The following is a 100,378-nucleotide window of genomic DNA, read 5'->3' as shown; positions in this document are numbered from 1 at the left end:
GTCTGGCTGATTGCGCTGGGCCGGTGGCGTGGCTGAGTCTGGCTGATTGCGCTGGGCCGGTGGCGTGGCTGAGTCTGGCTGATTGCGCTGGGCCGGTGGCGTGGCTGAGTCTGGCTGATTGCGCTGGACGGGCGGCGTGGCTGAGTCCGGCTGATTGCGCTGGGCCGGCGACGCGGCCCAGACCGGCTGACCCCGACGCGGCCGAGACCGGCTGACCCCGACGCGGCCGAGACCGGCTGACCCCGACGCGGCCGAACCCGGAGGTACCGGTCGCCCATCCGTCTCCGATCACCGAGCAACCCGCAACAGAGCCGAACACCCCCAGCAACGCCGAGCGGCCCCAGTTGCCGGGTGACCCAGGGAAGGAACCCGCGGTGATTCCGGAGAGCGCACAACTCGGTTCCGGCCCGACTCTGTCGCCGCCGTTGCCGTCTGGCTCGGGCATATCGAGCGCCGCAGTGTTAACGGTGGCGGCGAAGAGTCCACCGCGGCGGCGAAAAGCCCACGGCGACGGCTGACAGCGGAAACCCGGTGCGGGCGTGACGTTGCCACCGTTGTTGCCTTCTCGAAGCGGGCATACCGGGTGTCGCAGTGTTCATGCCGACGGCGAACATCCCACCGCGGCGGCGCAGAGTCCACGATGCAGGCAAGGTGTGCGGCGGCGCCGGTTCTCGGCAGGGAACACGGTGGCAGGGAGCACGGCGGTGGCAGGGTCTCCGGCGTCGCGGAGGATCAGTCCGCCTCGCTGCGGAAGGCCGCCGCCCGGGAGCGGGCGGCGGCCATCGCCTCGTGATAGCGCGTCTCCCAGTCCAGAGCATCCGCCGGAATCTCGGCGACGATCTGACGGCCCAGTTCCCGGCCGCCGACGACCTGCCGTACGAGCACGATCGTCACGCCGTCCCGTAGTTCCGTCGCGGACTCCCAACGCGGTGGCTCCTTCCGGCCGGGCCGGCTGGAGGCGGCGATGAGGAGGGCGAGAAGAACCGCGAGAACGAGTACGAGCGGGAGCACGAGGACGCGCATCGGGCCCTCCTACCGGGACGGTAGTGAAACGTGGTCGTTGCCCGGCGCGTACACCGTGATGCCCTTGGGCAGTGCCTTCAGCTTCTCGATGTCGGCGCACGTCGGGCACTTGTTGTAGCCCTCCTGCCGGGCGCGGTTGGCCTCCGCCTCAGCGCGGGCCTGTGCGACCTGCGCCTGCGACTCCGTGACCTTCGCGAACGCCGCCTGCGCGCTGTCCACTGCCTGCTGTACCTGTGCCGGCAGTGTGATGCGGGCCAGGTTGAAGTGCAGGTTCGTCAGGAAGGGGAGTCCGAGGGTCTGCTGCAGGTCCTGTTCGAGGCTCGTGTTGATGGCGTTCTGAACCTTGGCGATGTTGGCGTTGTTGCTCTGGACCTTCAACGCCGTCTGCTGCTGCTTGCCGCCGGAATTGTTCTGCACCAGGGCACAGGAGGAGACCAGCTCCGCGCAGCGGAAGCTGTTGATCTGGGTGCGCAGATCGTTCTCGATGACGGGGCGGACGATCTGGTCCAGGAACCCGGACCACCCCTCGTCGCCGTCGTAGGCGTACCGCGTCTTGCCGTCCGCGCCGGTGAACTTTCGAGTGCCGAACCTGTCGTCGAACTTCCGCAACGTCGCGTGGTCGAGGTTCAGGTTGAAGTAGAGCGTGCCCTCGATGCCCATGTTGACGCCGTCGCTGCTGGGCACCGTCACGACGTCGACGCCCGTACGATCCCCGCGTCCGGAGTCGGCGGTGATCGTGTAGAACCGCTGCTGCGCGGGGTACTTGTGGACGTGCGACCACCACCCGATCCAGGTCATCCCGGACCCGGGGTCGATGATCTGTCGGATCTTGTTGTTGTCGAGCATCCCGCCGTTGCGGATGACCGCCACATCACCTCCGGAGGTGCGCTCGAACGACCCGAAGAAGCCGTTCAGCGTCGGCACCGCGACGACCAGGAGCACCACCGCTGCGGCGATCGCCTTGCCACGGCTGATGCGTCCGGAGGGACGAGGGATCTTCTTGGAACCGGCCACCGACGCTCCTAGAAAGGTGCAAAACGGGATTGATCGCCTCTGAGACGCACCTCGGCAGAACCCGGTTCCGGTCCGAGTTGCCGCCGCTGTTGCCCGGATAAGCCGGGCACCACAGACCTCCCACCGCTATCGACGACGGCAGCGCGTCCGCGATGGCGGCGGAGTGTTCGCGATGGCGGCGGAGTGTTCGCGGCGATGGGGGAGTGTTCGCGGCGATGGGGGAGTGTTCGCGGCGATGGCGGAGGGTGCGGTGGCGGCGGAACGCCTGTCGTGACGGTGGAGCGTTCGCGGTGGCGGCGGCCAAGGGGAGTCGCGTCCCGCGCGGGTGAAAACCCGATGACACCACTATGCCTGAGCGTTCAATGTGGAGGGCGACGATGACAGGGAGGGTGGTATGACCGATCAGGCCTTCGATGCGGACGGGTTGTTCGACGACGACTATCTGCGCTTCTTCGCCGAGCCGCTGGAGGAGCGGGCGGACGTCGAGACCGACCTGATCTGGCGGCTGCTCGACCTGGAACCGGGCATGGAGGTGCTCGACCTCGGCTGCGGGCATGGCAGGATCACGGGCCGGCTGGCCGAGCGCGGCTGCCGGGTGACCGGCCTGGACGTCACGTCCGCCTTCCTCGAACGCGCCCGGCAGGACGCCGCCGCCCGCGGGGTGCCGGTCACCTATGTCGAAGGGGACATGCGGTCGCTGCCGTGGGGGCGGAGGTTCGACCGGGTGATCAGCTGGTTCACCGCGTTCGGCTACTTCGATGACGAGGACAACCGCCGGGTCCTTACCGAGGTGTCACGTGTCCTCTCACCGGGTGGCAGGTTCGCCGTCGAACTGAACAACCGGGACTGGATCATCCGAAACTTCCAGCCCGCCTCCGTCATCGAGCGGGACGGCGACCTGATGATCGACCAGCGCGCCGTGGACCCGGTGACCGGCCGCGTTGTCACCGAGCGCACGGTCGTCCGTCAGGGCCTGGTCCGCCGAATCCCGTTCTTCGTGCGCATGTTCACCTTCACCGAACTGCGCGACTGGCTGCTCGCCGCCGGCTTCCGTACCGTGACCGGTCACGGTGACGACGGCGGCCCGCTGATTCCTGACAGCCGCCGAATGATCGTCGTGGCGCGGACCTGACGGCCTTTCAGGCCGCGCGGTCGACGCGTGCGGTGCCGCGAACGAAGGCGCGGCGGATCCGGGCCGCGGACTCCTCCGGGTGTTCGGTGACCTGCCGCCAGGTGAGGCGTACGACGGTGAAGCCCATCTCCTCGAGCCGCTCCTGTTTGAGCTTCTCCGCCCGGAGTTTGCCTGGATCGGTGTACTTCGCCAGTCCGTCGGCCTCGGCGATGGTGCGCTGGTCGGACCAGAGGAAGTCGACCTCGGTGAAGATCTCGTCGTCCTCGCCGATCAGGACGCCGACCTCGGGTGGCGGCAGTCCCTGCTCGGCGAACATGACCCGCGTGACGGACTCAAGCGGGCTGCGCGCCCGGGGATCGGCGAAGTCGATGACGGCCCTGGCTCGGTCGATGCCCGGCCACCGTCCGCAGTCCTCGATGACGCGGAGGAGTGCCTCGCGGCCGGTCCGGCGGAGGAACAGCGCCGAGTCGGCCACCACGACACCGTCTCTGAACGGGAGCGTACGCGCCAGATCCACCACCGTACGCGCAGGGGCGGTCAGGGGCACCCCGCGCTCCCATCGCACGTGTCCGCGCGGCAGAGCCGAGCGTTCGACGTGTACCCCTCGGGATGCCCCCCGGCCCGGTGCTCCGGCCGGACGGGTCACGGTGACGACCTCGCGCGTGGGTTCCGGCGACTCGATGCCGTAGACCCTTGCGGCGGACCGGTGGCTTCCGACGGCATCGGACCGGCGGAACGACAGGATCACGGCCGCGACGTCGATGGCGTGGCGGCCGACGGCGTCGGAGGCGTTCCAGAGTGCCCTGGTCACGTACACGCCACGCCGCCGGGCGAGCCAGACGCCCGCCGCCAGCCGATTGCGGACGGCTCGCGCTCCGTACCCGGCGGCGAGCGCCTGCCGGCGGGTGAACACCCCGCCCTGCGCCGCGGCCAGCGCCATGAGTTCCTTTCGCATACCCGCAGCATCGCCATGGGGAGGAGAGCCGTGGGGCATCCGGCGCAAGTTTGTGGATGACCAACGAACGTTGTCGTCGTCAGTGACTCGCATACGCGGCGAATCGGGCAAGGCGCGGTCACAGTCGGCGGCAAGGTGTCACCCTGCGCCAACGGCATCGGGAGCGGGTCGACGGTGAAGGTGCCGGCGGAGAGCTCCGCCGCCAGGGCGGCTGCCGGCGGCAAGGTGTCCCTGGCGGCGGCAATGTGTCGCATGCCGGCGGCAACGTGTCCACGGCGAACGGGTGCCTAGAATCCGGCTTATGCGGCGGACGAGCAGCACGGTGGTGGTGGTCGCGGGGGAGGGCGCGGACAAGGTCGTGTCCGGGCTCGCCGCCCTGCACAACGTACGCGCCCTGGTCGCCGGCGACCGTGCGCCCGCCGAGGTGACCCGGGCGATCGCGGGCGCCGGAACGACGTACGTCGTGCACGACGCCGACCCGCTCGCCGACGTCCGCGACGCGTGGGTGGATTTCTTCGAACAGGCCGCTCCGCACGGGGGCCTGGAGGTGGCCATCGAGTCGGCGCTGGCCGGGCTGGCCGGCGAGCGGCTGCTGCTGCCGGACTACTACGTCGTCCTGGATCCCGAGGGGATGCCGCCGACCAGGCGTCACTGGTGGCTGGGGGTGCTGGCGGGTGCGGCGCCGAGCCGGGTCGTTCCGGCCGACACGTCCGTCGCCGCGGTCAGCGACGCCCTCGCGCACCTGGCGGCCGGCCGCTGGTGGCCCGCGGATCTCCCCGAGTGGCTGCGCGGACTGCCCAAGGTCGTGCCCGACCAGGTGGGCCTGCGGTATTCGTCGAGGGTTGAAAGCCCTGGGAGAACGACCTGACGAAACGGGTCAACGCGACAGTGCGCGGTCGGGCTCATCCCTCCTGTGGTCATTTCACATCCTCGTTGACGCGCGTCGTCTGCTGACCGATATGGGTCAAAAGTGGTGGTGGATCCGCAATCGGCCCTACGGTGATCTTCACGCGATCAGACGGGGGATCACATGTTTTCTCACTGGACGGCGAAAGCCGGCGGTGCGCTATTGCTCGGCGCCTGTATGACCATCGGATCCGTGACGGCGGCGGACGCGACCGCGCCGCGTCCGCCGGCCGCGGCGGCCGGGATCGAGGTCTACCGCGCGACCGACGCGCAGGCGCAGGCCGCGGAGGATTACTGGACGCCCGAAAGGATGCGCGCAGCCACTCCCATCGACGATACGTTCGCCGATCCCCGAAGCACGGCGACGACCAAACCCATGTCCGCTGCACTACCGAAGTCCAGGCTGCACCGCATGGGCAAGATCTTCTACCATTTCGGAGGGCACAGCTTCAGTTGCTCCGGCACGATCGTCACCAGTCACGGCCGGGATTCGATCCTCACCGCCGGGCACTGTCTGCGGCAGATAGGCGGGACGGAGGTCGGTAACCTCCTCACGGTGTTCGTTCCGGGATACGGAAGCGGACCGGACATGACTCCCTACGGCAAGTGGGGCGTACGTTCGTGGCACGTCCCAGGTCGGTGGATCGACCTGCTGGGGCGCTCGAACCCGAGTTACGACTACGGCGTCATCCAGGTGAAGCAGCACAAGAACGGCCGTATTCAGGACGTTCTCGGGGCGGACACCTACAAGCTGAGCGCCGGCTGGCAGAACGAGGTCTACCTCATCGGGTATCCGAGCAAGTACAACTACCCGGTTCTATGTCACGCGGTCACGTCGAAGAAGGACATCAAGGGCCACAAGTCGGCTTACAAATTCTTCTGCAACGACTACTCCGACGGAGTGAGTGGATCCGGCCTGCTCCTCGCGCACGGTGATAACTGGATCACCGGTGAAGGCACGATAATCGGCGTGCTCGGCGGCCATCACCAAGGCGGAGATCCGAAGAAGGACGGCGACGCGTCATTCGCCACTCGCCTCGACAAGGATTTCCAGAAATTCTGGCTGGCGAACTCGAAGTGACGTCATCCGCCCGTCACATGGCGATCGCTTCGTGGCGTGCCGTACCCTGGCGTCGTACCGAGCTCGACGGCGCCGGTCTCATGACCACCTGAACAGGATGGTGCACCAGTGAGCGGCACGCAGACGGACGCCACCGATCGCCACGTGAAGGACCCCACCTGGCTCCGCTGGCAGTGGGGAACGGCGGTCGCCGGCGCCGCGCTCTTCGCCGGCTCGTTCCTCATCCTGATCGCCGTGTTCGATCCGGGGACCGCTCGGCACGAGCTGCCCTATGACCTCGTGCGATTCGGCGCCGTCGGGCTGGTCGCCTTCTTCGTCTGGTTCTCCACGTGGTTCTTCTCGCCGGTGGTGGGAAGGCGTTCGATCAGACGGATGGTCCTCGGCGCCTCTCTGGCCGTGGTCGTGATCGGGTCGGTGTGGGTGATCACTCGGTTGTGATGCGCTCCGGCCCCGTCAGACAGGGGCGCAGGTCCCGGGGGCGCCTGACTCCGCCGAGGAAGCGGCAGAGGGCGGCGACGACCAGCCCGCACAGGGCGGCCAGCAGGTGGCCGAGGGCCCAGATCGTGTGGTTGGAGATCACCGGCCAGACCACGCCGACGGCGAGCGCCGTGATTCCGGTGACGAGCCACCAGCCGCGCATGAGGAGGACGGCCGCGACGCAGCCGGCCACCATGATGTAGCTCACCCCGACGTCGGTGGTGTGCGCGAGGCGGTGGGACGCCCGGCCCGCCTCGATCGCGTGGAGCTCGACCAGCGCGGTGAGCAGGGTGCCCAGAACGTGGCCGGAGAGGCCGATGACGATCATGCGGGGCGGTCCGTACCGCTGCTCGGCCCAGGCGACGACGGTGACGAACGCGAGGATGTACAGGGTGAGGCCCGCGCCGCGGTCCGCGACCCACATGGCGCTGTCGGCCAGCACCGCGAGCGGGGCGTGGTGGAGCCGGACGAGGTTGGTGCTGTTGACGCGGGTGAGCACGTCGATGAGGTGCGGCGGCGTCGTCCGCTGGACGAGGGTGAACGCGGTGAAGACCGCGACATAGGCGAACGTCGCCGGGGCCGACAGGACCCAGGCGTGCAGCCACCGGGTGTACGGCGACAGCCGGTCCACGGCCCGCCGTGCGCCGCTCCACAGCAGGCCGAGCCAGCACAGGACGTACCAGGCCAGCGCGAGGATCGTCACGGCCAGCAGGATCATCGGCGCGTCCTCCGAACGTCCGCCGGCCCGCCCGCGCGTTCCCCGGCGGTTCGCGGCGCGTGACCAGGGCCGGGGGCGGGAATCGGCGGCTGCCACATCGGCGACATGGCGCAACCCTGTCACGATCACCCCCGATGATCTGCTGCAATCACATATGTGTCATCAGCGTCCTACCGACTCGTCCGGCGCGCCGGTCCCACCCAGGCGCCGCCGCCGGTGCTCGACGAGCACCAGCGACGGGTCGTCGCGCACGCGGGCGGGCCGCTGCTCGTGCTGGCCGGGCCGGGCACCGGGAAGACGACGACGATCGTCGAGACGGTCGTCGACCGGATCGAGAACCGCGGCGTCGACCCGGAGCGGGTGCTGGTCCTGACGTTCGGCCGGAAGGCCGCGGGGGAGCTGCGGCAGCGCATCACCGGCCGGCTGCGGCGCACCACCCGGACGCCGCTGGCCCTGACCTTCCACTCGTACGCCTACGCGCTGCTGCGCCGCGAGGCGGTCTTGGACGGCGACGAGCCGCCCCGGCTGCTGTCCGGGCCGGAACACCTCCTCGAGGTCCGCCGCCTGGTCCACGGCGAGGTCGCGGACGGCGCGCGGGACTGGCCGTCGCGGCTGCATGAGACGCTGAAGACGCGGGGGTTCGCCGAGGAGCTGCGGGACTTCATCCTGCGGGCCGCCGAGCGCGGTCTCGGCCCCGCCGACCTGGTGACGCTGGGCCGTGGTCATCACCGTGACGACTGGTACGCCGCCGGCCGGTTCCTGAACCGGTACGAAGAGCGCTTCGACGTCGATCCGATCATCGCCTACGACTACGCGGAGCTGATCCGGGCCGCCGCCGGGCTGCTCACCGACGAGGACGTACGACGGCGCGAGCGCGCCGCGTACGACGTCGTCCTCGTCGACGAGTACCAGGACACCGACCCGGCGCAGGAGTACCTCCTCCAGCAGCTGGCCGGGGGCGGGCGGGACCTCATCGTCGTGGGCGACCCCGACCAGTCGATCTACGGGTTCCGCGGCGCGGACGTGCGCGGGATCCTGGAGTTCCCCGAACGGTTCCGCACGGTGACGGGCGAGGAGGCGCCGGTCGTCTCCCTGCGGACGTGCCGCCGGATGGGCCCGGCGATCCTGGAGGCGTCCCGCCGGATCGCCGCCCGGCTGCCGCTCGGCGCCCTCGCCGGGGAGCACCGCGACCTGCTCCCGGTCGAGGCGGCCGACGACGACGGCGCGGACGCGCGGGCGGTCCGGGTCGTCGAGGCCGACAGCGCGAACCAGGAGGCCGCGCTGGTCGCCGACGAGCTGCGCCGCGCCCACCTCCTGGAGAACGTCCCCTGGTCGCGGATGGCGGTGCTCGTACGGTCCGCGGTGCGGCAGGTGCCGCCGCTGCGCCGTGCGCTGTCCGCCGCCGGCGTGCCCGTCGTCGTGGCCGGTGACGAGGTGCCGCTGGTGAACGAGCCCGGCGCCCGGCCGTTCATCGTGCTGCTGCGGGCGGCGCTGCGGCCCGCGCTGCTCGACGAGGAGGCCGCCGAGGAGCTCGTGCTGGGCCCGCTGGGCGGCGCGGACCCGCTCGGCCTGCGCCGCCTCCGCCGCGCCCTGCGCGACCTGGCCACGCTGTCCGGGGACGACAAGGCCGACGGCCTGCTCGTACGGGCGCTGAACGACCCGCGCGAGCTGCTGCTGATCCACCCGAAGGTCCGTGAGCCCGCCGAGCGCGTCGCCGGGCTGATCTCCCTCGCCCGTGACACCGTGCGCGGCGGTGGCGGGGCCGAGGAGGTCCTGTGGGCGGTGTGGCAGGAGAGCGGCCTGGCCGACCGGCTCCTGGAACAGAGCGTGCGCGGCGGGGCACGGGGCGCGGCGGCCGACCGGGACCTCGACGCGGTGGTCGCGCTGTTCGACATGGCGGCGCGGTTCACCGACCGGCTGCCGCAGGCGGGCCCGGAGGTGTTCCTGGACGACCTGGCCTCGCAGGAGATCCCCGGCGACACCCTCGCCGAGCAGGCGCCCCAGGGCGAGGCGGTGCGGATCCTCACCGCGCACCGCTCCAAGGGCCTCGAATGGGACCTGGTCGTCGTCGCGGGTGTGCAGGAGGGCCTCTGGCCCGACCTGCGGCTGCGCGGCTCGCTGCTGGGCAGCGAGGAGCTGATCGAGGCCGCCACCGGCGTCGCCGACCCGGACAGCACCGGGGCGTCCCTCGCGGCGAAGATGCTGGAGGAGGAGCGGCGGCTGTTCTACGTCGCCGTGACGCGGGCCAAGAGGCGGCTCGTCGTGACCGCCGTCGGCGGGGAGGACGCCGAGGACCGGCCGTCGCGGTTCCTGCGCGAGCTGGTCCCCGACGACGCCGAGCACGCCCAGCTCGACGAGCGGACCCGGTGGCTGTCCCTGCGCGCCCTCGTCGCCGACCTGCGCTCCGCCGTCGCCGACCCGAAGACCCCCGTGTCCCTGCGCCGGGCCGCGGCCGGGCACCTGGCCCGGCTCGCCCGCGCCGGGGTCCAGGGCGCCGACCCGCGTGACTGGTACCCCCTGACGGAGCTGTCCGACCCCGGTCCGGCGTTCCGGGAGGACGAGCAGCTGGTGCTGTCGCCGTCGCAGGTGGACACGTTCGAGAAGTGCGGTCTGCGCTGGCTGCTCGCCTCCTGCGTGGGCGCGGAGGACGGCGGCGCGGGGGAGTTCGCGACGATGGGCCGGGTCATCCACGCGGTCGCCGAGCTCGTCGGCACCGACGAGGCGGTGAGCGACGCCGACATCGACAAGCGGCTCGACGAGATCTGGGACGACCTGGACTTCCGCAGCGCCTGGTACTCCGACAAGCAGCGCGAGCAGGCCCAGGAGATGATCGACAAGTTCCTGGCCTGGCACCGGCGCGCCGACGCCCGCGAGCTGGTCTCCATCGAGGAGCCGTTCAGCATCGACCTGGGCCGGGTCCTGATCCGGGGCCGGATCGACCGCGCCGAGCGCGACGGCGACGGCCGCGCCTGGATCGTCGACATCAAGACCTCGGGCACCAAGGTGCCCGAGGACGACCTCGCCCGCCACCCGCAGCTCGGCGTGTACCAGCTGGCCGTGATGCTGGGCGCGTTCGCGGAGAAGGGCCTGATCGAGCCGGGCGGCGCGGAGCTCGTCCAGGTCGGCAAGGCGTCCCTGACCGCGCGGGTACGCGTCCAGACCCAGCCGCCGCCGTCGGCCGACGAGGACCCCCAGTGGCCGCGTAAGCTGGTCGATCGCGTCGCGGAGGGCATGGCCAGCCCGGTGTTCGAGGCCCGCCGCGACGACAATCACTGCCGCACCTGCCCCGTACGCGGGTCGTGCCCGGCGCACGACGACGGCGGCCAGGTGGCGCCGTGACGTCCCCCGTGACGGGCGCGCGGTGACCGGCCCGTACGACGAGGGAACGCCGTGATCAGTCCGCAGGAGCTGGCGCAGCGGCTCGGCGTGCCCGAGCCGACGCCGGACCAGGCCGCCGTGATCGAGGCGCCGCTCGCCCCGATGGCGGTCATCGCGGGGGCGGGCTCCGGCAAGAGCGAGACCATGGCGGCCCGCGTCGTGTGGCTGGTCGCGAACGGCCTGATCCGGCCCGAGCGGGTGCTGGGCCTGACGTTCACCCGCAAGGCCGCGGCGGAGCTGGCCGACCGCGTACGCCGCCGGCTCGACCAGCTCCGCGAGCACGACGACCTCATCGACCCGGAGATCCTCGACGGCGAGCCGACGGTGTCGACGTACCACGCGTACGCCGCGCGGCTCTTCGGCGACCACGCGCTGCGGGCGGCGCTGGAGCCCACGATGCGGCTCGTCACCCCGGCGGTGGCCTGGCAGATCGCGGCGCGGGTCGTCGACGCGTACGACGGGCCGATGGACGCCGTCGACTGGGGGCCCGACACCGTCACCAAGGCCGTGATCGCGCTGTCGGGGGAGCTGTCGGAGCACCTGCGCACGCCCGAGGACGTGCGGAGGATCGGCGTCTGGCTGCACGAGCGGGTCGCCGAGGTGAAGAAGCCCACCAAGAAGCACCAGGGCCGCATCACCGACGCCCAGGCGACCCGCGAACAGCTGATGCCGCTGGTCGAGGCGTACCAGCGGGCCAAGGCCCGCCGGGAGGTCCTCGACCACGGCGACCAGATGGCGCTCGCGGCGCGGATCGCCGCCGAGCACCCGGAGGTCGGCCAGATCGAGCGCTCGCGCTACGCCGCCGTGCTCCTGGACGAGTACCAGGACACCAGCCACGCGCAGCTCGTTCTGCTGAAGTCGCTGTTCGGCGGCGGCCACCCGGTCACGGCCGTCGGCGACCCGTGCCAGTCGATCTACGGCTGGCGGGGCGCGAGCGCCGGGAACCTCCTCGGGTTCGTCCGCGACTTCCCGAACGGCGAACGACCCGCGCCGATGCGGCAGCTGTCGACCAGCTTCCGCAACGGCGAACGCGTCCTCGACGCGGCCGCCCGCATCCAGGGCGAGCTGCGCGAGGAGGCCAAGGACGTCCCCCGGCTGTGGCCCGGCGCCGCGCAGCAGGGCCGCGGGCGGGTCGAGTGCGGGCTGCTGGACACCGTGGAGGACGAGGCCGAGCGGCTCGCCGACCGCATCGTGCGCCTGCTGCGGCAGCCGAAGGACCTCGCGCCCGACGGGGAGCCCTGGGAGAAGACCAGCCGGTTCGGCCCCGGCCTGCAGCCGTCCGACGTCGCCGTCCTCGCCCGCAAGCGGGCGCAGTTCCCGCTGATCCGGGCGGCGCTGGAGGCGCGCGGCGTCCCGGTCGAGGTCGTCGGCCTGGGCGGGCTGCTCACCGTCCCGGAGGTGCAGGACGTCGTCGCGACCCTCCGGGTCGTGCACGACCCGACGGCGGGCGCCTCACTGGCCCGGCTGCTCACCGGGCCGCGCTGGCGCCTGGGCCCGCGTGACCTGGTCGCCCTCGGCCGCCGCGCCCGCGAACTCGCCCGCGAGGCGGCCCGCGACCTGCACCCCGACGCCGGCCCCGCCGCGGATCCGCACGAGACCGCATCCCTCGAAGATGCGGAGCCGGCGGGCGCCGACCCGCTCCGGCAGGTCGTCCAGGAGCTGAACGACGAGCACGGCAGCCTCGTCGACGCCCTCGACGATCTCGGCCCGGCGGAGAACTTCAACGCCGAGGGGTACGCCCGGCTCGAACGCCTCCGCGACGAGTTGCGCGTCCTGCGCCGCCACGTCGGCCTGCCGCTGCCCGACCTGGTGACGGAGGTCGAACGCACGCTCGGCCTGGACATCGAGGTCGCCTCCCGGCCCGGCCTGGACCCGGTGACGGCCCGCGCCGACCTGGACGCGTTCGTCGACGCGGCGGCGTCCTTCGCGGGCGACGCGGAGGACCCGACGCTGGGCGCGTTCCTCGCCTACCTCAAGGCCGCCGAGACGGAGGAGTTCGGCCTGGAGGCGGGCCGGGTCGGCGAGACGAACAGCGTCAAGCTGCTGACCGTGCACGCCGCCAAGGGCCTGGAGTGGGACGTCGTCGCCATCCCCGGCCTGGTCTGGAACCCGACCAGGAACGACACCCCGAACTCCGGTTCGGTCTTCCCCGCCAAACCGCAGAACTCCTCCCGCTGGACGGAGAACGCCCGCGCCCTGCCGTACCCGCTGCGCGGCGACCGCGCCGACCTGCCGCCGCTGAACGGCCTGCAGAAGGACGACGTCGAGACGTTCAACGCCGCGACGTCCGAACGCGACCTGCGCGAGGAGCGCCGCCTGGCGTACGTCGCGGTCACCCGGGCCCGGCACCTGCTCATCGCGACGGGGTACCGCTGGGGCACCGCGAGCCGCCCGCTGCAGCCGTCACCGTTCCTGGCGGAGATCCGGGAGGCGTGCGAGGCCGGCGCCGGCCAGGTCGGTTACTGGGCCGACGAGCCCCTGGGGGAGGAGAACCCGCTGCTCGCCGAGCAGGACACCGCGTCCTGGCCAGCCCTGCCCGAAGGCGAGCGGTACGACGCGGTCGCCGAGGGCGCCCGGATGGTCGAGGACGCCATGCAGGGCAGGCTCCGCCTCGGCTACCTCCCGCTGGCCCCGCGCGACCGCCGCCGGGCCGCCGCCTGGGCCCGCGACGTCGAGCTGCTCCTGGCCGAACGCGACCGCTCCCGCGGCGTCGACGGCCTGGCGGTCGACCTGCCCGCCCACCTGTCGGTGTCCTCACTGGTCACCCTGGCCCGCGACCCGGCGGCCCTGGCCCGCCAGATCCGCCGGCCGCTGCCCCGGCCCCCGGCGCCGTACGCCCGGCGCGGCACCGCGTTCCACCGCTGGCTGGAGTCCCGCTGGGGCCAGCAGCGGCTGCTCGACCTCGACGACCTCCCCGGCGCCTCCGACGAGGGCGCCGGCGGCGACGACGAGCTGGACACGCTGCGGGCCGCGTTCGAACGCAGCGCCTGGGCCGACCGCGAACCCCACGACGTCGAGGTGCCCTTCGAGACGACGATCGGCGACCGCCTGATCCGGGGCCGGATGGACGCGGTCTTCCGTACGGACGACGGGGGGTACGAGGTCGTCGACTGGAAGACCGGCCGTCCACCGACCGGCGACGAGGCGCGGGTGGTGTCGGTGCAGCTCGCCGCGTACCGCATCGCCTGGGCCGAGCTCGCCGGCGTCCCGGTCGAGCGGGTCAGCGCCGCGTTCCACTACGTCGCGGCGAACCGGACGATCCGCCCCGCCGACCTTCTCGACGCCGACGGCCTCGCCGCCCTGCTGGCGAAGATTCCCACGGCCTGACCCCGAGCGCGCCTCAGATGCCCTCCGCCTCGTCGAGGCGGCGGCGCAGCTCGTCGTCGAGTTCGAGGTCGGCCGCTCCCAGGACCTCGTCGAGCTGTTCGACCGAGCTGACGCCGACGACCGGGATGATCGGCGGGTCGCCGCCCATCAGCCAGGCCAGCACGACCTGGTTGGGCGTGGCGCCGATCGTGTCCGCGACCTCCCGCAGCGCGGCCCGCCGCGCCGGTGTCCCCGGGTGGTCGTACACCGCGTGCAGCGGCCGGTCCGTACGCGCGTAGGTGCCGCTGAGGAGCGGGCTGTAGGCCCACAGGCTCATGTCCGGCTCGCTGCGGACGTAGTCCAGGGTCCCGGCGTCGACGTTCCCGAACACGTGGTCGTCCGGGCGGATGACGTCGAGGCGCGGCCGCAGGTAGGAGTGGCGGAGCTGCAGGCAGGTGTAGCCGGGACGCCGCTGACTCCGCGCGACCGCCCGCGCCCGTTCGACCTTCCACAGGGCGAAGTTGCTGGCGCCGACGACGCCGACCGTGCCCTGCTCGACGAGCGACGCGAAGGCGTCCACCGTCTCCTCGATCGGCACCGTACGGTCCTCGACGTGCGCCCAGTACACGTCGACGTGGTCGGTGCCCAGCCGGCGGAGGCTGCCCTCGACCGCCGACCGGATCGCCGCGGCGGACAGCCCTTCGCCGCTCTCCCGCCAGGTCGTGCCCGGGACGGTCGGCTGCGCCCCCACCTTGGTGCTGATCACCACCTGGTCGCGCGCGCCGCGGTCGGCCAGCCAGCGGCCGAGCACCGCCTCGCTCTCCCCGCCGGCGCCGTTGTCCGCCCAGAAGGCGTAGTTGTCGGCGGTGTCGATGAGGGTGCCGCCGGCCTCGACGAAACGGTCGAGGATGGCGAACGCCGTCGCCTCGTCGGTCCGGGTGCCGAACCACATGGCACCGAGGCAGAGCGCGCTGACGGCCGTTCCGTCGGCAAGGGTCCGTTGCCGCATGATCGCGTCCTCTCGTGAAGGTGATCGGGGACGCGACACACTCTGCGATCTGGAGCGCGCTCCAGGTCAAGCCGGAGCGTTTCCTGGAGCTTGACCTGGAGTGCGCTCCAGGTGTGATCATCGGGGCGTGACGTTCTACTCACCGGCACAGACGGCCGAGAAGACCGGCTTCAGCATCGACACGCTCCGCTACTACGAGAAGATCGGCCTGCTCGACCGGATCGACCGCACGGCCGCGGGCCGGCGCCGCTTCAGCTCCGACGACCTGGGCTTCCTCGGCGTCCTGCGCTGCCTCCGCGACACCGGCATGCCGATCGCGGAGATGCGGCGCTACGCCGAGCTGGCCCGTGGCGGCGACGCGACGCTCGACGAGCGCATCGCCCTGCTGGAGGCGCACGACGAGCGCATCGACCGGCAGCTCGAGACGCTGCGCTCCCAGCGGGAGCACCTGCGCGGGAAGATCCAGTACTACCGCGACGTCGCCACCACCGCCTGACGCACGCCCACCCGCCACCCCGATGAGGGGGCGCGAAACGCGGCGTCCATCGGTGTCTGATCGCACACGTTACGTATCGCGCGTAATTGGCCGTATGTCGCCATCTAGCGGTTTCAGGGCAACCCGCCCCGGTATGCGGCCGTCCAACTCGCGTCCTCTACGACGGGAGACGGCGATGCGCCATCGGACACCGGCCCTGATCCTCGGCGCGGCACTGCTGCTCGGTGGATGCCGCACGACCGCGGCCGACGCCGGCGGGGCGGCCGCGCCCTCTGACCGGCCCAGCGTGTCCGCGACGCCGGCCGACTCGCCCTCCACGGTCCTCCCGCCCCCGCCGTCCCCGACGCCGAAGGACTCGTCCACGCCGACCGTACGGGCGGGCGCCCGGGGGATCCCCACGCACCGGACCCATGTGCCGAAGCCGCATCGGGTGCCGAGCCGGCCGAAGCGGCGCCCGGCGGCCCCGAAGCCGCCCGACCACCCGGCCGGCGCGACGGCGCGCTGCAACGACGGCACCTACTCGTACGCCGCCCACCACCAGGGCGCCTGCTCCCACCACGGCGGGGTGGCGGTCTTCTACCGCTGACCGCGACCGAGGCGGGGGAAGGCGTTGGCGTGACGCGGCCGGTGGCCGTCATGCTGCGGGCATGGGTCACGCGGAGGTGCTGCTCATCGGAGGACGCTCGGGCGTCGGCAAGACCACGGTGGGATGGGAGGTCTCGGCGCGGCTGCGCGCCGCGGCGGTCGCCCATGCCGTCATCGACGGGGACTTCATGGGGCAGGTGCACCCGGCGCCCGAAGACGACCCCGACCGGTCGCGGCTGACGGAGCGCAATCTGACCGCGGTGTGGGGCAATTTCGCCGCGCTCGGCCATCGCCGCCTCATCTACGTCAACACCGTGTGCGTGCTGCCGGAGACGGCGGGCATGTTCGAGCGCGCCATGGGGGCGGACGTGCGGATGATCCGGGTGCTGCTCACCGCCTCCGATGCCACGGCCGTCCGGCGTCTGACGGGCCGGGAACTCGGGTCCGAACTGGAGGAGGGCCTGACGGCGAGTTCCCACAAGGCGCGGCTGCTCGACGCGGGAGCGCCCCCGGACACCGTGCGGGTCACGACCGACGAGCGGTCGGTGATCGACATCGCGCGCGAGGTCGTGGCGGTGACCGGCTGGGCCGGCGGCGGCCGTACGGCCTCGGGTGGCCGATGTCGGCCGACCGAGCCGGAAGAGATGTGATTGATCACGTTAGGTAGCTATGGTCTCACTGTCCGCGTCATGACATCACACCCTCTCTGGAGGTTCCCGATGGATGCACGTCTGGATCGGATCAAGGCCGCGTTCAACGCGCTCGACACGGACGCGAACGGCTACCTGGAGGCGGACGACTTCGACCGGCTCGCGCACCGGATCACCCACGCCCTGGACGTGCCGGAGAGCTCGGCCAAGGCCCAGGCGCTCCGCACCGGCTGCCGGCGCTACTGGCAGGGCCTGGTCGGCGCCCTCGACCAGAACAACGACGGGAAGCTGACCTACGAGGAGTACGCCCGGTTCCACGAACCGGCCGGCTACGAGGTGAACGTCCGGCCGTACGCGGAGGCGCTGACGGGGATCTGCGACCGGGACGACGACGGCTTCGTCCAGCACGCCGACTTCGTGCGGGGAATGCGGGCCGTCGGATTCCCCGAGGAGAACGTCGAGGCGCTCTTCCAGGCGTTCGACCCCCACGGCACCGGCCGGGTCGCCGTCGGCGAGTGGCGCACGGCCATCGAGGAGTACTTCCTCGCCCGAGGCGGCCACGCCGTCGGGGACACGTTGGTCTGACGCACGCCGCGCGCGGTCGGCGTCGGGCCGATGCCCGAGGCGGATATCGGCCCGACGCGCGTACCGGCCGTCATCTCGCGGCTCGGGGGCGAGCCGGCCGCGCGGATGACCCGGAGAGGAGCACTCATGGCCGACATCACCGGTGTGGAGGAGGGCGTCGGGCTGACCGCCCTCATGGTCGCCGCGGCGCGGGCGATCGAGACGCACCGCCACGACACGCTGGCGCAGGACGTCTACGCCGAGCACTTCGTGCGCGCGGCCCGGGCGTCCGCGGACTGGCCGGTGCGCCCGCGGCAGGTCCCGGACGGCGAGGCCGATCCCCTGTGGGGCCGGCTGGGGCGCTACTTCGGCCTCCGGACGCGGGTCTTCGACGACTTCGTCCTGCGGCGGACCGGCGCGGGGATCCGGCAGGTGGTGCTGCTCGGGGCCGGCCTCGACACGCGGGCGTACCGGCTGGACTGGCCGCCCGGCTGCAGGATCTTCGAGATCGACCAGAGGGGCGTCCTCGCGTTCAAGGCCCGTGTGCTCGACGGGCTGGGCGCCGTGCCGAAGACCGAGCGCGTCGCGATCGCGTGCGACCTGCGCCTCGAATGGACCGCGGCGCTGACCGGCGCGGGCTTCGACCCGGCCGCACCGACCGCGTGGTTCGCCGAGGGACTGCTGCTCTACCTGCCCGACGCCGCCGAGCGTGCTCTCATCGCGGCGGTGGACGCGCTGAGCGCGCCCGGAAGCGCCCTGGCCTACGAGGTCAAGCTCGGCCCCGAGTCGACGGCCGTCCGCGAGAGCCCGATCTACTCGGTGGCCGAACGGACCGGCATCGACCTCCTCGCCCTGTTCGCCCGGGGGCCACGGCCCGACTCCGCCGCGGACCTGACCGCCCGGGGCTGGCGCACGTCGGTCCACACCGCGTTCGACTTCACCCGTGAATACGGGCGCGGCCCGCTTCCCGAGCCCGAGCGCCCCGACGCGCTGGCCGCCAACCGCTGGGGATTCGCGACCAGACCTTGATCATCCTGCCTGCCAAGGCGGTCCCCGGTGGCGCCTTGAGCGGAGTGGCCGACGAGGGCAGCGTCACCGATCGCGGGTTCTGGGTGTTGCTTCCCGGTCTCGCGCCGGGCCGACATCGCCTGGTGATCAGCGCACAGGCCGAGGTGCCCGGGCCTTCGCGCGTCGAGTGGACCCTCACCGCGTCGTAGTGAAACCCGCCGCGGCCGGCGCCCTCGACCGGCCACGACCAAGGCAGCCAAGGCGGCAGCGAGTTCACTAGTTGTGCCGATCACTAAGTTGACTTGTTGCACTTTTCTACTCGGTCTGCTTCTCTAGGGGTTGTGAGGCACCCGAGCGGCGCACCTTTCTCGGCGTCATGCGGCCTGCTCGCTCGAAGCCCCCCTCTCCTCGATCGGAAGGAACGACCATGAAATCCCCGGCACCCGCCCACGCCAGGATCAGCGTCATCGGCGCCGGGCCCGGCGGGCTGACCTGCGCCCGCATCCTCCAGCAGCGCGGCCTGGCGGTCACCGTCTACGACCGCGACCCTGGTCCCGACGCGCGCGACCAGGGCGGCACCCTCGACCTGCACGCCGACAACGGCCAGCTCGCCCTGCGCGAAGCCGGCCTGCTCGACGAGTTCTTCAGGCTGGCCCGTCCCGAGGGACAGGAGATGCGCCAGATCGACCCGACCGGCACGATCAGGTCCCACGACGTCCCGGAGGCCGACGAGCTCTTCAAGCCGGAGATCGACCGCGGCCTGCTGCGCGACCTGCTGCTCGGTTCCCTCGAACCGGGAACCGTGCACTGGGGCCGCGCCCTCGACACGATCAGCGGACCCGCCGACGGGCCGCGCCGGTTGCACTTCGCCGACGGCACGACCGTCGAGACCGATCTGGTCATCGGCGCCGACGGCGCCTTCTCCCGGGCACGCCCGGCCGTGTCTTCCGCCGTCCCCGAGTACACCGGGGTGAGCTTCCTGGAGGCATGGTTCTCCGACGTGGACAACCGGCACGCCGACATCGCCGAACTGGTCGGCCAGGGCAGCGCCGCCGCGGCCGACGGTGTTCGCGGCCTGTTCGCCCAGCGCAACGGCGGGAACCACATCCGCGTCTACCTCATCCGGCGGGTCCCGGTCGGCTGGATGACCGCACGCGGCCTGGCCGCCGATGACACCGACGGCATCCGCGCGCTGCTGCTCGACGAGTACGCCGGCTGGTCGCCCCGCATGCGCCAAATGATCACCGACAACGACGGTCCGTACGTCGACCGCCCGATCTTCGCCCTGCCGGTCCCGCACGCCTGGGAGCACAACCCCACGGTGACCCTGCTCGGCGACGCCGCCCACCTCATGCCCCCGCTCGGCGTCGGCGTCAACCTCGCCATGCTCGACGCCAGTGACCTCGCCCTCGCCCTCGCGAACGCGGCCACCGTCGACGACGCCATCCGCACGTACGAGAAGACCATGCTCCCCCGCTCGATCGAGACGGCCGAGATCCTCCAAGGCGGCACCGAGCACCTGCTGGCCGCCGACGTACCCGACTTCGGCGACGACGGCCGGCCCTGAGCGCCCGTCCCGCGAGAATCCTCCACTGACCGATCCGACCCTCCGGCGGGGCCGGGCCGGCGGGCTAATCCATGTCGGCCTGCCAGAGATCGGGGCCGAAGACCTCGTAGTGGATGTCGTCGGGGACGACGCCCCGCGTGAGGAGCGAACTCCGCAGCGCGCGCATGAACGGCAGCGGGCCGCACAGGTAGTAGATCGCGTTGTGCGGCAGGTCGACCGCCGAGAGGTCCATGGTCCCGTCGAAGACCCCGTTCACCGGTTCGATGCTGTGAGCGCCCTTCTCGTACCAGACGTACAGCTCGGCGTGCGGCAGTTCGACGATGTCATTCACCACTTGGCGGCGCAGAGGGAACGTGGCCTCCTCCAGGTCGGCGTGGAGCATCGTGATGGGCAGCCTGGACTCGGCCTTCTCGAGGTGGGAGAGCATCCCGGCCATCGGGATGATCCCGATCCCCGCCGAGGCGAAGATCACCGGCCGTCCGGAGTCGTCGAGCACGACGTTCCCGTACGGGAGGGACAGCGTCAGGACGTCGCCCACACTCACCGAATCGTGCAGCAGCGTCGACATCTCACCGGCCGGCCTGCCGTCGGCGGCCTGGACCCGCTTCACCGAGAACTGGCGATGGCATCCGTCGTCGGCCCTCGTCAGGCTGTACTGGCGGGGCTGGAGGATCCCGTCCGGCATCCGCATCCGCACCGTGACGTACTGGCCGGGGAGTGAGGTCTTCACCAGGCGGTCGTCGATCCGCTTGACCACGAAGGTGACGACGTCCCGGGTCTCCCGGAACTTCTTCTCGACCTCCCAGGAACGCCACACGGTCTCGGGCGTGACCCCCCGCGCGCCGTACAGGCCGCGCTCCTCGTGGATGAGGCTGTGGGCCATGAGCCAGTAGACCTCGTTCCAGGCCGCGGCGACCTCCGGGGTGACGGCCTCGCCGAGGACGTCGGCGATCGCCCACATCAGGTGATCGTTGACGATCTGGTACTGAGCGGGGCGGATGCCGAGGGAGGCGTGCTTGTGCGCGATCCGGGAGAGCAGGTGCTCCGGTGTCCGCTCCGGCGTCTCCAGCAGTCTGGTGGCGTACGCCGCGACCGAACCGGCCAGTGCCCGCTGCTGCTCCCCGCTGGCCTGGTTCCCCCGGTTGAAGGTGCCGTCCAGGAGTTCGGGATGCACCCTGAACATGTGCTCGTAGAAGCGCTGGGCGATCTCACCGATGTGCTCGGCGACCACCGGGAGCGTCGCCGCGATGATGGGCCGCGAGCGTTCTGAGAGCATGACCGGCTCCCTCGACGGGATCTGGTGCCGTGCGGACCGTCGGGCAGCGCCGACGGCCGCCGTTCCGGGCGTCCAGGCAGTGGCTGGACCCGCGCCGTCTCTCTGTCGACCCTAACCGAAAGGGTGGCTCACCAGCGGATTCCCCCGGTCGGCCGAGAGCCGGACCCCTCGCGGCGTGCGTAATAGGCGAGTGGGCGACCTTCGGAGGTCGCCCACTCGTCGTCGTTCTCAGCCCTTCGCGATGGGCTCTGGCCGGACACACCCTCGGGTGCGGGCCGGACCATCGGGCAAGCGGTTCAGGATGCGGTGCAGGTGGGGGTGAGGGAGGACGCGTTGCCGGTGGCGGTGAAGCCGACCTGCGCGGAGGCCCCCGCTGCGAGGTTGCCGTTCCACGACACGTTGGTGACGGTGGCGGTGGATCCGCTGGTGGTCAGCGTGCCGTTCCAGAGCTGGTTGATCGAGACGCCGCTGGGCAGCGAGAAGGTCAGCTTCCAGCTCTTGATCGCCGAGCTTCCGGCGGTGACGGATATCTGGCCTTGGAAGCCGCCCTGCCAGGAGCTCGTCGTCTGGTAGGCCGCCGTGCAGGCGCCGCCACCCGTCGGCGGGGTGGGGGTCGGCGTGGGCGTGGGCGTCGGAGTGGGCGAGTCCGGCGGGTTGGGGGCCGAGCCGGCGAGGTTGTAGGCGAGGTCGGGAACGAAGTTCCCGGCCGGGTAGACGCATCCGTCGGCTTCGCCCGGCGGTTTGATCCACAGGTAGCCGTCGATGTTCTGGTCGCCGGTGTTCAGGGTCGGGTAGTTGCCGATGCGGTGGTCGGTGTTGTCATCGCCGCACCAATCGCCCTGCGCGCCGACGGAACCCCCGTTACGGCTGGTGTCGATGATCTGGTGCTTGCCGGAAATGCCCTGGGACTGCAGGTAGGAGATGATCGACCGGCCGTACGCCGCCTCGTTCGACAGCGGCTGGAAGTTCGACACGTTGGTGAAGAAGCCGTCGGCGTACTGGACGCCCGCGGCCTTCAGGCGGCTTCCCTGCTCGCTGGCGGAGTTCCACGCCGAGTGGCCGCCGTCGAGATAGACCTTGGCGTTCGCGTCGGCCCTCTTGATCGTCTGTACGGCCTGGGAGATCGCCTGGTCGCGAGCCGCGACATCGGAGCCGCTCAGGCAGGTCTGCAGGGCGAGCGCGTCGGTCTCCAGAGTGATGATGACCGTCCGGCCGCCGAGGCCCTGGGCGAAGCCTGCGATCCACTGCTGGTACTGGGTGAAGTCGGGCGCGCCACCGGCGCTCGCGCCGCCGCAGTCGCGGTTGGGGATCTCGTACACCGAGAGCACGGGGATCTGGTTCGCGGAGCTCGCGGCGTTGACCACGCCGGAGACCTCGGAGGTCACCGTGCTGGGATTGAACGCCGACAGCCAGTGGGCCTGCGACTGGCTGGCGATCTTGTCACGGATGACGGGGGTACGCGCGTCGTTGGGGTTGGCCTCGACCCAACGGACGACCTGCGTGGTCGGGTCGCGGTAAAGGGTGCCGGACAACGTGCCGGCCCGGGCGCTTCCGGTGACCAGAGTGGCCGTGACGGCCGCGCAGGCGACGGCCGTCGTGGCGATGGCCGCCTTCCAGCGGCCGTCACGCCAAGGGTGATCGCGCATTACCCGTCCTTTCCGTGAAGGAACTCCGATGTGCAACCGCGTCGATACCGGAAGGGGGCGGAGGATCCCCGATCACGCCGGCGGATCGAGGTGCGTGTGCCGGTCATCGTGGAGACGGCGTCGGCGGAGCGTCAACCGAGTCGGATTCGCGCCGGAGTTCACGCAGGTCAGCGCCTGCCAGGACCGTGAAGCTTTCATCGCAGAGCCGGGAACGGACGTTCGCTCGCGCTCCGCCGCCGGGCGGGGAGGACGGTGTGATCGGGGTGGGGGTTCAGGAGCCGGCGGGCTGCGGCGGCGTGGTGTAGGCGGCGGTCGTCCGGTCGGCGGCGGCGCGGGCCCAGGTCTCGTCGGCGCCGGCCGCGAGGTTCGCCTCGCACCAGCGCTCGCTGCTGAGCGTCCAGAACCGCCGGCCCTCCTCGGACCGGGCCCAGGCCATGGCCTGGGCCGGGTCGATGGCGCCGGGATCGGAGGTGAGGTGGCCGGCCAGGCCCAGCAGGGCCCCGTCCCAGCCGACCCCCACCGCCCCCGGTCCGAACTGATCCCAGTGGTCGTCGACGTGCGTGATGTGCTCGAGCTCGAAGCGCGTGCTGTTCCCGGACTCGGCGGTCAGCCGGACCTCGATCCAGCTCACCTGCCCGGCGAACTCCCACGTCGCCGCGAACTCATTCGGCGGATCGCAGCGCTCGATCGTGCCGCCGGCGTTCCCCTCGAGCTGGTACCGGCCGCCGAGGCGCAGGTCGCCCGAGACGGGCAGGAACCAGCGTGGGATGCGCTCGGGGTCGGTGCAGGCGTCCCAGACGTCCTCGATCGGGGCGGCGTAGGTCTGGGCGATGGTGACGGTGCGCGCCTCGCCCGCCTCCATCGTGCGGCTGCCGACCTTCCGGCGGACCGCGTTGATCTGGTGGGTGACGTCCATCAGGGTTTCCCTTCTTCCGGGTGGGGCCCGTCATCGGTCCGGCGGCGGCGCTCGCGCCTGCCACGGGCGAGCTCCGTCGCCAGGGCTTCGAGGGGCGGCGTCCAGTAGCGCCGGAACCGGTCGAGCCAGGCGTCGACCTCCTGGAGGGGGCCGGAGTTCACCGCGTAGAGGCGCCGGGCGCCGTCCGGGCGCACCGTGGCGAAGCCGGAGTCGCGCAGCACCTTCAGGTGCTGGGAGACCGCCGGCTGGGAGATGCCGAACTCCGCACGGATCACGGCACAGACCGCGCCGGAGGTCATCTCCCCGTCGGCGAGGAGCTCGAGGATCCTGCGGCGAACGGGATCCCCGAGCACATCGAATGCGTGCACGCCGGGGAAAATATCAGTGCACCCTTATATAAGTCCAGCCCGATTAGGTGACTCGACGCCGTGTCCCGGCGAGGGCGCGGGCGGCGTATCCCCGGTTGACGCGGGTCTGCTCCCGGAAGGCGTCGGGGAGCTCCGGCATGGCCAGCAGCCGGTCGCACGCCTCCAGCGAGCCCCGCACGTCACCGACCCAGTACGCGGCGATGGAGTACTCGAACAGCAGCCCCCAGCGGTACACCCACGGCTGGACGAACAGCCAGTCGTCGGGCTCGCGGCGGTTCAGGCCGGCGCGGGCGAACGCGTACGCGGCCTGGTGGCGATCCATCTGGCGGAGGCGCGAGGCCAGTTCGTAACACGCCTCCAGCCGCCCCGGCCGGAACTCCCACGCGCGCACGAGGGCGTCCATGGCCCCGGGCCAGTCACCGGTCTCGGCCCGGAGGATCCCGGCCTGGAGCAGGGAGTAATAGACCTCCTCCGGCCAGTCGTTCATCGCGGCGCGCCGTTCGTAGAGGTCCAGTGCCGCTCGTGCGTCGCCCATGTCGCGCATCGTCTGCGCGAGGTAGAAGACCGCGCGGGAATTGCCGGGATCGCGGTCGAGTTCCGCGCGGAGGAGGCGCGCGTCCCGCTCGAACTTGTCGCCGCGCGAGCCGCCGTCGGCGAAATGGTCGATGATGAGGGCGTCGAGGTTGACCGCGTTATCCCGATCGTCGGTGGTCAGGTACTCATGCGTCGACCCCACGTAATACCACTTGATGTCACCTCTGACGAGACGCTTGATGCGGTATTCCAGCTCGCCGGAGTGACGCAACATATAGGAATCAGCGGTCAATTCCGGAAGGTCGCCGTCACGCCGTACGACCATGTCCGCGTCGATGAGGAGGAGATAGTCGGCCTTGCCGTACGCCTGCTGGATGTTCAGCGTGCGATTGTGCCCGAAGTCGACCCAGTCCTCCTGGAGCAGTTCACCGGGAACCCCGTCGAGCGTCTCGCGGATCAGTCCCTGTGTCCCGTCGGTGGACCCGGTGTCGGAGATGACCCAATGGTCGATGAGGTCGCGTACGGAACGAAGGCAGCGCTCGATGACCTTCGCCTCGTCTTTTACGATCATGCACAGGCATATCGACTGCATACCGCCCCCTGAAGCGACAACCGCCGTCGGATGTCGGGGGGCTCGATATCCTCCGAGGATATCTCCGCCGCGATCAAAGGTCGACGTAGGCGAAGGCCGGTTTCGGGTGCATCAGGAAATCGTGGTGGGAGATGTTCCAGGCGTACGCGCCGGCCAGGGCGAAGGCCACCACGTCGCCGACGGCGAGCCGGTCCACCGGCACCTGCCGGGCGAACACGTCCTTCGGCGTGCACAACTGCCCGACGAGCGTCACCGGGCCGCTCGCGACCGGCCCGCCGCGCGCGGGGCCGCCCTCCGCGGGCAGCACCGTGAACGGCTGGTCGTGGCCCTTCGTCACCGGGGTCCGCAGGTGATGGGTGCCGCCGCGCAGCACGGCGTACCACTCGCCGTGGGACCGCTTCACGTCCAGCACGTCCGTGACGTACCACCCGCAGTAGGCGGTCAGCGCGCGGCCGGGTTCGATCCGCAGGGTCTCCTCGGCCCGGCGCAGCGACGCCAGCCCCGCCCCGTACGCCGCCCAGTCGAAACGGGCGTCGGGGGCGCGGTAGTCGACGGCCATGCCACCGCCCAGGGTCACCTCCTTCGGCCCCTCCATCCAGGTCCGCGCCCACCCGAGGACCTGGGCGGCGACCTCCAGCAGCGGCGCGGCCGCCAGCCCGGACGCCAGGTGCGCGTGCAGGCCGCGCAGCCGTACCCAGGGCGCCCGCTCCAGGAGGTCCAGGCAGGTGCCGAGGGCTTCGGGGTCCATGCCGAAGGGGCCGCTCATCCGCAGGGCGGCACCGCTGATCGCGACCGGCAGGTTGATCCGCAGCAGCACGTCCGTCTCCCGGCGCAGCGCGGCGAGACGCAGCAGCTCCTGCGGGCTCTCCACGTGCAGCCGGTGGACCGGCGGGCGGCCGCCGACGGCCGCCGCCAGCTCCTCGTCCGTCTTGCCCGGCCCGCCGAACGCCGTACGGACGCCGGGCAGGGTCGCGCGTACGTGGGCGAGTTCGCCGCCGGAGGAGACCTCGACCCCGTCGACGTACGGAGCGAGCGCGGCCAGCAGGCGCGGGTCGGGGTTGGCCTTCGCCGCGTAGTAGAGCTCCACCGGGGTCGCGGCCCGGACGGACGCGGCGTGTGCCCGCAGCCCGGCGAGGTCGTAGACGTAGGCGGGCAGCGGCGCCGACAGAGCGCGTTCCCGCACCCCTTCCGGGAGCGACGCCGGCGCGGCGCGTTCCGCCCCCTCCCCCGGCGCGGCGTGTCCCCGCCCTTCCCCAGGCGCGGCGTGTCCCCGCCCTTCCCGAGGCGCGGCGTGTTCCGCCCTTTGCCCCGGCACGTCGTGTTCCCGCCCTTCCCCCCGAACGGCGTCCTCCGGTTCTCCCTCGGGAGGCCGGCCGGTCACGCGAGGTCCTCGGCGAGCGGGTTGGGCACCGGGACGTAGGCCGCCTGCCGGTCGGGGTCGCGGGCCCACCGGGTGCGCAGGTTCGCCTTGGCGGGCAGCGGAACCCCGGCCAGCAGGGCCCGCAGCCGCGCGGCGCCGTCCGTGTCCGCCGGCGTGTCCCCGGCGCAGCGGACCACGTGCCGCCGGACGACGCGCCACAGCGCGGGCTCCATCGACGGGTGGTGGTCGGCGAGGGTGGCGGCGACCTCGGCCAGGTGGTTGACGAACAGGCAGTAGACGACGCGGTTCCAGCCGCGCTCCGGGTCGTACGTGAGGGCGCTCGCGACGGGGCCGGGCAGGTCGGCGAGGAACGACTCCCACGGCCGGTGCAGCAGCTTGGTGCCCTCCAGGTCGCGGAACACCGCCCGCACCGGCGTGCCCTCGTCGTCGACCGCGATGAGGACGTTCTGCAGGTGCGGTTCGAGGACGACGCCGTGCCGCAGGTAGGCGTGCAGGACCGGCGGCACCACGTGCCCCACGTAGGCGTCCCACCAGGCCAGCACCCGCTCGGGCGCGGCGCCGTCGCCGAGGAGCCGGGACACGGCGGCCGGGCCGGCGCCGTCCGGGTCGGCGATGGCGGCGGCCAGCAGGGGAGTGCCGGGCAGGCCGCGGACGCCCTCGCGGACGATGACCCCGAGACCCTCGCGCAGGCGCGTGCCGCCGACGGACACCGTCCGGTAGCCGGGCTCGGCGAGCAGCGCGCAGGCGAGTTCGTCGAACACCGGCCGCAGCGCCCGCGTCAGCGCGACCGCGCCGGACAGCTCGTACCAGGCGTTCTTGCGCACGCAGTTGGTGATGCGGACGTCGAGGCTGAACTTCAGGAACGCGTCCGGCACGTACACGGTGCGGACGGAGGACGTCGGAACGGCCTCCGGGCCGTACGGTCCGAGGTCGACGATGGCGTCGGACTCCGGGCGGAGCAGGTCCAGCTGCCACGGATGCGCGGGCAGGACGCGGTAGCCGTCGCGGACGGGCGGGCCGAGCCGGTCCAGGACGGAGACGTCGCCCTCCTCGACGACCGCGTCCGCCCGGACGGCCAGCCAGCGCAGCGGGAAGCGGGCGCCGAGCTCCGGGGCGTACGCGGGCCAGTCGGCGCCCTGCCGGGCCTTGGGGGAGGGATGGAACCGGTGCCCCGCGACCAGCGACTGCTCGGACGCCAGGAACGGGTCCGCGTCACCCGCCCGGCGCCGCCGGCCGATCAGCTCCATGGCGTCGCGGCTGGCCGCCACCTGCGCGGCGAACTCCGGGTTCACCGTCCCCGTCGTCAGCTCCAGCTCGCCGGCGATCAGGTCGGCGAGGCGCCGCCAGTCCACGGCCGTCCAGCCGCCGCGGCGTTCCTCGATCGGCCCGGCCAGCCGGGGGCTCATCAGCGGCGGACGGCGCAGGCGGGCGCGCAGCGTGACGCCGACGCGCGGCAGCCGGGCCATGAGGTGCCCGTCGGCGACCCGTACCTGCTGCTCGGGCGCGCACAGCTCGCGTACCGCGCAGTTCAGCAGGGCGAGGGCCGTGGCCGCGTCCGGGTCGACCCGGCCTCCGGCGACGGGGGCGCGGGACCTCACGTGACCGACCTCGGGAGGGGGCTCGGTCCGGGCGAGGGATGTCACGTGGTCGACCTCTTGAGGTAGTTCGGGCCGGGCGGGCCGTAATGCTTGTTGATGTCCTGGGCGCCGGTGCGCTGCTTGTCGACCAGCGTCCCGGCGGTGACCATGGCCTTGACGGGCAGCCGGTCGGCGTCGAGGGTGCGCGCCCGCAGGAACCCGTCGTCGTACGCGCCGAGCGCGACGTCGAGCCGGTCGCGGACGAGGCCCAGTCCCGTGTCCAGGTCGAGGAGCCCGCGTTCGGCGAGCCCGAAGGCGAGCGCCCCGGCGCACAGGTGCACCGTGATCGTGACGAACACCCGCGCCAGGGCCTCCGGGTCGGTCGTGACGAGGCGCGGGTCGGCGAACTCCGCGGCGTCCGGCGCCCGGCCGAGCGCGCGGGCGAGCCGTCCCAGGTCGATCAGCGCCCCGTCGTTGTCCTTGATCATCAGGCGCGGCGGGTCGCCGGGCACGATCGAGACGTTCTGCTGGTGGGCCTCCAGCGCGATGCCGTAGCGCGCGGCGAGCAGGACGTTCCAGTCGAACAGCACGGCGAGGTACGCCCCGAAGAACGCCGCGACGTCGTCGGTCAGCTCCTCGATGACGTACGGCCCCTCCGGCGTCCGCGCGAGCAGCGCCGCGACCGGGACGCCGTCGGCCGGCAGCCGGCGCACGAGGTACCCGAGCAGCGGGTCGTCCGCGTGGCCGTACGTCTGCTCATCGGCGAGCAGCACCGGGACGCGCTCCCGTTCGACGATCGCGCGCAGCAGGCGCTCGACGAGCGCGCCGTCGGAGAGCGTGCCGGGGACGATCACCCTGCGGTTGCGCAGGCCGAGCGTGCTGGTCGGCAGCGGGAGCTTCAGGTGCTCGCGGGCGTCGATCGCGACCGTCCGCATCGACAGCGTCGGCCGTACGGTCACGGCCGGGCCGGGCACGGTGGGGACCAGGCGTGCGGTCAGCGGATGCACGGGGAACACGTCGTGCCCGGCGGGCAGCCCGAGGCCGCCCGGGTCGGGCCACCAGGCGGGGCGGTCGCCGCGGCGGTGGGATCCGCGCACGCCGGTCCACGCGAGCGGGAACGACGGCCCGAACTCGGGCGCGTACGCCAGCAGGTCCCGCTCGTCCAGGCCCAGGCGGCACCGCGCGGTCGGATAGACGGGGTGGTCCAGCGCGGCGGCGAGGGCGTCGTACCGGGTGAGACCGGACGGCCGCGGGCGTACCGCCTCATGGAGGCGCAGCGCGCGCAGCGTCTCCCGGCACTCGCGGTCGAACGCCGCGACGGCGTCACGCGGGTCGGCCAGCGCCCGTACGACGCCGAGCACCTCCTCCAGCCCGACGGCGTCCGCCACGACCCGCTCGGCGAGGAACCCCGGGTACCGTCCCCACCCGCCGTCCCGTGACGTGAGCCCCACGACCCGGCCGCCGGGCAGGGTCAGCCGGTCGCCGTCGACGTGGCGGGACAGCCCGCCGTAGTCCTCGCGCAGCAGGGCGTCCAGGACCCGCGCGGCGAGGTACGCCTCGTCCAGCCGCGGGGAGGCGAGGGCCGGCCCGCGGCTCACGGGGTGATCTCCCAGCGGTTCCGCGCGCGGAAGCGCCGGATCGCGGCGTCGACGCGGGCCGCGTCCGGTCCGATGGCGCGGATGGTGCCCAGGTAGTCGCGGTTCGTCCGGGTGAGGGCGATGACGTCCCCAGTCGAGCGGACCGGCCAGTAGGCGACCCGGACGCCCTCGTCCGTGTACTCGTGGCGCTCCGGCGCGGCGGTCAGCGTGCCGGAGCGGTCGGCGAGCACCGAGTCGACCGCCGCGTGGCCGGTGGCGGCCGGCGGCTCCGGCACCGGTTCCCCGAGGTGGGCGCGGAGGACCCACTCGAAGATCGGCACGCCGAGGAGCTCGCCGAGCAGGAAGTCGCAGTGGTCGCCGATGATCCGGTAGTTCACCTCGACGAGGCGCGCGCGGCCCTCGTGCACGAGGTACTCGGTGTGGCAGGCGCCGAACCCGGCCCCGAGCCGCTCCAGCGCGTCCAGGACCTGGCCGGCGCAGGGCGGCGGCGCCCAGTCCAGACGCTCCTCGACGAAGTGCGGCGGCGGGGACAGCGTCGTGCGGAACGAGCCGAGGACGCGGCCGTTCAGCGTCTCCAGGGTGTGCAGGTCACCGGGGAGGTACTCCTCGGCGACGAGGGCGCCCGGCCGTCGCGACCAGATCTCGCGGCAGCGCGCGGCGAGCTCGGCCGCGTCCCGTACGAGGAAGACGTCCTCGCTGGCGACGCCCTCGCGCGGCTTGACGACCAGCGGGTACGGCGCGTCGGCGAGGGCGGGCGACTCCTGGCCGGGCAGGAACTCGACCGCGAAGACGCCGCCCAGCGCGCGGCGCATGAGCGCCTTGTTCTTGGTCCGCAGCGCGGCCCGCCAGTCCTTGCCCGGCAGCCCGAAGTACGCGGCGGCCAGCGCGGTGGGCGCCTGCAGGTGGTCGCTGTTGGAGAAGATCGCCGCGGGAGCCTCGCGCCGGGAGATCTCGTCGATGATCGCCCGGAAGTCGGTGACATCGCACCGGACCGTCTCCTCCGGCCACGGCCGGTCGGTGAGCAACGTCACGTCGAGGCCCAGCGCGGCGGCCGCGGGCAGGAAGCCGTGGGTCACGGAGTCGGTCCGCTTGCCCGCGACGATGTAGAGCCGCACGAGTCTCCCGTGAGGTCAGGTTAGGCTTACCTAAGTTGTGGGTGACCATAGTGGCGTGACCGGCCGCCGGACGCAACAGCCGTGCCCGCGTGTCGTGCGCGGACCCCGCCGAAGCCGTGCTCCCCGTGCGCCGCGCGCCCGCCGCGCCCATGGCGCGCCGCGGGGTGCCGTACGCTCGTCTGGCGATGACTCCTGTACTGCGTGTGGAAGACGTGCGCTTCGTCCGGGACGGCCGGGCGCTGCTCGACGACGTGTCACTCACCGTCCGCGAGGGCGAGCACTGGGCGCTGCTCGGCGCGAACGGCGCCGGGAAGTCCACCCTCCTCAGCCTCGTCGGCGCCTACCAGCACCCGACGAGCGGGCAGGTGGAGATCCTCGGCCACCGGCTCGGCCGGGTCGACGTCCGCGACCTGCGCGCCGGGATCGGCCACGTCAACCCGCACCACCCGCTGCGGTCCGGTCGCACGGTGCACGAGGTCGTGCTCACCGGCGCGACCGGCTCGATCGAGCTGGTCCCGCACTGGAAGCCCACGCCCGAACAGATGGACCACGCCGAGGAGCTCATCGAACTGCTCGGCCTCGGCCACCGCCGCGACGCCCGGTGGCCGACCCTCTCGCACGGCGAACGCGGGCGCACGCTCATCGCCCGCGCCCTCATGCCCCGGCCGCGCCTCCTCCTGCTCGACGAGCCGGCCACCGGCCTCGACGTCGCCGCCCGCGAGCAGCTGTTGACCGCCATCGACCAGCTCCGCCGCGCGCAGCCGTCGCTCACCAGCGTCCTCGTCACGCATCATCTGGAGGAGCTGCCCGCCAGCACCACCCACGCGATCCTGCTGCGCCAGGGCAAGGTGCTGGCCTCGGGCGCCGCCGACGACGTGCTGACCACCGAGCGGATCAGCGCCTGCTTCGACCACCCCATCACCATCGACAAGACCGGCGGGCGCTGGACCGCGAGGGCCCTCTGATGAGCCTGCTCACCCGGTGGCCCGGCCCGGAGGTCCTCGGCGCCGAGCTGATCCGCCGCTACGAGGAGCCGCACCGCCGCTACCACGACGCCGCCCACCTCGCCGAGGTCCTCGACCGGATCGACGAGCTGGCCGGCGAGGCCGACGACATCGAGGCGGTGCGCCTTGCGGCGTGGTTCCACGACGCGGTCTACCAGCCGCTGCGCGCCGACAACGAGGAGCGCAGCGCCGTCCTCGCCGAGCGAATGCTGGCCGACACCGACCTGCCGCCCGAGACCGTCGCGGAGGTCGCCCGGCTGGTCCGGATGACCGCCGCGCACGACCCGGAGCCGGGGGACCGCAACGCCGCCGTCCTGAGCGACGCGGACCTGGCCATCCTGGCCGCCGGCCCGGAGCGCTACGCCGCGTACGCCGCCGCCGTGCGCGAGGAGTACGCCGAGGTCCCGGACGAGGTGTTCCGGCAGGGCCGCGCCGACATCCTGCGCGCCCTGCTGCACGCCCCGTCCTTGTTCCGTACGGCCCCGGCCCGCGAGCGCTGGGAGCAGGCCGCCCGCCACAACCTCGAGACCGAGCTCATGCTCCTGAGCGGAGCGGACCCGGCGCCGTAACCGGCGCCGGGGATCGTGGTCGCTCACGCGGGGCAGGCGGTCAGGTGCGTCGGCTCATAGCGTGCTTTACAGGTGGTCGTCCGTGCCGTGGACCCGTGGTTGCTCATGGCACCGAAATCCTTGGCACTGACGACCTCCGGTGCGCTCACGGCGGCCCTCTCAGACCGCCTCCTCGGAGCGTGAGCGCTTGCGGCGGCGGAGGCCGGCCGCGGTCAGGCGGGCGACCAGCTCCTGAGAGCCGACCGGGTCCGCGCCCAGGGCGACCGCCGCGTCGTACACCTCCGCCGGCACGTCGTAGTGGTCTCGGTCGAACGCCCGGCGTGGCACGCCGAGCCGGTCGGCGAACGCGTGCAGTTCCTCGTACGAGGCGTCACTGACCATGTGCGACCAGAGCCGACCACGGGCGGGCCACAGGGGGCGATCGATGAGCACGGTCATCGGACTAGAGTGCCAGAGGATGTTTCCCCTGCGAGAAGGCTGCTCATGGACGTACGCGACTACATCGATGCCAACGCGAGCGGGTTCTTCGACGCGCTGAAGGAGTGGCTGGCCATTCCGTCGATCTCCGGCGATCCCGGGCGGCGCGACGACGTACGGCGTTCCGCGGAGTGGCTGGCCGCGCACCTGCGCGAGACCGGCTTCCCGATCGTGGAGATCTGGGAGACCGAGGGTCTGCCCGCGGTGTTCGCCGAGTGGCCGGCCGAGAATCCGGCCGCGCCGAGAGTGGTCGTGTACGGGCACCATGACGTCCAGCCGGTCGAGCCCCTCGACGAGTGGGAGACCGCACCGTTCGTGCCGTTCGAGAAGGGCGAGCAGCTCATCGGCCGTGGCGCGTCCGACGACAAGGGCCAGGTGTTCTTCCACACGCTCGGCCTGAAGGCGAACCTCGCGGCGAGCGGCCGCACCGCCCCGCCGGTCACCGTCAAGATGCTGATCGAGGGTGAGGAGGAGTCCGGCTCGCCGCACTTCGCCGACCTCCTGCGGGCCAACAAGGACCGTCTGGCCTGCGACGCGATCGTCGTCAGCGACACGACGATGTGGGCCGCCGACGTGCCGTCGATGTGCACCGGCATGCGCGGGCTGACCGAGGCGGACATCTCGCTGTACGGCCCGTCGATCGACCTGCACTCCGGCTCTTTCGGCGGCGCGGTGCCCAACCCGCTGCACGCCATGGCCGAGCTGCTCGCCGGTCTGCACGACGAGCGGGGCCGGGTCACGCTCGACGGCTTCTACGACGGGATCGTGGAGCTGACCGAGGAGGAGCGGGCGATGTTCGCCAAGTTCCCCTTCGACGAGGAGAAGTGGCTCGAGACGGCCGGGGAGAGCGGCGCCGCGTACGGCGAGGAGGGCTTCACCACCCTGGAGCGCGTCTGGGCGCGGCCGACCGCCGAGGTCAACGGGATGTGGGGCGGCCACACCGGTCCGGGCGGCAAGACGATCGTGCCGCGTGAGGCGCACGCCAAGCTGTCCTTCCGGCTCGTCGCCGGGCAGGAGCCGGAGCAGGTGCAGGACGCGGTCCGCAAGTACGTCGCCGAGCGGACGCCGCCGGGCATCCGCGCGGAGGTCCGGATCCCCGGCCCCGGCGTCCGGCCGTGCTTCTCGCCGATCGACTCGCCGGGCGTGCAGGCCGCCAAGCGCGCGATGGAGAAGGCATTCGGCACCGAGGTCCTGTTCACCCGCGAGGGCGGCAGCGGCCCGGAGGCCGACCTGACCGACATCCTGGAGGCGCCGCTCGTGTTCCTCGGCGTCGGGCTGGACGAGGACCAGATCCACGCGCCGAATGAGAAGGTCGACATGCCGCTGCTGCTCAAGGGCGCGGAGACCGCCGCGTACCTCTGGGACGAGTTCGCCACCGGACTGTAGGCGCGAGCCTGTAGAAGAGTCTGTAGACGCTGCGAGCCTCTGGAAAGGGCCTGACGTGACGGAAGCCTACGAGGCGCTGGACTGGCTGGCGCTCTCCCGCGGCACGCTCGACCGGATGGGGGAGCGCCGCCGCGACGAGGCATGGCTGGCCGCGGCCTGGGACGACCCGCGCACCCGTGTCCTGGTGGTCGAGCGGGGCAAGGCGCTGGTCCGGCCCGGCCCCGCCCTCGTGCTGCTGAGCCGGGAGGATGCCCCGGAGGGCGAGCGGTACCTCCTCGGCGCCGACGAGGACGGGGTCGCCTACTTCGCGGTGTCCGCCCCACTGCCCGCGGTCGAGGGCACGGAGCCCGGCGACCTGCGGACGGTCGGTGCCGCGCTGAGCGATCGGGACGCCGGGCTGCTCACCCAGGCCGTCGGTCTGCAGAACTGGCACGCGACGCACACCCACTGCCCGCGCTGCGGCGCCCTGACGACCCTTGCGTCGGCGGGGCACACCCGGATCTGCACGGTGGACGGGTCGGAGCACTTCCCGCGCACGGACCCGGCCGTGATCATGCTGGTGCACGACGGTGAGCGGATCCTGCTGGCGAGCGGGTTCCGGTGGCCGGAGAACCGCGTGTCGATCCTCGCCGGCTTCGTCGAGCCCGGGGAGTCCTTGGAGCAGGCGGTCGCGCGTGAGGTGCACGAGGAGGTCGGCATCACCGTGCGGGACTGCCGGTACCTCGGTAGCCAGCCGTGGCCGCTGCCGCGCAGCCTCATGCTCGGCTTCGTCGCGACGGCGGATCCCGGGCAGGAGTTGCACGCCGACGAGGAGGAGATCCGCAACGCCCGCTGGTACACGCGTGAGGAGCTGAAGGCCGCGACGGAGGCGGGGGAGATCCTGCTGCCGGGCCGGGTCTCGATCGCGCGCCAGCTCATCGAGCGCTGGTACGGCGGCCGCCTCCCCGGCGACTGGTAGCCGCCGGCGTCCGGCCCCCTGGTGTTCGGCCGCCTCCCTCCGTACGGAGGGAGGCGGCTTTTTTCGTCTGTCCTTATTCCCGATTACCCCTTGACGACGCCACGCAGGTGGGCGTAAACAAATGGAAACACAGACGAAACGGCGGTGAACCAACACGTGATCGTCACGCTGACGCTCAACCCGAGCCTGGACCGCACGATCGAGGTCGACCGCCTCGTCCAGGGCGCGGTGATCCGTGCGACCTCCGTGCGGCTCGACCCGGGCGGCAAGGGAGTGAACGTCTCCCGCGCGCTGCTGGCCAACCAGGTGCCGTCGGTCGCGGTGGTGACCGTCGGCGGGGCGGACGGCGACCAGCTCGTCCACCTGCTGGAGGCCGACGGGATCCCGCTGGGCGCCGTACCGGTCACGGGCCGGACCCGTTCGAACGTCACGATCGTCGAACCCGACGGCATGGTGACGAAACTCAACGAGCCGGGCGAACCCCTGTCTCGCGAAGAACTCGACGCCGTCGCCGACCGGGTGCTCGCCGAGATCGAGGGCGCCAGCTGGGTCGTGACCTGCGGCAGTGTGCCACCGGGCGTGCCGACCGGCATCTACGCCCGCTTGTGCGAGTTCTTCACCGCCTCCGGTGTCCGGGTCGCCGTGGACACGAGCGGTCCGGCGCTCCTGGAGGCCATCGAGGCGGGGCCGTGCCTGGTCAAGCCCAACCGCGAGGAGCTGGCCGAGGCGGTCGGCCGTCCCGTCGACAGCGTCGGCGACGTCATCGAGGCGGCGGAGGAGCTGCGGGACCGCGGCGCCGGGACCGTGCTCGCCAGTCTCGGCGCGGACGGCGCCGTACTGGTGGAAGAGGAGGGAGTCACGATCGGCGAGGCGCCGGTCGCCGTGCCGCGGAGCACCGTGGGCGCGGGCGACGCGCTGCTCGCCGGGTTCCTGGCGGCCGGGGCACGGGGGGCTCCGGCACTCGCCGAAGGGCTGGCATGGGGGGCCGCCGCGGTCTCCCTGCCCGCCAGCCGGATGCCGCGCCCGGAGGACATCCGGCGCGACATCGTCCGCATCCACACGCGTCCGGACCTCGGCCGGTCGCTCATCGCCTGATTAACGTCACGCAGATCACTAGGAGCCCTTCATGGCCACTGCGTACACCCCCACCGTCACCGGGACCGGCGTCAAGGCCCAGATCCAGCGCCTGGGCGGATACCTGGCCGGCATGGTGATGCCGAACATCGGGGCCTTCATCGCCTGGGGCCTGATCACCGCGCTGTTCATCCCGACCGGCTGGCTGCCCGACAAGCAGTTCGCGGCCCTCGTCGACCCGATCATCACGCTGCTGCTCCCGGTGCTCATCGGTTACACCGGCGGGCGCATGGTGCACGGCCAGCGCGGCGCCGTGGTGGGCGCGGTCGCGACCGTCGGCGTCGTCGTCGGCGCCAAGATCCCGATGTTCCTCGGCGCGATGATCCTCGGCCCGCTCGCGGCGTACATCCTGAAGAAGGTCGACGAGTTCACCGCCGAGCGGACCAGGGCCGGCTTCGAGATGCTGGTCGACAACTTCACCGCCGGGATCATCGGCGGCGCCGCGGCCCTGTTCGGGGTCTGGGGCGTCGCCCCCGTCGTACGGAACGTCACGACCGCGGCCGGCCACGGCGTCACGTGGCTGATCAATCACCACCTGCTGCCGCTCGCGTCCGTGCTGATCGAACCCGCGAAGGTGCTGTTCCTGAACAACGCCGTCAACCACGGGGTGCTCGGCCCGCTCGGCGTCGCGGAGGCGGCCAAGCACGGCAAGTCGATCCTGTTCATGCTGGAGTCCAACCCCGGCCCCGGTCTGGGCGTGCTCGTCGCCTACCTGCTGTTCGGCCCGAAGACGCTGCGGCCCAGCGTGCCCGCCGCGATCATCATCCAGTTCCTCGGCGGGATCCACGAGATCTACTTCCCGTACATCCTGATGAAGCCGCGGATGATCCTCGCCTCCATCGCGGGCGGTGCCGCGGGCATCGGGACGTTCATGGTCACCGGCGCGGGCCTGGTCGCCACGCCGTCGCCGGGCAGCATCTTCGCCTACGCGGCGGAGACCCCGAAGGGCAGCTGGTTCGGCGTCTTCGCGGGCGTGCTGGTCGCCGCGGGAGTGTCGTTCGCCGTCGGCTCTCTGCTCCTCGGCTTCGGCCGGTTCGCCGAGAAGGAGGCCGAGGCGGAGGCGGAGCCGGAGGCCGCGATCATGGACGAGGCGCCGCACGAGACGGCGCAGCCCACCACCCACCCCGAACCCCAGGGAGCGTGACGCGAATGAACGGCAAGGACGTCAAGAAGCTGGTCGTGGCCTGCGACGCGGGCATGGGCAGCAGCGTCATGCTCGCCAGCCAGCTCCGCAAGGAGCTGAAGAAGAACGCCGTCACGGTGGAGCACACCCCGGTCAACTCGATCCCCGCCGACGCCGACGTCGTCGTCTGCCACGCCGGTCTCGCCGCGCGGGCGAAGGCCGGCGCGCCGGACAAGCCGATCGTCCCCTTCCAGGTGTTCATCGGCGACCCGGCCGTGAGCCGCCTCGTGAAGGCGATCAAGGACGGGAGCGAGATCAGTGCCTGACCTGCTCGACCGCGCGGCCGTACGCCTCGACGCGGCGGCGGCCGACCGCGACGACGCGATCCGCCAGTGCGGGCGGACGCTGCTCGACGTCGGCGCCGTCGACGCGACGTACGTCGAGGCCATGGTCGAACGCGAGCGCTCGATCTCGACGTACGTCGGCGAGGGCGTCGCCATCCCGCACGGCACGCTCGCCGGCAAGGACGCCGTACGCCACGACGCGCTGTGCGTCCTGCGCTTCCCCGGCGGTGTCGACTGGGACGGCAACCACGTCGTCCTGTGCGTCGGCATCGCGGCCAAGGGCGACGGCCACGTACGGCTGCTGTCGGAGCTCGCCCAGATCCTGCTCGACCCGGACAAGGCCCGCGCCCTCCGGGAGAGCACCGATGTCGATGAGGTGATCCGGTTGCTGCAACCGGACACAGAGGAGGTCGCTCAGTGAAGGTCGCCCGTTTCCACGCGCCCGGGGACATCCGCCTCGAAGAGGCGCCCGAGCCGTCCCCCGGACCGGGTGAGGTCAAGATCCGGGTGCGCAACTGCTCGACCTGCGGCACGGACGTCAAGATCTTCAAGCACGGTCACCACCACATCCGGCCGCCCCGCGTCATGGGGCACGAGATCGCCGGTGAGGTCGCCGAGCTCGGCGAGGGCGTGACCGGCTGGGCCCCGGGCGACCGGGTGCAGGTGATCGCCGCGATCCCGTGCGGGCAGTGCGAGGAGTGCCGCCGGGGTCACCGCACGGTCTGCCCGAACCAGGAGTCGATGGGCTACCACTACGACGGCGGGTTCGCCGAGTACACGATCGTGCCCGCCAAGGTGCTCGCCGTCGACGGCCTGAACCGCATCCCCGACGGCGTCGGCTTCGCCGAGGCGTCGGTGGCCGAGCCGCTCGCCTGCGTGCTCAACGGCCAGGAGCTCGCCCGCGTCGGCGAGGGCGACGACGTCGTGGTCATGGGCGCCGGCCCGATCGGCTGCCTGCACGTACGGCTGGCCCGCTCGCGCGGCGCCGCGCGGGTCTTCCTCGTCGACCTCAACGCCGAGCGGCTGGCCATGTCGGCCGAGCGCGTGAACCCCGACGCCGCGCTCACCGGCGCGGACGTCGTGGACCAGGTGCTGAAGCTGACGAACGGCCGGGGCGCGGACGTCGTCATCACCGCCGCCGCCTCCGGGGCCGCGCAGGAGCAGGCGCTGCAGATGGCGGCGCGCCAGGGCCGGATCAGCTTCTTCGGCGGCCTGCCCAAGGACAACCCGGTCATCGCCTGCGACTCCAACCTCGTGCACTACCGGGAGCTGACGATCGTGGGCGCCAACGGGTCCAGCCCGGCCCACAACGCCCGCGCCCTCGAACTCATCGCCTCGGGCGCGGTGCCCGTCGCCGATCTGATCACCCACCACCTGCCGCTGGACGACGTCCTCGATGGCATCGACATCGTCTCCCGCGGTATCGCGATCAAGGTCACCATCGAGCCCTGACGAGGGAGTGGACATGCCCACACGTACCGTGGCCGTCGCCGCGCGCACCGGCCTGCACGCGAGGCCCGCGGCCCTGTTCGTCAAGGCCGCCGCCGACCAGGAGACGCCCGTGCGCATCCGCGTCGGCGACGGCCCGGCCGTGCCGGCAGCCAGCATGCTGTCGGTGCTGTCCCTCGGCGTCGGGCACGGCACCGAGGTCACCCTGGAGGCGGACGGGCCGGGGGCCGACGCGGCCCTCGACGCCCTTGCCGCCCTGCTCGCCCGCGACCTGGACGCCGAGGAACCGGCGGATGCCTGACCTCGACGCCCCGGCGCGGGCTCTCCGGGGCATCGGGGTCGGTCCCGGTCTCGCCGCCGGGCCGGTGGCCCGGATGGCGGCCCCGCCGGACCTGCCGGCCCCCCGCCCCGTCGCCGACACCGAACGCGAGCTCGCCGACGCCGTACGGGCCCTGGAGGCCACCGAGGCCGACCTGCGGGCCCGTTCCGAGGCGGCCGAGGGGGAGGCGCGGGACATCCTGTCCGCGCAGGCGATGATCGCCGCCGATCCGACCCTGCGGGAGGGTGTCGCCGAGCGCGTACGGGCCGGGGAGGACGCCGCGCACGCCCTGCGCGCCACGTTCGACCGGCATCGTGAGCTGCTCGCGTCCCTCGGCGGGTACCTCGGCGAACGCGCGGCCGACCTCGACGACATCGCGCACCGGGCGATCGCCGCGGTGCTCGGCCGGCCCATGCCGGGCCTGCCGTCACCCGGGCACCCGTTCGTCCTGGTCGCGGACGACCTCGCGCCCGCCGACACGGTCGGCCTCGACACGGGCACCGTCCTCGCCCTGGTCACCGAGCGCGGCGGCCCGACCAGCCACACCGCGATCCTCGCGCGGGCGCTCGGCCTGCCCGCCGTCGTCGGCTGCGCCGGGATCCTCGACGTCACCGACGGCACGGTCGTGGCCGTGGACGGCACGAGCGGTCAGGTCCGTACGGGCGTCGGCGACGACGAGGCGGCCGACGTGCGCGCGCGGGCCGCCGAGGAGCGGAGCCGGCTCGCCGCCGGGCGCGGTCCCGGCCGTACGGCCGACGGGCATCCCGTCGACCTCATGGTCAACATCGGGTCCGCGGCCGACCTGCGGGGAGCGGACCTGGACGGGGTCGCCGGGGTGGGACTGTTCCGCACCGAGTTCCTCTTCCTCGACCGCAAGGACGCGCCGGGCCTGGAGGAGCAGGTCACCGCGTACGCCGAGGCGTTCGCGCTGTTCCCCGAGGGCACGGTCGTCGTACGGACGCTGGACGCCGGCGCCGACAAGCCGCTGCCGTTCCTCGGCCTCCCCGAGGAGCCGAACCCCGCGCTCGGCGTGCGCGGCCTGCGCATCTCCCGCGACCGGCCCGACATCCTCGACACCCAGCTGGAGGCCGTCGCGCGGGCCGCCGAGAAGGCGGCCGCGGACGTCTGGGTCATGGCGCCCATGGTCGCGACGCCGGTGGAGGCGGCCGCGTTCGTCGACCGGGCACGGGCGTTCGGCCTGCGCACGGCGGGCGTGATGGTCGAGGTGCCGGCCGCCGCGCTACGGGCCGAGCGTCTGCTCCAGGTCGCGGACTTCCTCAGCATCGGGACGAACGACCTGAGCCAGTACACCCTCGCCGCCGACCGGCAGTCGGGCGCCCTGGCCGATCTGCTCGATCCGTGGCAACCGGCGCTCCTGCAGCTCATCGCGGCGTGCGCGGACGCGGGCCGGCGCAGCGGCCGGTCCGTCGGGGTGTGCGGCGAGGCCGCCGCCGACCCGGCCCTGGCGCCCGTGCTCGTGGGCCTGGGGGTGACGAAGCTGTCGATGAGCGCACGGTGCGTTCCGGCCGTACGCGCCCGCCTGGCCGCGTACGACCGCGCCGAGTGCGAGGAACTGGCCCGGCGCGCGCTCGACGCCGCCGACGCCGCCGAGGCCCGCGCCGCGGTGCTCTGACGGAGCCGGCCGTGTTCTGAGCGAACCAGAGGAATGCCCCCGCCGACGGCGGGGGCATTCCTTGCGTCAGACGCGTAACACCCTGGCGTCAGACGCGGACGACCTCGGGGCCCTCCGCGGCGAGGTCCGCGGCCAGTCCGGCGTCCAGGCCGGTGTCCGTGATCAGGACGCTGACCTGGGAGAGCGCGGCGAAGCGCGCGAGGTAGTCGTTCCCGACCTTCGTGTGGTCGACGAGGACGACCGTGCGCCGGGCGGCCCTCATCATCGACTCCTTCATCGCCGCCTCGGCCGGGTCGGGTGTGGTCAGGCCGGCCTCGACGGAGCAGCCGTTCGTCCCCATGAACGCCACGTCGACACGGAGCCGGTCGAGCGGCCGCATCGCCCAGTCGTCGACCGTGGCGAGGGTGCGCCCGCGGACCCGGCCACCCAGCATGATCACGTTCAGGTTGGCCCGGGTCGCGAGGACGGTCGCCAGCGGCGGAGAGTTGGTGATGACGGTCAGCTCCCGGTCGCTCGGCAGCACCTGGACGAGCCGGCCGGTCGTCGAGCCCGCGTCGATGATGATCGATCCGTCCGCGGGCAGCTCGGCGAGGGCGGCCTTGGCGATGCGCTCCTTCTCGGCGGTCATCACCGTGTCGCGGGCCGCGAGCGCGGGCTCGAAGCCCAGGCGCTCGACGGGGATCGCGCCGCCGTGCACGCGGCGCAGCGCGCCGGCGCGTTCGAGGACGGTGAGGTCACGGCGGATCGTCTCCATCGTGACGCCGAAGTCCTCCGCGAGCGTCATGACGTCGACCCGGCCGGCCTCGCGGGTGCGGCGGAGGATCTCCTGCTGTCGTTCCTCGGCGTACATGGTCTCGGTGGTACCGCCATGGGAGTGGTGCGTCAAGCGAGCCTGGTAGCCGCCCGACGCGCCGAAGGGCCCGGGCTGGAGTCGACCAGCCCGGGCCCTTCGCGCGACCCCCGTGTATGGGACCGCTGACCGCTACGCCGGGTACGTCATCGCCTCGACGCGCTCGCCACGGGCGCGGCCGTCACCGATCAGTACCACTCCTGGTCCGGGTGGCCGTTGCACGGCCACTGGACGACCTGCGCGCCGAGCGCCTTGCTTCCACCGGTGACGCCGAGGCACTGCTGGGAGTTGAGGTTGATGATGTTGTACAGGGGCCACCCGTTCGCGTAGCCGCCGGTGGGGATGTAGATCCATTGCTGGTCCGAGCTGCCGTTGCAGTCCCACTCCACCACCGGTGCTCCGGCGCTGCGGCTGGATCCGGAGACCCCCATGCACTTGTTCGAGCCGTACCGGGTGAAGACGTTGCCGTAGTTCGAGTCGTACCGGAACCACCACTGGTTGTCGGCGCCGGTCCAGGTCCACTGATGGACCTTGCTGCCGTTGTTCGTGCTGGGGCCGGTGATGTCCAGGTACATGCCCGAGTTGTAGTTGTTCCAGGTCTCGCCGAGTTGCCCGGTCACGTAGTTCCAGTGGTTCGAATCCAGGGCGTCGTACCAGGTGTTCGGGCTCGGGTACGAAAGCCGGGACGGCAGGTTCTGCGCGTTGAATTCCTGGAGTACCCGGATGACGGCGGTCAGGCAGTCGTTCGTTGCGATCTTGTATCCGGCCGTGATGTTCGCCTTGGCCGCCGCGTTGGCCTTCGTGACGTTCGTATTCGCCACGGACTCGCACTTGTACTTCGTGTAGGGGGCGCTGGGATGAGGGGAGTTGCTCTGCGAGTTCACCGAGTGGGAGGGATAGCGCGACTGCAGGGTGAAGGCGCTGAGCATCTGGCCCCAGCTCCCCGACGCCGTCCACGCGCCGTTGTAGCCCGGAGCGTCGATCTCAGTCTTCCCGTTGGGATTCTCGGTCGACCCGTAAGCCCACGTGGATGTTCCCGTCTGGTACCCCCACGCAATGTGGCCAAAGTTCAGGCCGGCGAACTTCGCGCCCTGCGGCTGGATGAAGACACACGCCATTCCGGTGCCGTAGGCGTGGGCCGCGGTCGCGCCGAACCCCACCAGACCGGCGGCCGCCACGCAGACCGCCACCCAGCAAGCGGCGAGACGTTGCCGCAGCCGGGGCTTACCACTTCCTGTGTTGGTCATGCCCACACCCTGCTTCTGCGGGGCGGGCTCTGTCATGACGGGTAATCGCCGGACTCGGGAAAAGCGTGAATGCCCTGCACCGTTGTGGTGCTTTCGACCGACCTCCTTTCTGACGGGGCCTTCCCAAACAGGGTTCGACACACGACACTGAGAGGCCGGTAGGAGCGCGCCGTGCAGCCGTTGGAGCCCGGGATGATCAAGGTGGCCGTCATCGACGATCACCCCATCGCTCGACGGGGTGTCAGCCAGATCCTCGTCGAGAGCGGGCGCATCGGCGTCGTGGCCTCTTGTGCCTCGGCGGGGGAGCTGCCCGGCGCGCTGAGCGACCACGGCGAGGAGGGACGGCCCGACGTGGTCGTGCTGGACCTCTACCACGACGGCGGAATGCCGTGCCTCGACGCGGTGGCGGAGCTCTCCCGGCAGACCAGGGTGCTGGTGATGTCGGCGTCGGGCAGCCCGGCGGACGTCGTGGGGGCGGTGCGCGCGGGCGCCGCGGGATACGTGACCAAGCAGTCCGGCCCCGAGGTGTTCGTCGCCGCCGTCGAGACCGTCGCGGCAGGGGGGTTCGCCCTCTCGCCGCGACTCGCGGACATCCTGCACGGGGAACTCGCCCGGCCGTCCGCCCCCGGCCCCTCGCCGTCCGGGCCGCCCCAGCTGTCGGCCAGGGAGGAGGAGGCGCTGGGGCTGATCGCCAACGGCTTCACTCACGCGCAGGTGGCCACGCGTATGGGGGTGAGCAAGGCGACCGTGGACACCTACATCGAGCGGGTACGAACGAAGCTGCAGGTCGGCAACAAGGCGGAGCTGACCCGCGCCGCGCTGGAGCGTCGGCGGCCCAGCGGCCCGGTATGACCCGAGGGCCGGCCGTGGACCGCGACGAGTTCGGCGCCCACGGATCCGGCGCGACGCAGGCCGAACGGGTCCTCGTCCGCGCAGCGATGCTGTACCGCCTGTTCGGTCTCGTGCAACTCGCCGTCGCGCTCGCTCTCGACATGCCCCGGTACCGTCATCCGGCCGGTGTCCTCGGCCTGGTGGCGGCGGTGTCATTGGAGAGCGCCGTCCTCGCCGCCGTCATGCTGCGCCGCCGCCGCCTCGTCCCCTGGATGATCGCCACTGACACCGTGTTCAACGCGGCGGGCCTGATCGTGGGAGCCGCGCTGACCGCCTCGGCCTATGGACATACGTGGGTCTACTTCATGTACCCGTTCAGCATGGTCGGCGCCGTCGGGATCGGCCTCGCCTGCAGACGGCTCGACCAGGTCTTAGGGCTCACCGTCGTCTTGGCCGTCACCTATGTCGCGGCCGCGGTCGGCCTGCACCATGACCCCGGGTGGAACGCGGTTCCGAACACCGGCGCCTATTTCGCGAACACCGTGGTCGCCTGGGCGGTCGCCGCCTACCTCCGCCGCGCGGGCGTCCGCCTCGATGAGGTTGGGGCGCAGGCGGTGGCACGGGCGGCCACTCTCGCCGCGGAGCAGGAGCGGTTGCGGCACGCCCGGATGCTGCACGACCACGTGCTGCAGACTCTGGAGACGCTGGCCCGCGGAGATTGGATCGCCGATTCCGGTTTTCGGGCCCACATCCGTGCCGAGGCGGCCTGGCTGCGGAGTCTGGTCGAGGGCTTCGGGCCCGGCGAGCCGGACGATCTCGCGGTCGGGCTCCAGCGGCTGATTCGCGACAAGGCACTGATGGGGCTGCAGGTGGAGTTCAACGGCACCCGGCTGCGCGACTTCGGTGACGCGCGAACGCGCCTTGGCGATGACGCGGTACGCGCTCTGGTGGAGGCGGCCGGGGAGGCGTTGAACAATGTCGCCAAGCACTCCGGGGCCGGGTCCGCGTTGATGCGCGTCAATGTGACCGCGGAACGTCTGACGTTGTCCGTGCTCGATCACGGCTGCGGCTTCGACACGGCGACCGCGCGACAGGGGCTGGGACTGCGCCAGTCGATGCAGACCCGGTTGCGCGAGGTAGGCGGCGTCGCGAACATCGAGAGCACCGTCGGCCACGGCACTTTCGTTGAGCTCAGCGTCCCACTGCTGGAGGCTGCGGCCGTGCCTCGGGACGCGAGCCGTCGGCCGGGAGCGTTGGAGGCGGAGGAAGCCGCTCCACCGAGCGATCGAGCGGCACGGGAGCCGGGACCGCACGACCCCGGGCGGCGTTAGGGAGCGCTTAAGTCGCTCATAAGGGTGCGCGGCCCAGGCGGCCGGTATAACGGATCAACCGTCATCCTCACCCGGTTGTCCAGGGCTTACGACTTCATTGACACCTTGTTTTAAGAAGATTATTGTCCGGGTTCACTGACAGGAAGCTTTCCTGTCAGGTGCCTTCGGGGGAGGCAGCCGTACTCCGCTCCGGACCGAAGGAGAGCACCGTGCTCCACCGCGTCGACCCCGCGCGCCCGCCACGGTCCCTCACGACAGCCCTCTGCGCGCTCATCACCCTCGCCGCCGCCCTCCTGGTCGGCCCCGCCCCCGCCCGCGCCGCCGGGGAGTCCGTGAACATCTGGCTGACCACCACGGACGACTCCGGAGGCCGTCACGTCACCCGCGGCCTGCAGCAGCAGACGCCGATCAGCTTCGGCAGCGGCGGCAGCGCAGCCCAGACCATCACCGTCGACGAGAACACGAGGTACCAGAGGTTCACCGGCGCCGGCGCGTCGTTCACCGACACCGCCGCGTGGCTGCTGAACAGCAGCGGCGCGCTCAGCTCCACCACCCGTACGCAGGTCATGCAGAAGCTGTTCGACCCCTCCGCCGGCATCGGGCTGAGCTTCCTGCGCAACCCCATGGGCGCGTCCGACTTGGCCCGCTACAGCTACTCCTACGACGACATGCCCGCCGGGCAGACCGACCCGGGCCTCACGCACTTCTCCATCGCGCACGACCTGGCCGACGTCGTGCCGCTCACCAAGCAGGCCAGGCAGCTCAACCCGGCGCTCACGGTCATGGGCACCCCGTGGAGCGCGCCCGCCTGGATGAAGGACAACGGCGACTTCGACAATCCCGGCTGGCTGCAGGCCCAGTACTACGGCGCGTACGCCCAGTACTTCGTGAAGTACCTCCAGGCGTACGAGGCCCAGGGCGTGCACGTCGACCTCGTCACCGCGCAGAACGAGCCCACCTGCTGCAACGGCTACCCGTCGATGAGCTGGAACGGCTCCGGCCTGGACTACTTCACCAAGACGAACCTGCTGCCCGCGCTGCACGCGGCGGGCCTCACCACCAAGGTGCTCGCCCTCGACTGGAACTGGGACACCTACGACGGCTACGGCGCCCCCACCGTCGACGACGCCACCATCCGGAACGACTCGCTCTTCGGCGGGATCGCCTGGCACGGCTACGGCGGCGACGTGACCGAGCAGAGCACCGTCCACGACGAGTACCCCGCCGTGGACGCCTACGACACCGAGCACTCCGGCGGCACGTGGATCGGCGACCAGCAGAAGGAGGACATGCACAACATCGTCGACTACACCCGCAACTGGGGGAAGAGCGTCGTCAAGTGGTCCCTCGCCGTGGACCAGAACATGGGCCCGCACAACGGCGGCTGCGGCACCTGCACCGGCCTGATCACCGTGCACAACGGCGACTCCCGCAGCGGCCAGGTCGACTACACGATCGAGTACTACGACCTGGGCCACCTCACCAAGTTCGTACGGCCCGGCGCGTACCGCATCGCCTCCACCGCGAACACCGCCGTGCCGAACGTCGCCTGGCGCAACCCGGACGGTTCCAAGGCGCTCATCGCCTACAACGACAGCGGCAGCGCCCAGTCCGTGAAGGTCGTCTGGGGCGGCCAGTCGTTCGTCTACTCGCTGCCCGCCCACACCACCGCGACCTTCACCTGGAACGGCGCCCAGAGCGGCGGCGGCGCCACCGGCCAGATCTCCGGCTACGGCGGCAAGTGCGTCGACGTCGCCGGGGCGAACAGCGCCAACGGCACGGCCGTCCAGCTGTACGACTGCAACGGCACCGCCGCGCAGCAGTGGACCGTCGGCTCGGACGGCACGATCCGCGCCCTTGGTAAGTGCATGGACCTCACCTCCGCCGGCACCGCGAACGGCACGCAGGTCCAGCTGTACGACTGCAACGGCACCGGCGCCCAGCAGTGGACCCGTGGATCGGGGTCGTCCCTCGTCAACCCGGCCTCGGGCCGCTGCCTCGACGCCACGGGCCCGAGCTCGGCCAACGGCACCCGGCTGCAGATCTGGGACTGCACCGGCGCCGCCAACCAGCAGTGGACCCTTCCCAGCTGACTCTGATTCCCCAACCCGAGAGGAGAAGAATGTCCACGTCACCCCGCCGACGTAGGACGGGCCGGCTGTTCCTGGCGGCCCTCGCGCTCGCCGGTCTCGGCGGCGCCGCCACCGTGGTCGCCGGCAACGGCACCCACGCCACGATGCTCCCCGCCGCGGCGGCCGCCACGGCCACCTTCACCGACGACTTCGACGGGCCCGCCGGCGCGGCCGTCGACGCGAGCAAGTGGCACCCGGAGACCGGCGACAACGTCAACAACCACGAGCGCGAGTACTACACCAGCGGCACGCACAACGCCGCGCTCGACGGCCAGGGCCACCTGGTGATCACCGCCCGCAAGGACAACCCGGGCAACTACACCTGCTGGTACGGGACCTGCCAGTACACCTCGGCCCGCCTGTCCACGGCGCAGACCTTCACCCAGGCGTACGGCCACTTCGAGACCCGGATGAAGATCCCGCGCGGTCAGGGCATGTGGCCGGCCTTCTGGATGCTCGGCAACGACATCGGCAGCGTCGGCTGGCCGAACAGCGGCGAGATCGACATCATGGAGAACGTCGGCTTTGAACCCGGCACCGTCCACGGCACCATCCACGGACCGGGCTACTCCGGCTCGGCCGGCATCGGCGCGGGCTACACCCTGCCGGGCGGGGCGAACTTCTACGACGACTTCCACACCTTCGCCGTGGACTGGGCGCCGAACTCGATCCAGTGGTCCGTCGACGGGCACGTCTACGAGACCCGCACCCCGGCCGACCTGAACGGCAACCGCTGGGTCTTCGACCACCCCTTCTACATCATCCTCAACCTCGCGGTCGGCGGGTACTGGCCCGGTGACCCCGACGGCAGCACGCCCTTCCCGGCGCAGCTCGTCGTCGACTACGTGCACGTCACGACCTCCGGCTCCTCCGGCGGCCGTACGGGCCAGATCACCGGCTACGGCGGCAAGTGCGTGGACGTGGCCGGGGCCAACAGCGCGAACGGCACGGCCGTCCAGCTGTACGACTGCAACGGCACGGCGGCGCAGCAGTGGACCGTCGGCTCGGACGGGACGCTGCGGGCGCTCGGCAAGTGCATGGACGTGACCGCGGCCGGCACGGCCAACGGCACGCAGGTGCAGTTGTACGACTGCAACGGCACCGGCGCGCAGCAGTGGCAGCAGGGCGCGAACGGATCCCTGGTCAACCCGAACTCCGGGCGCTGCCTCGACGCCACCGGCCCGAGCTCGGCCAACGGCACCCGGCTGCAGATCTGGGACTGCGCCGGCAGCGACAACCAGAGGTGGACGCTGCCGAGCTGACCCACGGTCTCCCGTGCCGGTGCCCACGGTTGCGCGCCGGGCACCGGCACGGGCGTGCCGTCCTCCCGATCCGGGTATGGGGGATTCCCGGGGGGACGACAACGTGAAGGCGGCGCGCGCTTATCCGATCACCGCGCACACGACGGATGTGCGGATCGAGCAGGTCGAGGTCCCGGTCCCCGCTCCGGGCGAGGTCCTCGTGCAGATCACGGCCGCGGGCGTGACACCACTCGATCACGCCGTGGCGACGAGCGGCCCGTCGCGGGCGGGGCTGCTGCCGCTCACGCTGGGCGGTGAGGGCGCCGGCCTGGTCGTCGCCGATCCCGCCGCGTACTGGCGGGCCGGCACGCGGGTGATGTTCTTCGCCGGCCCCGGCGGCTCCACCGCCGACGGGACGATGGCCGAGTTCGCCGTCATCCCCGCCCGGAACCTCGCCGAGATCCCGGTCAGCGTGTCCGACGAGGTCGCGGCGGCCGTCCCGATCGCCTACCTCACCGGCCTGCTCGCCCTGCGCCTGGGCGCCTTCCGGCCCGGCGAGTGCGTGTTCGCCCCGGGCATCGGCGGGAGCGTGGGCAACGCGACCGTCCAGCTGGCACGCGCCCTCGGCGCGGCCGCCGTCGCGGGCGGCGTGGGGACCACGGCGAAGGCGGAGGCCATCCGGGCCGCGCCCTGGGCCCGGGACATCGAGGTCATCGACCTCGAACGCGACCGGCTGCCGGACACGCTCGGCGACGGCTTCCCGGCCGGCGTCGACCTGGCCGTCGACGGCGTCGGCGGGGCGGTGACCGCGCAGATCGCGGCGGCCATGGCGGTGGGCGGCCGCCTCATCCTGGTCGGCTGCTCGGGCGGCCGCAGCACCTGCCTGCCACTGCACGAGGTCATCGAACGCCGCACGACTCTCCGCGGCTTCTCGCTGCACGCGGCGTCGGCCGCCGAGTCGAGGGCGGCCTGGGCCGAGATCACCGACCTGCTGACGGCGGGCCGGATCAGCCCGGTGATCGACTCGATCTACCCGCTGGAGGCGGTGGGGGAGGCGCTGCGCCACCTGGTCGAGGACCGCCCCGTCGGAAAGGTCGTCATCACCGGCCTGTCCTCCACCCGCTGACAGCCGCCCCACCCGGAACGGCGGGCGCCGCCGGTCCTGACGGGGAACCGTCGGGCCGGCGGCGCGGGGAACGCCCGGGTCAGAGCGCGGCGAGGCGCGCCTTGACCTCCTTCGCGGACGGGTTGGTGACGGCCGTACCATCGGGGAACACGACGGTGGGTACGGTCTGGTTGCCGCCGTTGACGCTCTCGACGAACTCGGCGGCCGCAGGGTCGCGCTCGATGTCCACCTCGACCATGTGGATGCCCTCGCGGGCCAGTTGGGTCTTGAGCCGGCGGCAGAAGCCGCACCAGCTCGTGGTGTACATGGTCAGCTCACCCGTCGCGGGCGCGGTCATGGCTCTCCTTCGTCTTGGGCGGGGCGCTCGAAGTCGACTGTGCCAACACGCGATCATCGGCGGGCATTCCCCCGGTCCCCGGCACTTGGGCGGCGGCGGGCGAGCGGCCCTGGGAGGATGAGAGAGGAGTGAACGGAGGGGCGATGGAGGCCGAGCAGATCCTCGCCGGGCTCGACCCGGACCAGCGTGCGGTCGCCGAGGCGACCCGTGGGCCGGTGTGCGTGCTGGCCGGCGCGGGCACGGGCAAGACCCGCGCGATCACGCACCGGATCGCGTACGCCGTGCTGACGGGCGTCGTCGCCCCGCAGCGGGTGCTGGCCGTGACGTTCACCACCCGGGCCGCCGGTGAGCTGCGCGGGCGGCTGCGGCAGCTCGGCGCGCCGGGCGTGCAGGCCCGCACGTTCCACTCGGCGGCGCTCAAGCAGCTCGCCTACTTCTGGCCGAGGGTGATCGGCGGGGAGCCTCCGACGCTCATCGAGTCGAAGTTGGGTCTGGTCGCGGAGGCGGCACGGGTCTGCCGCCTGTCCCTCGGCCGTACGGAGCTGCGCGACACCGCGGCCGAGATCGAGTGGGCCAAGGTCACCCAGACCCGCCCGGAGGACTACCCGGCGTCGGCCGCCAAGGCCGGGCGCACCCCGCCCGCCGACGCGTCCGACCTCGCCCGGCTCTACGGGGCGTACGAGGAGCTCCGCCGCGAGCGGAACCTGCTGGACTTCGAGGGCATGCTGGAGCTGACCGCCGCGATGCTCACCGAGCATCAGGAGGTCGCGAACCAGGTCCGCGACCAGTACCGCTACTTCGTCGTCGACGAGTTCCAGGACGTCAACCCGCTGCAGAAGCTCCTGCTCGACGCCTGGCTCGGCGGGCGCGAGGAGATCTGCGTGGTCGGGGATCCGAACCAGACGATCTACTCCTTCACCGGCGCCAGCCCCGCGTACCTCCTCCGCTTCACGGTCGAGCACCCGGACGCGAAGGTCGTCAAGCTGGTCCGCGACTACCGGTCGACGCCGCAGGTCGTGCACCTGGCCAACGGCGTACTGGCGCAGGCACGGGGCGAGGCGCGCAACCACCGTCTCGAACTCGTCGCGCAGCGGCCCGCCGGTCCCGAGCCGACCTTCCACGAGTACGACGACGAGGTCGCGGAGGCCGAGGCCGTCGCCAAGCGGGCGCGGGCGCTGATCGAGGACGGCGTGCCGGCCCGCGAGATCGCGGTGCTGTTCCGCATCAACGCGCAGTCGGAGCCGTACGAACAGGCGTTCGCCGACGCGGGCGTGCCGTACGTCCTGAAGGGCGCGGAGCGGTTCTTCGAGCGCGCGGAGGTGCGTCAGGCGGTCGTGCTCCTGCGCGGCGCCGCCCGGTCCGCCGATGACGGCGAGCCGCTCGTACGGGCCGTGCGCGACGTCCTGGCCTCGGCCGGGCTCACCGACCGGCCGCCGGAGGGGCGCGGCGCCGCACGGGAGCGCTGGGAGTCCCTGGCCGCCCTGGCCCAGCTCGCCGAGGACGTCGCCGCCGACCGGCCGGGCGCGGGCCTGCGGGACTTCGTCGCCGAACTGGAGGAGCGCGCGAACGCCCAGCACGCCCCCGCCCTGGAGGGCGTGACGCTCGCCACTCTGCACACCGCGAAGGGCCTGGAGTGGGACGCGGTGTTCCTCGCCGGCCTGGTCGAGGGCACGCTGCCGATCATCTACGCGGAGAAGAGCCCGGAGCAGATCGAGGAGGAGCGCCGGCTGCTGTACGTCGGCGTGACACGGGCTCGCGAGCACCTGGCCCTGTCCTGGGCGCTCGCCCGGTCCCCGGGCGGCCGCAAGGGCCGCCGCCGGTCGCGCTTCCTCGACGGCCTCGCCCCGCAGAGCTCGGGACCGCCCCGCGTCGACCGGTCCAAGCGCCGGGCCATCGCCACCGGACCGCAGCCGTGCCGGGTCTGCGGACGGCCGCTGACCGCCGCGATCGAGCGCAAGCTCGGCCGCTGCGAGAGCTGCCCGGCCGACTACGATGAGGACCTGCTGGCCCGGATGAAGGAGTGGCGCGTGGCGGCGTCCAAGGAGCAGAAGGTCCCCGCCTACGTCATCTTCACCGACGCCACCCTGCAGGCCATCGCCGAGCGCGCCCCCGCCTCGGAGGCGGAGCTGGCCGCGATCCCCGGTGTCGGCGCCGTCAAGCTGGAGCGGTACGGTTCGGCGGTGCTCGCACTGTGCCGGGGCGAGACACCGTAAGCCTGAGGAGTAGTACGCGAATGAACGCCGCGCTGAAGGAGCTGCTCGAGCTGCTCGACCTGGAGCAGATCGAGTCCGACATCTTCCGCGGGCGCAGCCCGGAGGAGCGCCAGCAGCGGGTGTTCGGCGGGCAGGTCGCCGGTCAGGCGCTGGTCGCCGCGGGGCGTACCGTCCCCGAGGACCGCCGGGTGCACTCGCTGCACGCGTACTTCATCCGCCCCGGCGACCCGAGCGTGCCGCTCGTCTACACCGTCGACCGGGTCCGCGACGGCCGGTCGTTCACCACGCGCCGGGTCTCCGCCATCCAGCACGGCAAGGTCATCTTCACCCTGTCGGCGTCGTTCCAGATCGCCGAGGACGGCCCGTCGCACCAGGCGCCGATGCCCGAGGTGCCGGGGCCGGAGGAGCTGCCGACCTGGCAGGAGCGGATGGAGAAGCTGTTCGGCAAGCTGGACAACGAGTTCATGCGCAACCGGCCGATCGACCTGCGGCACGTCACACCGCTGACCTGGGAGGCCGCCCGCGATCCGGAGCTGGTCGGCCCGGAGTCGCTGGTCTGGCTGCGCGTGGCCGGGGAGCTGCCCGACGACCCGCTGCTGCACGTCTGCCTGATGACGTACGCCTCGGACATGACGCTGCTGGACACCGTCCTGCTCAACCACGGCCTCGCCTGGGGCGACCGCAAGACGATGGGCGCCAGCCTCGACCACGCGATGTGGTTCCACCGCCCGTTCCGCGCCGATGAGTGGCTGCTGTACGCCCAGGACACCCCGAACGCCTCCGGCGCCCGCGGCCTCGCCCGCGGCCAGGTCTTCACCCAGGACGGTGAGCTCGTCGTCTCGGTCGTCCAGGAGGGCCTCATCCGCGTCACCGGCTCCTGAGCCCCGGCGGGACGTTCTCGCAGGAGGACGCGTACGGCCCTGGGCCGGGGGGTACGGGGGGATGACAGGCGGAGGGGGGAAAGATGCCGCCGTTCTTCCCGCTGTGGATGATCATCACTCATGCGCTGAACGTCCTGTTCCTGCTCCTGCTGGCCCGCAGCGGCATCGAGGTGCTCTCCGCCTTCCCGAAGCTCTACCGGAACGATCACTGCACGCCCGGGCGAGAATGGCTGCGGTTCACCAAGGAGACCTACAGCGCCGACTCGGCCAAGCCGTGGTCGTCGGAGGACGAGATGGTCTCCTGGTCACCGGTCATCGCGCTGCCGGGCCGCAAGAACCTCGGCATGGGCCGGCACTGGCACTTCCTGACGATCCAGTTCTGGATCCTGACCGGAGCCGTCTACGTCGCGCTGGTCTTCGCGACGGGCTACTGGCGCTACCTTCTGCCGACCCGTTGGTCGATCTTTCCTGAGGCGGTCAAGGCCGTCGGCGCGTACTTCGGCCTGCACTACCCGCCGCTTCTCCCGAACGAGCCGTTCAACGCGGTGCAGAAACTGTCCTACTTCGCCGTCATCTTCCTCCTGGCCCCCTTCCAGATCGCCACCGGCGCCGCCATGTCACCCTCGGTCCTGGCCCGGTTCCCCTGGTACGGACGGCTGTTCGGCGGCAAGCAGGGCGCGCGCAGCCTGCACTTCCTCGGCCTCTGCGCCTTCGGAGGCTTCGTCGTCGTCCACGTGGCCATGGTGGTCATCCACGGCGTCCCCTCGGAGTTCGCCGCGATCGTGCTGGGCAGCCACGACGCCTCGAACACGCTCGCGCTGGCGATCGGGTCCGCCGGGCTCCTCGTGATCCTCGTCATCAACGTGATCGTCACCTGGTTCTCGCTGCGTCACCGGCGCGCCACCCAGCGGCTGCTGGGCCTGGTGGTCAACCCATTCGAACGCGTGATCTCGCGCGTCTTCCGGTCACGGCAGCAGTACTCCACCAAGGACATCTCGCCCTATCACCGGGTGAACGGCTACCCGCCCACCTCCGCCGAGTACGACCGGCTCGCCCGCAACGGCTTCCGGGACTTCCGGCTGCCGATCGGCGGCATGGTCGAGACCCCGGCCCTCGTCTCCCTGGACGACCTGAGGCGGCTCGGTCTGGAGAGACAGATCACCAAGCACAACTGCATCCAGGGCTGGACGGCCACCGCCCAGTGGGGCGGGGTACCCCTCGGCAGGGTCCTCGACCGTGTCCGCCCCACGACGGAGGCGGACACCCTCGTGCTTTACGCCTTCGACGACAAGGGCGACACGGACAGCGAGAGCGACCGCTGGGGCTTCTTCTACGGCACCATCCCCCTCGCCCTGGCCCGTACGCCCGAGACCCTGCTGGTCTTCGAGATGAACGGCGGCCCGCTGCCCGTCGAACACGGCGCGCCGCTGCGGCTGCGCATCGAGACCCAGCTCGGCTTCAAGATGACCAAGTGGATCAAGGCGATCGAGCTGACGCGCGGCTATGACCACCTCGGCCTGGGCCAGGGCGGCTGGCGTGAGGACCAGCAGTACTACGCCAACGCGGCCGGTATCTGACCGGCGCGGCGGACCGGTGAGGAGGCCGGGGAGATGTCCACTGGAAGGAGCGCTTCGGATCCCGACCTGGCGCGTGTCGTACAGGAACGGATCGATGCCTTCCGGCGGAACCTTCGTGGCGGACGCGGCCCCGGCGTGTCCGAGGAGGAATGGCTGCGCAACTCCACGCTGCGCGGGACCGTCGGAGGGGTTCCCACCGCGGTCCTGCGCGAGGACCTGCGCCTGCGGACCCTGCGCATCCGGGGCGAACGGCCCGAGAGGCTCGAAGCGGAGGCGGAGTGGGCCACGGCCCAGTTCCGGGCCGGACGCGGCGAGTTCCGCACGTCCGGTTCCCCCGGTCGCGGACGACGGCCCTCCCCGGCCCGGATCGTCCTCACCCTCGGCCTGCTCGGCGTAGCCCTCCGCCGCCTCCTCCGCGCCCGGGGGGTCAGAAGACGTAGGGCCAGCCCGCGGAGTCGTAGCCCAGCCAGTTGATGCCCAGGAGCGGAGTGCCGTCGTCGGCGTAGTAGTGGTAGTCGAGGATGTCGTGGTCGGTGTCGGTGAACACGCCTTCGCCGCCGGGTCCGTGAATGCTCCCGTGGCCGGCGAGGATCTCCGTGCCACCGCCGGAGGTCATCGCGACGCCGCTGCGGTCGTAGTACGGGCCGGTGACGCTCGTGGAGCGGCCCACCATGATCCGGTAGGTGCTGGACGCGCCGCGGCAGCAGTAGTCGAACGACACGTACAGGTAGTAGTAGGCGCCGTGGCGGAAGATGAACGGGGCCTCGATCGGGCCGCCGCCGCGTCCGGCGATGGAGACCATGGTCGTGCCGGAGCGCAGCCCGGTGGACGGGTCGATCGCGATGAGCTTGATGCCCGACCAGAAGGACCCGAACGCCAGCCACCAGCGACCCTGCGCGTCGACCGTGAGGTTCGGGTCGATGGCGTTGTAGTCGTCCGAGGACTGGGAGGAGACGACCAGGCCCCGGTTGGTCCAGGTTCCGGGGTCGCCGCTGGGACTGGTCGCCAGGAAGATCGCCGAGTGGTTCGAACCGAAGGTGGAGGCGGCGTAGTACATGGAGTACTGGCCGTTGTGGTACGACAGGTCCGGCGCCCACAGGCTGCGCGCGCCATTGGTGTAGCCGTAGGTCCAGGAGGCGCCGCCGGGGAAGGCCGTACCGGTGTTGTGGAAGGCCGTGCGATCCGGGGAGTACTTCAGGCCGATGTCGTCGCCGGTGTAGGCGACGAGGTAACCGCCGTTCGGCCGCTTGACCATGGACGGGTCGTGGACCCCGGTGTCGCCGGTGACGTTCCCGGGGTTCGGGTAGGTCGCGGCGAGAGAGGGCCGGCCCGGCGCGGCGAGGCACACGGTCGTCAGAGCCGCCGCGACCAGCGCACCCGCCCATCGACGGCCGGCCGGAACGGCCGCTCCGTCCCGCTTCCGCTGGAACATGCGATCGAGCCCCTTCTGCGAGCCGTTCGGCATGTCGAACGGCATTCGGAGGTCGGTAACCGGGGAAGGTAGGCCGCCGTGGGGACGCCGTCAACGGCTGTTCACCGCCTTTCATCGACGCGCCCGAGGCGGGGTGCGGGATCGGCGCCGCCGTGGCGTACGGTTGCCGACTGATGCGGATCACTACGCGGAACGCGCGCTTTCAGCAGTGGGCGGCGCTGCTCACCAACCGGACCAAACGCCAGCGGTCGGGGGAGTTCCTCGTTCAGGGGGTGCGGCCGATCACGCTCGCCGTCGAGCACGGCCGGCCGATCCGTTCCCTGCTGTACGCGCACGGGCGGCGGCTGTCGTCCTGGGCGCAGGGCGTGCTGGACGAGACGGCGGCCGAGCGGGTCGCGATGGCGCCGGAGCTGCTGGACGAGCTGGCCGGCAAGGAGGACGCCGAGCTGGTGGCCGTCGCCGCGCTGCCGCCGGACGACCTGGCGCGGATCACGCCGGACGGGCCCGTCGTCGTCTTCGACCGGGCCGCCGAGCCGGGCAACATCGGCACGGTCGTCCGCTCCGCCGACGCCTTCGGGGCCTCCGGGGTCATCGTGACCGGGCACGCCGCCGACCCGTACGACCCCAAGTCGGTACGGGCCAGCACCGGGTCGCTGTTCGCCCTGCCGGTCGTCCGGGTGCCGGCGCCCCGCCAGGTCGTCGACTGGGCGCGGGAGAACCGGCTGCGCGTCGTCGGGACGGACGAGACCGGCACCGTGGACGTCGGCGACAGCGACCTGCGCGGCCCGGTCCTGCTCGTCATCGGCAACGAGACCCGCGGGATGAGCGGCGCCTGGACGGCGGCCTGTGACGAGGTCGTGCGGATTCCGATCGTCGGGGCGGCGAGTTCGCTCAACGCCGCGTCCGCCGCGACGGTCTTCCTCTACGAGGCCGCCCGGCAACGCGGAGTGGCCGCGAAGACGGAACGAGAAAAAATAAGAAGTCGCAGGTAGAAAATACGTTGCCCCGATCCTGCGGGCGATCGTACGCTTCTCGCGAGCACTTGAACGGCTCCGCATCGCGGAGCCCCGATCGGATGAGTGGAGGTGGCGGTCCGGTGAGGAAAACACTGATTCCTTCGACCTGGGCGGCCGCCTGCGCGCGTCCGGTGATGGTGTCCGCTAGCGGTTCCACCGTTGCCGCCGCGTCCCTGTCGAGCCTCGAGTCCCGCTATGCGTCCGTCGAAGGCGGACGTGTGCGCCCCGGCGGCATGGATCTGCGGACGTGGCATGTCCTTGGGATGTTCCCGGCTACCCAGACGAATGCCCAGGTCAAGGGCGCTGCTGAGAAGCGCGCCGGAGTGGGTCCGTACCCCTGGAGACCACCGGAGCAATAGCTCCGAGCAGGCCTCCAGGCCGCGGATCCCGACCCGGGAACCGCGGCCTTTTTGTTTGGCCAGACCGTCCGAGCCAACGAGACCACATCAAGAAAGGGGTGGAGACCGTGGGACTCGCGCTGACCGCGATCAGCGAGAACCTGGATCTTCCCTGCCGGACCGAGCCTGAGCTTTTCTTCGCCGAGTCGCCGCAGGACGTCGAGCTGGCCAAGGCGCTGTGCGCCGAGTGCCCGGTCCGGCGCTCCTGCCTCGCCGGGGCCAAGGAGCGCCGGGAGCCCTGGGGCGTCTGGGGCGGGGAGCTGTTCGTACGGGGCGTCGTCGTTCCCCGGAAGCGGCCGCGGGGTCGCCCCCGCAAGGACGCCGCCGTGGTGGCGGCATGACGCACCGCCCGGAACTTCACATCGACATGGAGAAAGAGCGAGAGATGAGCTTGCTCAGCATTGAACTGTCCCAGGAACGAATACGGGACGCCGAGCGGGTGGCCACGCGCCGCGACGCCGCCCAGGTCCGCGCTCTGCGACGGGCCCGGCGCGACGCCGAGGTGACGGCGATCCGCCTCCGGCGCCTGCTGACCACGCGCTGACGCGAACCGCCGGCGTGCCTCCCGAGGGGGACGGGCCCCGGCACGACGGCGGATTCGAGTCGCGACACGATGAGCGACCGGCTTCGGCCGGGAGCTCGGGGAGACGCTCGGCGGGGTTTCCGGCCGAGCGTCTCGTCATCCACGCAGGGTTCTCACCTCACCGGCCTGTCAGCGTTCCGATGGGCTCTACCCGGCCAGGTTCCGCATCAGTGCCTCCAGGTCGCGTTCGCCGTCGCGGGTCTGGGCGCCCGCGGCCAGGCCACCGCTGATCAACCGCCCCGCCGCGGGACCGAAGACGAGGCCGGCCCAGGCGTGCCGAACGGGTCGCGCGCAACGACGCTCGGGAAGACGCGGGGCCGGGTCACCGGCCGCGGCCCGCCGCTGCTCCTCATACTCGAGGGGATCGTGTGGCGTGGCTCTCGGACGGCGCGTTCGGCTTCCGCGCGTCCCGGGGATCAGGGATGCTGTGGGGGAGTCGGATGGAGGGGGCGCGGGGATGGTCAGCTGTTCGTCGTGTGGAGTCACCGCCGAGGCGCCGCTGGGCTGGATGACCGAGATCACCGATCGGGGAACGGTCCACTTGTGCGACCGTTGCAGCCGGGAGAACATCCGGTCCATCGAAGGCCGGCTGGACCCCGTGTACTGGTAGGAGCGCGGTCAGCTCGCGATCTCCTCGTCGTCGCCGGGCACCTCGTCCTCGGCGAGGCCGTCGTAGTCGTCGAACTCCGGGTCGTCGTCGGCGAAGCCGGGCACCCAGGTCAGCGCCTCGTCGCGGAACCGGCCCTCGGCCTCGAGCTGGCACAGCACGCCGGTGCCTGCGGCCACCACGCGGTGGATCAGCACGTACGACGGTGGCAGGTTGAGCTGCCGTACGACGTTGGTCGGGCGCAGGTCGGTGACCCGGGCGGCCTCTTGGCGCAGCCACTCCCGGCTGAACTTGAAGGTCTCCTCGACGAGCGGCTCGGCGATCGGGCCGATGAAGGCGTACAGCGAGTCGGGGTCGACCTCCACGCCCTCGCGGATGAAGTCCTCCTCGCGCAGCGCCTTCATGATCTGGTCGACGTCGCCCATCGCGCCGATCCGCATGAGGACGCCGATGCGCCGGTGGAAGCCGCCGGGCAGCCGGTCGACGGCGCCGAAGTCGATGACGCCGAGCCGGCCGTCGTCGAGCAGCCGGAAGTTCCCGGGGTGCGGGTCGGCGTGCAGCAGCCCGCAGCGCGCGGGACCGGAGAACAGGAACCGGCAGTAGAGCAGCCCCGCGTGGTCCCGCTCCTCCTGCGTGCCGTCGCTGATGATCGCGGACAGCGGGGTGCCGTCGATCCACTCGGTCACGAGGACGTGCCCGGACTGGGCGACGACGTCGGGGATGACGAAGTCGGGGTCGTCGGCGTACGCCTCGGCGAAGGTCGCCTGCGACTCGGCCTCGATCGTGTAGTCGAGCTCCTCGGCGATGCGCCGCCTCAGCTCGGCCAGCATCGTCTTGACGTCCAGGCCCGGCGCGAGGACCGCGAACAGCTTGCTCAGGCGGGCCATCTGGTTGAAGTCGCTGAGCAGCGCCTTGCCCGCGCCCGGGTACTGGACCTTGACGGCCACGGTGCGGCCGTCGTGCCAGACGGCCTTGTGGACCTGGCCGATCGAGGCCGCCGCGGCCGGCCGGTCATCGAACTCGGCGAAGTGGTCGCGCCAGTCCGCGCCCAGGCCCTCGGCCAGCACCTTGTGCACCGTCGCGGCGGGCAGCGGCGGGGCGGCCTCCTGGAGCCTGGTCAGCGTGGCGCGGTACGGCCCGGCGACCTCGGGCGGCAGCGCGGCCTCGAAGATCGACAGCATCTGGCCGACCTTCATCGCGCCGCCCTTCAGCTCGCCGAGCACCTTGAACAGCTGCTCGGCGGTGCGCTGCTGAATCTCGGTCGCGACGAGCTCGGCGGGCCTGCCAAAGGTGCGCTTCCCGACACCGAGGGCGGTGCGTCCGGCGAAGCCGATGGGGAGGGAGGCCAGCTTGGCGGTCCGCGTCACAGCGCGGCGGGGGAGATCGCTCATCGAGTACCTGCTCTCAGCGCATCCGCGAGGCGGCCGTGTTTGCCGGTTCGCTCCGCACGTCACCTTATTCTCGGCGAGGCGCGCCATGGGTTCCACATCCGGCCGGGGGAGCATTTCGGGGCCGCTCGTTCCCTCCATCGTGCGTTAGCCGCGCGACCAGCGCAAACGGACGGGTGTGTGCTATCTCACGTCAAGCCGGTCGTCCGTGACCGCCGCGCAACTCCCGGCCGTGGAGCCCCACGGGGCACCCGAACCCTGTGGAAAACCTGCGCAAAGCATGTGGACAGTCTTGGGGACGTGTGAAATAGGGCCGTCTCTACCAGCGAAAACGCAACTCACCCCCTGTGGAGAAACCGAAGTTTTCGGTACGGTGCTTACCGTGCCCCCCACAGGCGAGATAGAGGTGCGTCGCAGCGCCCGGCGCCGGCGGACGGTCACCGCCCGCCGAGACGGCGACAAGACGGTGGTGATGGTGCCCGCCGGGCTGAGCGCCGCCGAAGAGCGCGAGTGGATCGACACGGTCCTCGAGCGCCTGGCCGCTCGCGAGCGGCGCAGGCATCCGAGCGACGACGTGCTATACGACCGCGCGCGGGAGCTGTCGCGGCGCTACCTCGGCGGCCGGGCCGCGCCGGCCAGTGTCCGCTGGGTGACCAACCAGCGCAGCCGCTGGGGCTCGTGTACTCCCGACGACGGCACGATCCGGCTGTCCACGCAGTTGCGCGGGATGCCGGGCTGGGTCGTCGACTACGTCCTCATGCACGAGCTCACCCATCTGATCGTCCCCGGTCACGGGCCGCCGTTCTGGGAGCTGGTCAACCGTTATCCGCGGACCGAGCGGGCCCGCGGCTATCTCGAGGGCGTGGCCGCGACCGCCGGGCTGCCGCTGACGGACGGCGATCAGCCGCGCGAGCGGGCCGCCGGTGCCGGCGGCCTGCCGGGCCGGGACGGTGACCCGCTGCTGGACGGAAGCCCGTCGCTGGAGGCGGACCCGCTGCTGGACGGGGACTCCGCGAGGTGACGCGCCGGTTCGCCGCCGTCCTGGCCGGTACGGGAACGGCGGCGCCGCCCGGCACCGATCCCGACGAATACCGGTTGGCCCTCCTCGAGGACACGTACGAGGTGGTGGCCGGGCTGGAGTTCGTCACCCCGGTGCTCGCGCTGCCCGCTCCCGACCCCGACGCCGAGGCCGTCACCTGGCCGGGCACGCCCGTGCTCCGGGTTGCGGGGCTCGACGCGCTGCTGCACGGGCTCCACGAGCTGGGCGCCGAGCACGCGGCCGTCGTCGCGCCGGACGCGCCGGACCTGCCGGCCCTGCTCCTCGGCAAGCTCTTCCGCGCCCTCGGCAGTGGGCAGGTCGCCGTCTGCCCGGCGGCCGGCGGCGGGCTGGTCGCGCTCGCGGCCCGGCTCCCCGCGCCCGCCTGGCTGTCCGGGATCGACCTGGACACCGCCGACGCGCCCGCCCGGCTGCGCAGGGCCGCCGGTACGCAGGGCGCCGTACGCTCCGCGCCCGGCTGGCACCGGCTGCGCACGCCCGCCGACGTCGCTCTCCTCGACCCCGGCCTGGAGGGCTGGGACAACACCCGGGCACTGCTCACGGGTCACTGACCGGGCATTGCCCACCGGTCACTGACGGGGCCCGGCTCACCGGTCACTGACCGGTCACCGGCCAGGTCAACGCTCAGGTTAGGGCTTTATGTCCGGCCCGTTACGTTGACCCTCTCTGCAAACGTTTGCATAGTTTCATGCATCCGAACCGACCCCTGAGGAGTCGCGGTGCCGGTGACCATCCAGGACGTCGCCCGAGAGGCGGGAGTCTCGGTATCGACCGTGTCCCGGGCGTTCACCGTTCCTGACCTGGTCAAGGAGGAGACCCGGCAGCACGTGCTCCAGACCGCGGAACGGCTCGGCTACCGCCCGAACCGCGCCGCCCGGGGACTGATCACCGGCAAGACCGGCAACTTCGGCGTGATCGTCCCCGACCTGTCCAACCCGTTCTTCCCCACCGTGCTGAAGGGCGTGCAGGCCCGGGCGCGCGAGGCGGACTACGCCGTCTTCCTCGCGGACTGCGACGAGAATCCCGCCGAGGAGATGGCCCTCGTCCAGGCCATGGCCAAGCAGGTCGACGGAGTCATCCTCTGCTCGTCGCGGATGACCCCGAGCCAGCTCGACCGGGTGGTGGGGACGACCTCGCTGGTCTTCATCAACCGCCAGGTGCGCGACAACCCGGCGGTCCTGATGGGGCCGGCGGCCGGAATGCGCCAGGCCATCGACCATCTCGCCGCGCTCGGGCACCGCCGGGTCGCGTACCTGAACGGCCCGAAGGCGTCGTGGTCCAACCGGGAGCGACGGCGCGGCCTGCGCCAGGCCGCCCGGTACGCGATGGAGATCGTGGAGCTGGGGCCGTTCGCCCCGCGCTTCGAGGGTGGGCCGCACGCCGCCGACCTGGTGATCGCCGAGGGCGTCACCGCGCTCATCGCCTTCAACGACCTGCTGGCGCTGGGGGTGATGTCCCGGCTGGCCGACCGGGGCGTGGCGGTGCCCGAGGAGATGAGCGTCGTCGGCTTCGACGACATCCCGATGGCGGGCATGGCCACTCCGCCGCTGACCACCGTCGCCATGCAGAACGAACGCGCCGGTCGCGCGGCCGTCGACCTGCTCGTGAACCTCCTGACCGTCTCCGGCGCCGACGCGGGGGATCTCCGCCGGGACCTTGATTGTCAGCTGATCGTGCGGGCCTCGACCACGGTCCCCGCCCGATCGTGACCGGAAGGAAGATCCCTGATGCGCGCTAAGACCTGGTGCCTCGCGGCGGCGTTCGTCCTCGCGGTGAGCGCGTGCGGTTCACCGAACTCGGGGGGCGGGGCCAAGGACCTGACGCCGGACAAGGTGCCCGACAACCCGAAGAACCCGGTGACCCTGAACATCATCGACGTCGCGGGCAACCTGCAGCTCACCCAGGGCATGATCGACGAGTTCGTCAAGACGCACCCCAAGGTGATCAAGAAGGTCACCTACACGAAGGCCACCGCGCCGGAGCTGCCCGGCAAGATCAAGGCGCAGCAGAGCGCGGGCCAGGTGCAGATCGGTCTCGTCCTCACCGGCACCGACGGCCTCTCCGCGGGCGTCGACCAGAACCTGTGGGTCAAGACCGACGACTACAACAGCCGCATCGGGAGCGCGAACTACCTCGAACCGGCCGCGAAGATGCAGGAGCTGGCGCAGGGCCACGGCGTCGAGCTCGTGTACTACCCGTCCGGGCCGCTCATCGAGTACAACCCCAAGACGGTCCCCACCCCGCCGACGACGGCGGACGAGCTGCTCGCCTGGGCGAAGGCGCACCCGAAGAAGTTCCAGTACGCCCGGCCCGCCAACTCCGGCCCCGGCCGTACGTTCCTCATGGGCCTGCCGTACCTCCTCGGCGACTCGAACCCCAAGGACCCGACGGCGGGCTGGTCGAAGACCTGGAACTACCTGTCGGAGCTCGGCAAGTACGTCGACTACTACCCGTCCAAGACCTCCGAGACCATGAGCAACCTGGCCAACGGGTCCGTCGACATGATCGCCACCACGACCGGCTGGGACATCAACCCGCGCGCGCTCGGCCAGGTGCCGGCCGGTGACAAGGTCACCTACCTCAAGGGCATGCACTGGGTGACCGACGCGCAGTACGCCACGATCCCGCGCGGCGTCTCCGCCGACGTCCTCTCCGCGGACCTCCAGCTGATCAAGTGGATGCTCACTCCGCAGCAGCAGGCCAAGGCGTACGACGACGGCTACTTCTACCCGGGCCCGGCGGTGAACGGCGTGACCCTCTCGATGGCGCCGGCCAAGTCGCAGCAGGTCGTCCAGCAGTTCGGGCGCCCGGAGTACGACAAGTGGATCGCCCAGTTCCCGAAGGAGACGTCGCTGCCCGCCAAGGAGCAGGTCACGGCGTTCGACCAGTGGGACCGGACCGTCGGCGGCGGGAAGGTCCACAAATGAGCCGTTCGTCGACCAAGATCTCCGAGCTGCGGCTCGACAAGGTCTGCCGTGAGTTCGGGGGAGTGCGGGCCCTCGACGGGCTCGACCTGACGATCAGCGGCGGGGAGTTCGTCGCCCTGCTCGGCCCGTCGGGCTGCGGGAAGTCGACCGCGCTGAACTGCCTGGCCGGGCTGTTGCCGCTGACCGGCGGCACGATCACGCTGGACGACCGCAGGATCGACGGCCTGCAGCCCGAGCAGCGCGGCTTCGGCATGGTCTTCCAGAACTACGCGCTGTTCCCGCACATGTCCGTGCGCTCGAACATCGGCTTCGGCCTGCGCATGGCCAAGGTTCCCAAGGCCGACGCGCGGCGCCGGGTGGACGAGGCGATCAGGCTCGTCCAGCTGGAGGAGCACACGGACAAGTTCCCCGGCCAGCTGTCCGGCGGCCAGCAGCAGCGCGTCGCGATCGCCCGCGCGATCGTCCTCGAACCCCCGCTCGTCCTGATGGACGAGCCGCTGTCGAACCTCGACGCCAAACTGCGGCTGGAGATGCGCACCGAGATCAAGCGCATCCACCAGACGCTCGGGCTGACCACCATCTACGTCACCCATGACCAGGAGGAGGCGCTCTCCCTCGCCGACCGTCTCGTCCTGCTCCGCCAGGGCAGAGTGCAGCAGATCGGCTCGCCGGAGGAGGTCTACACCGAGCCGGCCAACCGGTTCGTCGCCGGCTTCATGGGCTACCGCAACGAGCTCGGACTGCCCGTCTCCCAGGTCAACGAGAAGACGGTCGTGCTCGACGGGCTCGGCGGCGGGCTCACCGGCGTCCGGCGCGACGACCTCGGCGCGCGGGCGGTCGCGGCGATCCGGCCCGAGGACTTCACCGTCGGCGACGGCCCGAACGCCACCGAGGTCACCGTCGAGGTCGTGGAGTACCAGGGCCGCGAACAGGCGATCCAGGCCCGTACCGACGACGGCGTCGACCTGCACCTGCGCGCCGACGCGCGGCTGGCGCCCGGCGACCGCGTGACGGTGTCGGTGCCGCCGGAGCGGGTGCTGGTGTTCGCCGCGGAGAGCCCGGCCGCGCCCGAGGAGGTGGCCTGAGTGGCGGCGGCACCGGCCGTCGCGCGGCCGCGGATCTCGCTGCGGCACCGGCTCGCCGAGCGCGGCGTCGACCGTACGCTGCTGCTCCTGCTGCCCGCGGTGGTCTTCGTCGTCGCGCTGTTCATCTACCCGTTCGTGTACGGCCTGCAGCTGTCCTTCCAGCCACAGGCCGGCTCGGACGCGGCGAACAAGTACGGCACCGGGCCGTTCGCGGACTACCGGCTGTTCTTCTCCGACCCGTACCTGCGGAACACGATCTGGACGACGCTGAAGATCGGCCTGCCGGCCGCGCTGTTCAACGTGCTGGCCTCGGTGCCGATCGCGTACCGGATGCGCGGGCGGTTCCGCGGCAAGCGGGCCGTCACCACCATCCTCGTCGTGCCGATCACGCTGGGCACGGTGCTCACCGCCGAGGGCCTGCTGGCCTTCATGGGGCCCACGGGCTGGCTCAACCGGATCCTGCTGGACCTCGGGATCGTCGACCACCCGGTGCGCCTGACGCACAACTACTGGGGCGTCGTCTTCTCGCTGGTCATCACCGGGTTCCCGTTCGCCTTCCTGCTGACCCTGTCGTACCTGACCGGGATCGACCCGACGCTGGAGCGGGCGGCCGCGACGCTCGGGGCGGGCTGGTGGCAGCGGTTCCGGCACATCACGCTGCCGCTGCTGGCGCCGGGCCTGGCCATCACGTTCTGCCTGTCGTTCGTGCTGGCGTTCTCGGTGTTCCCCTCGGCGATCATGGTCGGTGAGCCCGCGCGGCAGACCCGGGTGATCTCGATCGCCGCCTTCCATGCCGCGTTCGAGCAGTACGACTACTCCATGGCCTCGGCCATCGCGATGATCATGGGTGCCGTCGAGCTGATCGTGATCGGCCTCGTCCTCGGCTGGCGCGCCCGCCTCTACAAGGGAGCCACGGGAGGCAAAGGTTGACCGCCATCATGGAAGCGCCTCCCGCGGAGGAGAAGGCACCACGACGAGTCGCGCTCCGACCCGGGGCGTGGATCGTCTGGGGATCCGTGGTCTTCTTCCTGCTGATCCTGCTCGGCGTGGTCGGCGCGGTCGTCGTGAACTCCTTCGGCCGCAAGTGGTTCGGCGGCTGGCTGCCGAAGGGCTGGACCACCCACTGGTACGGCGCGACGTGGAAGGAGTTCGACCTCAGCGGGGTCCTCACCGTGACGCTGGAGGTCGCGCTCGCCGTGGTCGTCGTCTCCGTCCTGGTCGGCGTCCCGGCCGCGTACGCGCTGGCCCGCCGGAACTTCCCCGGCAAGCGGGTGCTGATGGTGGCGTTCCTGCTGCCGATCCTCATCCCGCCGATCACGTACGGCGTGCCGCTGGCGACCGTGCTGTACAAGTTCCACCTGGCCGGGAGGCTCAGCGGCGTGATCCTGGCCAACCTCGTGCCTGCGGTGCCGTTCGTCATCCTCGTCATGACGCCGTTCATCGAGCAGATCGACCCGAAGATCGAGGCGGCGGCCCGCATGTGCGGCGCCAGGACCCGGGTCATCTTCACGCGGATCCTCGGCCCGCTGCTGATCCCCGGCATGCTGGCCGCCGCGATCCTCGTGCTCGTGCGTACGGTGGGGATGTTCGAGCTGACGTTCCTCACCGCGGGGGCGGACAGCCAGACCCTCGTCGTCGCGCTGTACTACTCGGTCTCGGCCGCGGGCATCCGCGCGCAGCAGGAGACCGACGCGATGGCGGTCATCTACACCCTGTCCATGCTGGTGCTGCTCGTCGCGGCACTGCGTTTCGTCAACCCCACCCAGCTGGTCACCCAGATCAAGGAGAGAGATTGAAGACCCTGCTGACCCCGGGCAAGGACACCGAGCTGATCGGCCTCGACCTGGCCGACCTGGCCGAGGGCGAGACCCTGGAGCTGACGCGCGACGAGGAGGTCGCCGCGGTCGTCCTCTCGGGCGTCGTCGACGTCGACGGGCTGGGCACGGCCGGCGGCCGCGGCGGTGTGTTCGACGGGCCCGGTCACACGGTGTACGCCCCGCCGGGACACCGGCTGACGTTCCGCGCGACGGGCGGGCCGGCGCAGATCGTCATCGCGACCGCGCCGCTCGGCGACGGCACGCCCGGCCAGGCGCGGATCATCGGCCCGGACGATCAGGAGATCGCCGAGCGCGGCGAGGGCAACTGGTCCCGTACGGTCCGGACGATCCTCGGCCCCGGCGACAACGCCGGCCGGCTGCTGCTCGGCGAGACGATCAACCCGCCGGGGAACTGGTCGAGTTACCCGCCGCACAAGCACGACACCCACGAGCCGCCGCGCGAGGTCAAGCTCGAGGAGGTCTACCTGTTCAAGCTGGAGCCGGAGAACGGCTTCGGGGTGCAGATCCGGTACGACGGCGAGGGCGAGGAGTGCTTCACCGTCCGCGACGGTGACGTGGCGGCGATCCCGGCCGGCTACCACCCGGTCGTCGCCGCGCCGGGCTATCGGCTCTGCTACCTGTGGGTCATGGCGGGTCAGGGCCGGCAGATGATCCCGTACCTGGACCCCGAGCACGCCTGGGTGCAGAACGGCTGACGGGATGAAGGTGCGGCGTGAGAACGCGACGACGGCGCGGGCCGGTGCCGGACCGGGGGAACCCGCGTTCTTCCAGGGCATCGTCCGCCCGGACGGGCGGGTCGGCACCCGCAACCACATCGGCGTCCTCACGTCGGTGAACTGCTCCGCGACGGTCGCGAAGATGATCGCGAGCCGGTCGGCGGCCCTCGCGGAGGAGTTCCCGAACGTGGACGGCGTCGTCGCGCTCACGCACGACACCGGGTGCGGGATGGCCGCCGACGGCGACGGCATCCGGCTCCTGCGGCGCACCCTGAACGGCTACGCCCGGCATCCGAACTTCGCCGCCCTGCTCGTGGTCGGCCTCGGCTGTGAGGTGGCGCAGCTCACCGGGTTCGACCTGCCGGCGGGCACGCCGACGATGACGATCCAGGGGATGGGCGGCACGGCGGCGACCGTACGCCACGGCGTCGAGCTGATCCGCGACCTGCTGCCCGAGGCGGATCGCGTCGCTCGGGTCCCCGTCCCGGCGTCGGAACTCGTCGTCGGGCTGGCCGACACCGGCACGGGCGGGCCCGGGAACGCCACGCTCGGCGCGGCCGCCGACCTGCTCGTACGGCACGGCGGCACCGCGATCCTGGCCGGGACGCCGCAGCTGTACGGCGCCGAGCGGCTCCTCGCGCGCCGTGCCGTCTCCCCGGAGGTCGCCGGGCGGCTGGCCGAGCGGTTCCGGTGGTGGGAGAGGTACGCCGCGCCCGCCCCGGACGCGCCGGAGCGGGCGGCGGCCAGAGGCGGCACGTCGCCGCTGACCGCGGTGCACGAGTACGCCGAGCCCGTCGCCGAGCGCGGGCTCGTCTTCATGGACACGCCGGGGCGGGCCGAGGTCTCCGCCACCGGGCAGGTGGCGGGCGGCGCGACCGTCATGTGCTTCACGACGGGAGGCGGGCCCGCCGACGGCTGCCGTCCCGCGCCCGGCCTGAACCTCGCGGCGACCGGCGCGGCCTACCGGGCGATGCCCGAGGACCTGGACCTCGACCTGTCCGACGCGTCGGTGACGGGGGAGCGGCTGTTCCGGCTGATCCTGGAGGTCGCCTCGGGCCGCCGGACGGCGGGTGAGGAGCTCGGCTCCGGCTACGACGACTTCGCGCCCTGGCAGATCGGGGCCGTGATGTGAGTACCGAACAACGGGAGGACGCCTTGCGGCTGTCACTGACGACCCGGCCGCGGCGGGTGCCGTCGTCGGTGGGGATCGTGCACCTGGGCATCGGAGCGTTCCACCGGGCGCACCAGGCGGTCTACACCGAGGACGCCGGCGACGGCTGGGGGATCTGCGGGATCACCCAGCGCAGCGCGACCGTCGTCGACCAGTTGGCCCCGCAGGACGGGCTGTACAGCGCGCTCGAACGCGGCCCCGAGGGCGCGTCGGCGAGGATCATCGGCGCCGTACGGGAGGTGCTCACCGGCGACGCGACCGTCGACCGCATCGCCGATCCGGCCGTGCGGATCGTCTCGCTGACCGTGACGGAGAAGGGCTACCGGCACGACCCCGCGACCGGGCGGCTGCGGATCGACGACCCGGAGATCCGCCAGGACCTCGCCGGCCGCGAGCCGCGTACGGTGATCGGCCGGCTCGTCCGGGGCCTGTCCCGGCGTGAGGCCCCCGTGACGGTCCTGTGCTGCGACAACCTGTCCTCCAACGGCGCGACGCTGCGCGGCCTGGTCGAGGAGTACGCCGAGCGGGCGGGCGTGAAGATCACCTGTGACACGGCGTTCCCCTCGACGATGGTGGACCGGATCGTGCCCGCGACCACGGCGGCCGACCTGGACGAGGCCGAACGCCTGCTCGGCGTCCGTGACCACGGCGTCGTCGTGACCGAGCCGTTCACCCAGTGGGTGATCGAGGACTCCTTCGCCGCGGGACGTCCCGCCTGGGACGAGGCCGGCGCGATCCTCACCGGCGACGTCGCCCCGTACGAGCTGATGAAGCTCCGGCTGCTCAACGGCTCCCACTCGATGCTGGCCTACCTCGGCTCGCGGTTCGCGTACGTCTCCGAGGCGGTGGACGTACTGGGCGAGGTCGTGCGCCGCTACATGGACGAGGACGCCACCCCGACCCTCGCCGTGCCGGACGGGTTCGACCTGGAGGAGTACAAGGCGTCGCTGCTGACCCGGTTCGCGAACCCGGCGCTGAGGCACCGCACCGCGCAGATCGCGATGGACGGCTCGCAGAAGCTCCCGCAACGGCTGCTCGGCGTCGTACGCGACCGCCTCGCGGCCGGCGCCGAGCCCCGCTGGGCGGCGCTGGCCGTCGCGGCGTGGATGCGGCACGTCCGGACCGCGGACGAACTCGACGACCCGCTCGCCGACCACCTGCGCGCGACCGTGTCCGGCGCGGGCCGGCCGGACGAGGTCGTCGACGCGCTCCTGGCGGTCACCGAGGTGTTCGGGACGGACCTCCGGGAGTCCCGCGTCCTCCGCGACCTGCTCGTGGAGCACCTGACCGAGCTGACCTCCGGCGGTTCCCCGTACTGATCCGCCGGACCACCGCCGTACGGCGAGTTCCCTATTGAAACAGGTTCTAGTTTCTGTTTACGCTCGCTTCATGATCCTCGATCGTTTCCGACTGACCGACCGGGCCGCGATCGTGACCGGCGCCGGGCGCGGGATCGGGGCCGCGACCGCGGTCGCCCTCGCCCAGGCGGGCGCCGACGTGCTCATCTCCGCCCGCAGCGAGGACCAGCTCCGTACGGTCGCGCGTGAGATCGAGGACGCCGGGCGACGGGCGGTCGTCGTGCCCGCCGACCTGACCGACCTGACGGCGGCCGCCGGCCTGGCCGCGACGGCGGTCGAGGCGTTCGGCCGGATCGACGTGGTGGTCAACAACGTCGGCGGCACGTTCCCGCGGGCGTTCCTCGACACGACGGACGAGTTCCTGGCCGAGGCGTTCCACTTCAACGTCGGCATCGCGCACGCCCTGACCCGCGCGGCCGTACCGCACATGACCCGCGGCGCGGTCGTCAACATCTCCTCGGTCATGGGCCGCATCACCGGCCGTGGCTTCCTCGCGTACGGCACGGCCAAGGCGGCGCTGGCCCACTACACCCGGCTCGCGGCGCGCGACCTCGCGCCGCGCATCCGCGTCAACGCGATCGCCGCCGGCGCGGTCGCCACGTCCGCCCTGGAGATCGTGACCGGCAACGACGAGCTGCGGACGGCCGTGGAGGACAACACCCCGCTCCGCCGGATCGGCGACCCCGAGGACATCGCCGCGACCGTGGTCTATCTCGCCTCGCCCGCGGGAATGTTCGTCACCGGCCGCGTCCTCGAGGTCGACGGCGGCACCGACCAGCCGACCCTGGACCTCGGCCTGCCCGACCTGTAGAAGAAGGAGTTGGCCGGATGACGTACCGCGTGGTGCTGTGGGGTACCGGAAACGTGGGCCGCAACGCCCTGATCGGCATCAACGCCCGCCCCGACCTCGAACTCGCGGGAGTCTGGGTCTCCAACCCCGCCAAGGTGGGCAAGGACGCCGGAGAGCTCGCCGGACTCGACCCGCTCGGCGTGACCGCCACGAACGACGCCGACGCCGTCCTCGCACTGCGGCCCGACTGCGTCGTCCACACCTCCATGGCCGACGTACGGCTCGGCGAGGCCCTGGAGGATCTGCAGCGCATCCTGCGCGCGGGCGTGAACGTCGTCTCGTCCAGCCCCGTCTTCCTGCAGTTCCCCGACGAGGCGATGGGCTCGCCGATCCGGCGGGCCGCCCTCGACGGCGGCGTCTCCATCTGGGTGAACGGCGTCGATCCCGGCTTCGCCAACGACTGGCTGCCGCTGACCGTCACGAGCATCAGCGAGCGCATCACCGAGGTCCGCTGCCTGGAGATCCTCAACTACGCGACGTACGACCAGGGCACGGTGCTGTTCGACATCATGGGCTTCGGCCGCCCGATCGACGACGTGCCGATGCTGCTGCAGCCGGGCGTTCTGTCCCTCGCCTGGGGCAGCGTCGTCCGCCAGCTGGCCGCCGGACTCGACGTCGAACTGGACGGCGTGGAGGAGTGGCACACCCGCCTGCCCGCCCCGGAGGCGTTCGACGTCAAGGCCGGGCGGATCGAGAAGGGCACCGCCGCCGCGCTGCGCTTCGAACTGCGCGGCATGCGCGGCGGCCGCCCGGTCGTCGTGCTCGAACACGTCACCCGGCTGCGTGACGACCTCGCCCCCGACTGGCCGCAGCCGGCGGGCAAGGGCTGCTACCGCGTCGAGGTGCGCGGCGAGCCGAACTACACCGTCGACCTGCAGCTTCTCGGCACCGACGGTGACCACAACACGGCCGGCCTGAAGGCCACGGCGATGCGCCTGGTGAACGCCGTCCCGGCCGTCGTCCAGGCCGCTCCGGGCCTGCTGACCGCCCTCGACCTTCCCCTGATCACCGGCCGGGGGCTGGTCGTCTGACGACGACCGAACGCGGTCGGACGGGCGTATCAGAGCATGGGGGCGTCGAACTGCCGGAGCAGGACGTCGGCCAGGGCGCCCTCCTCGGCGGCGGACTCGTGGCCGAGGTCCTGATCGGCCCAGATGATCTTGCCATCGGCGGTGTAGCGGGTTCCCCAGCGCTCGGAGAGCTGCGCGACGAGGAACAGGCCGCGGCCGCCTTCGTCGGTGGTGGCGGCGCGCCGCAGTCGCGGCGCGGTGCTGCTGGCGTCGGAGACCTCGCAGGTCAGGCAGCGTCCGTAGAGCAGCCGCAGCGTGATCGGCGGTGCCGTGTACCGGATCGCGTTCGTGACGAGCTCGCTGACGATGAGCTCGGTGGTGAAGGTGACGCGCTCCAGCCCCCATTCCCGGGTCTTCTCCGCGCAGCGTGCCCGGATGGAGGGGACCGCGGCGGCGTCGGCCGGGACGTCCCACTCGGCGACGTGTGAGCGCGGGAACAGCCGGGTCCGGGCGACGAGCAGGGCGATGTCGTCGGTGCGATGGGCGGGGGCGATCGCGTCGATCACCGCCTGACAGGTCTCCTCGGGGGTGCATCCGTCGGTGTGCCGTAGCGTGCGGCGCAGATCCTCGAGCCCGGCGTCGATGTCGCGGGTGCGGTCCGTGATGAGCCCGTCGGTGTACAGCACCAGGCGGGCGGCCTCCGGCAGGCGCAACTCGGTGGCCTCGAAAGGGTAGCCGCCGAGTCCGAGCGGCGGCGAGGCCGGCACGTCGGGATAGGTGACCGTCGCGTCCGGGCCGACGACCGCGGGGCCGGGATGCCCGGCACTGGCGATCGTGCAGGTGCCCGCGACCGGGTCATAGACCCCGTACAGGCACGTGGCTCCGATCACTCCGTCACCGCCGGGTCCTTCGGGGTGGGACCCGGTCGCCTCGTCGCCGATGCAGGCGACCAGTTGGTCCAGGTGCCACAAGACGTCCTCCACCGGGAGGTCCAGCGTCGCGAAATTGTGCGCCGCGGTGCGCAGCCGCCCCATCGTCACCGCCGCGTGCATCCCGTGACCGACGACATCGCCGATCACCAGCGCCACCCGGGCCCCCGGCAAGGGGATGAGATCGAACCAGTCCCCGCCGACCCCCGCCTCCGCGGGCAGGTAGCGCCAGGCCACCTGGAGCGCCTCCTGTTCCGGCTGCCGGCGCGGCAGCAGGCTGCGCTGGAGCGTGACCGCCATGGCGTGTTCGTGCGTGAAGCGCCGGGCGTTGTCGATGGCCACCGCCGCCCGCGTGGTGAGCTCCTCGGCCAGCAACAGATCCTCATTGTCGAACGGCGAGGTCTCCCGCACACGGTAGAAGCTGGCCACGCCCAGCGGGACACCCCGCGCCTGCAACGGCACGGCCACCAGCGAGCGCAGCCCCTGTCCAAGCGCCTCGTCGGCGCGCTCCGGGGACTCTTCCCGCCACCCCCGGGCCTGCCGAAGGTCCGCCTGCAACACCCCGTGCCCCTGCTCCAACGCGCGGTTCTGCGGCGCGGCCGGTGAGAACCACGCCCTCTCGCCCACCTGCCACATGGGCGAGATCCGCCGCGCACCGGCGATCGCGACCCGCCGCAACCGCGGCGATCGTCCCGCAGGCGGCTCCTCTCCCCGCAACACCGCATCGATCAGATCCACCATGACGAGATCGGCGAATCCCGCCGCGCCGACTTCGGCGAGTTCCTGCGCCTCACCGGCCACATTCAGCGTCGTCCCGATCCGCACGCCCGCCTCGTACAGGAGCTTCAGGCGCTCCCGGGTCACCTCCGCCCGCTCCGACACCGCCGCCAGTTCCGTGGTGTCCCGCAGCGTCACCACGCTGCCGCCCTCCGCACCGCCGGGGAACGCCGACCGCGTGCTCACCGACAGCAGGCGGCCCTGTGCCTGAAGCACCTCGTCGGTCACCGGCTCGCCGGAGGTCAGCAACCGCGTCATCTCCTCCGGCAGCCCCAGCTCCCGCACATCGCGGCCCTGCGCATTCTCCGGCAGGCCCAGCAACCGATGCGCCTCATCGTTGACCAGCGCCAACCGCCCGTCCGCGTCGGTGATCAGCACTCCCTCCCGTACGGCGTGCAGGACCGCGTCATGGTGGTCGTACATCCGCGTCATCTCCGCCGGGCCCACACCGTGCGTCTGCCTCCGCAGCCGCCGGGACACCAGCGCCGCCCCGGCCGCGGCCAGGGCCAGTGCCACCGCGCCGCTGCCGACGATGATCGGAAGATGCGAGAGCCACCGTCTCGTCACGCCCCTGACCGTCATCCCGGCGGACACCAGACCCGCCACCGCACCGTGCTCGTCGAGCACGGGGACCACGGCCTGGACGTACGTTCCCCTGCCCGCCGGCACGGGCGGCCCGCTCGCCTGCTCGACGGTGACGTGGCCGTGCAGCGCCGGTCGGATGTTGCCGACGAACCTTCTGCCGATCTCTGTCGGGTAGGGGTACGTGTAACGGATCCCGTGGGTGTTCATGACGACGATGAAGTCCACGCCCGCCCCCTTGCGGGCCGCTTCGGCGCGCGGCTGCAGCACCGCGGTCGGGTTCGTGCCGCGCAGCGCCTGCGCGACCCCGGGGGCGTTCGCGAAGGTCTGAGCCGCGACGACCGACGCCCGGCGCCCCTGCCGCAGGGCCGCGTACGCCGACTCGACCACTTGTACGGTCACCGCGGTCGCCACCAGCAGGACCACGGTCACGACCTGCAGAAGGAAGACCTGCCCGGCGACACTGCGCAGGCTGAGCAAGGACAACCGGCGATCAGGCGGGCGCCCAGCGAACGCCCCCCGCGTCCGCAGGGGCAATACGCCCATGCACCCTTCATAACACCACGGTGAGTTCCCGGACCAGCCGGTCCACCGGCCAGGGGAGCACCCCGACGGATGGCGGCGGAGGACGGGATGGAGCGAATGGTCCTTCAGGTTGCTCGATCGCCCGGCGGCGCAAAGGATGACAGGGGTCACTGACGGTTCGGTCCGGGGAGCAGCCGGGTGGGGACGGAGACACGGGGATGACATCGGTTCTGATCGCCGGCGGGGGCGTCGGCGGCCTGACGGCGGCGCTGGCCCTGAACAAGGCCGGACTCCAGGTGGCCGTGTACGAGGCGCATCCGGTCGCCGACGCGGACCTCGGCGCGTTCCTCACCCTCGCGAGCAACGGGATGCTCGCGCTGGCGCAGCTCGACGCCGCCCGCCCGGTCGCCGAGGCGGGGTTCCCGCTCACGACGTTGCGCCTGACCGACGCCACGGGAGCCGAGATCGCCGCCCGGCCGATGGGGGAACACGGCGACCCGCTGACCCGGTACCGCTGCCTGCTCCGCGCGGAGCTCTGCGCGGCCCTGCGGGCGGAGGCGCTGCGCCGGGGGATCCGGATCCGGCACGGGAAGCGGCTGATCGCCGCGGCCGAGGACGCCACCGGCGTCACGGCCCGGTTCGAAGACGGCGACACCGCCCGCTGCGACCTGCTGATCGGCGCGGACGGGCTCAACTCCACCGTGCGGAGACTGATCGATCCGGCCGCCGCCCCGCGCCGCTACGCCGGTCAGCGCGTCTTCTACGGGTACGCCGACGAGGCACCGGCCCCGGAGCGGCCGGGGACGTTCGCGATGGTACGAGGGAGCGCGGCCGCGTTCGGCTACGCCGTGTCGCCGGACGGGACGACCTACTGGTTCGCCCGGGTCACGGACGATGAGCTGTCCGCCGAGGAGCTCGCGGCGGGGACGGCCGCGCGATGGAAGGCGGAGCTGCTTCCGCTGCTCCGCCCCGACGCCACCCCGGCCGGGGACATCGTCGCGGCGACCGGGGACCGGCTCATGGCGACCAACGCGCACGACCTCCCGGCAGTCCCCCGCTGGCACACCCGCAGGATGCTGATCATCGGCGACGCCGCCCACGCCGCGTCCCCCGCGACGGGCCAGGGCGCCTCGATGGCGATGGAGGACGCGGTCGTCCTGGCCAAGGCGCTGCGCGACGCGGACACCCTGGATGCGGCGCTGACGGCGTACGACGGGCTGCGACGGCCGCGAACGGACGAGAACATCGCCGCCAGCGCGCGCATGACCGCCGCCAGACCGTCACCCGCCGGATCCGCCGACGGCGGAGCGACCGCACGCCCCTCCCCGAACCGTGCCGGCGAGGACCTGCCGCGCCTGCTCGACTGGAACTCCCACCTCCCGACCTGAGCCCATGACCAGCGCGTTCACCGTTACGCTTTCGTGCTGGCCGAAGGCGTGGCTCTGACCGGCGTACTGAAAACCCACCGTCCCATCGCGCGCGTACCGGGCTCGCTCGGTTATGAGACCTGCGGCACCGCCGAGGCATGTCGCACGCTGCGTGATCGACAAGCGCACCGGCCGGTTCATCACGTCTCCGGAAGGCCGTAGATGAGATTCCCACAGAGCTGATCACTGGTGTCCGCTGCCGTCCATGCGGCGGCGATCGCCGGTGATCTCGGGTCGCAGGGCCGAGCCGCCGTCGCGGGCCGTGGGGCCGCCCACTCGTGACCCCTCGGCCTCAGGGGCTCAGTAGCGGAGGTCGGCGAGGACGCCGTAGTGGTCCGACGGCAGGATCCCGTCGATCGGGTCGGTACCGATGACCTCGCAGTGCACGGGGTGGCCGGCGCCGCCGCGGCGGGGCCAGGCGGAGAGGACGTGGTCGATCCGGCGGTCCGGCCACAGCATCGGCGCCGCCCAGGAGTTCGTGTTCGCCCAGGTGTGTCCCGGGCCGCCCGTCCCGGCCGTCGCCCAGGCGTCGTAGAACACCAGGTCGCGCGCTGCCGGCTCGGTCTTGCCGGTCAGCATCCGGATCTCGTCGCTGTCGGGGTCGGCGTTGAAGTCGCCGCACAGGATCGTCGGGTGCCGCCGGCTCTGCCGCTCGGCGATGCAGGCGGCGATCTCCCGTACCTGCTTCTGACGCTCCGCGCTGTGCTCCAGCCGCCAGGCGAGGGCGGCCAGGAAGACCTGCACCGGCCCGCGCGGACCGTCGAGCTCGGTGCACAGCACGTCGCCGCCGGTGTCTCCCCCACCGGACAGCCGCACCCATTCGTGCCGGGTGATCGGCCAGCGTGACAGCACCGCGATCCCGGAGGTCGCGCCGTTGCTGACCACGTCTCCGGCGAAGACGTGGTGCGGCATCCCGAAACGCCGCTCCTGGCCGCCCCACGCCTCGACCAGCGCGACGACGTCCGCGTCGTGCCGGTCGAGGGTCGCGCGGATCGCTCCCTCGCGCTGCTCCCAGGGGCCGAACCGCCCCCAGACGTTCCACGTGATCACCCGCATGGTGGTCTCGATCAACGGTCCGTACGGCTGCGCGATGTCGTCCATCGTCCTCCTATCCGGTGCGCATCCCGAGGTAGGCGCGGAACATCGGGTGCACCTGGAAGCGCTGCACCGCCGCGAGGTTCAGATGCTGCACCTGGTGCACGCCGATGAACGCCCCCGGGCCGTCGCCCGCCGGGGCCACGTCCCCGACGGGCCGGGCGGTGAGGAAGCCCGTCTGCCAGAGGATCTCGATGAGCCCGTCCGGGTCGCGGGCGGGCAGCCACGATGACGTGCCGTGCGCCGGCACGTCGCCGAGGATCAGCTCCAGGCAGAGCAACTGCAGGTCCTCCCGGCCGAACGTGTGGTCCCGGCCGCGGAACACCTCGAAGACGCCGAGCAGGCCGGGGTACTGGAAGCGGTACTCGGCGGCGATGTCCTTGGTCCGCTCCTCCGAGTAGCCCCGCTCGGCCAACCGGATCGCCTCGAAGGGCAGGGGAAGCGCGGGCGTACGGTCCCGGGCGACCTCCAGCACCGTCGTGCAGAACTCGATGATCTCGCGCGGGCGGTACAGCGTACGGTCGACGACGTACCGGAAGGAGCCGTCCGCGGGCTCGCCGGGAACCGGGGCGAACACGGCGTTCCAGCAGGTCAGGTCGTCGGCGCGGTCGAGGACCTGGGCGTCGTAGCCCATCTCGCGCGCGGAGTACCGGATGCGCTTGGCGATGAGTTCGAGGAGGGAGTCCTCGCTCCACCGGATCGTCTCCAGCAGGTCCCGGTACTTCTGCGCGTCCTCGTACAGCGCGGGGATGTCGTCGTACAGCTCCCGCCGCAGCGAGACGTACACCGACAGGTTGGGGTGCAGCGCGTTGACGGACACGCAGGCCTGGAACAGCCCGGCGACGAACGCCTTGGCGTCCTCGGAGGAGTCCCAGCCCCGGTCGAGCTCGTCCACGACGATCGTGACGCGCTGCCGGTCGAGGACCTTCCGGAGAGCGGGCAGCAGGGAGTGGATCTCCTCCAGCTTGTAGAGCCGGTCGAGCTCCCGGGTCTTCGCGCCCGCCTCGATCGGGCCGAGCTTGATGTTCTCCAGCCGCTTGAGGTACGAGACGAGGACGGAGAGCCGGCCCATCTGGACGTTGGCGTGGTTGTTGCGGATGTACCCGTTGATCTCGGCGCCCGCGCCCTTCGCCAGCCGCATGCCCTTCCGGGCGACCTCTTTCATGACCAGGACGTAGAGCAGGTACTTCCAGGCGGCGGCGTACGCCCCGTGCTTCGCCCAGGACCCGGCGTTCTCGGCGGCCATCGTCGAGCTGAGCAGCTCGTACGAGTAGTCCTCGGGGGACAGCTCGATCACGCGGTTCCCCGCGGTGCGCTCACGCTTGGCGAGCACCTGGAAGATGGCGCTCTTGCCGGAGCCGCGGTTGCCGAGGAGCACCGTCTTGGCACCCGAGTGGACGCGGTTGTAGGTGGCCGACTCGACGAAGCACTTCTCCAGGCCGCGCCCGATGTCGCGCTCGGCGGACGGCGCGCCGAAATCGAGACCGTCGAGGATCTTGGAGGACAGGATCAACCGCGCCATGACTCCACCACCGCCCGTGGGAGATCTGTGACGATCTTCGCACGAGCGGACGGCGCCGCGCCGCCGTCCGGTGCGATCCCGTGCCCTTCGCGTGACCGCCTCGCCTCGCCGCGACGGCCTACCTCTCGTTCTCGCGCCTGAACTCGTCGTCGAGCCGCATGAGGAGGCGGCGCTCGTAACTCGGCAGATGCTCGTAGGCGGTGACCTGCTCGGGGAGCCGTCCCTGGCGCTGGGCCTCGTTCGACCACAGGGCGTCGTAGATCTCGGGACACGACCAGGTGCCGGCCCCCATGTAGATCAGGCAGTGCTGGAAGGAGCGCAGCAGTCTCCGCAGCGTCGATCCCTGGACGTCGTCTTCTCGCATGCGGGCCCTCCGGTCGCGATCCCGCACCGGATCGTCGCGTGACGTCCTCTCCGGAGGGTCGAGAGCCGCTGGACTCCTGCTCGGCCGGGGCCCGTACGGGGGGGCGCGCGCGGCCGTTCGTACGGGGACGCGTGCCGTCCGTGCGGACGGCGGGCTCAGGAACCGGGCTGCAGCGGGCGGGCGCGGGCGACCAGGCGGCGCACGACCTCGTCGGTCTGTTCGGGCAGGCCGTCGAGGGGGAACCAGCGCAGGTCGTCGGACTCCTCGCTGAGCCGCTCCCGGGCGCCGGCCGGAGCGACGACGACGTACTGGACGTCCAGGTGGTACGACCCGCCGTGGCACCAGACGCGGTGCCGGTCGAGGTGGAGCGGGCCGGGCAGCAGGCGCAGGCCGTCGATGCCGGACTCCTCGGTCGCCTCGCGCAGCGCCGCGCCCGCGAGCGTGGCGTCGTGCGGTTCGCAGTGACCGCCCAGCTGCAGCCACATGCCGGCCTTCGGATGCAGAGTGAGCAGCACCCGCTCCCCGGCGGAGTCGAGGACGACGGCGCTGGCCGTCAGGTGGCCGGGCACGCACTCGCGCCACATGGCGTTCTCGTGCGCCGACAGGTGCGCGAGGAAGTCGCGGCGCAGCAGATCCTGCTCCACGTCGGGCGCCGTCCAGTCCGACAGCGTCCGTACGGCGTCGGCGTGCAGCGTCATGGTCACCTCACGGGCGCGGCCGGGCCGGCGCCGTCTGATCTGTGAATGGGGGTCAGTCGCGGGGCCCGGAGCCGTCGTCGCCGGATTCGCCGTCGCCGGGCTCGTCACGGCCGGACTCGTCCTGCGGCTCGGTGAACTGGGAGATGTCCAGGTCGGCGCCCTTGCCCTCGACGAACGCCTCGGGGGCGTCCAGGTCCTCGGCGGTGGGCATGAGGTCCGGGTGCGCCCAGACCGCGTCGCGTCCCTCGTTGCCGCGTGCCTCGCCCAGGGCGGCCCACAGGTCGGCGGCCTCCCGCAGCCGCCGGGGCCGCAGTTCGAGGCCGACCAGCGTGGCGAAGGTGCGCTCGGCGGGGCCACCGGTGGCGCGCCGGCGGCGCACCGCCTCGCCGAGCTTGCCGGCGGACGGCAGCCGGCCGTCGGCGGCGGCCGCGACGACGGTGCCGACCCAGCCCTCGACCAGGGCCAGTGCGGTCTCCAGCCGGGCCAGCGCGGCCTTCTGCTGCGGCGTCTCCTCCGGGGTGAGCGCCAGCTCGCCGCCGAGGGCCTGCTGCAGGGCCTCCGGGTTGGTCAGGTCCGCTCCGGCGATGGCCTCTTCGATCTTGGACAGGTCCACGGTGATGCCGCGCGCGTAGTCCTCGACCGCGCCGAGCAGGTGGGCGCGCAGCCAGGGGACGTGCCCGAACAGCCGCTGGTGAGCGGCCTCGCGCAGCGCCAGGTAGACGCGCACCTCGTCGGCGCCGACCTCCAGCCCCTCGCCGAACGCGGCGACCCCGGCGGGCAGCAGCGCGCCGACGCCCTCGGGGGCCAGCGGCAGCCCGACGTCGGCGGAGCCGACGACCTCGAGCGCCAGCGTGCCCAGCGCCTGCCCGGCCTGCCCACCGACCATGGCGCCCGACATCTGCCGCATCATGCCGACGAGCGGGCCGGCGACGGCCTTCATCTCCTCGGGCATGGCCTCGCCCATGGAGTCGACCATCCGTGCGGCGATCGGGTCGCACACCTTGGACCAGACCGGCAGGGTGTTCTCGATCCATTCCGACCGGCTCCACGCCTGCGGGGTGCGGATCCCCGAGGGAAGCGTCGTCGCCTCGTCCAGCCACAGGTCGGCCAGCCGCAGCGCCTCGACGACCGCGCGGCGCTCGGCGTCGACCACGGAGGGGTCGCCGCGCTCGACCACGGTGTGCCGGGCGACGTCCTTGGCCAGGTCCCAGTTCAGCGGGCCGGTGCTCGCGGACTGGCCGGCCAGCATGTCGGCGAACTGGTGCAGCATGGCGGCGAAATCCTGCATGCCGCCCGGGCCGAAGGGGCCCTGGTTTCCGGGCTTGTTCTCGTCGCCGGGCTCGTCCGGGCGGTTGAACCCGAAGGGGATGTCGCTCACAGGCTCGACCTCAGGCAGGATGAATAGGTCACAACCTTCACGTTAGCCGGTCGACGGCCGGGGGCGTGCGTTAGGAGGACTCACTCGACTTGAGTACACGAGAGGTTCGCCCACGGCGTAGCACGGGGCCCGTCGTCGCCGTCACGGGGGCGGCCGACGGCATCGGACGTGCCCTGGTCGCCCGGCTGGCGGACTCGGGGGACATCAAGAAGGTCATCGGCCTCGACGACCACCGCGGGGACGTGTCGGGGATCACCTGGCGCGTGGTCGACGTCCGCGACCCGCAGCTGACCAACCGCATCTCCGACGTCGACGTGATCGTCCACCTCGACATGGACCTGTCCCCGGACACCGATCACCGGGAGCGGCGCGCGTACAACGTCCGCGGTGCGCAGACCGTGATCACCGCCGCGGCGGCGGTCCGGGTCCGCCGGGTGATCGTCATGACGAGCGCGATGGTGTACGGCGCGCAGGCGGAGAACCCGGTGCCACTCCCGGAGGACTCGCCGCTCGCGGCCGAGCCCGACGACGGCATCGTGGGCGACTTCCTGGAGATCGAGGAGCTGGCGGCGATGGCGCCGGTGGCGCATCCCGGCATGACCGTGACCGTGCTGCGGCCCGCCGCGCTGGTCGGCCCCGGGATCGACACCGTGGTGACCCGTCACTTCGAGGCGCCCCGGCTGCTCACGGTCAAGGGCTGCGAGCCCCGCTGGCAGTTCTGCCACATCGACGACCTGGTCAGCGCCCTCGAACTCGCGATCACCGGGGAGATCTCCGGTCGCGTCGCCGTCGGCAGCGAGGGCTGGCTGGAGCAGGACGAGGTCGAGCAGATCACGGGACGGCGCCGCTTCGAGCTGCCGGCCGCGATCACCTTCGGCACCGCGCAGCGGCTCCACCGCATCGGCGTGACGCCGGCGCCGGCCACCGACCTGCACTATGTGGTCTATCCCTGGGTGGCCGACGGCGCGACGCTGCGCCAGGCGGGCTGGAAGCCGGCGCACGACAACGCCGAGGCGCTGGCCGCGCTGCTCGAGGAGGTCTCCGGACGGCACGCCGTGGTCGGCCGCAGGCTGGCCCGCAAGGAGGCCACGATGGCGACCGCCGCGGGCGCGACCGTCGCCGTCATCGGCACTGCGGCGATCGTGCGGCGGGCCCGGCGCAAGCGCCGCAGCTAGTCCCGGCCGACTTCGGGCGCGGGCCGAACGAATTCCGGCCTCGGTACATGCGAGGTCCGGAGGCGGGGGCTGCCTCGCGGATGCGACCGGTGAGCCCGCGTACGCCTCTCAGCTTCGGCCCGTACCGACCAGGGAGGATGGTCGGCCCAGCGGGTACCGTTCGTCCGTGGACGTGATCCGGCTGGCCGAAATCCGTGAGACCCCGCTCTCGGTGGACGAGGTGCTCGCCGCCGTTGCCGACCCCGGCGCGGGCGGCACGGCGCTGTTCGTCGGCACCGTGCGCGACGAGGACCACCGGCGCGCGGTGGCGCGGCTGTCCTACTCCGCGCATCCGACCGCCGTCGAGGCGCTGCGCACCGTCTTGGAGAAGGTCGCCGCGGAGTTCCCCGTCCGCGCGATCGCGGCGGCGCACCGGATCGGCGACCTGGAGATCGGCGATCTCGCCGTCGTCGTGGCCGCCGCCTGCCCGCACCGCGCGGAGGCGTTCGCCGCCTGCCGGATGCTGATCGACGACCTGAAGGCGCAGGTCCCCATCTGGAAGCACCAGAGCTTCACGGACGGCGACGAGGAATGGGTGGGCGCGAACTGACCTGCGGCGGAGCGCGCAGGTTACCCTGGGTATAACGCTTCGTACCGAGGTGACGCGCATGTCCATTCTGGCGTGGTGGGCCATCCCGGTGGCCGTGGCTCTGCTGACAGGGGCCCTGATGACCCTGCGGGGACGCAGGCCACGGGTTCGGGGGTCGTTCGAGGAGATCGAGCACTTCAAGCGTTTCCGTGATGCCCTGGAGGGGCCACGTCGCAAGACCCGGGGGCGGCGGCCGCGGTCGACCGCGTAGGCTTCCGGGCATGTCCCGCCGTGCTGCCACTCTGGTCGTCGCGAGCTGCCTGATCTTTCTGCTGGGCCTGGCCGCGGCGCTCATGCCCGTGCCCTACGTCGCGCTCCGGCCCGGTCCGACGACGGACACGCTCGGCCGGCTCGGCAAGGGCCCGCTGATCCAGATCACCGGCGCGCCGACCTACCCGACCGACGGGCACCTCAACTTCGTCACGGTGGCCTATCAGGGCGGCCCGGGGAACCGGATCGACCTGTTCACCGCGCTGCGCGGCTGGCTCGATCCGGACGTCGCCATCGTGCCCGAAGAGACGATCTTCCCGAAGAACGTCTCCACCAAGAAGGTCGAGCAGGAGAACGTCCAGGAGATGACGGACTCCCAGGAGTCCGCCACCGCCGCCGCGATGAACGAGCTGCACAAGCCCGTCACCACCGCGGTCCTGGTCGACTCCGTCCAGAAGGGGCTGCCGTCGGACGGCAGACTGCGGCCCGGCGACCAGATCACCGCGATCGACGGCAGGCAGATCAAGGACATCACCGGCGTCACCGCGGGCGTCGGCGCCCACAAGCCCGGTGACATGGTGACCTTCACCGTCAAGCGGGACGGCAAGGAGATCAAGGTGCCGGTGAAGACGGTCGTCTCGCCGGACAAGGCGGGCAAGGCGATCGTCGGCGTGATCCTCAAGGAGAAGTACCAGTTCCCCGTCACCGTCAAGATCAGCGTCGGTGACGTCGGCGGCCCCAGCGCCGGGCTGATGTTCTCCCTCGGCATCTACGACAAGCTGACGCCCGAGGACATCACGGGCGGCCGGTTCATCGCCGGCACCGGGACGATCACGCCGGACGGCCAGGTCGGGCCGATCGGCGGCATCCAGCAGAAGATGGTCGCCGCACGGCAGGCCGGGGCCACCGTCTTCCTCACCCCGACGCAGAACTGCGCCGACGCCGTCGCCTCCAAGCCCAAGGGCCTGCGGCTGGTCCGGGTCGACACCATGCACGGTGCCCTGCAGGCCCTGGCCGCCATCCGGACCGGCCAGGGCAACGTCCCCGCCTGCCCCGCCGCCTGACGGGGACGTCGCGACAGGCTCTAGTCGAGCGTCGAGGCCAGCGCGTCGGTCAGGTGGGGAACGAGCTCGGGGCCGGTGAGCACCTCGTCGTCGCTGTCGTGGCCGCGCAGCCGCATGGCCGAGTAGCGGGACCCGTCGCGCAGCACGCCCACGACGAGGCGTACGTCCTCCCGGCCGGGATGCCGGGCCGCCCAGGTCGCCGGGTCCTCGTCCGGCGCCTCGTCCTCGGCGTCTTCCGGTAGCAGGATCCGCTCGAGGATCAGCGCGCAGCCGGCGACCTGACCGGGCCACTCGATGCCGTGCAGGACGTCCTCGATCGGCCGGTCGAGGGGCAGGTCGGGCTGTTCGAGGGCGGCGATGCCGTCCGGCTCGTCCGGGACGCCGAGCTGCCGGGCGAGCTCGGGCTCGGTGCGATTCAGCTCCGGGGCCTCCACCAGGGCGTACAGCCGGGGCGGGGCGTCCCAGCCCGCGGCGGCCGCGTGACGCTCGAGGTCGCGAACGACCTCCTCCAATCGGGTCATTGGCCCATCTTTTCATCGCCGCCGGACACCATTCCGCCACAGGTGTCCGCCCCGTCGCGGGAACCCGGGCGAAGGTCGGTAAGTTGCCCATCAGAGAAACCCGGCGAAGGGGAGTGGCCGTGTCCTTCCGAAGCCCCGGCTCTTTCAGCCGGATCCGCGTGGGCCGATCACGGCTGCTGGCGCGCGTCATCGTGGTCCTGGCGATCCTGGTGGCGCTCTTCTTCGCGTTCACCGCGATCTGGACCGACGTGCTCTGGTACCGATCCGTCGGGTTCTCCGCGGTCTACACCACGCAGATCACCACGCGCGTGACGCTGTTCCTGTGCGCCGGTCTGCTGATGATCCTCATCCTCGGCGCCAACGTCGTCGTCGCCTACCGCCTGCGCCCGCCGTACCGCCCGGCCTCGGTCGAGCAGCAGGGCCTGGACCGCTACCGCGCCGCGGTGGACCCGCACCGCCGGCTGCTGCTCGCCGGGGTGCTGACGCTGGCGGGCCTGCTGGCCGGGTCCTCGGCGGCCGGGCGGTGGCGCACCTGGCTGGCGTTCGTGAACCGGCAGCCGTTCCACGTCAAGGATCCGCAGTTCCACAAGGACATCTCGTTCTTCGTCTTCACGTACCCGCTGCTGCGGCTCGTGCTCGGCTTCCTGTTCGCGGCGGTCATCCTGGCTTTCGTCGCCGCGCTGATCGTGCACTACCTGTACGGCGGGCTGCGGCTCCAGGGACCGGGGGAGCGGGTCGGGCCGGCGGCGCGCGCGCACCTGTCGGTGCTGTTCGGCGTCTTCGTGCTGTTGAAGGCGGTCGCGTACTGGTTCGACCGGTGGGGTCTGGCCGACTCCCACCGCGGGGTCGTCACCGGCCCCTCGTACACCGACGTCAACGCCGTGCTGCCCGCCAAGACGATCCTCGCGGTGATCGCGCTGATCTGCGCGCTGATGTTCTTCGCCACGCTCGTACGGCGCGGCGCGATGCTGCCCGGCATGGCGTTCGGCCTGCTGGTCCTGTCGGCCATCCTCATCGGCGGCGTCTACCCGCTGCTGATCCAGACCTTCCAGGTCAAGCCCAACGAGGTGGACAAGGAGGCCAAGTACATCGGCCGCAACATCGTGGCCACCCGCCAGGCGTACGGCGTGGCGGACACCCAGGTCACCGACTACGTCCCGAACACCAAGCTGTCGCCGGAGCAGGCCAAGCAGGAGACCTCGACCCTGCCCAACGTGCGGCTGCTCGACCCCGCCGTCGTCTCGCCGACGTACCAGCAGCTCCAGCAGATCAAGGGGTGGTACAAATTCCCCAACCCGCTGGACATCGACCGGTACCCCGGTGACGACGGGACCCTGCGCGACACCGTCGTCGCCGTACGGGAGATCGCGGGCCCGCCGTCCGGCCAGAACAACTGGATCAACAACCACCTCGTCTACACGCACGGGTACGGCTTCGTCGCCGCCCCGGGCAACCAGGTCGACGCCCAGGGCGCGCCGGTCTTCACCGAGAAGGACATCCCGCCGACCGGTTCGCTGAACATCACCCAGCCGCGCGTCTACTTCGGCGAACGCTCGCCGGGCTACTCCATCGTCGGCGGCACCGAGCAGCGCGAGGTGGACTACCCCGACGACAAGAGCCCCAGCGGGCAGACCAACACCGCCTACGACGGCAAGGGCGGCGTCCCGATCGGCTCGCTGTTCGACCGGACGCTGTACGCCCTGCGGTTCAAGGAGAAGAACCTCCTGCTGTCCGGAGCGATCAACTCCAGGTCGCGGATCCTGTACGACCGGACGCCGCGCGAGCGCGTGCAGAAGGCCGCGCCCTGGCTGAAGGTCGACGGCAACCCCTACCCCGCGGTCGTCGGCGGCCGGATCGTGTGGATCGTCGACGGCTACACCACCGCGACGAACTACCCCTACTCGGAGGGCACCAGCCTGGCCGACGCCACGCGGGACACCAACACCGAGAGCCGGGTGTCGGTCGCGGCCCAGGCCGGGGACCGCGTCAACTACATGCGCAACTCGGTGAAGGCCACGGTCGACGCCTACGACGGCACCGTCACCCTCTACGCCTGGGACGAGCAGGACCCGGTGCTGAAGACCTGGATGAAGGCGTTCCCCGGCACCGTACGCCCGCGGTCGGCGATCCCGAACGACCTCCTGGCGCACCTGCGGTACCCGGAGGACCTGTTCAAGGTGCAGCGCGGCATCCTCGCCCGCTACCACGTCCAGAACCCGCAGGCCTTCTACGGCGGCGGCGACTTCTGGCAGATCCCCGACGACCCGACCGGTGAGGGCACCGTCGAGCCGCCGTACTACCTGAGCGTCAAGATGCCCGGCGCGAACGACCCGGGCTTCTCGCTGACCTCGACGTTCACGCCGAAGGGCAAGGTCACGAACCTGACCGCCTTCATGGCCGTGGACAGCGTGCCGACGAGCCCGACGTACGGGCGGATCCGCATCCTCCAGGTGCCCCGCAGCCAGGTGACGCCCGGACCGGAGCAGGTGCAGAACACCTTCGAGAACAACCCGACCGTGTCACAGCAACTGACTCTGCTCCGCGGCCCCGGATCCAGGACCGTCAGCGGCAACCTGCTGACGCTGCCCTTCGGCGGCGGGTTCCTGTACGTCGAGCCCGTCTACCTGCAGGCCAACTCCGGGGGCGGAGCCTACCCGCTGCTGAAACGGGTCCTGGTCTCGTACGGCAACGACATCGGCTTTGGAGCCACCCTCCAGGACGCGCTCGGCCAGGTGCTCGGCGGCGGCGCGACGGCGACCACCGGCCCGCCCCTGCAGGCCAACGAGGACATCCGCGCGGCGATCGACGCGGCGAACCGCGCCTACGGCGACGCCCAGACGGCCCTGAAGAACAACGACTGGGCCGGGTACGGCGAGGCGCAGAAACGGCTGAAGACCGCGCTGGACGAGCTGGCCAGGCTGCAGAAGCAGAGCGGCGCCCGGCCGGCGCCGACGACGTCCGCGACGCCGAGGGCGACGGCGACACCGGCGACGAGCCCGCCGGCGGCTCCGACCCCGACGCCGAAGCCGACGCGGTGAGGCCGCCGATTTGCCAGGGCTCCGCGTGCCCCATAGAGTTGAGCCATCGACGCGGGGTGGAGCAGCTCGGTAGCTCGCTGGGCTCATAACCCAGAGGTCGCAGGTTCAAATCCTGCCCCCGCTACCAGGTCGAGAGGCCCAGAGGATCATCCTCTGGGCCTCTTGTCGTTCCAACCGCTTGCGCCGCCCGCGCCCGCGCCGGAGGCTTGAGCCATGCTCTTCCGCCTTAGACCCCTCGCCGACGTCTCGCCCGCCGCGTGGATCCAAGCGGGGGTCGGGGACTTCGACTCCGGCGTGCACGCGCTGCTGCCCGCCGGGTTCGCGGCGTACGCGCGGCTGCCGCATCCTGCGGAGTCGGCGGACGGGCGGCCGTTGCGCTGGCGGGAGGTCGCCGAACGCTCCGGGCGCGCCGTCGACTCCCATACGCGTTTCACGGACATCGCCGGGCCGGAGGACGAGGAGCCACGGGCCGGGTCGTTCCCCGCGGAGCTGCTGCCGGTCCTCTGCGAGGTCCTGGCGGCGCACACCGGCACGCCGGAGCACTGCTACTTCGGCCTGTGGGACGGCTGGGGCTGGCTCGACGCCGACGGCCCGGTGTTCCACCTGCCGGGCCGCGACCACCTGCTGTACGAAGGGCCCCTCGACGCCGCCACGGAGTTCGGCGACCGGGGGCCGGGCTACTTCTTCCCGCAGTCGCCGAGCCTGATCTGGCCGGAGGACCGGGCGTGGTGCGTGGCGACCGACGTCGACCTGGACTCCACCTACGTGGGCGGATCCGCCCGCCTGGTCGAGGACCTGACGGGCGGATCGCGTCTCGAGGCGCTACCGGCCGAGCTGTCCGACCCGCTCGGCTGACCGCGTCACTTCTTCGTGCATGCCGCGATGTAGACGGTCTTGCTCTGGCTACGGCCGCTCTTGGAGGACGGCGTGTAACCGGGCGGGAAGTTCACCGTCCCGACGGCCACCCCGGTGTAGTGCTGCTTCTTGACGCACCGGCGGGCGGCGTTCTGGCTGATGTAGTTCTTGCCGGCGTTCCGCTTCACGGCGCTCTTCTTGTACAGCGTGTTGTTCTTGTAGAGCGCGACCTGGATGGAGATCCCCGCGACCTTCTTGGTGCACGTGATGTCCGCGGTGACGTTGACGATGTCGCGGTTCTTCGCGTGCGCGTGGTGGGAGTAGTGCGGGTTGTGCGCGGTGATCTTGCAGGTGATCACGTCGGCGGCGGCCCGCGCTCCGGGACCCGCCGTTCGGGTCGCGGTGATGGTGACGGTCGAGTCCGTGGTCGAGGCGTCGGCCGTGGAGAGTCCCACCGTCGAGACGAGCACCGCCGCGAGGCCCCCGACGGCGAGAACACGCACAGGAAGCTTCATGAATTCCCCCTTGGTTCGATGTGCGAGGGGCTCACGTTAGAGGGGAATTCAGCGGCCTTTATGTGTCTTTTGAGGGATTGGACGCGTTTTCCGGGCGACCGAATCAGGTCACTTATCCGTTCTGGTGGAGTCGGCGCGTTATCGCAGTTCTTCTGCTACGGACCGTGGTCCGCTGGACGCTTGCGCACGTCCGGGCTCCCGGCGATCGACGGATCGTCGGAGTCCCAGGCCCGCGCGGGAGCGCTTCCCACGAAGCGATCGTGCGCGGCGTCCGTGCAGGTGGGGCGGGGTTCTCGGAGTGCTGGAAGCGGCGCGGGCGCGGAATCGATTTGCGCCGGGCGCCGGGGCCGCATAACGTATGACCACACCGACGCGGGGTGGAGCAGCTCGGTAGCTCGCTGGGCTCATAACCCAGAGGTCGCAGGTTCAAATCCTGCCCCCGCTACCAGTGAGGCCCGGAGAGTCCGACTCTCCGGGCCTCTTTTTTTCGTACGCGGATATTCGCGCAGGGAACCATCGGCCGCGCGCCACCGTCTATCCGACAAGTCCCGGTCTGATCTCGCCCCCCGTACGGAAGGAAGCGCGGATGCCGGATCGTGCGAAGGTCACGCTCGAGGGCGTTCCGGAGACGCTGCTCTGGAACCTCCACCAGCGCGCGACCGAGGCCAGGCGGCCGGACGCGGTCCTGCACGATCCCAAGGCCGTCGAGCTGGTCGACGCCCTCGACTACCCCTTCGCGGACCGGTTCGGCGCGGCAGGGCTGGGCCAGTGGCAGGCCCTGCGCGCCCGCTGCTTCGACGACGAGGTCCGGCGGTTCCTCGGCGAGCATCCCGACGGCCAGGTGGTGGCGCTCGGCGAGGGCCTGGAGACCCAGTTCTGGCGGGTCGACAACGGCTCGGTCCGCTGGCTCACGGTCGACCTTCCAGAGACCATCGAGCTGCGTGCGCGCCTGCTGCCCGACGACCCGCCCCGGCGGCGGACCCTCGCCGGCTCGGCGCTGGACGAGGAGTGGACCCGGCACGCCGATCCCACGGACGGCCTGCTCCTGTCGGCCCAGGGCCTGCTGATGTACTTCGAGCCCGACCAGGTCCACCGGCTCCTCGCCATGTGCGCGGAGCGGTTCCCGGGCGCCACGATGGTCTTCGACGGGGTGCCGCCGTGGTTCAGCCGCCGCACGGTCGAGGGCCGCATGAAGAACGCCCAGGGCTATCAGGCGCCGCCGATGCCCTGGGCCGTGGACGCCGCGGAGAAGGACCGCATCCGGGCCATCCCGAACATCGCCGAGCTGCGCGACCTGCGCCCTCCGCGGGGCCGCGGCCCGTGGCACGGCGCGCTGTTCCCGCTGCTGAACCACCTCCGCCCGATCCGCGAGCTCGGCGTCACCGGCCTGCCCGTCATGGCCGTCCGGTTCGCGCCCTCGGAGCAGGAGCACCGGCGCCGGTGACGTCTCACGAACGATACGGCCGGTGGACTGATCAACGGAAAGGGTGGTGCCGATGTCCTCGGAGCAGGCCGGTGAGGACCCGGATGAGGCTCTCGTGGCGGCGATCCTGGACGCCGAGCGGGAGGCGCAGCTGGCCGAACTCATGCGTTCGCCGGCTCGCGTCGAGGCACTGATCGAGCAGAACGCGCTGGGGCTCGACTTCGACTTCGCGCTGGACCTCGGCGGCGGACTGGCCGCGCTCGGCTTCCTCGACACGGCCCGGCTCGTGGCCCTGAGCGCGCTCGCCGATGGCGACGCCAAGGTCCTGGCCGCCGGGCGGCTGGCCCTGGGCTGGATCGAGCTCAAGCGGGGCAAGCACCGCAAGGCCCTGGCGGCCATCGACGACGCGGTCGGGAACACCGACCTCGACGTGCTGGCGGAGGCCGCCTACCTGCGCGGCGTGATCCTGGAGTCGCGCGGAAAGCACGCGCAGGCGGCCGCGGAGTACGAACGGGTGATCGGCATGCCGCGGCGCAGGAGCGCGGGATTGGCGGCGCTGTCCCTGGCGGAGATGCTGAGCGCGGCCGGCCACGACGAGCAGGCGGTCGAGGTGCTGGCCGTGGCGCTCGAGTGCGGGGTCGCGCACGTCGTGCCCCAGGCGGCGCTCCAGCTCGCGCTCATCCGCGACCGCTCGGGTGACGTCGAGGGCGCGATCCCGCTCTACCGGAAGGCGATGGAGTCCGGCGTCCCGTCGGCGGCGCCCCGGGGCGCGTTCCACCTCGGTGAGATCCTCCGCGGCGCGGGAGACGTCCCGGGCGCCCAGAACGCCTTCAAGACGGCCTACGCCACCGGAGACCCGGAGTTCGCCCCGAAGGCCGGGATCAACCTCGGGATCATCTACATGGACGCGAACCGCGTGCCCGAGGCGTTCGCCTGCTTCGAGACGGCCGCCGGCTCGCCGGACCGGAACGTCGCGGCGCTCGGGCACTGCTACGTCGGCGTGGTCCTCGCCGACACCGACCCGGCCGCCGCGGAGCGTCACCTGCGCACGGCGATGAAGCAGGGCGACCGGCAGGTCAAGGAGCTGGCCTCCGACGTCCTGCGCCGCCTGGGGCGCTGACACCGCCGTCGTCCCTGTGACACCGTGCGCCCGGACGGGTAGGGCCCAGGCATGGGGCCTATCGAGATCCGCCGCGTCTATGACGAGGCGGAGGACGGGGAGGGCGCGGTCTTCCTGGTGGACCGCATGTGGCCGCGTGGAGTGCGGAAGGCCGACCTGGAGATCGACGGCTGGCTGCGCGACGTCGCGCCCTCCTCGGACCTCCGGCAGTGGTTCGGGCACCGGCCCGAGCGGTTCGCCGAGTTCGCCGAGCGGTACCGCCGGGAGCTCGACGAACGGCCCGAGGCCGAACGCCCCTTGCTCGATGCCGCCCGGAAGGGGCGCGTGACGCTGCTGTACTCCGCGCGCGACACCGAGCACAACCAGGCCGTCGTCCTCCGCGATCACCTCCGGGACAGGCTCGGCGAATAGGTGCGGTGCCGGATCAGGCGGGCGCGCTGGCCGGGGAGCCGTTGACGGTCACGTCGGTGAGGACGAGGCCCTCGACGTTCTCCACGATGTCCGCCGCCGTCGCCGTGTCGAACCGGCAGTGCGCGAGCGTGACGTCCTTGATCGGCGCGTCCGGGTAGCCGCGCATGTCCAGCACGTACTCCGTGGTGCCGACGTGCAGGTTCTCGACGTGGATGCCGCTCACGTCCGGGTTGTACGGGTGGCCGGGCCCCTCGTCGTAGTAGAAGTCGACCTGGATCGCGGCGACGGACAGCTGCCCGACCTCGACGTCCTTCAGGTACACGTCGTGGATGTAGCCGCCCCGCATGGAGTTGGTCTTCAGCCGCAGGCAACTATTGAGGTTCGGGCTGGTCATCCGCAGGTTCCGGGCGAAGACGCCGGCCACGCCGCCGGTCATCTCGCTGCCGATCGTGACGCCGCCGTGGCCGTCGCGGAACTCACAGTCCTCGACGAGGATGTTCCGGCTCGGCACGTTCACACGGCGGCCGTCGGCGTTGCGACCCGCCTTGATCGCGATGCAGTCGTCACCCGTGTCGAAGGTGCAGCCCGTGATCACGACGTCGGTGGAGGATTCGGGGTCGCAGCCGTCGTTGTTCGGTCCGTGGCTGATCACCGTGACGTCGCGGACGAGGACGTTGCGCGACAGGACCGGGTGGATCTCCCACATCGGCGAGTTCACGATCGTGACGCCCTCGATCAGGACGTTCTCGCAGCGGTACGGCTGGATCATGTTCGGCCGCAGGTAGTGCCCGGCGCCGAGGACCCGGTCCCGTACGGGCACGCCCTGGTCGGCCCACTGCTGCAGGAGCGTCCAGTCCGGGCCCTCCTGCGGATCGCCGGGCTTCCAGCCGTACTCCGGCTTGCCCTTCCACGGCCACCACGCCGTGGTGCTCGCCTGCCCGTCGAGGGTGCCGGAGCCGGTGATCGCGATGTTCCGGGCGCCGTACGCGTAGATGAGGGGCGAGTAGTTGTAGCACTCGACGCCCTGCCAGCGGGTGTGGACGGCGGGCAGGTACCGCGCCGGGTCGGGGCTGAACAGGACCGTCGCCCCCTCGCCGACGTGCAGGTCGACGTGGCTGCGGAGCCTGATCGGCCCGGTCGAATAGCGGCCGGGCGGGACGACGACCTGCCCGCCGCCGTGGCGCGCGCAGGCGCTGATCGCCGCCTCGAACGCGCGCGTGCAGTCGGTCGTGCCGTCGCCCTTCGCGCCGAAGTCGGTGATCCGGACGCGGTGGTGGGGGAAGCGCGGCGCGCGCACCCGGCGGCGGATCCGGTCGGCGGCCCGCCACGGGTCGGCGTCGGCGAGGGCGGGCCCGCCGAGGGCGGACGCCAGCAGCCCGCCGCCGACGACGGCGCCGCTGGCTCCGAGGAAACGCCGCCGAGGCCATGATCCGCTCATTGTTCCTCCAGGGGGTCGGTCAACGGATCGCCACGTCCGCGGTGCGGCCGTGAAGAGTGAGTTTCAGCACGACTCCGCCGAACGGGCCGGAGGCGAACGTCCAGCCCTCCCGCGCGGCCCGCAGCGCCCCGGTGTCCGCCGCGCGGGGCAGGGCGCGGCCGTCAACGGTGACCGACCGGGGCGCCTGCGGCAGCAGCACGACGGTCTGCCGTTCTCCGGTGCCGGACACGCGCAGCCGGACGGCGCGGCCCGCCTCCGGCGCGTACAGCGTGCCGCTCAGTCCCGGCCGGGACAGCTCACCGGTCCGCCAGCCGCCGAGCACGCGGGTGTCGAACCCGATCGACGCACCCGCTCGCAGGTACAGCGGGAACTCGTCCAGGCTCGTCTCGCGGGTGATCGTGCGGCCGCCGTCGACGACCTGGCCGCCGTACAGGTCCACCCAGCGCCCGGGCGGCAGGTACACGTCCACCGGCGTCGGCCGGCCCGCCGCGCCGTCGGCGTCGGCACGGTCGGCGGTGACCGGCGCGGCGAGCAGGTCCGGGCCGACCATGAACTCCTGGTCCTGGGCCCACGCGTCCGGGTCGCCGGGGTACTGGAAGCCGAGGGCCCGCAGGATCGGCACACCGGTGCGCGAAGCGTTCCGCGCCAGCCCGTACAGGTAGGGGAACAGCTCGTAGTGCAGGGTCACGGCGTCGCGGAACCGCCGGATCGTGTCGGGGTCGTACTTCCAGGGCGTCGCGTTCAGTCCGGCGCCGCCGACCTCGAACACCGGGCTGACCGCGCTGAACTGCGCCCAGCGGGTGAACAGCGACGGCGTCGGGCTGTTCGTCGCGTTCGCCGGCGACTTCGGGTCGATGCCGCCGGTGTCGGAGCCCCAGGCGAAGTGCCCGGTCAGCGACTCGCTCGTGCCGTACCGGACCGACGTGCGCAGGCCGGCGAACGTCTCGAACACGTCGCTGCCCCACATGCCGTGCGTGTGCTGCGCCGTGCCGGGCACCCCCGCCCGTACGAGGGTCTCGAAGTCGTTCCCGTGCGCCCGCCGCATCGCCTCGGTGACCGCGGACTGGTACAGGTCCGGGTAGCGCAGGTACAGGCCCGCGCCCGAACCGCCGGCGAAGGACGTCGTCTCGAACCGGTACTCCTCACTGCGGTCCTCCTTGGCCATGTCGACGCCCATCTTGAAGATCTTGGTGAGCTGCTCGACGTAGTGCTCGCGCGCGGCCGGGTTCGTGAAGTCGATGTAGTTGGTGCCGGGGACGAGCCAGCCGTTCTTCGCCCAGACGTCGTTGACGCCGGCGCACGAGCCGCCGCCCTGCGCGGACGACGGCGCGCTCACCACGTGGGAGGTCACCCACAGCCCGAACCGGACACCCTGCGCGTGGATCTCGTCGATCATCCTTTGCGGGTCCGGGAAGAACGTCGGGTCGAACTCGCCGCTGTTCGTGCAGGCGCTGCCGTTGATCCGGTGGGTGTTGCCGGCGGGCTGGCGCTCCCACGGGTTGTCGATCCAGATCGTGCCGACCGGGATGTCCAGCCTCTTCAGCTGCGCCACGTCGTCCAGCACCTGCGCCTGGTCGGCGTTGACGTCACGCCACTTCATCAGCGCGAACTCGCTCGCCGGCGGCATGCTCGGCAGGCCCACCGCGCGGTGGTACGCACTGGTCACCGCCGCCGGCGAGCCGGTGTACACGTCGTAGGACAGACCGGCGTCCTTCGCGCAGATCTGCACCCGGTCCGGCTGCGCGGCCGCCGCGACCGGGCAGGGGTACGGCTGCGCCGCGCCGCTCGGCGGTTTCGGAGTGCTCGCGCAGGTCGGCCCGTCGCTCTGCTGCGTCGCGCCGGGGAACGCGAACCGGCCGACGTGGTCGGTGTCGGCCCACAGCCCGTACCCGCCGGAGCTGAGGTAGAAGGTGCTCGCGGACTGCTCCTGGTTCTGGCAGTAGTCGCCGGCCTCGTTGCCCTCCTTGCCCGGGCTCCAGCCGCGGATGTGCCCGCGCAGATCGACGTACGCGGCGGAGCTGCCGCCGAGGTAGTGCTCGTTCCCGCCCGCCGTCAGCGCCTCGAACACGGCGGTGACGTCGCTCGACGGGCTGAACGACCACCGCACCCGCACGCCCTGCGCGGTACGCGTGACCGTGACCGTCGCGGTACGGGCGGGCTCGTCCGTCGCCACCGTGTAGGCCGTGCCACCCCGTACGGACCGCCGGGAGACCAGGTCGGTCAGGCGGTGGTACGTCGCGCCGTCCCGGCTCGTGGCGGACCCGCCGACCTGGTAGGACAGCCGGCCGCCCGGTCCGGCGACCGCCCCGCCCGCCTCCGCGGTGACCGGGCGGCCGTGGTCCAGGAAGGTCAGCCCGAACGGCGCGGCGTCGACCCGCCAGGCCACGGCGGGCGCGCTGGGCTTGGCGGTCGCGCTGGGCTCGGCGGCACGGGCGCCCGGCCAGGCGACCGGCAGCAGGGCGAGCAGGAGAAGGAGACCGGACAACAGGACCGGCGCGCGGCGGCGGAGCCGGGCGGGCGTTCGGCGGCGGATCACGTGCGTGTTCCTCCCACGGTTTCGGTGCTGCGGCGGAGGGTTTCGGCGCTGCGACGGACCGCGGTCTCCGGCGCCGTACGGGACCGGGGCGGGCGGACGCGCCGGCGTCCTCGCGGGTCCGGGGCTCGGCGGCGGGACGTCATCGGGGCCGCCAGCCGCCCAGAACGTGGGCCGGGTCGCTCCACCAGGACGCCTCGGCGGCGGTCAGCGACCGGGAGCACGGCAGGCGGGCGCCCGTGTCGAGCGGCGCTCCGGCCGGGTCGGTGCTCCCGTACTCCCAGAACCGCACGCTCGGCGCCTTCGCGCAGTCGGCGTTGTTCAGCTGCCAGCCGTCGGGCCGGACGTGCGCGTCCATCGCCGTCCGGATGAAGACCACCTGGCTGTCCGGGTACACCGTCGGGTCGATCCGTCCGAGGTACACCGACGCGTCCGGCGCCTCCGGCCCGCGGGTCAGGCGATCGTCGACGAACACGTAACCGGCGTGTGCCCCGTCGTTCCGCGCCTGGGTGACGTAACCGCCGTGCAGGGAGCGCAGCTCGGTGCGCCGGACGAACACCGCGCCGGTGCCCCACACGAAGTCCACGTCACCGGAGATCAGGCTGTCCGTGACGTAGCTGCGGCCCTGCAGGCGGAGGGTGTCCTGGAACGAGTCCAGGGTCACGCGCCGCAGCGTGATCCGGTCGGCGTTGCCGCGGAACGCCTCCGCCTGCGACCCGCCGTACGGCGTGGTGTTGCGCAGCGTGAGGTCCCGCAGCCGGAAGTCGGCCGCCTCCACGCCGTACAGCGCCCGCCAGCAGTTGTACGTGTCGTGACCGGGCAGCGCCTGGCGCGGGCAGACGTCACCCGGATCGGTGGACCCGGCGAGTGCGGTGTCCCCGTTGAGCCGGTTGTTGTTGGCGTACTCGATCACGGTACGGTCCCGGCCCGCCCCGCGGACCGTGAGGTGCGGGCGGTCGGCGCGGACGTAGACGATCTCGCGGTACGTACCGGGGGCGACGTCGATCGACACCGTCCGCGTGTTGCCCTCCGGAACGAAGTCGATCGCGCCCTGCACCGTGCAGAAGTCGCCCCGTCCGTCCGCAGCGACCGTCAGGCGCCGGGTCCCGGTACGGGGCGGGGCGGCCCGGGTCCGGAACCGCCACGTCGTCGGGTCCTGGATGCCGGGGAAGCCGGGGAACACCGCCGCGTCGACCGTGACGTAGTACGTCCGCCCGTAGTCGAGCCGGTGGTGCAGCGTGATCGTCGCGGTGTTCCCCTCGGCGAGCACCGGGTCGTACGCGAAGGAGTGCGGGACCCCGGTGTCGGAGACCGCGTCGCCGATCGTGCGGCGGTACGAGCGCGGGTCGGCCAGGTCGATCGCATCGGCCAGGGTGCCGTCCGCGCGGTGCACCTCGATGCGACCGGAGGTGCCCGGCTCCAGCGGGCGGTCGGCGACGAGCCGCAATGGCGCGTCGACACAGACGCCCCGGCGGGCACCGGCGGGGGAGAACCTCGCGGGCACGGCCGGCCACCCGGCGTGGTCGATGCGGCTCACGCCAAGGCCGGCGGTCGCGGCGGCGGTGGTAGTGATCGCCGCAGTGGCGCCGGCCCGTGTGGCGCCGGCCCGTGTGGTGGCGGCGGTCACTGTGGTGGCGGCGGTCGCTGAGGTGGTCACCGCAGCCACCAGGAGGGGCACCCATCGAGCCGGCGTTCCGCGCATGCCCGCCTCCCCGCTGCGCCGGTGACCTCCTCCGGCCGCGGCGGGCGGGTCACGCCACCGCCGGCCAAGGGCCGGCACCGCGTTCAGAGGAGCCAGGGAAAACCTTTTCCGACCGTCGCACGCCGGTCCGGGGTCGTCAACCCCGCTTCCACCGTCTTTCACGGCGGATCCCCCGCGCCGGGTGGGCGGAACGTATGGTGCAATGCCGCCATGGGCAGGGCGCAGACCGGCACGGGGGCGCGGCCGCCGCGCGCAACGATCATCGACGTGGCACGGGAGGCCGGCGTTTCTCCCGCCACGGTGTCCCGTGTCCTCACGGGCTCCAAGCCCGTTTCGGCAGAGCCGGAACAGCGGGTACGCGCGGCGGTCGCGCGGCTCGGCTACCGGCCGAATCCGGCGGCGCAGGGACTGCTGCGCGGCACCACCTCCGCGGTCGGGGTCGTCGTACCGGACCTGAGCAACCCGTACTTCGCCGAGGTGCTCAAAGGCGTCACGAACGCGGCCCAGCACGCCGACTTCCGCACGCTCGTCGCCGACACCGGGGAGAAGGCCGGCGCCGAACGCGACGCCGCCCTCGAACTGTCCCGGTGGGCCGACGGCATCGTCCTGTGCTCGCCGCGGATGAGTCAGTGGGAGCTCACCGAGCTGGCATCCGCCGTACCACGGCTGGTCTGCGTCAACCGGCGCAGCCGGGGCAGCCGGATTCCGGCGGTGGCGGTGGACTTCGGGGCGGGAGTCGCATCGATCTGCCGCCACCTGCGTGAACTCGGCCACCACCGCGTCGCGTACCTGCGCGGACCCGCACGCGCCTGGTCCGAGCGCGCCCGGCAACGAGCCGTCCGGACGGCCGCCGGGTCGGACCTGGAGATCGTCCAGATCCCGTGCGGATCGAGCAGTGTCGACGGACATCGAGCCGCCGACGCGGCCCTCGCGAGCGGAGCGACGGCCGTGATGGCGTTCAGCGACTACGTCGCCCTGGGCGCGCTCGCCCGGTTCGACGAACTCGGCGTCGCGGTACCGGAGGAGATCTCACTCACCGGCTTCGACGACATCGCGCTCAGCCGCCTGGTCTCCCCGCGGCTCACCACGGTGACGGTCGACAAGCAGGATCTCGGACGGCGGGCCTGGGATCTGTTCGTCGACACCGGCGCCGACGGCAGGATCGGCTCGGTCGTCGAGGTGACGCCGGAACTGGTCGTCCGCGGCTCGACCGCCGCACCGACCGGAGCGCGGGCCTCGCAGCGCGAGACCGCCGGCGACCGGTGACCGCCCACCCGAGGGCCGGTGGAGCGGCGGCACGTGGCGGTTCGCCTGCCGGATCGCTTGATTTGACGGGGTCTCAAGGCGGCCGTAATGTTCTCTTCGCCCCCAGGGGAGCGGGACGCCGGAAGGCGGCCGGCCCGGGGGAACCCACACTGAGTTGTTCGGTTCGGACTCGCGTTCGGACGGGGTAGCATGGCGTGGTCGCCCCGAGACGGGATGCAGGACGCCGGTTGGATCTGGCGGTCGGCCCGGTGGGGATCTTCTGGATGGTGCTGTTGCGGCCGGTTCTGCTGGTCGGGGTGGTTGCTGTCTGGAGGGGGTGTTCCGGTTTCGTGTGTCGATTCCGAAAAGATCTTCGGATCGGGGTTGACAAGCGGAGCGGGGGCGCTAAAGTAGAAGGGTTGCCCCAGACGGGGTCCGGCGGGAGTCGGGTTCCGGACGGTGTGTGTCCGTTTCTTGAGAACTCAACAGTGTGCTAAAAGCCAGTGCCTTTATGGTCCTCGCTGATCATGGTCGGTCCTTCGGGGTTGATTGTGGTTGGTTTGGATTCCTTTGGCAAGTATGATTCTTGCCGGGATTTTTTTCGTTGGGTTTGGCGGTCGTCTTCGCCGATGATCGTCGTTTGGCCTTAACGGAGAGTTTGATCCTGGCTCAGGACGAACGCTGGCGGCGTGCTTAACACATGCAAGTCGAGCGGAAAGGCCCTTCGGGGTAC

89 protein-coding genes, 2 tRNA genes and 1 rRNA gene are annotated in these 100,378 nt (G+C 71.8%); 61 read left to right on the top strand and 31 right to left on the bottom strand.

Annotated features, from left to right (window positions below; genetic code table 11):
* Positions 1-732: 732 nt before the first annotated feature.
* Complete coding sequence (locus tag NDW01_RS37005; protein WP_252829047.1) at positions 733-1,023, bottom strand: hypothetical protein; 291 nt, start codon at positions 1,021-1,023, stop codon at positions 733-735.
* A 9-nt stretch (positions 1,024-1,032) separates the two neighbouring features.
* On the bottom strand, positions 1,033-2,037 hold the full coding sequence (locus NDW01_RS37000; protein WP_252829045.1) for an SPFH domain-containing protein: 1,005 nt from the start codon (positions 2,035-2,037) through the stop codon (positions 1,033-1,035).
* Positions 2,038-2,431: 394 nt separating this feature from the next.
* Between NDW01_RS37000 and NDW01_RS36995 the strand changes: the two genes are divergently transcribed.
* Positions 2,432-3,169 carry an SAM-dependent methyltransferase gene (locus NDW01_RS36995; protein WP_252829043.1) on the top strand — a complete coding sequence of 246 codons (738 nt, stop codon included), beginning with the start codon at positions 2,432-2,434 and terminating at the stop codon, positions 3,167-3,169.
* 7 nt (positions 3,170-3,176) lie between these two features.
* Here NDW01_RS36995 and NDW01_RS36990 read toward each other — a convergent pair whose 3' ends face one another.
* A complete protein-coding gene (locus NDW01_RS36990; protein ID WP_252829041.1) occupies positions 3,177-4,124 on the bottom strand; it encodes a type IV toxin-antitoxin system AbiEi family antitoxin domain-containing protein in 948 nt (315 codons plus the stop codon).
* Positions 4,125-4,425: 301 nt separating this feature from the next.
* On the opposite strand from NDW01_RS36990, the gene NDW01_RS36985 reads away from it, so the two are divergent.
* The 3 genes from NDW01_RS36985 (at position 4,426) to NDW01_RS36975 (ending at position 6,549) form a co-directional block, all read left to right on the top strand.
* The gene (locus NDW01_RS36985; RefSeq protein ID WP_252829040.1) at positions 4,426-4,992 is read left to right on the top strand and encodes a hypothetical protein; all 567 of its coding nucleotides are present in this window, start codon (positions 4,426-4,428) and stop codon (positions 4,990-4,992) included.
* A 162-nt stretch (positions 4,993-5,154) separates the two neighbouring features.
* Complete coding sequence (locus tag NDW01_RS36980; protein WP_252829039.1) at positions 5,155-6,111, top strand: trypsin-like serine peptidase; 957 nt, start codon at positions 5,155-5,157, stop codon at positions 6,109-6,111.
* Positions 6,112-6,219: 108 nt separating this feature from the next.
* Positions 6,220-6,549, top strand: a complete 330-nt coding sequence (locus NDW01_RS36975; RefSeq protein ID WP_252829038.1) for a P-loop NTPase family protein — start codon at positions 6,220-6,222, stop codon at positions 6,547-6,549.
* On the opposite strand, the gene NDW01_RS36970 is transcribed toward NDW01_RS36975, so the two are convergent.
* On the bottom strand, positions 6,536-7,306 hold the full coding sequence (locus NDW01_RS36970) for a rhomboid-like protein (RefSeq protein WP_252829037.1): 771 nt from the start codon (positions 7,304-7,306) through the stop codon (positions 6,536-6,538). The two genes, NDW01_RS36975 and NDW01_RS36970, sit on opposite strands and share 14 nt — an antisense overlap.
* A 156-nt stretch (positions 7,307-7,462) precedes the next feature.
* Here NDW01_RS36970 and NDW01_RS36965 point away from each other — a divergent pair, with 156 nt between their 5' ends.
* Entirely contained in the window at positions 7,463-10,645 is a 3,183-nt protein-coding gene (locus tag NDW01_RS36965) for an ATP-dependent helicase (protein ID WP_252829034.1), read from the top strand.
* A gap of 51 nt (positions 10,646-10,696) precedes the next feature.
* The gene (locus NDW01_RS36960) at positions 10,697-14,011 is read left to right on the top strand and encodes an ATP-dependent helicase (protein ID WP_252829033.1); all 3,315 of its coding nucleotides are present in this window, start codon (positions 10,697-10,699) and stop codon (positions 14,009-14,011) included.
* 13 nt (positions 14,012-14,024) lie between these two features.
* Here the strand turns inward: NDW01_RS36960 and NDW01_RS36955 are convergent, their stop codons facing one another.
* The gene (locus NDW01_RS36955) at positions 14,025-14,999 is read right to left on the bottom strand and encodes an aldo/keto reductase (RefSeq protein ID WP_252829032.1); all 975 of its coding nucleotides are present in this window, start codon (positions 14,997-14,999) and stop codon (positions 14,025-14,027) included.
* 127 nt (positions 15,000-15,126) lie between these two features.
* On the opposite strand from NDW01_RS36955, the gene NDW01_RS36950 reads away from it, so the two are divergent.
* From NDW01_RS36950 to NDW01_RS36920, 7 genes are all read left to right on the top strand, one after another.
* Positions 15,127-15,495, top strand: a complete 369-nt coding sequence (locus NDW01_RS36950) for a MerR family transcriptional regulator (protein ID WP_252777427.1) — start codon at positions 15,127-15,129, stop codon at positions 15,493-15,495.
* Positions 15,496-15,670: 175 nt separating this feature from the next.
* On the top strand, positions 15,671-16,081 hold the full coding sequence (locus NDW01_RS36945) for a DUF3761 domain-containing protein (RefSeq protein WP_252829030.1): 411 nt from the start codon (positions 15,671-15,673) through the stop codon (positions 16,079-16,081).
* Between the two features lie 61 nt (positions 16,082-16,142).
* Entirely contained in the window at positions 16,143-16,730 is a 588-nt protein-coding gene (locus tag NDW01_RS36940; RefSeq protein WP_252829028.1) for an AAA family ATPase, read from the top strand.
* 69 nt (positions 16,731-16,799) lie between these two features.
* A complete protein-coding gene (locus NDW01_RS36935) occupies positions 16,800-17,315 on the top strand; it encodes an EF-hand domain-containing protein (protein WP_252829026.1) in 516 nt (171 codons plus the stop codon).
* A gap of 126 nt (positions 17,316-17,441) precedes the next feature.
* Positions 17,442-18,323: a class I SAM-dependent methyltransferase gene (locus tag NDW01_RS36930; protein ID WP_252829025.1), complete on the top strand. Its 882-nt coding sequence runs from the start codon at positions 17,442-17,444 to the stop codon at positions 18,321-18,323.
* Positions 18,320-18,511 (top strand): hypothetical protein, encoded by a 192-nt coding sequence (locus NDW01_RS36925; protein WP_252829023.1) that lies wholly within the window; start codon positions 18,320-18,322, stop codon positions 18,509-18,511. The genes NDW01_RS36930 and NDW01_RS36925 overlap by 4 nt, the downstream gene beginning before the upstream one ends.
* Before the next feature lie 218 nt (positions 18,512-18,729).
* Entirely contained in the window at positions 18,730-19,869 is a 1,140-nt protein-coding gene (locus NDW01_RS36920) for an FAD-dependent oxidoreductase (RefSeq protein WP_252829021.1), read from the top strand.
* A gap of 64 nt (positions 19,870-19,933) precedes the next feature.
* Here the strand turns inward: NDW01_RS36920 and NDW01_RS36915 are convergent, their stop codons facing one another.
* The 9 genes from NDW01_RS36915 to NDW01_RS36875 form a co-directional block, all read right to left on the bottom strand.
* Positions 19,934-21,145 (bottom strand): globin domain-containing protein, encoded by a 1,212-nt coding sequence (locus NDW01_RS36915; RefSeq protein WP_252829019.1) that lies wholly within the window; start codon positions 21,143-21,145, stop codon positions 19,934-19,936.
* 296 nt (positions 21,146-21,441) lie between these two features.
* Positions 21,442-22,791, bottom strand: a complete 1,350-nt coding sequence (locus NDW01_RS36910; protein ID WP_252829018.1) for a glycoside hydrolase family 6 protein — start codon at positions 22,789-22,791, stop codon at positions 21,442-21,444.
* Positions 22,792-23,062: 271 nt separating this feature from the next.
* Entirely contained in the window at positions 23,063-23,707 is a 645-nt protein-coding gene (locus NDW01_RS36905; RefSeq protein WP_252829016.1) for an SRPBCC family protein, read from the bottom strand.
* A complete protein-coding gene (locus NDW01_RS36900) occupies positions 23,707-24,075 on the bottom strand; it encodes an ArsR/SmtB family transcription factor (RefSeq protein ID WP_252829014.1) in 369 nt (122 codons plus the stop codon). Before NDW01_RS36900 ends, NDW01_RS36905 begins: the two co-directional genes overlap by 1 nt.
* Positions 24,076-24,118: 43 nt before the next feature.
* Entirely contained in the window at positions 24,119-25,180 is a 1,062-nt protein-coding gene (locus NDW01_RS36895; RefSeq protein WP_252829012.1) for a glycosyltransferase, read from the bottom strand.
* A gap of 94 nt (positions 25,181-25,274) precedes the next feature.
* The gene (locus NDW01_RS36890; protein ID WP_252829011.1) at positions 25,275-26,384 is read right to left on the bottom strand and encodes a type III PLP-dependent enzyme; all 1,110 of its coding nucleotides are present in this window, start codon (positions 26,382-26,384) and stop codon (positions 25,275-25,277) included.
* A 194-nt stretch (positions 26,385-26,578) separates the two neighbouring features.
* Positions 26,579-28,180, bottom strand: coding sequence for an IucA/IucC family protein (locus NDW01_RS36885; RefSeq protein WP_308211858.1), 1,602 nt, complete (start codon positions 28,178-28,180; stop codon positions 26,579-26,581).
* 41 nt (positions 28,181-28,221) lie between these two features.
* Positions 28,222-29,757, bottom strand: coding sequence for an IucA/IucC family protein (locus NDW01_RS36880; protein WP_252829009.1), 1,536 nt, complete (start codon positions 29,755-29,757; stop codon positions 28,222-28,224).
* On the bottom strand, positions 29,754-30,872 hold the full coding sequence (locus NDW01_RS36875; RefSeq protein ID WP_252829008.1) for an ATP-grasp domain-containing protein: 1,119 nt from the start codon (positions 30,870-30,872) through the stop codon (positions 29,754-29,756). Before NDW01_RS36875 ends, NDW01_RS36880 begins: the two co-directional genes overlap by 4 nt.
* Before the next feature lie 185 nt (positions 30,873-31,057).
* Between NDW01_RS36875 and NDW01_RS36870 the strand changes: the two genes are divergently transcribed.
* Positions 31,058-31,837: an ABC transporter ATP-binding protein gene (locus tag NDW01_RS36870; RefSeq protein WP_252829007.1), complete on the top strand. Its 780-nt coding sequence runs from the start codon at positions 31,058-31,060 to the stop codon at positions 31,835-31,837.
* Positions 31,837-32,445: an HD domain-containing protein gene (locus NDW01_RS36865; RefSeq protein WP_252829006.1), complete on the top strand. Its 609-nt coding sequence runs from the start codon at positions 31,837-31,839 to the stop codon at positions 32,443-32,445. Before NDW01_RS36870 ends, NDW01_RS36865 begins: the two co-directional genes overlap by 1 nt.
* A gap of 159 nt (positions 32,446-32,604) precedes the next feature.
* Here NDW01_RS36865 and NDW01_RS36860 read toward each other — a convergent pair whose 3' ends face one another.
* A complete protein-coding gene (locus NDW01_RS36860; RefSeq protein WP_252829005.1) occupies positions 32,605-32,883 on the bottom strand; it encodes a DUF4031 domain-containing protein in 279 nt (92 codons plus the stop codon).
* 45 nt (positions 32,884-32,928) lie between these two features.
* Here NDW01_RS36860 and NDW01_RS36855 point away from each other — a divergent pair, with 45 nt between their 5' ends.
* The 9 genes from NDW01_RS36855 (at position 32,929) to ptsP (ending at position 41,268) form a co-directional block, all read left to right on the top strand.
* Positions 32,929-34,308, top strand: a complete 1,380-nt coding sequence (locus NDW01_RS36855; protein ID WP_252829004.1) for a dipeptidase — start codon at positions 32,929-32,931, stop codon at positions 34,306-34,308.
* Positions 34,309-34,423: 115 nt separating this feature from the next.
* Entirely contained in the window at positions 34,424-35,266 is an 843-nt protein-coding gene (nudC, locus tag NDW01_RS36850; RefSeq protein ID WP_252829050.1) for an NAD(+) diphosphatase, read from the top strand.
* A 144-nt stretch (positions 35,267-35,410) separates the two neighbouring features.
* Complete coding sequence (pfkB, locus tag NDW01_RS36845) at positions 35,411-36,361, top strand: 1-phosphofructokinase (protein ID WP_252829003.1); 951 nt, start codon at positions 35,411-35,413, stop codon at positions 36,359-36,361.
* 31 nt (positions 36,362-36,392) lie between these two features.
* The gene (mtlA, locus tag NDW01_RS36840) at positions 36,393-37,544 is read left to right on the top strand and encodes a PTS mannitol transporter subunit IICB (RefSeq protein WP_252829002.1); all 1,152 of its coding nucleotides are present in this window, start codon (positions 36,393-36,395) and stop codon (positions 37,542-37,544) included.
* Positions 37,545-37,549: 5 nt separating this feature from the next.
* Positions 37,550-37,849, top strand: a complete 300-nt coding sequence (locus tag NDW01_RS36835) for a PTS lactose transporter subunit IIB (protein WP_256514004.1) — start codon at positions 37,550-37,552, stop codon at positions 37,847-37,849.
* Positions 37,842-38,288: a PTS sugar transporter subunit IIA gene (locus tag NDW01_RS36830; protein ID WP_252828999.1), complete on the top strand. Its 447-nt coding sequence runs from the start codon at positions 37,842-37,844 to the stop codon at positions 38,286-38,288. Before NDW01_RS36835 ends, NDW01_RS36830 begins: the two co-directional genes overlap by 8 nt.
* Entirely contained in the window at positions 38,285-39,319 is a 1,035-nt protein-coding gene (locus tag NDW01_RS44090; RefSeq protein WP_252828997.1) for a zinc-dependent dehydrogenase, read from the top strand. Before NDW01_RS36830 ends, NDW01_RS44090 begins: the two co-directional genes overlap by 4 nt.
* Before the next feature lie 13 nt (positions 39,320-39,332).
* A complete protein-coding gene (locus NDW01_RS36820; RefSeq protein ID WP_252828995.1) occupies positions 39,333-39,617 on the top strand; it encodes an HPr family phosphocarrier protein in 285 nt (94 codons plus the stop codon).
* Entirely contained in the window at positions 39,610-41,268 is a 1,659-nt protein-coding gene (gene ptsP, locus NDW01_RS36815; protein ID WP_252828993.1) for a phosphoenolpyruvate--protein phosphotransferase, read from the top strand. Before NDW01_RS36820 ends, ptsP begins: the two co-directional genes overlap by 8 nt.
* 88 nt (positions 41,269-41,356) lie before the next feature.
* Here ptsP and NDW01_RS36810 read toward each other — a convergent pair whose 3' ends face one another.
* The gene (locus NDW01_RS36810) at positions 41,357-42,118 is read right to left on the bottom strand and encodes a DeoR/GlpR family DNA-binding transcription regulator (RefSeq protein WP_252829048.1); all 762 of its coding nucleotides are present in this window, start codon (positions 42,116-42,118) and stop codon (positions 41,357-41,359) included.
* A gap of 188 nt (positions 42,119-42,306) precedes the next feature.
* Positions 42,307-43,365 (bottom strand): RICIN domain-containing protein, encoded by a 1,059-nt coding sequence (locus tag NDW01_RS36805; protein WP_252828991.1) that lies wholly within the window; start codon positions 43,363-43,365, stop codon positions 42,307-42,309.
* A 171-nt stretch (positions 43,366-43,536) separates the two neighbouring features.
* Here NDW01_RS36805 and NDW01_RS36800 point away from each other — a divergent pair, with 171 nt between their 5' ends.
* The 5 genes from NDW01_RS36800 to NDW01_RS36780 all read left to right on the top strand — a co-directional run bounded on the left by NDW01_RS36800 (position 43,537) and on the right by NDW01_RS36780 (position 50,026).
* Positions 43,537-44,217, top strand: a complete 681-nt coding sequence (locus tag NDW01_RS36800) for a response regulator (protein ID WP_252828988.1) — start codon at positions 43,537-43,539, stop codon at positions 44,215-44,217.
* A gap of 14 nt (positions 44,218-44,231) precedes the next feature.
* Entirely contained in the window at positions 44,232-45,527 is a 1,296-nt protein-coding gene (locus NDW01_RS36795) for a sensor histidine kinase (protein WP_252828987.1), read from the top strand.
* A gap of 209 nt (positions 45,528-45,736) precedes the next feature.
* Positions 45,737-47,620 carry an RICIN domain-containing protein gene (locus tag NDW01_RS36790; RefSeq protein WP_252828985.1) on the top strand — a complete coding sequence of 628 codons (1,884 nt, stop codon included), beginning with the start codon at positions 45,737-45,739 and terminating at the stop codon, positions 47,618-47,620.
* Between the two features lie 29 nt (positions 47,621-47,649).
* Positions 47,650-48,921 (top strand): ricin-type beta-trefoil lectin domain protein, encoded by a 1,272-nt coding sequence (locus NDW01_RS36785; protein WP_252828983.1) that lies wholly within the window; start codon positions 47,650-47,652, stop codon positions 48,919-48,921.
* Positions 48,922-48,997: 76 nt separating this feature from the next.
* Positions 48,998-50,026, top strand: coding sequence for a quinone oxidoreductase family protein (locus tag NDW01_RS36780; RefSeq protein WP_252828982.1), 1,029 nt, complete (start codon positions 48,998-49,000; stop codon positions 50,024-50,026).
* Between the two features lie 79 nt (positions 50,027-50,105).
* Here NDW01_RS36780 and NDW01_RS36775 read toward each other — a convergent pair whose 3' ends face one another.
* Positions 50,106-50,363, bottom strand: coding sequence for a mycoredoxin (locus NDW01_RS36775; RefSeq protein WP_252828979.1), 258 nt, complete (start codon positions 50,361-50,363; stop codon positions 50,106-50,108).
* Between the two features lie 143 nt (positions 50,364-50,506).
* Here NDW01_RS36775 and NDW01_RS36770 point away from each other — a divergent pair, with 143 nt between their 5' ends.
* The 3 genes from NDW01_RS36770 to NDW01_RS36760 all read left to right on the top strand — a co-directional run bounded on the left by NDW01_RS36770 (position 50,507) and on the right by NDW01_RS36760 (position 55,034).
* Complete coding sequence (locus tag NDW01_RS36770; RefSeq protein WP_252828977.1) at positions 50,507-52,576, top strand: ATP-dependent DNA helicase UvrD2; 2,070 nt, start codon at positions 50,507-50,509, stop codon at positions 52,574-52,576.
* A 20-nt stretch (positions 52,577-52,596) separates the two neighbouring features.
* Positions 52,597-53,457: an acyl-CoA thioesterase II gene (gene tesB / locus NDW01_RS36765; RefSeq protein WP_252828975.1), complete on the top strand. Its 861-nt coding sequence runs from the start codon at positions 52,597-52,599 to the stop codon at positions 53,455-53,457.
* A gap of 83 nt (positions 53,458-53,540) precedes the next feature.
* On the top strand, positions 53,541-55,034 hold the full coding sequence (locus NDW01_RS36760; protein WP_252828974.1) for a molybdopterin-dependent oxidoreductase: 1,494 nt from the start codon (positions 53,541-53,543) through the stop codon (positions 55,032-55,034).
* Positions 55,035-55,461: 427 nt separating this feature from the next.
* On the opposite strand, the gene NDW01_RS36755 is transcribed toward NDW01_RS36760, so the two are convergent.
* Positions 55,462-56,511, bottom strand: coding sequence for an arabinan endo-1,5-alpha-L-arabinosidase (locus NDW01_RS36755; protein ID WP_252828971.1), 1,050 nt, complete (start codon positions 56,509-56,511; stop codon positions 55,462-55,464).
* A 128-nt stretch (positions 56,512-56,639) separates the two neighbouring features.
* On the opposite strand from NDW01_RS36755, the gene NDW01_RS36750 reads away from it, so the two are divergent.
* The 3 genes from NDW01_RS36750 to NDW01_RS36740 all read left to right on the top strand — a co-directional run bounded on the left by NDW01_RS36750 (position 56,640) and on the right by NDW01_RS36740 (position 58,424).
* Positions 56,640-57,458 (top strand): TrmH family RNA methyltransferase, encoded by an 819-nt coding sequence (locus NDW01_RS36750; RefSeq protein ID WP_252828970.1) that lies wholly within the window; start codon positions 56,640-56,642, stop codon positions 57,456-57,458.
* Between the two features lie 490 nt (positions 57,459-57,948).
* On the top strand, positions 57,949-58,221 hold the full coding sequence (locus NDW01_RS36745; RefSeq protein WP_252786737.1) for a WhiB family transcriptional regulator: 273 nt from the start codon (positions 57,949-57,951) through the stop codon (positions 58,219-58,221).
* A gap of 44 nt (positions 58,222-58,265) precedes the next feature.
* Positions 58,266-58,424: a hypothetical protein gene (locus NDW01_RS36740; RefSeq protein ID WP_252828968.1), complete on the top strand. Its 159-nt coding sequence runs from the start codon at positions 58,266-58,268 to the stop codon at positions 58,422-58,424.
* Between the two features lie 657 nt (positions 58,425-59,081).
* Here NDW01_RS36740 and NDW01_RS36735 read toward each other — a convergent pair.
* Positions 59,082-60,461, bottom strand: coding sequence for an ABC1 kinase family protein (locus NDW01_RS36735; RefSeq protein ID WP_252828967.1), 1,380 nt, complete (start codon positions 60,459-60,461; stop codon positions 59,082-59,084).
* 379 nt (positions 60,462-60,840) lie between these two features.
* On the opposite strand from NDW01_RS36735, the gene NDW01_RS36730 reads away from it, so the two are divergent.
* The 12 genes from NDW01_RS36730 to NDW01_RS36675 all read left to right on the top strand — a co-directional run bounded on the left by NDW01_RS36730 (position 60,841) and on the right by NDW01_RS36675 (position 72,491).
* Positions 60,841-61,479 carry a M48 metallopeptidase family protein gene (locus NDW01_RS36730; protein ID WP_252828966.1) on the top strand — a complete coding sequence of 213 codons (639 nt, stop codon included), beginning with the start codon at positions 60,841-60,843 and terminating at the stop codon, positions 61,477-61,479.
* Complete coding sequence (locus NDW01_RS36725) at positions 61,476-62,066, top strand: glycosyltransferase family protein (RefSeq protein WP_252828965.1); 591 nt, start codon at positions 61,476-61,478, stop codon at positions 62,064-62,066. The genes NDW01_RS36730 and NDW01_RS36725 overlap by 4 nt, the downstream gene beginning before the upstream one ends.
* Before the next feature lie 168 nt (positions 62,067-62,234).
* Positions 62,235-63,224, top strand: a complete 990-nt coding sequence (locus tag NDW01_RS36720; protein ID WP_252828964.1) for a LacI family DNA-binding transcriptional regulator — start codon at positions 62,235-62,237, stop codon at positions 63,222-63,224.
* A gap of 18 nt (positions 63,225-63,242) precedes the next feature.
* Complete coding sequence (locus NDW01_RS36715; protein ID WP_252828963.1) at positions 63,243-64,442, top strand: extracellular solute-binding protein; 1,200 nt, start codon at positions 63,243-63,245, stop codon at positions 64,440-64,442.
* The gene (locus tag NDW01_RS36710) at positions 64,439-65,527 is read left to right on the top strand and encodes an ABC transporter ATP-binding protein (protein ID WP_252828962.1); all 1,089 of its coding nucleotides are present in this window, start codon (positions 64,439-64,441) and stop codon (positions 65,525-65,527) included. The genes NDW01_RS36715 and NDW01_RS36710 overlap by 4 nt, the downstream gene beginning before the upstream one ends.
* A complete protein-coding gene (locus tag NDW01_RS36705) occupies positions 65,528-66,457 on the top strand; it encodes an ABC transporter permease (protein ID WP_252828961.1) in 930 nt (309 codons plus the stop codon).
* Positions 66,458-66,465: 8 nt separating this feature from the next.
* Complete coding sequence (locus tag NDW01_RS36700; protein WP_252828960.1) at positions 66,466-67,323, top strand: ABC transporter permease; 858 nt, start codon at positions 66,466-66,468, stop codon at positions 67,321-67,323.
* On the top strand, positions 67,320-68,060 hold the full coding sequence (locus NDW01_RS36695; RefSeq protein ID WP_252828959.1) for a 5-deoxy-glucuronate isomerase: 741 nt from the start codon (positions 67,320-67,322) through the stop codon (positions 68,058-68,060). Before NDW01_RS36700 ends, NDW01_RS36695 begins: the two co-directional genes overlap by 4 nt.
* Before the next feature lie 4 nt (positions 68,061-68,064).
* The gene (locus tag NDW01_RS36690) at positions 68,065-69,213 is read left to right on the top strand and encodes a UxaA family hydrolase (protein ID WP_252828958.1); all 1,149 of its coding nucleotides are present in this window, start codon (positions 68,065-68,067) and stop codon (positions 69,211-69,213) included.
* Between the two features lie 23 nt (positions 69,214-69,236).
* Complete coding sequence (locus NDW01_RS36685; RefSeq protein ID WP_252828957.1) at positions 69,237-70,571, top strand: mannitol dehydrogenase family protein; 1,335 nt, start codon at positions 69,237-69,239, stop codon at positions 70,569-70,571.
* A 70-nt stretch (positions 70,572-70,641) separates the two neighbouring features.
* Complete coding sequence (locus NDW01_RS36680; RefSeq protein WP_252828956.1) at positions 70,642-71,421, top strand: SDR family oxidoreductase; 780 nt, start codon at positions 70,642-70,644, stop codon at positions 71,419-71,421.
* Between the two features lie 17 nt (positions 71,422-71,438).
* Positions 71,439-72,491: an NAD(P)H-dependent amine dehydrogenase family protein gene (locus tag NDW01_RS36675; protein ID WP_252828955.1), complete on the top strand. Its 1,053-nt coding sequence runs from the start codon at positions 71,439-71,441 to the stop codon at positions 72,489-72,491.
* A gap of 29 nt (positions 72,492-72,520) precedes the next feature.
* Here NDW01_RS36675 and NDW01_RS36670 read toward each other — a convergent pair whose 3' ends face one another.
* The gene (locus NDW01_RS36670) at positions 72,521-75,244 is read right to left on the bottom strand and encodes a SpoIIE family protein phosphatase (protein ID WP_252828954.1); all 2,724 of its coding nucleotides are present in this window, start codon (positions 75,242-75,244) and stop codon (positions 72,521-72,523) included.
* 257 nt (positions 75,245-75,501) lie between these two features.
* Between NDW01_RS36670 and NDW01_RS36665 the strand changes: the two genes are divergently transcribed.
* Positions 75,502-76,671, top strand: coding sequence for an FAD-dependent monooxygenase (locus NDW01_RS36665; protein WP_252828953.1), 1,170 nt, complete (start codon positions 75,502-75,504; stop codon positions 76,669-76,671).
* A gap of 339 nt (positions 76,672-77,010) precedes the next feature.
* On the opposite strand, the gene NDW01_RS36660 is transcribed toward NDW01_RS36665, so the two are convergent.
* The 5 genes from NDW01_RS36660 to NDW01_RS36640 all read right to left on the bottom strand — a co-directional run bounded on the left by NDW01_RS36660 (position 77,011) and on the right by NDW01_RS36640 (position 81,767).
* The gene (locus tag NDW01_RS36660; protein WP_252828952.1) at positions 77,011-77,811 is read right to left on the bottom strand and encodes an endonuclease/exonuclease/phosphatase family protein; all 801 of its coding nucleotides are present in this window, start codon (positions 77,809-77,811) and stop codon (positions 77,011-77,013) included.
* Positions 77,812-77,818: 7 nt separating this feature from the next.
* Positions 77,819-79,327 (bottom strand): P-loop ATPase, Sll1717 family, encoded by a 1,509-nt coding sequence (locus NDW01_RS36655; protein ID WP_252828951.1) that lies wholly within the window; start codon positions 79,325-79,327, stop codon positions 77,819-77,821.
* A 118-nt stretch (positions 79,328-79,445) separates the two neighbouring features.
* The gene (locus NDW01_RS36650) at positions 79,446-79,691 is read right to left on the bottom strand and encodes a hypothetical protein (protein ID WP_252828950.1); all 246 of its coding nucleotides are present in this window, start codon (positions 79,689-79,691) and stop codon (positions 79,446-79,448) included.
* A gap of 155 nt (positions 79,692-79,846) precedes the next feature.
* Complete coding sequence (locus NDW01_RS36645) at positions 79,847-80,389, bottom strand: NUDIX hydrolase (protein ID WP_252828949.1); 543 nt, start codon at positions 80,387-80,389, stop codon at positions 79,847-79,849.
* 52 nt (positions 80,390-80,441) lie between these two features.
* Entirely contained in the window at positions 80,442-81,767 is a 1,326-nt protein-coding gene (locus NDW01_RS36640) for a zinc-dependent metalloprotease (RefSeq protein WP_252828948.1), read from the bottom strand.
* A gap of 89 nt (positions 81,768-81,856) precedes the next feature.
* On the opposite strand from NDW01_RS36640, the gene NDW01_RS36635 reads away from it, so the two are divergent.
* The 4 genes from NDW01_RS36635 (at position 81,857) to NDW01_RS36620 (ending at position 84,844) form a co-directional block, all read left to right on the top strand.
* Positions 81,857-82,942 (top strand): NAD-dependent epimerase/dehydratase family protein, encoded by a 1,086-nt coding sequence (locus NDW01_RS36635; RefSeq protein WP_252828947.1) that lies wholly within the window; start codon positions 81,857-81,859, stop codon positions 82,940-82,942.
* Between the two features lie 166 nt (positions 82,943-83,108).
* Positions 83,109-83,531: a molybdenum cofactor biosynthesis protein MoaE gene (locus NDW01_RS36630; RefSeq protein WP_252828946.1), complete on the top strand. Its 423-nt coding sequence runs from the start codon at positions 83,109-83,111 to the stop codon at positions 83,529-83,531.
* A gap of 58 nt (positions 83,532-83,589) precedes the next feature.
* Positions 83,590-83,781, top strand: coding sequence for a hypothetical protein (locus NDW01_RS36625; protein ID WP_252786712.1), 192 nt, complete (start codon positions 83,590-83,592; stop codon positions 83,779-83,781).
* 10 nt (positions 83,782-83,791) lie between these two features.
* Entirely contained in the window at positions 83,792-84,844 is a 1,053-nt protein-coding gene (locus NDW01_RS36620) for a YlbL family protein (protein ID WP_252828945.1), read from the top strand.
* A gap of 20 nt (positions 84,845-84,864) precedes the next feature.
* On the opposite strand, the gene NDW01_RS36615 is transcribed toward NDW01_RS36620, so the two are convergent.
* A complete protein-coding gene (locus tag NDW01_RS36615; RefSeq protein WP_252786710.1) occupies positions 84,865-85,365 on the bottom strand; it encodes a PPA1309 family protein in 501 nt (166 codons plus the stop codon).
* 119 nt (positions 85,366-85,484) lie between these two features.
* On the opposite strand from NDW01_RS36615, the gene NDW01_RS36610 reads away from it, so the two are divergent.
* From NDW01_RS36610 to NDW01_RS36600, 3 genes are all read left to right on the top strand, one after another.
* Entirely contained in the window at positions 85,485-88,403 is a 2,919-nt protein-coding gene (locus NDW01_RS36610) for a UPF0182 family membrane protein (protein WP_252828944.1), read from the top strand.
* Between the two features lie 50 nt (positions 88,404-88,453).
* Positions 88,454-88,530: transfer RNA gene (locus tag NDW01_RS36605), tRNA-Met, on the top strand.
* Positions 88,531-88,616: 86 nt separating this feature from the next.
* Positions 88,617-89,258: a hypothetical protein gene (locus NDW01_RS36600; RefSeq protein WP_252828943.1), complete on the top strand. Its 642-nt coding sequence runs from the start codon at positions 88,617-88,619 to the stop codon at positions 89,256-89,258.
* Positions 89,259-89,263: 5 nt separating this feature from the next.
* Here the strand turns inward: NDW01_RS36600 and NDW01_RS36595 are convergent, their stop codons facing one another.
* Positions 89,264-89,773: a hypothetical protein gene (locus NDW01_RS36595; protein ID WP_252828942.1), complete on the bottom strand. Its 510-nt coding sequence runs from the start codon at positions 89,771-89,773 to the stop codon at positions 89,264-89,266.
* Between the two features lie 371 nt (positions 89,774-90,144).
* Between NDW01_RS36595 and NDW01_RS36590 the strand changes: the two genes are divergently transcribed.
* The 4 genes from NDW01_RS36590 (at position 90,145) to NDW01_RS36575 (ending at position 92,727) form a co-directional block, all read left to right on the top strand.
* A tRNA-Met gene (locus NDW01_RS36590) sits at positions 90,145-90,221 on the top strand.
* A 138-nt stretch (positions 90,222-90,359) separates the two neighbouring features.
* Complete coding sequence (locus tag NDW01_RS36585) at positions 90,360-91,217, top strand: class I SAM-dependent methyltransferase (protein WP_252828941.1); 858 nt, start codon at positions 90,360-90,362, stop codon at positions 91,215-91,217.
* A 52-nt stretch (positions 91,218-91,269) separates the two neighbouring features.
* On the top strand, positions 91,270-92,316 hold the full coding sequence (locus tag NDW01_RS36580) for a tetratricopeptide repeat protein (RefSeq protein ID WP_252828940.1): 1,047 nt from the start codon (positions 91,270-91,272) through the stop codon (positions 92,314-92,316).
* Positions 92,317-92,367: 51 nt separating this feature from the next.
* Entirely contained in the window at positions 92,368-92,727 is a 360-nt protein-coding gene (locus tag NDW01_RS36575) for a DUF488 domain-containing protein (RefSeq protein ID WP_252828939.1), read from the top strand.
* Between the two features lie 13 nt (positions 92,728-92,740).
* Here the strand turns inward: NDW01_RS36575 and NDW01_RS36570 are convergent, their stop codons facing one another.
* From NDW01_RS36570 to NDW01_RS36560, 3 genes are all read right to left on the bottom strand, one after another.
* A complete protein-coding gene (locus NDW01_RS36570; RefSeq protein WP_252828938.1) occupies positions 92,741-94,165 on the bottom strand; it encodes a glycoside hydrolase family 28 protein in 1,425 nt (474 codons plus the stop codon).
* A 19-nt stretch (positions 94,166-94,184) separates the two neighbouring features.
* Positions 94,185-96,701, bottom strand: a complete 2,517-nt coding sequence (locus tag NDW01_RS36565; RefSeq protein ID WP_252828937.1) for a TIM-barrel domain-containing protein — start codon at positions 96,699-96,701, stop codon at positions 94,185-94,187.
* A 139-nt stretch (positions 96,702-96,840) separates the two neighbouring features.
* Positions 96,841-98,355 (bottom strand): pectinesterase family protein, encoded by a 1,515-nt coding sequence (locus NDW01_RS36560; protein ID WP_252828936.1) that lies wholly within the window; start codon positions 98,353-98,355, stop codon positions 96,841-96,843.
* 255 nt (positions 98,356-98,610) lie between these two features.
* Between NDW01_RS36560 and NDW01_RS36555 the strand changes: the two genes are divergently transcribed.
* Entirely contained in the window at positions 98,611-99,666 is a 1,056-nt protein-coding gene (locus NDW01_RS36555) for a LacI family DNA-binding transcriptional regulator (protein WP_252828935.1), read from the top strand.
* A gap of 625 nt (positions 99,667-100,291) precedes the next feature.
* Positions 100,292-100,378 (top strand): 16S ribosomal RNA (locus NDW01_RS36550); the annotation flags it as partial.

This window comes from Actinoallomurus soli (assembly GCF_024055715.1).
Lineage (GTDB): Bacteria > Actinomycetota > Actinomycetes > Streptosporangiales > Streptosporangiaceae > Actinoallomurus > Actinoallomurus soli.
Note: the sequence above shows the minus strand (reverse complement) of the source record. Positions and strands in the feature narration are given on the sequence as shown.

Excerpts from the sequence above, each read along its gene's own strand:
- NDW01_RS37005 (WP_252829047.1), bottom strand. The coding sequence starts at position 1,023 with ATGCGCGTCCTCGTGCTCCCGCTCGTACTCGTTCTCGCGGTTCTTCTC.
- NDW01_RS36995 (WP_252829043.1), top strand. The coding sequence starts at position 2,432 with ATGACCGATCAGGCCTTCGATGCGGACGGGTTGTTCGACGACGACTAT.
- NDW01_RS36990 (WP_252829041.1), bottom strand. The coding sequence starts at position 4,124 with ATGCGAAAGGAACTCATGGCGCTGGCCGCGGCGCAGGGCGGGGTGTTC.
- NDW01_RS36985 (WP_252829040.1), top strand. The coding sequence starts at position 4,426 with ATGCGGCGGACGAGCAGCACGGTGGTGGTGGTCGCGGGGGAGGGCGCG.
- NDW01_RS36980 (WP_252829039.1), top strand. The coding sequence starts at position 5,155 with ATGTTTTCTCACTGGACGGCGAAAGCCGGCGGTGCGCTATTGCTCGGC.
- NDW01_RS36970 (WP_252829037.1), bottom strand. The coding sequence starts at position 7,306 with ATGATCCTGCTGGCCGTGACGATCCTCGCGCTGGCCTGGTACGTCCTG.
- NDW01_RS36955 (WP_252829032.1), bottom strand. The coding sequence starts at position 14,999 with ATGCGGCAACGGACCCTTGCCGACGGAACGGCCGTCAGCGCGCTCTGC.
- NDW01_RS36945 (WP_252829030.1), top strand. The coding sequence starts at position 15,671 with ATGCGCCATCGGACACCGGCCCTGATCCTCGGCGCGGCACTGCTGCTC.
- NDW01_RS36940 (WP_252829028.1), top strand. The coding sequence starts at position 16,143 with ATGGGTCACGCGGAGGTGCTGCTCATCGGAGGACGCTCGGGCGTCGGC.
- NDW01_RS36935 (WP_252829026.1), top strand. The coding sequence starts at position 16,800 with ATGGATGCACGTCTGGATCGGATCAAGGCCGCGTTCAACGCGCTCGAC.
- NDW01_RS36930 (WP_252829025.1), top strand. The coding sequence starts at position 17,442 with ATGGCCGACATCACCGGTGTGGAGGAGGGCGTCGGGCTGACCGCCCTC.
- NDW01_RS36920 (WP_252829021.1), top strand. The coding sequence starts at position 18,730 with ATGAAATCCCCGGCACCCGCCCACGCCAGGATCAGCGTCATCGGCGCC.
- NDW01_RS36915 (WP_252829019.1), bottom strand. The coding sequence starts at position 21,145 with ATGCTCTCAGAACGCTCGCGGCCCATCATCGCGGCGACGCTCCCGGTG.
- NDW01_RS36910 (WP_252829018.1), bottom strand. The coding sequence starts at position 22,791 with ATGCGCGATCACCCTTGGCGTGACGGCCGCTGGAAGGCGGCCATCGCC.
- NDW01_RS36905 (WP_252829016.1), bottom strand. The coding sequence starts at position 23,707 with ATGGACGTCACCCACCAGATCAACGCGGTCCGCCGGAAGGTCGGCAGC.
- NDW01_RS36895 (WP_252829012.1), bottom strand. The coding sequence starts at position 25,180 with ATGATCGTAAAAGACGAGGCGAAGGTCATCGAGCGCTGCCTTCGTTCC.
- NDW01_RS36870 (WP_252829007.1), top strand. The coding sequence starts at position 31,058 with ATGACTCCTGTACTGCGTGTGGAAGACGTGCGCTTCGTCCGGGACGGC.
- NDW01_RS36865 (WP_252829006.1), top strand. The coding sequence starts at position 31,837 with ATGAGCCTGCTCACCCGGTGGCCCGGCCCGGAGGTCCTCGGCGCCGAG.
- NDW01_RS36860 (WP_252829005.1), bottom strand. The coding sequence starts at position 32,883 with ATGACCGTGCTCATCGATCGCCCCCTGTGGCCCGCCCGTGGTCGGCTC.
- NDW01_RS36855 (WP_252829004.1), top strand. The coding sequence starts at position 32,929 with ATGGACGTACGCGACTACATCGATGCCAACGCGAGCGGGTTCTTCGAC.
- nudC (WP_252829050.1), top strand. The coding sequence starts at position 34,424 with ATGGGGGAGCGCCGCCGCGACGAGGCATGGCTGGCCGCGGCCTGGGAC.
- mtlA (WP_252829002.1), top strand. The coding sequence starts at position 36,393 with ATGGCCACTGCGTACACCCCCACCGTCACCGGGACCGGCGTCAAGGCC.
- NDW01_RS36835 (WP_256514004.1), top strand. The coding sequence starts at position 37,550 with ATGAACGGCAAGGACGTCAAGAAGCTGGTCGTGGCCTGCGACGCGGGC.
- NDW01_RS36820 (WP_252828995.1), top strand. The coding sequence starts at position 39,333 with ATGCCCACACGTACCGTGGCCGTCGCCGCGCGCACCGGCCTGCACGCG.
- ptsP (WP_252828993.1), top strand. The coding sequence starts at position 39,610 with ATGCCTGACCTCGACGCCCCGGCGCGGGCTCTCCGGGGCATCGGGGTC.
- NDW01_RS36810 (WP_252829048.1), bottom strand. The coding sequence starts at position 42,118 with ATGTACGCCGAGGAACGACAGCAGGAGATCCTCCGCCGCACCCGCGAG.
- NDW01_RS36805 (WP_252828991.1), bottom strand. The coding sequence starts at position 43,365 with ATGACCAACACAGGAAGTGGTAAGCCCCGGCTGCGGCAACGTCTCGCC.
- NDW01_RS36785 (WP_252828983.1), top strand. The coding sequence starts at position 47,650 with ATGTCCACGTCACCCCGCCGACGTAGGACGGGCCGGCTGTTCCTGGCG.
- NDW01_RS36780 (WP_252828982.1), top strand. The coding sequence starts at position 48,998 with ATGGGGGATTCCCGGGGGGACGACAACGTGAAGGCGGCGCGCGCTTAT.
- NDW01_RS36775 (WP_252828979.1), bottom strand. The coding sequence starts at position 50,363 with ATGACCGCGCCCGCGACGGGTGAGCTGACCATGTACACCACGAGCTGG.
- NDW01_RS36770 (WP_252828977.1), top strand. The coding sequence starts at position 50,507 with ATGGAGGCCGAGCAGATCCTCGCCGGGCTCGACCCGGACCAGCGTGCG.
- tesB (WP_252828975.1), top strand. The coding sequence starts at position 52,597 with ATGAACGCCGCGCTGAAGGAGCTGCTCGAGCTGCTCGACCTGGAGCAG.
- NDW01_RS36760 (WP_252828974.1), top strand. The coding sequence starts at position 53,541 with ATGCCGCCGTTCTTCCCGCTGTGGATGATCATCACTCATGCGCTGAAC.
- NDW01_RS36755 (WP_252828971.1), bottom strand. The coding sequence starts at position 56,511 with ATGCCGTTCGACATGCCGAACGGCTCGCAGAAGGGGCTCGATCGCATG.
- NDW01_RS36750 (WP_252828970.1), top strand. The coding sequence starts at position 56,640 with ATGCGGATCACTACGCGGAACGCGCGCTTTCAGCAGTGGGCGGCGCTG.
- NDW01_RS36740 (WP_252828968.1), top strand. The coding sequence starts at position 58,266 with ATGAGCTTGCTCAGCATTGAACTGTCCCAGGAACGAATACGGGACGCC.
- NDW01_RS36735 (WP_252828967.1), bottom strand. The coding sequence starts at position 60,461 with ATGAGCGATCTCCCCCGCCGCGCTGTGACGCGGACCGCCAAGCTGGCC.
- NDW01_RS36715 (WP_252828963.1), top strand. The coding sequence starts at position 63,243 with ATGCGCGCTAAGACCTGGTGCCTCGCGGCGGCGTTCGTCCTCGCGGTG.
- NDW01_RS36710 (WP_252828962.1), top strand. The coding sequence starts at position 64,439 with ATGAGCCGTTCGTCGACCAAGATCTCCGAGCTGCGGCTCGACAAGGTC.
- NDW01_RS36700 (WP_252828960.1), top strand. The coding sequence starts at position 66,466 with ATGGAAGCGCCTCCCGCGGAGGAGAAGGCACCACGACGAGTCGCGCTC.
- NDW01_RS36690 (WP_252828958.1), top strand. The coding sequence starts at position 68,065 with ATGAAGGTGCGGCGTGAGAACGCGACGACGGCGCGGGCCGGTGCCGGA.
- NDW01_RS36680 (WP_252828956.1), top strand. The coding sequence starts at position 70,642 with ATGATCCTCGATCGTTTCCGACTGACCGACCGGGCCGCGATCGTGACC.
- NDW01_RS36675 (WP_252828955.1), top strand. The coding sequence starts at position 71,439 with ATGACGTACCGCGTGGTGCTGTGGGGTACCGGAAACGTGGGCCGCAAC.
- NDW01_RS36665 (WP_252828953.1), top strand. The coding sequence starts at position 75,502 with ATGACATCGGTTCTGATCGCCGGCGGGGGCGTCGGCGGCCTGACGGCG.
- NDW01_RS36660 (WP_252828952.1), bottom strand. The coding sequence starts at position 77,811 with ATGGACGACATCGCGCAGCCGTACGGACCGTTGATCGAGACCACCATG.
- NDW01_RS36655 (WP_252828951.1), bottom strand. The coding sequence starts at position 79,327 with ATGGCGCGGTTGATCCTGTCCTCCAAGATCCTCGACGGTCTCGATTTC.
- NDW01_RS36650 (WP_252828950.1), bottom strand. The coding sequence starts at position 79,691 with ATGCGAGAAGACGACGTCCAGGGATCGACGCTGCGGAGACTGCTGCGC.
- NDW01_RS36645 (WP_252828949.1), bottom strand. The coding sequence starts at position 80,389 with ATGACGCTGCACGCCGACGCCGTACGGACGCTGTCGGACTGGACGGCG.
- NDW01_RS36625 (WP_252786712.1), top strand. The coding sequence starts at position 83,590 with ATGTCCATTCTGGCGTGGTGGGCCATCCCGGTGGCCGTGGCTCTGCTG.
- NDW01_RS36620 (WP_252828945.1), top strand. The coding sequence starts at position 83,792 with ATGTCCCGCCGTGCTGCCACTCTGGTCGTCGCGAGCTGCCTGATCTTT.
- NDW01_RS36615 (WP_252786710.1), bottom strand. The coding sequence starts at position 85,365 with ATGACCCGATTGGAGGAGGTCGTTCGCGACCTCGAGCGTCACGCGGCC.
- NDW01_RS36600 (WP_252828943.1), top strand. The coding sequence starts at position 88,617 with ATGCTCTTCCGCCTTAGACCCCTCGCCGACGTCTCGCCCGCCGCGTGG.
- NDW01_RS36595 (WP_252828942.1), bottom strand. The coding sequence starts at position 89,773 with ATGAAGCTTCCTGTGCGTGTTCTCGCCGTCGGGGGCCTCGCGGCGGTG.
- NDW01_RS36585 (WP_252828941.1), top strand. The coding sequence starts at position 90,360 with ATGCCGGATCGTGCGAAGGTCACGCTCGAGGGCGTTCCGGAGACGCTG.
- NDW01_RS36580 (WP_252828940.1), top strand. The coding sequence starts at position 91,270 with ATGTCCTCGGAGCAGGCCGGTGAGGACCCGGATGAGGCTCTCGTGGCG.
- NDW01_RS36575 (WP_252828939.1), top strand. The coding sequence starts at position 92,368 with ATGGGGCCTATCGAGATCCGCCGCGTCTATGACGAGGCGGAGGACGGG.
- NDW01_RS36570 (WP_252828938.1), bottom strand. The coding sequence starts at position 94,165 with ATGAGCGGATCATGGCCTCGGCGGCGTTTCCTCGGAGCCAGCGGCGCC.
- NDW01_RS36555 (WP_252828935.1), top strand. The coding sequence starts at position 98,611 with ATGGGCAGGGCGCAGACCGGCACGGGGGCGCGGCCGCCGCGCGCAACG.